Source organism: Citrobacter sp. MGH104 (assembly GCF_001034485.1).
Lineage (GTDB): Bacteria > Pseudomonadota > Gammaproteobacteria > Enterobacterales > Enterobacteriaceae > Citrobacter > Citrobacter freundii.
Window position 1 is genome coordinate 57672 of record NZ_KQ089819.1, and the last position, 115343, is coordinate 173014.

Here is a 115343-nt window from a genome sequence, read left to right on the forward strand (position 1 = left end):
AGCACAAACGGAACCACTCGCAGTCAATATAGCGAATGTCAGCGTATTGAGAGCAAAAAGCCGGGCAGTACGATGTGAAGGCATAAATGTCACCCCATAACTCATCGATAGCTGATTTACAGCGACTGTTTACGCTGTTCGGTTTCTGAGCCAAAATCATTAATTGCGGTCCAGACAACGTTGCCTTTTACTGCCGATGGCAGCGGAAAACGCTGCTCACCAAATGGAGCGACCATCATCGTTAATGCCGTCGGAGAGGACTGGTTTGTAGCCGGTTTAATCGCTTTTCCCGCCACAGAGATCTGTCCGAAGGTGACATAGAAGGGTGTGGGGTTTTTCACCACCAGTTGATTTTGATGGCGGCTAAATTGCAACGATTGCCAGGCCATTTTTGCCTCGTCTTCTGTCAATGAGGCCGGGCGATAAAACAGTTTTAATTTAGTTTTAATGGCAAATTGTAACGTGTTCTTGTCATGCAATTCTTCTGGGATCGCTGCAACAGATTTGATGTTCGCCATAAATAATGACTCACGATCCTGAGGCAGCGCCGATTTATTTCCGGTATAAACCACGTGTAGCAGCGTCTGGCGGTTTTCGTCCAATTTGTAAATTGGCGGTGTCATAATAAATGGCGCTTTGCTGTCATCAATATTACTGACCCAGCTCTGCACCAGATAACGTTTATCATTATCTTTATTTTTTAAAGCAATCTGTACTTCAGATTGGTTAGCCGGATATATAATTCGTGTGCCACCCACTACTACGCCAGCTTGAACCGAATTTAATCCCGAGGTTAATATAAGTATTAATGCTGTGATAAGTCGTTTCATCTTTCCATTCCATTGAAATACTGGCCCTGCCTGGGCCAGGTTTATGATGATTAACGATAAAGCAGAGTATAGGTCGCTTGTGCGGTATAATCACCGGTAGTTGGTAAAGTGCTACCAACCTGGATAACCTCAGCTTTATAATTAAAAACCACGCTCTCGCCGTTAGTCTTATTCAGTGCCGCTTCAGGATCTGAGCCATCAAATTTCACGTAGTTGCTGCTCCCTTCTGGAAGCATACGTACCCCGAGGTTCTGCGCAGTCCCTGTCGCCTGCAAGACTTCATCGTCGTATCCGGCAATACGCGTCCCATCAAATTTGATATTGAGGTTGGCAACCGCAGCATCACATTCTGTCAGCGTAATCGCAAAAGATTGCGTGTCGCCGACTTTTTTATCTTCGCCAAACGCAGTTTGAGAAAGGTTGTTAAACGTCACAGTACCGTTTGTCGCTGTACCGTTTACATCAACCACGCAACTATCGGGAAGAATTTTCCCATTAAACGTTACCGTCCCGGTATCAACGGCAAAAGCAGATGTTGCTACAGTTGCCATTGCACTACTGACAAGCAACGAGATGATAATTTTTTTGCACATAACGTATTCCTTACATATGTTCACAAAAATCAATGAAGAGAAAAGTTAACACAGAGGGGAAATAGACAATGGCTGGAGAAGTGCTGGAATATAAATCCAACAACATCATAGATATAATATATCTTTATCAACTCATTCAGTTTAAAACATTCCCTTGTGTCATCTATTCTACGTACCATGATGAATAAAAGCTAATCAACACATTCACCAAAACTAAAGAAACAACACACAACATCTTGTTTTAGCAGAACAATTTATGGAAATAATATTTTCTTAATGGTGATTTTAGCCAGCATAAACATATTCATAAAAACAATATCACTCACATATGCATACGGGTAGATAATAAAAAAACGCAGAAAAAATAGAATAAAATCAACCAACCGATGATACATACAAAAAAATAATATATTGAATTTATGATTAAACGGAAAATATAGGCAGGAAACACCATCACTGTTCACCCTATCCTGAGCTTGCTATACAGACCGAAATGCGAATACAACAAGAGGGAGAATTCCCCCACATCAGCAGGCACCGATGCGGGGGAGGACAGCTAAAAAATCAGTTACCGCCAAACATATCTTTTATCCAACCAGCCACGCCATCGCTGTCTTTCTTCTCTTGCTGCGGCGGTTGCTGCTGTTGAGGCTGCTGCTGCGGCTGTTGAGAAGATTGATCGAACGGATTCCCCGACTGCTGCAGCATTTCACCCTGCTGACACAGCGAATCAGGAGCGGTGGTCCATACCGGAAGCGTGCGCATCCCGCCGCTACAAACGAAGTTACCGTCGTAGTCTACGCCCATATCCACCACATCCTCCGGTGGCGTCAGCACCAGCGGTGTTGGCGTCTGGTTAGCCAGATAACGCTGATAAATCGACATCGCGCCGCTGGCACCGTACAGCTTGGTTGGCTGGTTGTTATCGCGGCCCACCCAGGTGATGGTCACCTGGCTGCCGTCGATCCCGGCAAACCAGGTATCCACGTTGTTGTTGGTGGTCCCGGTTTTCCCTGCCAGATGCAAGCCAGGATATTTCGCGCCAAGCTGACGACCCGTACCACGCTGAACCACCTGCTGCATGGTCCACAGCGTCATATACGCCGCCTGCGCCGGAACGGCACGCTCAGCCTGCGGGAAGCTCTGGTACAGCACGGTACCATCTTCGGCAATCACCGAACGCAGCGCCGACAACGGCGCACGGTTCCCGCCGCTGGCGATAGTCTGGAACGCCTGTGCTACTTCGATTGGCGTCAGGTTCAACGCCCCGAGCAGCATGGCCGGAACCGGGTTAAGCTGATCTTTCGGCGCGCCCAGCTTCAACCAGGTATCAGTCACGGCAGGCAAGCCCAGCGCCATCCCCAGATTTACCGTCGGTACGTTCATGGAGCGGGTTAACGCATCCACCAGCATCACTTTTCCGCTTTCGCTATAGCGACGATCATCGTTCTGTGGCGACCAGACCTGACCGTTCGGCTGACGTAGCGCAATCGGCGCATCGGCAATCCAGGTATTCAGGCGGTAAAGCTTCGGCTGGCTGAGCGCAGTCAGATAGGTCGCCGGCTTCGCCAGAGAACCAATCGAACGACGCGCCTGCATCGCACGGTTATAGCCCGCGAACTGCGGCTCTGCCCCGCCAACCATGGCGCGAACTTCGCCACTGAATCGGTCAACCACCACAATCGCGGTTTCCAGATCGCTCAGCTTACGCTGTTTCTTCAGCACCGGAATGCCTTCCACCGCCGCTTTTTCCGCAGCGTCCTGCGCCACGGAATCAAAGGTGGTGAAAATTTTCACGCCGGAGAGATCTTTAACTTTATCGCCCAGCTTCGCCTGAAGCTCCTGACGCACCATCTGCATAAAGGCTGGCTGTGGCGAGATTACTCCACCACGCGGCTGTACGCCTAACGGACGCGCGCTCAGCATGTCATACAGATCCTGATCGATGATCTGCTGCTGTTGCAGCAAACGCAGCACGAGGTTACGACGCTCCAGCGCCAGCTTCGGATTACGCCATGGGTTATAGATTGACGCCCCTTTAACCATCCCCACCAGCAACGCCTGCTGGTCGAGACTCAGTTCTTCCACCGGACGACCGAAATAATAGAGGCTCGCCAGCGGGAAGCCGCGAATTTCATTATCGCCGCTTTGACCGAGATAGACTTCGTTCATGTACAGTTCAAGAATGCGATCTTTGCTGTAACGCGCATCCATTAGCAGCGCCATGTAGGCTTCGTTGGCCTTACGCCAGTAAGAACGTTCGCTAGACAGGAACAAGTTCTTCACCAGTTGCTGAGTCAGCGTACTCGCCCCCTGCACCGTGCGACCGGCCGTCAGGTTGGCCAGCACCGCACGACCAATCGAGTAGAGGCTGACGCCATCATGCTCATAGAAGTGACGGTCTTCGGTTGCCAGCAGCGTATCTACCAGCAGATCCGGGAATCCACTGCGCGGGACAAACAGGCGCTGCTCGCCGTTAGGTGAAGAGAGCATGGTAATCAGGCGTGGATCGAGACGGAAGAAACCGAACTGGCGGTTGTTATCCATATTCTCGATAGTGTCCAGATGATCGCCATCAAAGGTCAGACGTGCGCGCACCTGCCCTTCTTTACTGTCCGGGAAGTCAAACGGACGACGAATCATCTCAATGCTCTTCGCCTGTACGGTGAATTCGCCCGGACGCGTCATCTTCGAGACCTGACGATACTGCGTGGCCTCCAGCAGCTTCACCATCTCGTTCTTGCCGATGGGCATTTCTGGCTCGAGGTTAACCATGCGGCCATATACTGCCGCCGGAAGCTGCCAGACTTTACCGTCGATACGGCTACGGATTTTTTGGTCCAGATAGACGCCGTAAATAGCGATCAGCACCAAAAAAACAATCGACAGTTTTACCAGCAGCCAGAACCAGCCGCGTTTACCACGAGGCTTACGCCCTTTGCCTTTACCCTTACGCGGCATCGGTTCTTCATCCTCATAGTCATCATCATCATAATCGTCGTCATACTCTTCATCTCTGAGTTGACGACGGCTCACCTTTTGTTTCACCGGACGTGAGGGTTTCCCTTTACGTCCAATTGGCTCGCGGTCATTCCCCGCCATGCTTTTTCTCCGCAACATTCAGGCGCAAAGGCCCGATTCTCTGTTCTTCCGTCCTGCGACAGAAGAAGAAATCTCTCAATTTTCAGCTGTATTCATGCCGGATGGCGGCGTAAAACGCCTTATCCGGCCTACGTTCGCCCTGATAAGCGCAGCGCCATCAGGCAACCACGCATACAGCTATGAATACTTTTTGGTGCGCCGCGTTGGCGCGGTATTCGCCGGATCGTCCGGCCAGACATGTTTGGGATAACGCCCTTTCATCTCTTTTTGCACCTCGCGGTACGATCCCTGCCAGAACGCGCTTAGATCGCTCGTCACCTGTAGCGGTCTTTGGGCCGGAGACAACAGCTCCAGTACCAGCGGCACGCGTCCCTGGGCGATAGTCGGGGTGTTTGCTTCACCAAACATTTCCTGCATCCGAACGGCCAACACAGGAGGATTATCCTCATGATAGCGAATGGCAATCCGACTTCCCGTTGGCACAGTGTAATGCGCTGGCAGTTCACTATCCAGACGTTGCAGCATTGACCAGTCCAGCAAACCGCGCAATGCCTGACCCACATTGAGTGCTTTTAACGCGCGTAAAGAGTGCACACCGCTCATGTGCGGCAGCAGCCAGAGCTCCAGCGTATTCAGCAGAGAATCCTCATCTACCGCAGGCCAGTCGTACTCCGGTAACCAGTTTGCCGCACATTGCAAACGCAGCCGAAACTGCTCGGCCTCCGGCGTCCAGTTGAGCACACTTAGCCCTTTATCGCGAATACCATTCAGCATCGCCTGATGCAACTCTTCTTCCGAGGGCTTGGCTAGCGGCTGTACTTTTACCGTCAACTGGCCGATACGCGACCGACGCAGTGCTTTTAACGTTCCCTGGGCTTCATCCCATTCGATGGTGTCGGACTGTTGCAGCAGTTCAGGACACGTCTGCATCAACGCTTCAATATCCAGCGGCAACGCTAACAAAATACGCGCATCTGGCGATGCGCTACCCTGCAGTAACAGCGGCGCTATCAGCCACTCATGGCGCCCCAGGGCGTCATCGGCATCCAGCATCGCGCCCATGCCGTTGGCCAGTTGATAGCGCCCTTCTTGTCCACGTCGACGGGCGATCCGATCGGCAAACGCTTGCGATAGCAACAAAGGGAGCAACGCGCTGTCGGGCTGCCCGCTGCGTACGTTAAGCCGTTTCAATAATTGTTGACTGCGCTGCTGCCAGGCGGGCTGATTTCGTGAAAACACCACAGCTAAATCGGTGCTGCCCCCGCGCGGCGGCTCTTCCAAAATTGCTGCCAGTTTTGCGGCCGATGCCGCTTCATCGTCATTTTTGGTGCTAACCAGCATAGCCGCTAAACGGGGATCATTACCCAAAGCCGCCATTTTCTGCCCACGGGCACTGAGCCTGTCGCCCTCAAGCGCGCCCAGCATCTGCAACAGCCGTTTTGCCGCCTGCAGGTTAATAGCGGGCGGCGTATCCAGCCAGTTCAGTTGCTCAGGATCGGTACATCCCCATTGCAGCAGCTCCATCAGTAGTCCGGACAGATCGCTCTGTAATATCTCAGGCTCTCCCTGCGCCGCCGCTCTTTCCGCCTGCTCTTTGGCAAGCAAATGTAGGCAGATACCTGGCTCCAGACGCCCGGCTCGCCCGGCTCGCTGTGTCATCGATGCCTGGCTAATGCGCTGGGTAATCAACCGCGTTAAACCGGTACGCGCGTCATAACGCGCCACGCGCTCCTGGGCGCAGTCCACCACCAGCCGGATGCCTTCAATCGTTAAGCTGGTTTCGGCAATATTGGTCGCCAGCACCACTTTGCGCTTACCTTGCGGCGCGGGCAAAATCGCCTGACGCTGCTCAACCAGCGTCAACGCGCCGTACAACGGACATAGCACAACATCGCCGCCCACACGCGTTGCCAGTTGTTCCTGCACGCGCAGGATTTCCCCAACGCCCGGTAAAAACAGCAGCAGCGACCCGCTTTCATGGCGCAGTAGCTCCGCCGTGGCTATCGCCACCGCTTCGTCAAAACGCAGATGTGCCGCCAGCGGTTGATACCGTCGCTCGACGGGGAATGTGCGGCCTTCAGAGATAATCATGGGCGCATCGGGCAATAACTGCTGCAAGCGCCCGTTATCGAGCGTTGCGGACATGATCAATAGTTTCAGATCGTCACGAAGACCTTGCTGTACATCCAGCAACAGCGCCAGCGCCAGGTCGGCCTGCAAGCTCCGTTCGTGAAATTCATCGAGGATCACTAACCCGACGCCAGTGAGTTCGGGATCGCGTTGGATCATGCGCGTCAGGACGCCTTCCGTCACCACTTCCAGCCGGGTCTGCGACCCCACGCAGCTTTGCGCGCGCATGCGATAACCCACGGTCTCACCGGGCTTTTCGTTCAGCAACTCCGCCAACCGCTGCGCCACGTTGCGTGCCGCCAGACGGCGCGGCTCCAGCAAAATAATCCGCCCCTTGATGCCACCATGTTCAAGCAGTCGCAACGGCAGCCAGGTCGATTTCCCGGCACCGGTCGGCGCGGTCAGCAGCACCTGCGTCGAGGCATCAAGGGCGGTAAACAGTTCAGGCACTACGGCGGCAACGGGCAACGACGTCACAAATAGCTCCAGAGGGTTAACATTCTTCGCGCTGCATTGTAGCATCGCGTTAATTCATAACCGAGTATCCATCATGTCTGAGCCAAAAAGGCTGTTCTTTGCGATTGAATTGCCTGGCGCAATCCGTGAGCCAATTGTTCACTGGCGTGCGGAGCAGTTCCCCGCAGAAGCCGGGCGTCCCGTTGCAGCAGAAAACCTGCATCTGACGCTGGCCTTTTTAGGTGATGTCAGCGCAGAGAAGCAACAGGCGTTGTCGCAACTAGCCGGACGCATTCGCCAACCAGGTTTTACGCTCAAACTGGATGATGCCGGGCAATGGCTGCGCTCGCGGGTCGTGTGGCTGGGGATGCGTCAGCCACCGCGCGGACTGTTACAACTGGCGAATATGCTACGGGCGCAGGCCGCGCGCAGCGGGTGTTATCAAAGCCCGCAGCCGTTTCACCCACATATCACGCTGCTGCGCGATGCCGGACACGCGGTTCCCATCCCCCCACCGGGCTTTGGCTGGTCATTTCCGGTCACGGAGTTCGCACTTTACTCCTCTTCATTCGCACGAGGACGCACGCGTTATACGCAGCTGCAACGCTGGACGCTGACTGAATAATTAAAGGGACTATTTATGCAATTTTCTCCACCTTTACAACCTGCAACGCTCATCCAGCGCTACAAGCGTTTTTTAGCGGATGTGATCACACCGGATGGCTCAACGTTAACGTTACACTGCCCAAATACTGGCGCGATGACCGGATGTGCCACCCCGGGTGACACCGTCTGGTATTCGACATCAGAAAATACTAAACGGAAATATCCACATACCTGGGAATTAACGCAAACTCAATCCGGGGCATTTATTTGTGTTAACACGCTGTGGGCCAATAGATTAACGAAAGAGGCGATTCAGCAGTCGTTAATTTCAGAAGTTTCAGGCTACAGCGTCTTGAAAAGTGAAGTAAAATACGGCACCGAAGGGAGCCGTATCGACTTTTTGTTACAGGCAGATTCCCGACCTGACTGCTATATTGAAGTGAAATCAGTCACGTTGGCGGAAAAAGAGCAGGGTTATTTTCCCGATGCCATCACTGAACGAGGTCAGAAGCATCTTCGGGAATTGATGAGCGTAGCGGCTGGAGGCAAGCGGGCAGTGATATTTTTCGCCGTGCTGCATTCAGCTATTACACGGTTTTCACCCGCGCACCATATCGATGCAAAATATGCGCAATTATTAGTTGAAGCACAGCTTAAGGGGGTAGAAATTCTGGTTTATAAAGCGGAACTTTCTGCCCATGGCATGACTCTTAAAGAGCCGTTGCCCATTACCTTGTAATGGTGTAAACATTTGGTTAATTAGTATTCTGGGCGCGTGGGCAAATACGCTTTTCCTCACAGGGTTGTCAAGTGTTACGTTTAGATAATTGCTATCCGGAAAAGCATCTGCTATTTATAGCGACCTGATTTTTCCCCCGAACATGGGGATCGATAGTGCGTGTTAAGGAGAAGCAACATGCAAGAAGGGCAAAACCGTAAAACATCGTCCCTGAGTATTCTCGCCATCGCTGGGGTGGAGCCGTACCAGGAGAAACCGGGCGAAGAGTATATGAACGAAGCCCAGCTGTCGCACTTCAGGCGTATTCTTGAGGCATGGCGTAACCAACTTAGGGATGAAGTTGATCGCACCGTATCTCATATGCAAGACGAAGCGGCTAACTTCCCTGATCCGGTGGACCGCGCCGCGCAGGAAGAAGAATTCAGCCTTGAGCTGCGTAACCGTGACCGTGAGCGCAAACTGATCAAAAAGATCGAGAAGACGCTGAAGAAGGTAGAAGACGAAGATTTCGGCTACTGCGAATCGTGCGGCGTAGAAATTGGTATTCGCCGTCTGGAAGCGCGTCCGACAGCCGATCTGTGTATCGACTGCAAAACGCTGGCAGAAATCCGCGAAAAACAGATGGCAGGTTAATTCCGGTCATTTTTACCACGTTTACTAAAGGCGGGAGTTTCTCCCGCCTTATTATTTGTCAGTCCGTAAAATGAGCGATTCACACTATATTGGCCGCTTCGCCCCTTCCCCCTCCGGCGAACTGCACTTCGGTTCACTGATTGCCGCCCTCGGCAGTTACCTGCAGGCTCGTGCCCGGCGCGGAATCTGGCGAGTACGCATTGAAGATATTGATCCCCCTCGTGAAGTTCCCGGTGCCGCAGATACGATCCTGCGTCAGCTGGAACATTACGGCCTGCACTGGGATGGCGATATTTTATGGCAATCCCAACGCCATGAAGCCTACCGCGAGGCGCTTACCTGGCTGCATCAGCAGGATCTGAGCTATTACTGCACCTGTACGCGAGCGCGTATTCAAAGCGTCGGCGGTATTTACGACGGTCACTGCCGTGAGTTACGCCTCGGGCCAGAACAGGCGGCCGTCCGTATTAAACAACGCCATCCCGTGATGCAGTTTACTGACCGGCTACGCGGTGTGATTCAGGCTGACCCGCAACTTGCTGGTGAAGATTTTATCATCCACCGCCGCGACGGGCTGTTTGCCTATAACCTCGCCGTGGTAGTTGATGACCACTTTCAGGGCGTAACGGAGATTGTTCGCGGCGCCGATCTCATCGAACCCACGGTGCGGCAAATCTCTTTGTATCAGCAGTTTGGCTGGCAAGCGCCTGACTATATTCATCTTCCGCTGGCGCTCAACGAACAAGGCGCTAAACTTTCAAAACAAAATCATGCACCTGCGCTACCACAAGGCGATCCGCGCCCGGTGATTATTGCCGCGCTACGCTTTCTCGGCCAGCGTGCCGATATCCCGTGGCAGGAGATGCGTGTGGACCAGATCCTGGCGTTTGCCGTTGAGAACTGGCGTCTGACAACAGTGCCTGAATCAGCGATCTTAAATCCGGCATTCTCAAATGCGCCACGCTGAGCTATGATTAGCCGCTATTTTTACACAGCAACACTTGTTCTGATTGAAGTTTGACACTACCGAGGTGCACTATTTTTACCCGAGTCGCTAATTTTTGCCGCAAGGTGCTAAGCCGCGAGGAGCGCGAGGCTGAGCTCGCCGTCGCCCGTCCACATATGACGGTAATTCCGCGTGAGCAGCACTCTATCTCCCGCAAAGATATCAGTGAAAATGCCCTGAAGGTAATGTACAGGCTCAATAAGGCCGGATACGAGGCATGGCTGGTTGGCGGTGGTGTACGCGATCTTTTGCTGGGCAAAAAGCCGAAAGATTTTGATGTCACCACTAACGCAACGCCGGATCAGGTGCGCAAACTGTTTCGTAACTGTCGCCTGGTCGGTCGCCGTTTCCGTCTGGCTCATGTCATGTTCGGCCCAGAAATTATCGAAGTGGCGACATTCCGCGGCCATCATGAAGGCAGCGAAGCCGATCGCACCACGTCGCAACGCGGGCAAAACGGTATGTTGCTGCGCGACAACATCTTCGGCTCCATTGAAGAAGATGCCCAACGTCGCGATTTCACGATAAACAGCCTGTATTACAGCGTGGCCGATTTCACCGTACGTGATTACGTCGGCGGTATGCAGGACCTCGAAGAGGGCATCATTCGCCTGATCGGTAATCCGGAAACGCGCTATCGCGAAGATCCCGTGCGTATGCTGCGCGCCGTGCGCTTTGCCGCCAAGCTCGACATGCGTATCAGCCCGGAAACCGCAGAGCCGATCCCACGTCTGGCAACGCTGCTGAACGACATTCCTCCCGCACGCCTGTTTGAAGAAGCACTTAAGCTGTTACAGGCGGGCTATGGGTATGAAACCTATAAAAAACTGCGTGAGTACAGCCTGTTCCAGCCGCTGTTCCCAACCATTACACGCTACTTCACCGAAGACGGTGACAGCCCGATGGAACGCATTATCGCTCAGGTGCTGAAGAATACCGATAACCGCATTAACAATGATATGCGCGTTAACCCGGCGTTCTTGTTCGCCGCGATGTTCTGGTATCCGTTACTGGAAGCCGCGCAGAAAATTGCGCAAGAAAGCGGTTTGGCTTACTACGACGCTTTCGCGCTGGCAATGAACGACGTGCTGGACGAAGCCTGCCGCTCGCTGGCGATCCCGAAACGTCTGACCTCGCTAACCCGCGATATCTGGCAGTTGCAATTACGTATGTCCCGTCGTCAGGGTAAACGCGCCTGGAAGCTGATGGAACATCCAAAGTTCCGCGCAGCTTACGACCTGTTAGCACTGCGTGCCGAAGTAGAACACAACGCTGAACTGCAACGACTGGCGAAATGGTGGGGTGAATTCCAGGTTTCCGCGCCGCCGGAACAAAAAGGCATGCTGAACGAACTGGATGAAGAGCCTGACGTACGCCGTCGCCATCGCCGCCCGCGTAAGCGTGCGCCGCGTCGCGAAGGTAGCGCGTGACCGTCGTTTATATCGCCATCGGCAGTAATTTAGCTTCTCCCCTGGAGCAGGTGAATGCTGCCGTGCAAGCGATCGGCGAAATCCCTGACAGCCGTATCGTTGCGGTTTCTTCGTTTTATCGCACCCCCCCGTTGGGTCCACAGGATCAGCCCGACTATCTGAACGCCGCCGTGGCGCTGGATACCGCTCTCGCCCCCGAAGCGTTGCTGGATCATACCCAGCGAATTGAACTGCAACAGGGCCGGGTGCGCAAAGCTGAACGTTGGGGACCGCGAACGCTGGACCTCGATATTATGCTGTTTGGCGATGAAGTGATTAACACCGAACGCCTGACCGTGCCGCACTACGACATGAAAAACCGTGGTTTTATGCTGTGGCCGTTATTTGAAATCGCACCTGAACTACATTTTCCTGATGATGGCAAGTCGTTGGCAGAGTACCTGACACGCCTTCCGGCTTGCCCTACCCGCTGGTAACACTATTCACGCTGCTGAAATACGCTGTTCATAAAAAGGCACACCATCAGGTCGATGAGCCAGATGTAAGCCCGACCTACGCTCTGGTAAACATCAATGACGCCAGCGATGTACAGAAAGCGGCAATGACAACCGGCATCACAAAATTTAACTTCATATCCTCCTGTGTCAAACAGTCAGCAGTTAAGGCAGGATATGTACAATCAACTACGCCTATACTTTAACTTATAGCTGACAATCAACACAGCCCCCCCAACATTCAAAAAACATAATTCAATCTCCCAAATGTATTCCTCTCAAAAAAACAAAGAAAAAATGGCAACAATAATAACGATTTAGTTTTCCTTAATTGTCAATATACAAATTCTAACGAAACCATAAATAATAGACAACACACAACTAATAAAATAAAAATATATTTAAATTGCATCAAAACAGAAAAACAATAACTAAACAATATTTAAGAATATCTTAATACACAATTAACCAATAAATTCATATAGTTAAAATCACCACATAAACAATAAATTTGACATTAATAACTTGACGCGAAATAAAATTCACAAAACAGATATGTCTCACAAAAAACATTCACCCGTAGAACATTTACATAACTAAATACACGGATAAAATATATTTGTCTGTAATGACATTTTTTAACAAGGATATTTCAACATGAAATTAAAGTTAATTGCTTTATCCCTGGTGCTGTCTGCAGCATCGTCTTCAGCATTTGCCGCACTAGATGGTGGTCAGCTGAATTTTGCCGGTCTGGTTAGTGATAACACTTGTACGCCACACGTAAACGGTGGCAGTCAGGATGGTCAGGTACAACTTAATACCGCAGTTTCTGCCGATATTACAGCTGGTGTTTCAGCGACAGCGCCTGGTGTGCAGCCGGAACCTTTCTATATCACCGTCGACTGTGGTGCTAATTCAGCAAACAAGAGCGCAAAGCTGAGCATGGCATCTACCTTTTTCAGCAATAACAACGGCACGCTGAACAACGATGACTCCATCACCAGTCCGGCAACAGGCGTTAACCTGGCTATCCACCAGGTTGATAACTCTGGTGCAAACCTGACGTACGACCAGGTCAAAGTCAACGATCCTAGCGATATTCAGACCGCAACAATGACAACCGGCATCGCGAAATTTAACTTCGTCGTTTCCTATGTCAAAGAGTCAAATGCAGTGCCAGTGACTTCTGGTTACGTGAAATCAAACGCTGCTTATACAATCACTTACGAGTAATAAATTAAATATTTAAGGGAGTAACTTCTCGGCTAAAGATTACTCCCTCTTACTCACTACCATAAAGGAACTACGATGACCAGGACGTCTCGCTCTCTCTTTTCATTATTCTCTGCCGTATTGAGTTTCGCGGTTATTTTCCCGGCACAGGCAGATATTGTTCTTTCCGGTACGCGCATTGTCTATAAAGAGTCCCAAAAAGATGTGACTATTCGTCTGGAAAATAAAGGCTCCAGCCCGGCGCTAGTACAAACCTGGCTGGATGACGGTGAGCAAAATGCCGATCCCAGCACGATCAATGTTCCGTTTAATGCCACACCTCCCGTTGCACGTATCGAACCTGGTCGCGGGCAAACGGTGAAATTAACATATACCAATAGCATCTCTTTGCCAAAAGATCGCGAAAGTATTTATTGGTTTAACGTTCTGGAAGTTCCACCCAAAATCAACGAGGCGGGCTCTAAAGATAAAAATATCTTACAACTGGCATTCCGTACCCGAATAAAAATGTTTTATCGTCCTTCAGGTCTTACTGATATAGCTTCTGACGCACCGAAAAAGCTGCAATGGCAATTACGCAATAAAAATGGTCAGGCCGTCGTGCATGTCATTAACCCCACAGGATATTTCGTCTCATTTAACAGCATAAGCGCCATCGTAGGCGGAAAGAAATACAATATTAAAAATTCAATGATCGCCCCTAAAAGCGAATCTGAACTTAGTGTAGCCGGATTAAACGGCAGTCCCGGAAAAGCCACTATCGATTATATTGCAATCAGCGACTTTGGTGGTCCTATTAATGGGAAGGTGGAGATTTAATATCTGTAATTTTATTTCTGGATACGTCAATGAAACAGCCGTCAAATAAATTAAAAGTAACGTTCCTTGCACGGTTTGTTATGTTTGTTGCATTTTCTGGCAGCATCGATGCATGGGCTGAAAACGAAAAACTGGAATTTGACAGTTCCTTTTTGATGGGACCGGGATCGAGCAGCGTCGATCTTAGCCGTTATTCTGACGGTAACATCATTTCACAGGGTATCTATGATGCCAGTGCCTACGTCAATAACGAATTGGTGAACTCACTGAAGGTTGAGTTTATTGAAACTGGAGATAAACGCGCTACCAGGATCTGTATTACCCCCAAAATGCTCAGTCAACTGCACATTCGCCTACCGGATGAGATCCCAGCAGAAGCCGTGTGGAAAAAAAGAGAAGAGAGCATCGACAACTGCCTCGACCTGACGAAGACAATTCCGCTGTCGACAGTGCATTATGACGGAGGGGATCAACGTCTGGATATCGGCGTCCCACAAATGTGGGTACAGAAAGGTTTTGCCAATTTCGTTGACCCATCATTGTGGGACAATGGTATTCCAGCAGCCATGCTGTCATACAATCTCAGTGCCTGGAAAAACGAAAATGACTACGGTACCGAAGATAGCGTGTATGCGGGCTTTAACGGCGGCATCAACCTTGGTGCATGGCATTTTCGCGCGCAGGGCAACTACTCATGGCAGAAAGACGGCAGCAGCGAAACTGAATTTCAAAATCGTTATGTTCAGCGGGATATCGCCGTCCTGCGCTCTCAACTGGTGATTGGCGAGTCCGGCACCAGCGGTGAGAGTTTCGATACCGTCAACTTGCGCGGCGTTCGTCTGTACAGCGAATCACAGATGCTGCCGCCGCAACTTGCCAGCTACGCGCCAACTATCCGTGGTGTTGCCAAAAGCAACGCCAAAGTCACCATTACGCAAAACGGCTACAAAATTTACGAGACCACAGTTCCACCGGGGCCGTTTGCCATTGACGATCTGTCACCGTCTGGTTATGGCGCCGACTTAGAGGTCACCATCACCGAGGCCGACGGCTCGAAACATACCTTTAGCCAGGCCTTCTCGTCGCTGGTGCAGATGATGCATCCTGGCGTCGGCAGCTGGGATATCAGCGTGGGCCAGGTAAATGACGATAGCCTGCATGATGAACCCGGCCTCGCACAGGGGACGTTTTACTACGGCTTTAACAGCACCTTTACCGGTTTTAGCGGCATTCAGGCCACTGACAATGGTTATTTAGCCGGACTGCTGGGCGTGGGCATGAACACCCTCCTCGGCGCCGTCTCTTTTGACGTAACCCAATCGCAGGCCGAGATCCCCGACGACAAAACCTACCGTGGGCAGAGCTACCGCGTATCGTGGAACAAATTTTTCGTGCCTACGGATACTTCATTAAACATCGCGGCCTATCGCTATTCCACCCAGGATTATCTGGGGCTAAGCGATGCGCTGAGCATTATTGACGATGCCGAGTACAACACCAGCAATAACGCTCGCAGCATGAATAACTTTTCGCGTATGAAAAATCAGTTCACCATCAGCCTGAACCAGAGCCTGAAAAGCGATAATATCAACTACGGCTCACTCTATCTGACTGGCAGTTGGGCTGACTACTGGGTAACCAATGATTCACGCAGCAGTTTTTCCGCAGGCTACAGCAACAGTATCGGCTGGGCTACTTATAGCGTAAACCTGCAGCGCACCTACGACGAAGACAATAAACGCGACGATTCAGTCTACCTGAGCGTAACGATTCCGTTGGATAAACTACTGGGCACCGATCGCGATAGCGGCGGCTTCCGCACTCTGAATAGCAGCATCAACAGCGATTTCAACGGCGGCAACCAGTTCAACACCAGTGCCAGCGGCTACAGCGCAGACAACCGCTGGAGCTATAGCGTCAGTACTGCATATAACATGGAAAAAGAGGATAAAGACCTCTCTACCATCAGCTCCTTCATCAGCTACGACTCCAGCTACGGCAATATCGCCGCCTCGGCGTCAGCCAGCAACGATAGCTCACGCCAGTACTCCTTAAACACTGACGGCGGCTTTGTGCTGCATAGCGGCGGTTTAACCTTCAGTAATCAAAGCTTTGGCGACAACGATGCGCTGGTCGTGATCGACGCGCCCGGTGCGCAGGGGGCTCGCATTGACTATGGCAACAGCACCATTGACCGCTTTGGCTACGGTATCGGCAGTTCACTCACACCGTACCGGGAAAATATTGTCTCGCTCGACATTGATGATCTGAATAACGACGTCGAATTGAAGAATACTAGCGCCACCGTGATCCCGCGGCGCGGCGCGGTAGTCGTCAGCAAGTTCGAAACTGACCAGGGAAAATCTGCGATTATCAATCTGTTACGAAGCGATCGCCAGCCCGTGCCGTTCACGGCAGAAGTCTACGACCTGAACAATAACCTGTTAGGTACAGTAGGTCAGGGTAGCCAGGCTTTTGTACGCGGAATCGTTGAAAGTGGCGATCTCGAAGTACGCTGGATCCAGCAGAACCAAACGCAGCGCTGTCGTTTGCACTATCAGGTCGACTCAGGCAACGAAAAACTGCTCGGGAAAACCATCGTCCTGAGCGCTGTGCCCTGCAAAATGCAATAGATTACGAGGATACAGAATGAAAACACACCGCGTAGTCAACCCGTTAACGCTCGTTATTGCGCTGCTGGCACCGCCAGGCTTTGCTTCCACTCAAAGTTTAAGTCTGGATTTCACCGCAGTAATTGAAGAGACAACCTGCGTAATGAACATCTCCAGCCTCAGCAACGCAACACTCAGCGGCAGCGGTACACAGTATCAACTCACCATTCCGAATATCGGTATCGCGGAGCTGCTTAACGTTACCGCCAGTACTGAGGGCAGCTTCAAACTGCAGCCGAAAGAGTGTAACAACGAAATCACCTCTCTGACGATGACAGTACAAGGCACCACGCTGACTGGCAGCGAGTATATGTTGCAAAACGCGCTGAACAGCAATAATGCGGAAAATGTTGGTCTGGGCTTTAAACCGAAGGGCGGCGACGAAAACAGCCGCTTTAAGCTCAACGGCGCACAAAATATTACCTGGAGCCAAAGTCAAATCGCTGACGGAATGGATCTGAGCGCTTTTTTCCGCCGTTCCAGCTCCTCCATGACCCCAACGCCCGGCGACTTTCAGGCCAAAGCAACCTTTACGTTTACCTATGAATAGCAGAGAGGCTGGACTGATGCGATATCTGTTACCGCCGTGTACCGCACTGGCGGTGCTCCTCAACATTTCCCCGGCCCTCGCGGGCGTAAACTCGCTGGAGTTAACGGTTTCCACCACCATTACGCCCTCAACCTGCCTGACCACCCTGCACGACGAAAGCGGCACGGCAAATGCGGTTGTGGATATGGGTGACGTCTATATTCCGCAGATCGTTAATAAGAGTAAATCGCGCCCCTTTTCACTGGTGTTCAGTGACTGCGTCGGGCTTGCCAAAAAACAGGCTACCGTCACCCTGACAGCCAAAACCGGCTGCGACGGCGCCTCCGGCGGTGGTAACGGGTTTCGCAACGCGCTCAACGGCAGCGATGACGCCGCAGGTGTTGCGGCGGAAATCTGGGCGGGCGCCTCCCCTGAAGCCAGTGGCAGCAAACAGCTGCGTTGCGCCAGCCCGGCGCAACAGCTTATCGATCTGGCCGAAGCCAGCGATACCACCACCATCGTCTGGCCCCTCAGTGCCCGTATCGTGCTGGCCTCGGGCAGTACGATCACCGATTTACACACTGGCTCATTCTCGACTCAGGGCCTGTTCACTATTTCTTATGAGTAAATTGTGATGAGTAAATTATTGCGCAGCGTTGCGGCTTATGGCTTATGGCTTATGGCTTATGGCTTATGGTGCCCCTGAGCCAGGCCGATACCGACGTCGAAATCAAAGCCAACGTCGTCAACACCAGTTGTCAGATCTCGGTCGACAACAACGGGCTGGTCAGCCTCGGCACCAGGGGCATCGACTATTTTGCCAACGGCGTGACGGCAGAAGACCCTTACCAGGGCGGCAGCACCTTCTACGTGCACGTAAAAGAGTGTATGCCGGTCAGCGGCAAAGCTCCCTCAAAGCTAACCGTCTTTTTTTCGCCGCTGTCCGGCAGCTTCGCCACAGGCTCGACGCAAATTTTCGCCAATGATGACACCACTGGTGCGAAAAACGTCGGGGTGGTGATTTTCTCAGTTAACGACGCCAACAACGTATACAACGTGATGAACACCGACGGTACGCCACGTAGCAGCTTCGACGTTACCGCCGCCAACTACGCTGACAGCCGCTATTCATTTTACGCCCGGATGCAGAAAATACAGTCCGGCCAGTCCATCGTTAGCGGCCCGGTAAAGTCCAGCGTACTGGTGTCGGTTTATTATGAATAAAAGGCGTTATTGGCCATTAAAAGGAGTAACGACTGTGGAAAAATCGTCTCAGCAATATCATTATAATATTAACAAAAAGTGGAAAATAATGATTCGCAAAGCATTAATAACGCTCATGGCGGCAACCCTCTTTACTTCTGTTAACGCCAATGCCACTCAAACGTTTGTTTTAGGAAACTACGCCCTAACTACAGATATGTCAGGCCCCTCAGCCGATGGTACCAGCAAATTAACTTACCCCAGTGGCCGCACGGTTTACTTTAGCCGAACATCAACTCTTACCCCGGCTAATGTTGTCATCAACTGGAACGGTAACCATGGCTCATCATCAAATAAGACGAATAGCCTCTGGTGTACCCAAGCATCTGTTGGAACAGGCAATCCCTTATCTATAGAATCAGGGCTAATATCAGCGGGAAATTATGGCGGGGTCGATATATTTAAGACCAATATTACCGGTTTATATTTTTCATTAACGATCCGTTCGTTTAGCTCCAATAGCATGGTGCATTCGAGTGTCCCTAGCATTACGATCCAGAACGGCATAATGCATCAGGTGCTTCCACTTGAAGATACCAACAGCAACCAGCTTTGTCAGACCACAAATACGACTGGCGAGATCAATTATAAAACATTAGCAGGGCTAGGTTTTTTTGCAGCTTTTACATTTTATACCGATCAAACTTATACCCCTGGCAGCTCTACAATTACACCATTAAAAACTGGCGATTATCACATCCGTATCTGGAACGAAAACCCCGGCGCAGGCATTAAAAGTCATTACGATAATGTGACCTTCGATATCAGCTCCGTGATGGTTGCTGAACCTACCTGTACCACCCAACCGGTCGCCAGCGGCAGCAGCGTCAGCGGCACCACCGTTAATTTAGGCAGCTACAGTCCAAACGACATTATTAACGGTGCAACCGCCGTGCCGTTCTCCATCAAGCTGGCGGGCTGTAAGGGGCTGCGCAATATTAACGTCACGCTCGCATCCACCACCATGGCAACCGATACCACCCTGCTCGGCAATATTCTCACCCTCAACCATGCCACCGGCGTGGGGCTGGAAATTCGCGGCGCAGCCAATAACTACAGCACAGAAACGCTCATCATTCCGAACGAGAGCACCTCGGTGTATAACGACCAGCGCGACACCACAAACGATGACAATATTTACGGCTCCAGTGAAAACGGCAAGGTGCAAACCCATACGCTGAATTTCCTCGCCACGCTTAAGCGCGACAGCAATCAGAAAATCGGCTCTGGTAACTTTAAGGCCAACGCTATCTTTACCATCGACTATCCCTGATAATTATTCATACCCCCCTTTGTGGGATTTGCCCACAAAGGGCTAACGTTCCCGCCCCCCTTCCCCTACAATGCGCCTATTACATTCATACAATCTATGACCAACAGGGGTTATGATGAAACCGACCACCATTTCGCTGCTGCAGAAATGCAAACAAGAGAAAAAGCGCTTCGCCACCATCACCGCCTACGACTACAGCTTTGCCAAACTGTTCGCCGATGAAGGCATCAACGTGATGTTGGTTGGCGACTCACTGGGCATGACGGTTCAGGGACATGACTCCACCCTACCCGTTACCGTTGAAGATATCGCTTATCATACCCGTGCCGTGCGCCGTGGCGCTCCGGGCTGTCTCCTGCTCGCCGACCTGCCGTTTATGGCTTATGCCACACCGGAACAGACGTTTGAAAACGCCGCGGTGGTTATGCGTGCGGGCGCCAACATGGTCAAAATTGAAGGCGGCGCGTGGCTGGTTGATACGGTGAAAATGCTCACCGAACGCGCCGTACCGGTTTGCGGCCATCTTGGGTTAACCCCGCAGTCGGTGAACGTGTTTGGCGGCTATAAAATTCAGGGCCGCGGCGATGCCGGACAAGTGCTGCTGGATGACGCGCTGGCCTTAGAAGCCGCTGGCGCTCAGCTGTTGGTGCTGGAGTGCGTGCCGGTTGAGTTGGCGAAGCGCGTCACTGAAGCACTGTCTATTCCGGTTATCGGTATTGGCGCAGGTAACGTCACGGACGGGCAAATTCTCGTCATGCACGATGCGTTTGGCATTACCGGTGGTCATATCCCGAAATTTGCGAAGAATTTCCTCAATGAAGCAGGCGACATGCGCGCCGCAGTGCGGCAGTATATGACTGAAGTGGAGTCCGGCGTTTACCCGGGCGAAGAACACAGCTTCCATTAATTTATCCGCCAGCACGCCATTACGCCGGATGGTGACGCTACGCGCCTTATCCGGCCTACATCTTCACGCGTAGGCCTGATAAGCGAAGCGCCATCAGGCATCGTATTTAAGGAGTCTTGTTGTGTTAATTATTGAAACCCTGCCGCTGCTGCGCCAGCATATTCGTCGTCTGCGTCAGGAAGGTAAACGCATCGCACTGGTTCCCACCATGGGAAATCTGCACGACGGCCATATGAAGCTGGTCGATGAGGCAAAAGCCCGGGCTGATGTGGTAATCGCCAGCATTTTCGTCAACCCGATGCAGTTTGACCGACCGGACGATCTGGTGCGTTATCCGCGCACACTGCAGGAAGATTGTGAAAAGCTGAACAAGCGCAAAGTCGATTATGTTTTTGCACCAGCCGTTGAGGAAATCTATCCACAGGGTCTGGAAGGCCAGACTTTTGTTGAGGTTCCCGGTCTCTCCACCATGCTGGAAGGTGCCAGCCGTCCGGGCCATTTCCGTGGCGTTTCCACTATCGTCAGCAAGCTGTTCAACCTTATCCAGCCTGACCTCGCCTGCTTCGGCGAGAAAGATTTCCAACAGTTGGCGCTGATCCGCAAAATGGTGGCGGATATGGGTTATGACATTGAGATCGTTGGCGTGCCGATTATTCGCGCCAAAGACGGCCTGGCGCTTAGCTCACGTAACGGTTATCTGACCGCAGAACAGCGTAAAATTGCGCCGGGTCTGCACAAAGTGATGAATAGCATCGCAGAAAAACTGATTGCGGGTAATCGTGAGTTGCAGGAGATTATTGCTATTGCCGAGCAGGAGCTGAATGAAAAAGGCTTCCGCGCCGACGATATTCAGATTCGTGATGCCGACACGCTGCTGGAGCTGACGGAAACCAGCAAACGCGCGGTGATTCTGGCTGCCGCCTGGCTGGGTCAGGCGCGTCTGATCGATAATCAAAGCGTTACATTAGCCCAGTAGACAGGGGTTAAAAATCGGGCAATACTGCCTGAGAATTTCTCAAAGCAGGCCAGTTTCGTCTGCTTAGCCAAGGTAAACGACAGGGTATAGAAGTTATGATTCGCACCATGCTGCAAGGCAAGCTCCACCGCGTAAAAGTCACGCAGGCGGACCTGCATTACGAAGGCTCCTGCGCCATCGACCAGGATTTCCTCGATGCCTCAGGTATTCTGGAAAACGAAGCTATTGATATCTGGAACGTAACCAACGGTAAACGTTTCTCAACCTATGCAATTGCGGCTGAACGCGGCTCCAGAATCATCTCGGTGAACGGAGCAGCGGCGCATTGCGCTGATGTTGGCGATATTGTAATTATCGCCAGCTTCGTCACCATGTCTGACGAAGAAGCCCGCACCTGGCGTCCGAAAGTGGCCTATTTTGAAGGCGACAACGAGATGAAGCGCACCGCGAAAGCTATTCCGATACAGGTTGCCTGAATATATATAGCTCATTCACTTAACTATCATTATAGTGAATGAGCTCCTCCTCACAAATTATATTACCAACTCAAATATCAATTACTTATATAATCAAACCCCCATATTTCATATGCAATTGATTTAAGAAACCCTTAATGCCATCTGTAGATTTAATCACTTCCTAGCTATTTAGTTTTCAAAACAATGATAATAAACTCATATTCGAAATAACATTTCAACCTAAGCAGATATATTTAACGATATATTTGCACATCATTGTATTCAAAATATGGATATTAAAATGTCTTTAAAAAAAATAAGTATGGCTGCTGCGGTAGCAATGGCTCTGAGTGCAGGTTCTGCAATTGCTGCAAACCCTGATACAGGTACTATTACCTTCCACGGTATGGTTTCCAATAACACCTGCCAGGTTTCTCTGGATCAGAAAATCGACCAGAGCGGTAACGACTTCGACGTTACTCTGGATACCGTTTTCGTAAAAGACTTTGCAAATGCGCTGGGCGTATCCAGCACCCTGGGTGAGAAGAAATTCAACCTGTCTCTGACCGGCTGTGACCCAGACACAATTAAAAAGGCATCTGCACAGTTCAAGTCATGGGCAGGTACTACTTCTTCTGACTCCGGTCTGCTGATTCCACCATCAAATGCTGAAGGCGCTGCTCAGAACGTTAACCTGGTGCTGAGCAACGATGGTAACTCTGCTACCGATCAGATCAAAATTGACCAAACCAACAACACTCAGAAAGCAACCATCGATGGTGCCGGTACAGGCAACCTGTACTACAAAGTGGCTTATACCCAGGGTCAAAAATGGGATGCAACAAATAGCCCAGTATCTGCTGGTATCGTGCAGGCACAAGTTGCCTTCACTATGATTTACGAATAATACTTTCGTATTTCATTAAAGTAATGAATCCCCCAGCCTGACTGGGGGATTATTAATATCATTCCAACAGGAAGTGGAAAATGTATAATAAATCTGTATTTAAAGGATTAAAAACGGCATTATTTTTAATACCATGTCTGGTCACCTTTCAGGCAAGCGCTGATATTGTTATTTCTGGTACACGAATTGTTTATCCTCAGTCTTCTAAAGATGTCATCGTCGATCTCGACAACCGAGGTAATAAACCTCTTTTGGTTCAAACATGGTTAGATGACGGTCGTGAAGACGTTGACCCTCAGGAACTTAAATTACCCTTTGTGATCACCCCACCAGTATCACGCATCGATCCGAAAAAAGGGCAGTCTGTGCGTATTACCTACATGGGTAAACCGCTGCCACAGGATCGCGAATCACTCTTTTGGTTTAACGTATTAGAAATCCCGCCAAAATCAAAAGCAAAAGACGGTGAAAGCCTCAACCTACTTCAGTTGGCATTCCGTACACGTATTAAATTCTTCTTCCGTCCAGAAGGATTAAAAGGTTCTCCTCTCGATGCCGCAGATAATGTCACCTGGACTCAGAAGACAGAGGGAAATAATGTGCAACTTATTGCACATAATGCGTCACCGTATAATGTCGCTATCTCCGCTGTAAAACTGAAAACCACGCAAAAATCCTTTGAGGTTGAACATAAATCAATTCTGCCGTTTAGCGATATAGCCATGACCATCAAAGGATTATCGTCAACGACCTCTGGGAACGTGCTGTTTGAAACGATTAACGATAGCGGCGGTGTTGATAAACATGAAGCCATAGTGAAATAGTTCTTATTAATTAATAAAACATTATAGCCTTCACTCCGCGGATAGCTTCTGTCCGCTATGATTAAATGGAACTGCCATGTTGTTTCGACGCTCTCTACTCTGCATTGCCATTAATGCGACATTATCGTTGCATGCATATGCAGAAAATAAAGTACCCGTTGAAAACACGACTGAAAGTGAAGAAGCGGTCGAGTTTAACGATCAGTTTTTACTGAATGGCGGTACAAATATTGACGTTAGCCGTTTTGCACGTGGCAACCCTGTTGCTCCAGGGACATATCGTACCAAGATCAGTCTTAACAATAAGTTAAAATCAACAACGGATATAACATTTAAAGATAACGGAACGCCACGCGCGACACCTTGCATAACGAAGCTGTTGTTAACACAAAGCGGTATTGATCTCAGTGAACTCGATGACTCTGTGGACAACGAAGATAATGAAGCATGCATTGATATTAAAACATCTTTTTCAGGTGCAACGACGAATTACGACAGTGGCAAACAGATCTTAGATCTCATTTTTCCGCAAATCTATATCCTCAAGCGCCCTGAAGGTTATGTCGATCCTTCGCTGTGGGAAGATGGTATCCCAGCCGCGCTGGTGTCTTATGACATCAACGGCTGGCATAGCGAAGGCAACGGTACGACATCTGAAAGTGCTTATATGGGCCTGCGTTACGGGCTCAATATGGGAGCATGGCGTCTGCGTTCACGTGGCAACCTGGCATGGGACAAGGATAACGGCAGTAAATACTCCAGCCAGGATATTTATCTGCAACGCGATATCACCGCCCTTACAGGACAGTTTGTCATCGGTGACTCCTATACGCGTGGCGAAGCTTTCGATTCGTTGAGCCTTCGCGGAGCACGTATATACAATGACGACCGTATGCTGCCAACAGGCTCGACCGGTTATGCACCGGTTATCCGTGGTACGGCGAACAGTAACGCCAAAGTCTCTGTTGTGCAGAGCGGCAATAAAATCTACGAAACATCTGTACCACCGGGACCTTTTGAAATTAATGACCTGAGCACAACAGGTTATGGTAACGATCTTATCGTCACGGTCGAAGAATCTGACGGAAGTAAACGTACGTTTACCGTTCCATTCTCTTCCGTCACTCAGATGCTGCGCCCTGGCTCAGCACGCTGGGACTTTGGCGTGGGTGAATTAAATGACGACTCACTCGCTGAAAGGCCCAAAATAGGTTACGGCACGCTCTACTACGGTATAAACAATACCTTCACAGGCTATGCTGGCGTGCAGTACAGCGATATGGACTTCTACGCAGGCATCGCGGGCCTGGCGATGAATACCACCCTGGGTGCATTTGCATTTGATATCACACAATCGCATGCCGATATCGAGGGCCTGGATACGCTCACCGGTAAAAGTTATCGATTAACGTACAGTAAACAGATTGAACAAACGAACACCTCCTTTAACGTAGCGGCTTATCGTTTCTCTACAGAGGATTACCTAAGTTTGAATGACGCTGCACAACTGCAAGACAGTATTAAGCAGCAGAAATACGCCAACCGTAGCTATGAATCAAATAATGCACTGTATGACGACTATCAGCGCACCAAAAACCAGATTCAGCTCAGTATCAACCAACCGCTCAAAGCAGGTGAAAACGATCTCGGTTCCCTGTTTATCAATGGGACATGGCAGGATTACTGGAACGGGGTAGGGTCAAATTCCGACTACAACATCGGATACAACAATAGTTTTACTTACGGTAGCTACAGTATTTCTGTTCAACGCTCTTACGATCAGGACGGGAAAAAAGATGACAGCATTTATGTAAATCTGAGCATTCCGTTAAGCGTTTTCGCCAAAGACAGTACTCATAGCGGTGGCTTCTCTAATATTAATATGGGATTACGTTCCGATCTTAAAGGCGGTACCAGCTTTAACAGTTCTGCCAGTGGCAGTACAAAAGACAATGAGGTCAGTTATTCCATCAGCACTGCGTCTAATAGCGGTAATTATGGTGATACAAACCAACTCAGTGGATTTACATCCTGGAATAGCAGCTACGGCCCATTAGGCATATCAGCTTCATTTTCTGACGATAATAGTAAGCAATATTCCGCAACCTATAGTGGCGGCATGGTATTGCATTCCGGTGGTATTGCGTTTGCACCAGGCAGTATTGGTGATAATGACTCCATAGCACTCGTTAAAGCCAGCGGGGCTACGGGTGCAGGCGTGGGATATGGTAACGGTAAAATTGGCGACTCAGGCTACGGAATTTTACCGTATATGTCTGCCTATCGTGAAAATAGAGTCTCTCTGGATATTAGTTCACTGGAAAAAGACGTAGAAGTGAAAAATACCACAGAGACTACCGTACCTCGCAGCGGATCCGTTGTACTCATTAATTTCGAGACCGATGAGTCACGCTCTTTAGTATTAGAACTTCAACGTAGCGATAAAGGTTTTATTCCTTTAGGCGCAGATGTCATGAATGAGAAAAATGAATCCGTCGGTACTGTAGGACAAGCCGGACAGGCTTATGTACGCGGAATCGAAGATCAAGGTGTTCTTCGCGTGGTATGGGGAAATGAAAACAATAGTGAATGTACCGTTCACTATAACATTTCAGGAAATACCACAAAGGCAGGGCTCACAACAGTCCTGAGCAACCAAGTGTGCCAAATGTAATTTTTAGGGAAAATAAATGAGAGTTTATATGAAAAAAAACCTCTTCAGCATGTCTGTCATTGCTTTGACAACACTGACATCGTTAGGGACGGCAAACGCCACTGACCTTAATGTGACCTTTACGGCTAATTTGTTGGAAACCACCTGTAACATGAAGCTGGTCGGTGGTACGGGTTCCGATACTGAACAAACGCTGAAAATCGGTGACAGCAACGGCCAGGTACGTCTGGATGCGGTTAAGGCTGGCACCGCAACGGCGAATTTTAAAATTGAAATCGTTGAGTGCCCTTCCTCACTGAGATCGCTGAAAACCACCGTTAAAGGTACACCAGCGGCTTCACTGCTAACAGGGCTGGTAAACCAAATAACTGTAGCTAATGGTGGCGCCAACTGGGCCGCTGTGACTATTGCTCGGGCATCAGCACCGAGTTCGCCCTTTAAAATTAACTCAACCACCGACAGCGAGCGTCTTGTCTGGTCTGCTGCTGAAATTACCAATAAAGAAGTGCCGTTAATTGCCACTCTTAGCGAAACCAGTGCTGGAAAAATGACCATAGGTGATTTCTCGGCTGCTGGCACTTTTGAATTTACTTACGAATAATTTGAGCAAGAAGACGGAGCTCTACTATGAAAATTAATATGACTTATATCGCACTTTCCGTTTCTGCGCTCTTCTTTGCAGGAATGGCAAATGCAGCCATTACGGGAACCTCCAGCCTTAAAATGACGTTTGAGAGTAAAGTCGTATCCGGCACCTGTACAGCAAAACTGGTGAACGGAGCGGGGACACCGGCCTCTGAAATTGCATTTGGCGATGTCTATAAGTCAGACCTGGTCAATAAAACCCGCGTTGAACCGCTAAAAATCACCTTCAGCGATTGCTCTGGCGTGGAAAAAGCCACGGTCGCCGCCGCGTCAACCACTGGCGGAAAGTGCTCAGGCACGAGTTTTGACGGTGATTCATACGGCGCTGGTTTAGCGACGGGATTTGAAGTGTGGTCTGGTCAGGTCGATTCAGGCGTAATGCTTAAGTGCAAAACCCCACCAGCCCCACAGGAAGTGACCATCGCTGGTGGCGTAGGCGAGTTTCCGATGAATTCACGTATCGTGATCGGTAAAGGCAACACGATCGCAGATGTCGGTACAGGTGCTGCGAGCGCGCCGGTCACATTCACTATCGCTTATCCGTAAGACAGGATTTATCATGCAACAATCACCGTTTACTCTGTGCCAGCCCGGTCTTGTGTTGCTCATCGGACTGGCTGGCGGATTATTGCCTGGCGTAAGCCAGGCAAGCTCAGGCATCAATGCAAACCTGACAGCCAATATTATCAACTCGACCTGTGAAATTAGCCTACAAAATGATGGCGAAATTTATTTGCCGACCGTCAAGCGCAGTTGGTTTTACAACAGTGATAATAGCGATCGTTTAACCCCTACTGATAATGAACCCGGTACACCATTTAGCATCATGGTTAACAGTTGTTCTGAAAATAATAATAGTGTCAAACAACTGAAGTTTACATTTACGCCAAAGTCAGGGTTCAGCGACAACCAGTACCAGGTATTTAAAAACAATGCCACAGCTGGCGCAGCTGAAAATGTTGGGGTTGTCGTTTTTTCCAAAGATTTAAAAACCAACGTGCTCAATGCCGATGGCAGTTCAAATTTATTGTTTGATGCTCAGAGTACCTGGCCAGGTGAATACTCATTTAGTGCCCGCTATCAAAACACAGGGGTTGTTTCTGCGGGTCTGGTGACCAGTCAGGCCACTGTCAATGTCACCTATGAATAGAAATGCCTGGAAAGAAAGAATATGTTCAAAAAACATGAAGGACATATATAAACAGGATTGATGGTTAACACTTGTGTGTTATATTTTGAAACGATATGCCCTGCACTTGAATGCCGTTTCAAGAACGACTATAGCAATACCTCATCTAAATACAGTGGCGGAGCATTGCATTTGCTACTCCCGTGAGTCGGTAATATATTCACAGCTGAATTTACGACATTAAATGCCCCGGCAGTAATGAGTCGTAGGTTATACTAAAAATGCCAGTGGCTTTAAACAGGTCAGCAGAAACAGTTTAGTCGTTTCCGATGATTGTATTAGATATAAACTTGTTCCATCATTTCCCGTTGAACAACCTGCCATTACCCCTGCGGTTGATTAACTATCAGCCGCGACATCGTCTCCAGCGAATCCGTCCTTAAAATATAAAGCCTTTTCAATAAGAACTGATTATCTCCCGGCTTAACCTTCCCTCTCACCGTGGTGACCGCCATGTGGAATCCCGCGTCGCCTGCTGCTTTTACCGCCGTGGCGTTATAACCCCCAAACGGATACGAAAGATACAGAACATGAGGATTAAACTGGGACAATGCCCGGCGCGAACGGGCGAAATCGAACAGAATATTATGATAGCTGCGACTCAGTAGGATCGGCCGGCGATTCGCATCAACCCGATGCAAAAAATGGGTATGCGACTGGAAGTCGAACACGTCCCGGATCTCGTTCAGTTCAGAGAGGCTCATAAACTGCAGCGATTTCGGATCCCACTTCTGCGGGTGGCGCTTGATGCGTGAGGAGATGATAAACGCCGTGGCCTTCATGCCGTGCTGCTTCAAAATGGGGTAAGCATAACGGCTCACTGACTTGAGACCATCATCAAAAGTCAGCACCACCGCCCGCGCCGGGAGATTCATTTTATTCTGCACGTAGCCTTCCAGTTGATACATCGTCAACGTGGTGTAGCCGCGATCCTGAAGCCAGGCCATCTGGTTGCTGAAAGCGCGTACGGAGGTTGTGGTGGAGGTATGGCGAAAGCGGGTATTCTCTTCATCGCGCAAAATATGATGGTAGGTTAACACCGGGATGCCGTTGTCTTCCTGCGCATCCAGCGCGCTAACATAGGCCAGTCGGCCACCAATGCGAATCTGGTACCAGGTCTGGTTGAGTCGGTCTTTAAGCTTGCTGATAATCGGATAACGCAGATTATCCGCCAGCACGCCAAACGGGGCGCTACCGACATCCGGAGCGTTATAAACCGATGTATCTTTCCAGGTTATCAGACTTTGGTTACTGAGCGGTTTATTGAGATCGCCCAGACCATCATCGACTTTCTGCCGCCCCTGAACGGGCTCCAGGTGTCCCTTATCAATAAACCCGGTGCCAAAACCAAAGGAAAATTCGTAATAGTCTGCCGCAATAGGCTCAACAGCGAGGATCTGCCCGGCGCGAATATTCCCAACCGTCACCATCTTATTGCCAATCTGCGCCCATACGGCGGCGGCTTCGGTGGTTTGCATATAACGAGCAGGCAAAGCCGCAGCGACGCTGCCAGAAAACAGGAGCAATAAAACAAGCAGAACGCGCATAACCATATGAGATAACCGAGGCGAGTAACCTCGGCTATTGTAGCAAAAGCATCATCAATACCAATGATTAATACTCATACAAATCATGCTTCAATACGAAGGGGGGATTTTTTTGTTGTTGATGCCAGAGGCTGGAGACTTCGGGGCCTCCAAGTGCGACGATGCAATCCCGAAACGCAGAACTGCTCAGCGATTCCCGTGACGAAATCATTCGCTCAAGCAATGGATAGCTGATACCTGAAATCACTTCACACTGGGGATGTTTATGACTCATTAACGACGCTACACGGTAAGGCGCAGCCCCAGCCATATCCGTCAGGAATACCACACCCTCACCTGAATCTGTAGCATGCAGAGCATGGCACATCATGCGGCTTAGCATATTCGAGCTGAGTCCACGCCAAAAACTTACCGCCTGACATTGGGCCAACGGGCCGTACTTTTTCTCCAGACGATGCAGCATATCCTGTGCCTTATCGTCATGACAGGTAATTACCCAACCTAACATTGCCTACCTCCTTAGCAGGCAAGTAGTTTATCAGTGTGATAAATCCGTAATGGTGACAAGCATCAAAAGTCTTCCTCTCCCAGGCAAGGAGAGGAAGAAAGAATTAGCTGCGCAGGCCGCGTCCGCGCTGAATCAGGTACCAGCACAGCAAATAAAACGCAGCGATAAACACCACCAGCACACCAAACGTGGTGACCAGCGGAACATCATGAATCCCCAGGAAGCCGTAGCGGAAACCGCTAATCATGTAGACAATCGGGTTCAGATGCGACAGCCCCTGCCAGAACGGTGGCAGCAGCGTTAGCGAATAGAACACGCCACCCAGATAGGTCAGTGGTGTCAGTACGAAGGTTGGGATCAGGCTGATATCGTCAAAGGTTTTAGCAAAGACTGCGTTCAGCAAACCGGCCAGCGAGAACAGTACCGCCGTTAACATCAGCGTAAGCGCCACAAAGACCCAGGAATGCACCTGGAAAGGCACGAAGAACAGTGAAATAGCCGTTACCAGAATGCCTACACACAAGCCACGTGCCACGCCGCCGCCAACGAAACCGGCGATGATCACGTGCGTTGGTACCGGGGCAACCAGCAGCTCTTCAATATTGCGTTGAAACTTAGCGCTGAAGAATGACGATGCCACGTTCGCGTACGAGTTGGTGATCACCGCCATCATAATCAGCCCTGGCACGATAAACTGCATGTAGCTAAAACCATGCATTTCGCCGATACGCGAGCCGATTAGGTTACCAAAGATAATAAAATAGAGCGTCATGGTGATGACGGGGGGAACCAGAGTCTGAACCCAGATACGCATAAAGCGGTGGATCTCTTTCGCCCAGATGCTTTTCAGCGCCACCCAATAAAGCTGCATCATGCGCGATCTCCTTGTTTTTCATGAACCAGAGAAACAAACAGTTCTTCCAGTCGGTTCGCTTTGTTACGCATACTCAATACCTGAATGCCCTGCGCGCTCAGCTGAGAGAAGACGCTGTTAACCCCCTGTTCACGCAGCACCTCCACTTCCAGCGTGGAAGTGTCGACCAGCCGGTACTGATAACCGTCCAGTTTCGGCAGCGGGCTTTTCGGCGCCAGATCGAGGATAAAGGTCTCGGATTTCAGCTTGGAGAGCAGCCCCTTCATCGAGGTGTTTTCCACCAACTCGCCGTGCTGAATAATGCCGATATTGCGACACAGCATTTCTGCTTCTTCGAGGTAGTGAGTGGTCAGAATAATGGTGGTGCCTTTGTCGTTTAAATCCTTTAAAAAGCCCCACATTGAACGACGCAGTTCAATGTCGACACCCGCCGTTGGTTCATCCAGGATGAGTAATTTTGGTTCGTGCATCAGAGCACGAGCAATCATCAGACGGCGTTTCATTCCGCCGGAAAGCATGCGCGCACGCTCGTTACGTTTTTCCCATAAATCGAGCTGCTTTAAATATAATTCGCTGCGTTTGACCGCCTCTTTATGCTCAACGCCGTAGTAACCCGCCTGGTTGACCACGATCTGCTGCACGGTTTCAAACGGGTTAAAGTTAAACTCCTGCGGTACCAGACCAAGCTGGCGTTTCGCGTTAACCGTATCTTTTTCGAGATCGTATCCGAAGACGCTCACCCGCCCGGAGGTTTTGTTCACTAGCGAGCTGATTATTCCAATGGTGGTGGACTTTCCTGCGCCATTCGGTCCCAAAAGCGCATAAAAATCACCCGCTTCGACTTGCAAATCTATCCCGCGTAACGCTTGAACGCCACCGGGATAGGTTTTTTTAAGTTGTTGAAGTTCCAGAGCAATGGTCATGGTTTTTTACTTACCTTACGTTCTGACATTTTATATATAGTTTAATTAATGCTGGAGTTACCCTATATTAGCCCATCGAATTTATCTGGCTTCGGGTCGTACAACTCCATGAAAGACATAGATACACTCATCAGCAACAATGCACTATGGTCAAAGATGCTGGTAGAAGAGGATCCCGGATTTTTTGAAACGCTGACGCATGCACAGAATCCGCGTTTTCTATGGATTGGATGTTCCGATAGCCGCGTTCCCGCTGAACGATTAACCGGTCTTGAACCGGGCGAATTATTTGTTCACCGCAATGTTGCCAATCTGGTTATTCACACCGACCTGAACTGTCTCTCAGTCGTTCAGTATGCGGTGGATGTGCTGGAAGTGGAACATATTATTATATGCGGCCACTACGGATGCGGCGGCGTCCAGGCGGCGATTGAAAATAAAGAACAAGGGCTGATTGATAACTGGTTACTGCACATCCGCGATATCTGGTTCAAACACAGCTCACTGCTGGGCGAAATGCCGCAGGAACGTCGCATGGACACCCTATGCGAACTGAATGTCATGGAGCAGGTCTACAACCTCGGCCACTCAACCATTATGCGTTCAGCCTGGAAGCGCGGTCAGAAAGTTACCATTCACGGCTGGGCTTACGGTATTCATGACGGTCTATTGCGCGATCTCGACGTCACCGCCACCAGCCGCGAAACGCTGGAGCAGCGCTATCGCCAGGGGTTGTCTAACCTGAGTCAGAAACACAGCAACCATAAATAATGTGACATTGCCGGGAGGCGGAGACGCCTTACCCGGCCTACAAACCTACGCCGTAGGTCTGATAAGCGAAGCGCCATCAGGCGCTCCCGCCAATTACTCGTCCAGCAGCACCACTTTGCCAACATACGGCAGATGGCGATAACGCTGGGCATAGTCAATGCCGTAACCGACCACAAACTCATCTGGAATAGAGAATCCGATAAACTCGACCGGAACATTCACTTCACGACGAGAAGGTTTGTCCAGCAGCGTGCAGATAGCCAGGGATTTCGGCTCGCGCAGGCTCAGAATTTCACGCACTTTGGACAGCGTATTGCCGGAGTCGATGATGTCTTCGACAATCAGCACGTCTTTGCCACGAATGTCTTCATCCAGGTCTTTCAGGATTTTAACATCACGCGTAGTAGACATTCCGCTGCCATAGCTGGATGCCGTCATGAAATCGACTTCGTGGGAGACATGCACTTCACGGCACAGATCCGCCATAAACATAAATGAGCCACGTAACAGACCAACCAGCACCATATCGCTGCCGCTGTCTTTGTAACGTTCGTTAATCTGGCGCCCCAGTTCAGCAATACGCGCTTTGATCTCCGCTTCCGGGATCATCACTTCAACAGTATGTTTCATAAACCCTATAACTCACTGATTTTTATCAGTTGACACATCATGCAGATCGAAAGAAAGCGCTTACGTTGATACACCGACTGACAGACGGCGACCCGCTCTAACCACAAAACTTGCGACAGCATACAAACAATTCAGTTGATGAAGTATACCAGTAAAGAGAGCGGGTTCCTCTGATAGTTCACAGGAGAACCCGTTTGCGTCGTTTTTTGTATGCTTATTAAGCAAAACCTGGTTCGCACGACAGCATGTGGCTAAAACGTTTCCCAATGCGGGTCTTGTGTCGTACTCCCCGCAGAGGTTGCTTGTGGAGCATCCTTAGGCGGTTTCCGATGCTCACTGTTGGAGGTATCGCGAGTGATGCGAAATGCTGCCACGGCCAGGCGTAACTGTTCAGCTTGTTGTTCCAACGAAGCGGCGGCGGCGGCAGACTCTTCTACCAGCGCGGCGTTTTGTTGTGTAACACTGTCCATCTGCGAGACCGCGAGACTCACCTGCTCAATCCCCCGACTCTGTTCCTCTGAGGCTGAAGCGATTTCCCCCATGATGTCCGTCACGCGGGTGACCGCAGCGACAATCTCTTTCATCGTTTTACCCGCGTCCGACACCTGCTGAGATCCCATCCCCACGCTGTGAGTTGAGTTATCAATCAACGCTTTGATCTCTTTGGCTGCCTGAGCGCTACGGCTTGCCAGAGTACGGACTTCACCCGCTACAACAGCAAATCCTCGTCCCTGCTCTCCTGCTCTGGCTGCCTCAACCGCCGCGTTGAGCGCCAGGATATTGGTCTGGAAAGCAATACTGTCGATGACGCTGGTGATCTGCGCAATTTGCTGTGAACTACCGGCAATTTCACTCATAGTGTGCACGACAGTATCAACAACCCGTCCACCACGCGCGGCAGTATCAGACGCATTCTTAGCCAGTTGAGTCGCCTGTTTCGCATTGTCCGTATTTTGCTTCACGGTTGCAGTAAGCTGTTCCATGCTGGCGGCAGTCTCTTCAAGTGAAGCAGCCTGCTGCTCGGTACGCGAAGACAGATCGTTGTTACCTGACGAGATTTCCGCTGCACCGCTATGAATCGTTTCTGAGCTGTTACGCACCGACGTGACTGTCGAAATCAGCGACTGTCGCATTTCATCTAACCCCGTCGCCAAACGCCCCATTTCATTACGTCCCTGGACGTCGAGTTGATGGGTCAAATCACCACGGGTAATAATGCGAATATGCTCCATAATCTGCGCCAGGGGTTTAAGCAGCATATGCTGCAACCCACTCCAGATCATGCCCAGAACGATGAGCACAGCGACGACAATTGCCCCTAATGTCCATTGCATGCGGGTAAAGCTGTGCTGATTCTCCGCCGCCGCGTGCTGAAGCAACGCGTTATTTTCGTTACGCCACTGGTCATAGCTGGCTTCCATTTCATCTTGCGCCTTCTGAGCATCAAGATCGCCATAGGCCTGATAGTTATTCGCGCGCAGATACTCTATCGATAACGCCATCACGTCGTGCATCTGCCGATACTGTTTTTCCATTTCAGATGCAATTTGCGGATTCTGCCCCGACACCTGCGGCAATGACTGATAATGTGCGAAGTATCCCTCAGCTTTCTTCATCGACTCACTCGCCGTTTTTAGCAAAGTATCAATTGCCGCCAGTGAGGCCGGATCGCGTTGGTTCTTTAAGAAACGAATTGCTACGCGGGTTACCGTTACCCGGGTTTTAATCAGCGTATTGACGCTATCACTCAGATTTTCCTGTTGGGCATTCAGGGTGCCTGAGTTCTGGAAATTATGGCGATCATTGTTTACTGCAGAATAAAAAAAACTTCCTGTCACGGCCTGTAGCAAACAGAAAATGGCGAGAACCAGAAGAATGCCGGTAATAACGCGCACATTTTTAATCATAGTATTTCATCCATTGAACTCACATTGGGTACCCAATGATTATCGGCTCTAAAGGCGATTACTTTATGTGCAATAGCAGAATTAGCAGGAGGAGGGAGTCGTGCGATGAAACGCTGTAAAGAGACTGTGTCTCATCCGGCTTACGAGAGATTTCTGTAGGCCGGATAAGCACAGCGCGATTTTTTTAGACGGTGAAGCCGAGCATCATCCCGGTATCTTCATGCTCTAACAGATGGCAGTGCGCCATATAGGCATGCTCTTTTGGCGCGTCATGGTCAAACTTAACCAATACCTCGCTCACGCCGCCTTCTACCCGCACCGTGTCCTTCCATCCCGCACGGTGTGCGGCAGGCGCTTTGCCATTCTCAGACAGAATGCGGAACTGCGTGCCGTGAATGTGGAACGGATGCAGCATCATGTCGCCCTGACCGGAAATCACCCAGCGTTCATGCTGCCCTTTTGCTGCGGCAAACATCGGTTTATTCATATCAAACGCCTGACCATTAATCCGGTTGGCATTATGGAAATCAAACGATCCGCCATGCTTCATGTTGCCCATGTTGCCATGCTGCATATTCCCCATCTCACCATGGTTCATATTGCCATGATTCATATTGCCGTGGTCCATATTGTCATTATTCATATGGCCCATCATCTTTCCATGATCCATACCCGCCATGGCCTGACCGCCGAATTTCTTCATCAGCATTTGCATGCCCATCATATCGAGCATCGGATCCATCGACAGCTGCAGCTTGCGCACCGTCAAACCTTCCAGTGACGGCAGCGATGGCATGGATGTCAGCGTATCCGGCAGCGTGCCGGAAGCGGTAATCAGCAGCGGCTGAACGCGCATCACCGGGTGCGGCTTATCAAATGGCGCAATTGCCATCCCCATCTGGCTGACCGGCAGAGTGACCAGATCAAAAGCTTTGCCGTCACTGACATCCACCAGCACTTCAAAGCGCTCGCCCATCAGCATAGGAAGCTCGGTCACTTTTACCGGTTCCGCCAACAGTCCACCGTCGCTGGCAATGACGTACAAAGGACGATTGTCGCTGGCCGCAATGTTCAGCGAGCGCGCGTTACAACCATTCAACAGACGCAGGCGCAGCCAGCCGCGCGGTGCGGCATGCTGAGGATAAATCGCCCCATTGGTCAGCAGCGTATCGCCAAACCAGCCGACTGCGGCGGTCATGATGTCCAGTTGATAATCAACCTGCCCATCAGCAGAGAACTGTTTGTCCTGAATAATTACCGGCACATCATCAATTCCCCACTGCTTAGGCAGCATCAGCTTGCGAATCTCTTCGTCTTCAATCAGCACCAGTCCGGCCAGCCCCATCGCTACCTGATGACCGGTCTTTCCATGCTGATGAGGGTGGAACCAGCAGGTTGCCGCGCGCTGATCCGGCGTGAAGGTCACTGAACGTTTCCCGCCCGCCGGGATTATGCCTTGCGGCCCACCGTCGACTTCACCGGGGATTTCCAGCCCGTGCCAGTGCAACGTCGTCTCTTCGGCAAGCTGGTTATGGATATCCACGTTCACCGATTGCCCTTTGTTCAGCTTGACCGCCGGTCCGAGCAGATTGCCGTTATATCCCCAGGTCGTGGCCGTCTTACCGGCAAAGTTTGACTGCCCGGCTTGCACGATCAGCTGGATGCGATTCGAAGCATCGGCGGTTAACAGATCAGGAATGGGTAAGGCGGGACGGTCGGCGGCAAATACGCTCCGGCTCCACAGAGGTAACGCTGACGCTACGCCCAGCGCCACGGAGTACTTTAAAAAATCACGACGTTGCATAATCACTTCCTTATATTCAGCAGCTTAAGCAGGCTATCTTTTAAGCATAAGCCTTCCCCTTACGGGAAGGTCAAGTGAACGGCTAATAATAAAGGTCGTCGCTTCGCTCGCAGTATGCTAACGTTTAAATTCCGTGATGCAGTGGTAGAAGCAATGAAGACGTTTTTCAGAACAGTTTTGTTCGGCAGCCTGATGGCCGTATGCGCAAACAGCTACGCGCTCAGCGAGTCCGAAGCCGAAGATATGGCCGATTTAACGGCAGTTTTTGTTTTTCTGAAAAATGACTGTGGATACCAGAATTTGCCTAATGGGCAGATCCGTCGCGCACTGGTCTTTTTTGCCCAGCAAAACCAGTGGGACCTGAGTAATTACGATACCTTCAATATGAAAGCGCTGGGTGAAGACAGCTACCGCGATCTCAGCGGTATCGGCATCCCCACGGCAAAGAAATGCAAAGCACTGGCGCGTGATTCTCTGAGCCTGTTGGCCTACGTGAAGTAACAGACATAGCGGAGCCCGCTGGCTCCGCATGAATTAACGCTGTTGCACAAATTCGCGGTATGCCGCCACAACCTGAAGAAAGTCCTCTACACCACAAAGCGAAAAACTTTCTTCGTCGTAATAGCTCATCCCCTCTTCCATCTCATCTCCAGAGAACTCCAACTGATTAGCGCGAACCATCACTTCTTCGCCATCCAGCCAGAGCGTGTATTCATGCCCTGCTCGCTGCCAGGAGCGCTCACTGCCCTTAACCGCACGCGCCGCCTGTTCCACTTCATCAAGTAAGGCCAGGTTTTCTTTCACTTCTTCATTAAACCAGTGCCCCACCACCTCGTGGCCCATGGACATACGCACTTTTACCACCCCGGTAATATCGCGCAGAAATTCGTAATCCATAATGTCTTCCTCTACTCCCGGCAATGCGCCAATACCGCATCGCGCCTTGCTGTAATTATCGCAGCAGCGCGGCAGAAAAAAAGCGTAGTGGGTATAAGGAATAGAAATAAAAATGCCCGGAGAAGCAGACTTCTCCGGGCATTGATGTGTTTTTACACAAAACGCGTTAGCGCATTACACCGCGGTCTGGAAAATCACACCATCGGCTTTCTCCGTATACTGAGACAGCTGGTCGAAGTTCAGATAACGGTAAGTATCCACGGCAGTTTTATCCACCTGCGCCACATAGGTCTGGTACTCTTCCGCCGTCGGCAGTTTGCCGATCAGCGCCGCAACCGCCGCCAGCTCCGCAGAAGCCAGGTAGACGTTTGCCCCGGTACCTAAACGGTTCGGGAAGTTACGGGTAGAGGTCGAGACCACCGTTGCGCCGTCGGCGACACGCGCCTGGTTACCCATGCACAGAGAGCAGCCTGGAATTTCGATACGCGCACCGCTCTTACCGAACACGCTGTAATAACCTTCTTCGGTCAGCTGTGCCGCATCCATACGGGTTGGCGGAGCCACCCACAGACGCGTCGGCAGTTGACCTTTGTGCGCATCCAGCAGCTTACCAGCGGCACGGAAGTGGCCGATGTTAGTCATACAGGAGCCGATGAACACTTCGTCGATCTTCTCACCCTGTACGTCAGACAGCAGACGCGCGTCGTCCGGATCGTTCGGTGCACACAAGATTGGTTCTTTGATGTCAGCCAGGTCAATGTCGATCACCGCCGCGTATTCTGCGTCAGCGTCGGCTTCCAGCAACTGCGGATCCGCCAGCCATTTTTCCATGCCCTGCACACGACGTTCCAGCGTACGGCGATCGCCGTAACCTTCCGCGATCATCCACTTCAGCAGAACGATGTTAGAGTTCAGATACTCAACGATCGGCTCTTTGTTCAGCTTGATGGTACAGCCCGCAGCAGAACGCTCTGCGGAAGCATCGGTCAGTTCGAACGCCTGCTCCACTTTGAGATCCGGCAGACCTTCGATTTCAAGGATGCGGCCAGAGAAGATGTTCTTCTTACCTTTCTTCTCAACGGTCAGCAGACCCTGTTTGATCGCGTACAGCGGAATGGCGTGAACCAGGTCACGCAGAGTGATACCCGGCTGCATTTTACCTTTGAAGCGCACCAGTACCGATTCCGGCATATCCAGCGGCATCACGCCGGTCGCTGCAGCAAACGCCACCAGACCAGAACCTGCCGGGAAGGAGATCCCGATAGGGAAACGGGTATGGGAGTCACCACCGGTACCTACGGTATCCGGCAGCAGCATACGGTTCAGCCAGGAGTGGATAACGCCGTCGCCCGGACGCAGGGAGACACCGCCACGGTTCATGATGAAGTCTGGCAGCGTATGGTGCGTATTGACATCCACTGGCTTCGGATAGGCGGCAGTGTGACAGAAGGACTGCATCACCAGGTCAGCTGAGAAGCCCAGGCATGCCAGGTCTTTCAGTTCGTCACGGGTCATTGGACCGGTGGTATCCTGAGATCCCACGGAGGTCATCTTCGGTTCGCAGTACGCGCCCGGACGGATACCTTTCACGCCGCAGGCGCGGCCAACCATTTTCTGTGCCAGGGAGAAGCCACGGCTGCTTTCCGCCACGTCTTTCGCCTGACGGAAGACGTCTGAGTGCGGCAGACCCAGCGCTTCGCGCGCTTTGGTGGTCAGGCCACGACCGATGATCAGCGGAATACGACCACCAGCACGTACTTCGTCGATCAGGACTTCGGTTTTCAGCTCAAAGCTGGCCAGCAGTTCGCCTGTTTCGTGGTTGCGTACTTCGCCTTTGAACGGGTAAACGTCAATCACGTCGCCCATGTTCATGTTCGACACGTCCACTTCAATCGGCAGTGCGCCCGCATCTTCCATGGTGTTGAAGAAGATAGGTGCAATTTTGCCGCCGAGGCACAGGCCGCCGCCGCGCTTGTTCGGCACATGAGGAATGTCGTCACCCATGAACCACAGCACGGAGTTGGTCGCGGATTTACGCGAAGAACCGGTACCGACAACATCACCCACATAAGCCAGCGGGTAACCTTTTTTCTGCAATTCTTCGATCTGTTTGATCGGGCCAACTACACCCGGTTGATCCGGTTCGATACCTTCACGGGCGTTTTTCAGCATCGCCAGCGCGTGCAGCGGGATATCTGGGCGGGACCATGCGTCCGGTGCCGGAGAGAGGTCATCGGTGTTGGTTTCACCGGTCACTTTAAAGACGGTAACGGTGATTTTTTCAGCCAGAGCCGGACGGTTCAGGAACCATTCGGCATCGGCCCAGGATTGCATTACCTGCTTCGCATATTCGTTGCCCGCTTTGGCTTTTTCTTCCACATCGTAGAAGTTATCGAACATCAGCAGCGTTGAAGAGAGCGCTTTGGCGGCAATCGGTGCCAGTTTGGCGTCATCCAGCGCGTCGATCAGCGGATGAATGTTGTAACCACCCTGCATGGTGCCCAGCAGTTCAATGGCTTTTTCTGGGGTAACCAGCGGGGAGGTGGTGTCGCCTTTCGCGACGGCAGCGAGAAAACCGGCTTTAACATAAGCGGCTTCATCTACGCCAGGAGGAACACGGTTGATCAACAGGTCTAACAGGAATTCTTCTTCGCCCACAGGCGGGGTCTTCAGCAGCTCGACAAGTGCGGCCATTTGGGTTGCGTCTAAAGGTTTTGGCACAATCCCCTGGGCAGCACGCTCAGCTACGTGCTTACGGTATTCTTCTAGCACGACGATATCTCCTCGCTCTCATTGTCATAATGCGGCGCTTTTGTAGATGGGCGATTCTCTTCACGCTCCTGTGAGACAGTAGTTAGTAGGGTAAATGCCCGGTACCGCATAAGGCACAATAACAGGATTTTCATTAAGTGTTAATCCGTTTACAAAAAAGCAACATAAAAAATTGGCTGAATCGTTAAGAATGGTGTAGCGGCAAGGAGGAACGCAATTCAGGCTACCTAAAACCACCCTGAAACAGTTGATTTTCAAGCGCGAGATGCTGAATTTTCCAGCGACTTTTCAGCCATCAGATATAATTGTGTAATAAATCCTCACACTCTTTTTCCGGACCTACCGGGTGAATCCCCAATAAAAGTCAAAACTGTCTAACACGGGTGAATAATACTCGCGGCAACAGGAACGCCTCACGGCACAGCGCTTGTCTCGTTGGAGTCATTTTATGAAGTTGCCCCTTAAGCCACATCTGCTTGTCCTTTTGTGCAGTGTCGGGCTGTTTGCCGCCTCAGGCGTGATGTTCGTTAAAAGTCGTGCTACGGAGCCTGCGGCTCCGGCCCCCGTTGCACAGCAACCGTCAGCACCGGCTCCAGCGCCAATAGCGGCCCCTGCCCCGGCCGACCAAACAGCGCCCGTCGTGGCACCAACCTACTCGGCAGCACAAATCGATCAGTGGGTTGCACCTATCGCACTCTATCCAGACTCGCTGCTGTCGCAAATTTTGATGGCCTCAACCTATCCGGCTAACGTCATCCAGGCCGCACAGTGGTCAAAAGACAATCCCAAAATGCAGGGCGATGCCGCCATTCAGGCCGTTGCCAGCCAGCCCTGGGATCCCAGCGTGAAATCGCTGGTCGCCTTTCCTCAGTTGATGTCGCTGATGGGTGAAAATCCGCCGTGGGTACAAAATCTGGGCGATGCTTTCCTTGCGCAGCCAAAAGATGTTATGGATTCCGTTCAACGCCTGCGTGCACTGGCGCAACAGACCGGTGCGTTGCAATCGACACCGCAGCAGACAGTCACCACCGTGACCAAAGCGGCGCCGGCTAAAACCGTCACCAGCGAGTCGACGACCAGTTCAGCGACCACAACAGCCACGACCGCCTCAACAAGCCCAACGGTAATCAAAATTGAATCCGCCGATCCGCAGGTGGTGTACGTTCCTACCTATAACCCGAATACGGTTTACGGTACCTGGCCGAACACCGCCTATCCGCCAACCTATCTGCCGCCAACGCCCGGTGAGCAGTTTGGTAACAGCTTCGTTAATGGTTTAGGCTTCAGCCTCGGTGTTGCCACAACCTATGCCATCTTCAGCAACATCGACTGGGATGACGACGACGATCACCATCATAATGATGACTGGGATAACCATGGCGGCTATAACCGTAATGGTGATAACAACATCAATATTAACGTTGATAACTTTAATAAAATCAGTGGACAACGACTGACAGACGCCAACCGTACCTGGCAGCACAACCCGGCCTATCGTGAGGGTGTGCCATACCCAAATAACCAGCTCAATAACCGCTTTCACGCCACTAACACGGCTACAGGTTTAAGTTCAACCCAGCAAAGACCGGTCAACCGTGATAGCCAACGCCAGGCTGCGATGAGCCAAATGGAAAAATCAACGGGAAAAACATTCCCGCAGACGGCGCGTACGGGCACGAAAGACGCCCAGCGTCAGGCATCCAGCCAACAGCTGAAGCAAATTTCCCAACGTAATAACTACCGTGGTTACGATACCAAACCGCAAACCGCGAAACGGACAAGCACACAGCAACGTGAGAATCGTCAGGCAGTCGCCCAGCGACAGGAGAAACGGGTCACGCAACCGGCGCAGCAGCGCAATCTTCAACAACGGACCAGCCAGCCACGCGCCAATGCGCTGAGCGGGAACGACAGTCGCTCCGCCAACTGGCAGGCGCAGCAACAGCGGGGGGCACAGAGCCGGCAGGTCGCCCGTAATCAGCCATCGCGCCAGCCTTCTGGCGGGCGTGCTGAACACCGTGAATTCCGTCATCGTTAAGGGAACCGACATGAAAAATAAACTACTCAGTGGAATTGTGTTGTTCATGGTTTCGGCTGCCGCGATGGCACAACAATCCTTCAGCACACCAGACCAGGCGACCGATGCGCTGGCAAACGCGATTAGTGAGCAAAATGAAAGTGCAATGAGCAACCTGCTCGGGGAAAACTGGCGTGATTTTCTACCGCCAGAAGGCGTCGATCCTGATGCGGTTGATCGTTTCCTGCGCGACTGGAAGGTTCGCCATAATACCGTTGTCGACGGCAATACCGCGCATCTGGTGGTCGGGGATAGCGACTGGCAATTGCCAATCCCGGTCGTCAAAAACGCTTCAGGCTGGCAATTTGATATCAAGGAAGCGGCCGAAGAGATCCTGACCCGTGAGATTGGACGAAACGAACTCGCGGCTATCGAGGCGTTACACGCTTATGTAGATGCCCAGCAGAGCTATTTTGCGATGAACCAGAAATACGCGCAAAAGATTGTCAGTTCTGAAGGGAAAAAAGATGGTCTGTACTGGCCTGTTTCACCCGGCGAAGCGCCAAGCCCGCTCGGCCCGGCCTTTAGTCCACAGGAACCTGGCACGGGCTATCACGGCTATCATTTTCGTATCCTTCCCGACAAAACCAGCGGTTTTGCCATGGTGGCCTGGCCTGTTAGCTATGATCACACCGGCGTGATGAGTTTTATGATTAACGGTGATGATAAAGTCTATCAGGCCGATCTCGGCGTTGATTCTCAGCAAAAAGCACAGGCGTTAACCACATTCCATCCGGATAAAACCTGGCAGCCCGTAGCGCCCTGATACCAATTCGAAAGATTAGTTGGCCGGGTAAGGCGTAGCCGCCCCCCGGCAACCCACAGCAAATTACAGGATGTTAGCGACAGATTTCGCCAACTGAGCTTCCAGAACCGGCTTCGCTTCTTCGAACTTCAGATTCACTTTGTTAGCATTAGACACGACGCGAGTCTGATATTTTGCACGATCGCCTTGCGCGCTGCTGGTTTGCAACTTGATACCGGATGTCCCTTGACGCAACGCCGCAACGTTATCCGTTGTCACTTTCGCTTTGCTGCGTTCAGAGATCTGCAGGTCAGTGACCATGGTGTAGTTTACGTCTTCCACCATCGCATCCGCAGCCATGCCGATCAACCCCGCCGCGATACCAACACCCAGCGCCGCACCAGAGGAGTTGCTATTATAGGCGGTAATCCCCGCACCCAACGCTGCGCCCATCGCGGCTCCTTCATAACCCGTTTTCAGGAAGCCCTGAGCTTCACGCAGATCCATTTTGTCCGCTTTCAATACGTTCGCCTGTACCCAGTAATAAGCGCTGTCTGGTGAACTGGTCACTTTATAACCTTTCGCGGACAGGTCATTTGCCAGCAGGGTTTGCAGGTTACTCATGTCTTTGTCAGAGGTATTTTTTACCTGAATGTAGACGGTCTTCTCGCTGGAAGGCTCCAGCCAGATGGTTTCACTCATCTGCGTTTTCACTTCAAGGTTACGTTTTTTAACGGCGGTGGTCATCGCGCCACAACCGGTCAGCGTCATTGCCGCGACAATCATGCCAACAACCGCGATTTTTTTTAAAGACATGTATTTTCCTTTTTTCGTGTAATAGAGAGTCCAGAGCCTCTTAACCGCGCGGCCAGTAGCCACACAATGGCGAAAAAAGTATCGGCAGTTGCGCAATTTTTTTTAGTGGAGATATCAATAAGATGACTACCAGAACTGGTAGCTTTCGGGAAAAAAAACGCCTCCGAAGAGGCGTTTTCACAAAAGCGGGAAGATTACTTTTTCTTCGCTTTCGGGTTCGGCAGGTCGGTGATGCTACCTTCGAACACTTCAGCTGCCAGACCAACAGACTCGTGCAGAGTCGGGTGAGCGTGGATGGTCAGCGCGATGTCTTCAGCGTCACAGCCCATTTCGATCGCCAGACCGATTTCACCCAGCAGCTCGCCGCCGTTGGTACCGACAATCGCACCACCGATCACACGGTGAGATTCTTTGTCGAAAATCAGTTTGGTCATACCGTCTGCGCAGTCAGAAGCGATAGCACGGCCAGAAGCAGCCCACGGGAAGGTGGCGGTTTCGTAGCTGATGCCTTTTTCTTTCGCTTCTTTCTCAGTCAGGCCAACCCATGCAACTTCTGGTTCAGTGTACGCGATGGATGGAATAACTTTCGGATCGAAGTAGTGTTTCTTACCGGCGATAACTTCAGCGGCAACGTGACCTTCGTGAACACCTTTGTGCGCCAGCATCGGCTGACCGACGATATCGCCGATAGCAAAGATGTGCGGCACGTTGGTGCGCAGCTGTTTGTCAACGCGGATGAAGCCACGGTCATCAACTTCAACGCCAGCTTTGCCCGCGTCGAGGTTTTTACCGTTCGGTACACGACCGATAGCTACCAGCACAGCATCGTAACGCTGAGCTTCGGCAGGGGCTTTTTTGCCTTCCATGGAAACGTAGATACCGTCTTCTTTCGCTTCAACGGCAGTCACTTTGGTTTCCAGCATCAGGTTGAATTTCTTGCTGATGCGCTTGGTGAAGACTTTAACCACGTCTTTGTCGGCAGCTGGGATAACCTGGTCGAACATTTCAACCACGTCGATCTCTGAACCCAGTGCATGGTACACGGTACCCATTTCCAAACCGATAATACCGCCGCCCATAACCAGCAGGCGCTTAGGAACAGTTTTCAGTTCCAGCGCGTCAGTGGAGTCCCACACGCGCGGATCTTCGTGCGGAATGAACGGCAGTTCGATCGGACGGGAACCCGCCGCGATGATCGCGTTGTCGAAGTTGATTACGGTTTTGCCGTTTTCGCCTTCAACTTCCAGAGTGTTCGCCCCGGTAAATTTACCCAGACCGTTAACCACTTTCACTTTACGGCCTTTGGCCATACCAGCCAGACCGCCAGTCAGTTGAGTGATAACTTTTTCTTTCCAGGTACGAATCTTGTCGATATCGGTTTTCGGCTCGCCAAAAACGATACCGTGTTCAGCCAGCGCTTTGGCTTCTTCGATAACTTTTGCTACGTGCAGCAACGCTTTAGAAGGGATACAGCCGACGTTCAGACAAACACCACCGAGGGTGCTGTAACGTTCTACGATGACGGTCTCCAGACCTAAATCTGCGCAACGGAAGGCAGCAGAGTAACCTGCAGGGCCTGCCCCAAGTACCACGACCTGAGTTTTGATTTCAGTGCTCATCATGACCTCTTAATTTATACCCGTCGTCCACCGGGTCGTTCTATCCGCCCGTATTTTACAAAATTGTTAACAATTTTGAAACAACAAACGGCAACCGATTTGTCTTTCGCACAATAACCTCACTGACTTCATGAGATTACCAGAAAAAAGCCGGCCGTCGGGCCGGCTTTTTCGCTTACATCACCAGGCGGCGAATGTCAGACAGCATGTTGTTGATGATGGTGATAAAGCGCGCACCATCCGCACCGTCAATTACACGGTGGTCGAAGGAGAGCGAAATCGGCATCATCAGACGCGGCATAAACTCTTTACCGTTCCACACTGGCTCCATAGAGGACTTGGAGACACCGAGGATAGCCACTTCCGGCGCGTTCACAATCGGCGCGAAGTGGGTAGTACCCAGGCCACCGATGCTGGAGATGGTGAAGCAACCGCCCTGCATTTCGCCAGCAGTCAGCTTGCCATCACGCGCTTTCTTGGAGATCACGGTCAGTTCACGAGACAGCTCGGTAATGCTCTTCTTGTTCACGTCTTTGAAGACCGGAACAACCAGACCATTCGGAGTATCAACCGCTACACCGATGTTGATGTATTTCTTCAGGGTCAGGCGCTGACCGTCTTCAGACAGGGAGCTGTTGAAGCGCGGCATCTGTTCCAGAGCTGCGGCAACGGCTTTCATGATGAAGACTACTGGGGTGAATTTCACGTCCAGTTTACGTTTTTCAGCTTCGGCGTTCTGCTGTTTACGGAACGCTTCCAGATCGGTGATATCGGTCTTATCGAAGTGAGTAACGTGCGGGATCATCACCCAGTTACGGCTCAGGTTAGCACCAGAGATTTTCTGGATACGGCCCAGTTCCACTTCTTCGATTTCACCAAACTTGCTGAAGTCCACTTTCGGCCAAGGCAGCATGCCCGGGATACCGCCGCCTGCTGCTGCAGCCGGAGCCGCTTCAGCACGCTTGATAGCGTCTTTCACGTAAGCCTGAACGTCTTCACGCAGGATACGACCTTTACGGCCAGAACCTTTCACTTTCGCCAGGTTCACACCGAATTCGCGCGCCAGGCGACGAATCAGCGGTGTTGCATGAACGTAAGCGTCGTTTTCAGCAAACTCAGATTTGCCTTCCGCTTTCGCGGCCGGAGCTGCGGCTTGCGCAGGCGCTGGTGCTGCGGCCGGAGCCGGAGCAGCTGCTTGTGCTGGAGCGGCTGCAGGTGCTGCGCCTTCGACTTCGAAGACCATAATCAGAGAACCGGTTTTAACTTTGTCGCCGGTGCTGATTTTGATTTCTTTCACGGTGCCCGCGAACGGTGCCGGAACTTCCATTGACGCTTTATCGCCTTCAACGGTGATCAGTGATTGCTCAGCGGCAATTTTATCGCCCACTTTAACCATCACTTCAGTGACTTCGACTTCGTCACCGCCGATATCCGGTACGTTAACTTCTTTCGAGCCGGAAGCAGCCGGAGCCGCCGCTGCTGCTGGAGCAGCCGCCTGAGCCGGTGCAGCAGCAGGCGCTGCGCCCGCTACTTCGAAGACCATAATCAGGGAACCGGTAGACACTTTGTCGCCGGTGTTGATTTTGATCTCTTTAACGGTACCCGCGAACGGTGCCGGAACTTCCATTGACGCTTTGTCACCTTCAACGGTGATCAGAGACTGTTCAGCCGCAACGGTGTCGCCCACTTTAACCATGATCTCGGTAACTTCAACTTCGTCGCCGCCGATGTCCGGTACGTGTACGTCTTTCGCCGCCGCAGCAGCAGGTGCTGCTGCCGGAGCCGCTTCTTTCTTCTCTTCTGCCGGAGCAGGTGCAGCTGCTGCTGCACCGTCGGCGGAATCGAAAATCATGATCAGTTTGCCGGTCTCAGTTTTATCGCCAACAGAGACTTTGATCTCTTTAACGATACCAGCCTGAGGAGACGGAACTTCCATAGAGGCTTTGTCGCCTTCTACGGTGATCAGCGACTGTTCAGCTTCAACTTTGTCGCCCACTTTGACCAGGATCTCGGTGATTTCAACTTCATCAGCCCCGATGTCCGGTACATTGATTTCGATAGCCATTATTCTTTTACCTCTTACGCCAGACGCGGGTTAACTTTATCTGCATCGATGTTGAATTTGGTGATTGCGTCTGCAACCACTTTCTTATCGATTTCGCCACGTTTAGCCAGTTCGCCCAGGGCCGCTACAACCACGTAGGAAGCATCAACTTCGAAGTGGTGACGCAGGTTTTCACGGCTGTCAGAGCGACCGAAACCGTCAGTACCCAGTACGCGATAATCATCAGCCGGTACATAAGTACGAACCTGTTCGGCAAACAGTTTCATATAGTCAGTAGATGCTACTGCCGGAGCGTCGTTCATCACCTGAGCGATGTACGGAACGCGCGGAGTTTCCATCGGGTGCAGCATGTTCCAGCGCTCACAATCCTGGCCATCACGCGCCAGTTCAGTGAAGGAGGTTACGCTGTAAACGTCAGACCCTACACCGTAGTCGTTCGCCAGGATCTGTGCTGCTTCACGGACGTGACGCAGGATAGAACCGGAGCCCAGCAGCTGAACTTTACCTTTCTTACCTTCGAGGGTTTCGAGTTTGTAGATACCTTTACGGATACCTTCCTCGGCACCTGCTGGCATTGCCGGCATGTGGTAGTTTTCGTTCAGCGTGGTGATGTAGTAGTAAACGTTCTCTTGTTTCTCACCGTACATACGCTCCAGACCATCGTGCATGATGACCGCAACTTCGTACGCGTAAGACGGATCGTAAGAGATACAGTTCGGGATAGTCAGAGACTGAATATGGCTGTGACCATCTTCGTGCTGCAGACCTTCACCGTTCAGCGTCGTACGACCGGAAGTACCACCAATCAGGAAGCCACGAGCCTGTTGGTCGCCTGCCTGCCAGCACAGGTCACCGATACGCTGGAACCCGAACATGGAGTAGTAGATGTAGAACGGAATCATCGGCAGATCGTTGGTGCTGTAAGAGGTCGCAGCAGCCAGCCAGGATGCGCCAGCACCCAGTTCGTTGATACCTTCCTGCAGGATCTGACCTTTCTCGTCTTCTTTATAGTAAGCAACCTGCTCACGGTCCTGCGGGGTGTACTGCTGACCGTTCGGGCTGTAGATACCGATCTGACGGAACAGACCTTCCATACCGAAAGTACGTGCTTCATCAGCGATGATCGGAACCAGACGATCTTTGATCGACTTGTTCTTCAGCATCACGTTCAGGGCACGAACGAAAGCGATAGTGGTGGAGATTTCTTTGTTCTGCTCTTCCAGCAGCGCACCGAAGTCTTCCAGAGCCGGCAGTTCCAGCTTCTCAGTGAAGTTCGGCTGACGAGCTGGCAGGTAGCCATGCAGTTTCTGACGCTGAGCGTGCAGATAAGTGTGCTCTTCAGAACCTTCCGGGAAGGTGATGTAAGACAGGTTTTCAACCTGCTCATCGGTCACAGGAACGTTGAAACGGTCGCGGATATAACGCACGCCGTCCATGTTCATTTTCTTAACCTGGTGAGCGATGTTTTTACCTTCAGCGGTGTCACCCATGCCGTAACCTTTGATGGTATGGGCGAGGATTACAGTTGCTTTGCCTTTGGTTTCCTGCGCTTTTTTCAGTGCAGCGTAAACTTTCTTCGGATCGTGACCACCGCGGTTCAGAGACCAAATCTGCTCATCAGTCCAGTCAGCAACCAGTGCTGCGGTTTCCGGGTATTTACCGAAGAAGTGCTCACGTACATATGCGCCATCTTTGGATTTGAAGGTCTGGTAGTCGCCGTCAACGGTTTCGTTCATCAGCTGGATCAGTTTACCGCTGGTGTCTTTACGCAGCAGCTCATCCCAACGACCGCCCCACATGACTTTGATAACGTTCCAGCCAGCGCCCGCGAAGATGCCTTCCAGTTCGTTAACAATCTTGCCGTTACCGGTTACCGGGCCGTCAAGACGCTGCAGGTTACAGTTGATAACAAAGACCAGGTTGTCCAGTTTTTCACGGGTCGCGATGGTGATCGCACCTTTTGATTCTGGCTCATCCATCTCGCCGTCGCCCAGGAAGGCGTAAACGGTTTGTTTAGAGGTATCTTTCAGACCACGGTGTTCCAGATATTTCAGGAATTTAGCCTGGTAGATAGCACCGATTGGGCCCAGACCCATAGATACGGTCGGGAACTGCCAGAATTCTGGCATCAGTTTCGGGTGCGGGTAGGAAGACAGGCCTTTGCCATGTACTTCCTGACGGAAGTTGTTCATCTGCTCTTCAGTCAGACGACCTTCCAGGAATGCGCGTGCGTAGATGCCCGGAGAGATGTGACCCTGGAAGTACACCAGATCGCCGCCATCTTGCTCGTTGCGTGCACGGAAGAAGTGGTTGAAGCAAACATCATATACCGTTGCGGAGGACTGGAAGGATGCCATGTGGCCACCCAGCTCGAGGTCCTTTTTAGACGCGCGCAGTACGGTCATGATGGCGTTCCAACGGATAGCAGAACGAATACGACGTTCCAGCTCCAGATTGCCCGGGTATTCCGGTTCATCTTCAACGGCAATAGTGTTTACATAATTGCTGGCCCCTGCACCTGCCGCTACTTTCACGCCGCCTTTGCGGGCTTCTGAAAGCAGTTGGTCGATCAGATACTGAGCACGCTCAACACCTTCTTCACGGATGACCGATTCGATCGCCTGTAGCCAGTCGCGAGTTTCGATCGGATCCACGTCATTTGGGAAACGTTCTGACATGGGGGTATTCCTTATCTATCTAATACGTTGAGTTATCTGGAACCTGTCCCATTACGTTCTCGCCAGAGAGCGTAATAAGACAGGTTCTGCGTTTAGTTGCCGCGCACTTTATATGGCGCTTGATTTACAACATCTTCTGGTTAACGTTCTGCCAGAAAAATCACTAATTCTTTCGTTGCTCCAGACGGCGTAAGGCGCGTTCACGACGGCTTTCCTCACGGCTTCTGTCCAGCAGAATCTCTTCGATAAACGCCAGGTGACGGTGGGACGCTTCACGCGCCTCTTCCGGCTTCCCGGCAATAATTGCTTCAAAAATACGGGTACGGTGACTGCTAACCAGTGGCAGCATTTCACGACGCGCATACAGCAATTCGAAGTTTTGCCGAACGTTCTGGGCCAGCATCGGCTCCATACACCTTAGCAAATGGAGCAGCACCACATTATGTGCCGCTTCGGTGACAGCAATTTGATACTGGAGTACTGCATCAGATTCACCGTCAAGATCGCCGGACTGTTGAGCAAGCTCGATCGCATGGTGGAGTTCACGGATACGCGTTTTGTCTTCATCCGTGCTGCGCAGTGCAGCGTAATAAGCTGCAATACCTTCCAGCGCATGGCGCGTCTCAAGCAGGTCAAACTGGGATTCAGGATGGTCGGAGAGCAGCTCTACCAGTGGGTCGCTAAAGCTCTGCCACAGGCTGCTCTGAACAAAAGTGCCACCGCCCTGACGACGAAGCAGTAACCCCTTCGCTTCAAGGCGTTGGATCGCCTCGCGTAAGGAGGGGCGGGAGACGTCGAACTGTTTTGCCAGCTCGCGTTCCGGTGGGAGTTTTTCTCCGGGGCGAAGTGTCCCCTCAAGAATTAAAAACTCCAGCTGCTGCTCAATCACATCGGAGAGTTTTGGTTGGCGGATTTTGCTGTAGGCCATGATTTCCTGTCTTAAGCCATTTGCCCGGAGTCAATTGGTCTTACCAATTTCATGTTCTTGACGCTAAAGTAACAAAGTATTCACCTTCTGTCCATACAGGTTTTGATTGAAATCAGTAAAGGAGGCATATTTTAACAACATTACAGAAATAACGTTTCAAACATGTAACTATGCACAAATGTTAAATTTACCCACCTCGAGGTAGTTTTAACGGAATTGAAACGAAAAATTATCTCATCTGAACCGATTCACCTGCTTATTTATCGATTCTTAAATCACTATTAATGAATAGAAATTCAAAATAGAAATTTTGTGGTAGATAAACTCGCATTTACAAATGGTTTCTTTTTATTCAACTCGTCATCTCCCCCGCATAAAGCAGGTGCATTCGCGCTCGCATATCATTATTCTGATCAAGACAAAAGCATTAAGGCAACATTTCATCAAAAGCATCTGTAAACAAATTAATACAACAAACGGAATTGCAAACTTACACACGCATTGCTGCGTAGTTCAAAAAATAAGTACTCGAAATATGAAGAGTAAAACCACACACGAGGTTTCATGATGGAAAGTCAACAGCATGGCGATCAGCTCAAGCGCGGTCTTAAGAACCGCCATATACAGCTAATCGCGCTGGGTGGCGCGATTGGTACCGGGTTATTCCTCGGTAGCGCATCCGTTATCCAGTCTGCAGGACCGGGTATTATTCTGGGTTACGCTATTGCCGGCTTTATCGCCTTTTTGATTATGCGTCAGTTAGGTGAAATGGTGGTTGAAGAGCCGGTAGCAGGCTCCTTTAGCCACTTTGCTTATAAATACTGGGGCAGTTTCGCGGGTTTCGCCTCTGGCTGGAACTACTGGGTACTGTACGTGCTGGTTGCCATGGCTGAGCTGACTGCAGTCGGTAAATATATCCAGTTCTGGTACCCGGAGATCCCAACCTGGGCCTCTGCTGCAGCCTTCTTCGTGATTATCAACGCCATTAACCTGACCAACGTGAAAGTGTTTGGTGAGATGGAGTTCTGGTTCGCCATTATTAAAGTCATTGCTGTCGTCGCGATGATCATCTTCGGCGGCTGGCTGCTGTTCAGCGGCAACGGCGGGCCGCAGGCCAGCGTCAGCAACCTGTGGAACCAGGGGGGCTTCCTGCCGCATGGTTTCACCGGTCTGGTGATGATGATGGCGATTATCATGTTCTCTTTCGGTGGACTGGAGCTGGTTGGGATCACCGCAGCAGAAGCGGATAACCCGGAGCAAAGCATTCCCAAAGCAACCAACCAGGTTATCTACCGTATCCTGATTTTCTATGTGGGTTCGCTGGCGGTTCTGCTTTCCCTGATGCCGTGGACGCGCGTTACGGCTGATACCAGCCCGTTTGTCCTTATTTTCCACGAACTGGGCGACACGTTTGTTGCTAATGCCCTGAACATCGTGGTGCTGACTGCTGCCCTTTCTGTCTATAACAGCTGTGTGTACTGCAACAGCCGTATGCTGTTCGGTCTGGCACAGCAGGGCAATGCGCCGAAAGCGCTGATGAACGTCGACAAACGCGGCGTGCCGGTAAACACCATTCTGGTTTCCGCACTGGTGACGGCTCTGTGCGTGCTGATCAACTACCTGGCGCCAGAATCTGCCTTTGGCCTGTTGATGGCGCTGGTCGTTTCCGCACTGGTAATCAACTGGGCAATGATTAGCCTTGCGCACATGAAGTTCCGCAAAGCCAAACAGCAGCAGGGTGTTACCACCCGCTTCCCGGCGCTGCTCTATCCGCTGGGTAACTGGGTGTGCCTGATTTTCATGGCTGCAGTACTGGTGATTATGCTGATGACGCCGGGCATGGCGATCTCGGTGTACTTAATCCCGGTATGGATTGCTATTCTTGGCATTGGTTACCTGTTCAAACAGAAAACGGCCGGCACGGTTAAAGCACATTAATTTTTCCTCCCCCACCTGCGCCAGGTGGGGGTTGTTACCTGCCTCACACTTTCCCACTCACGACTGTTTAGTCCATATCAGCGGCGTTATCCTGCAACGCAAAAACACCGGTACCAGACAATAATTCTCTCCATATTTCATTCATGGAGTGCAGTTGATGGAAACCAGTAAGCTCACGGTGAAAGAAAAGATTGGCTATGGAATGGGCGACGCCGGATGCAACATCATCTTTGGCGCCATCATGTTGTTTGTTAACTATTTTTACACAGACATTTTTGGACTCGCGCCTGCACTGGTCGGCGTATTACTGCTCTCAGTACGCGTTATCGATGCCGTTACCGACCCTATAATGGGCGCAATGGCCGACCGCACCCGCAGCAAATATGGTCGATTTCGTCCATGGCTTTTGTGGATGGCTTTCCCGTACGCATTATTCAGCGTACTGATGTTTACCACCCCTGAGTGGACATATAACAGCAAAGTTATCTATGCCTTTGTTACCTATTTCCTGCTCTCAATTACCTATACGGCGATCAATATCCCCTATTGCTCTCTCGGCAGCGTCATCACCAACGATCCGCAAGAACGCGTCGCCTGCCAGTCATATCGCTTTGTATTGGTAGGAATTGCAACTCTGCTGCTCTCCCTTACCCTGCTCCCCATGGCCGACTGGTTCGGCGGGGAAGACAAAGCCAAAGGGTATCAAATGGCGATGGCGGTACTGGCCTTCATCGGCATGTGTATGTTCCTGTTTTGCTTTGCAACCGTCCGTGAACGTGTACGCCCTGCTGTCCAGACCAATGACGATTTAAAAGCCGATCTGAAAGACGTATGGAAGAACGATCAGTGGGTAAAAATCCTGCTGTTAACCCTGTGCAACGTCTGTCCGGGTTTTATTCGCATGGCTGCCACCATGTACTACGTGACCTGGGTTATGCAGCAGAGTACACAATTTGCGACGTTGTTTATCAGCCTTGGCGTTGTAGGCATGATGATCGGCAGCATGTTGGCGAAGGTGTTAACCGATCGCTGGTGCAAACTGAAAGTGTTCTTCTGGACCAATATCATCCTGGCGATTTTCTCCGCCGCGTTTTACTTCTTCGATCCGAAAGCCACCATGATGATTATGGTGCTCTACTTCCTGCTCAACATCCTGCATCAGATCCCATCTCCGCTGCACTGGTCGCTGATGGCGGATGTCGATGACTACGGCGAGTGGAAAACCGGTAAACGCATCACCGGGATCAGCTTCTCCGGCAACCTGTTCTTCCTGAAACTGGGTCTGGCGATTGCCGGAGCGATGGTCGGCTTCCTGCTCTCCTGGTACGGCTACGACGCTGGGGCGAAAACGCAAAGCGACTCCGCCATTAACGGTATTATGCTGCTGTTTACCATCATACCGGGCGCAGGCTACCTGATTACTGCAGGCGTGGTTCGTCTGCTGAAAGTTGACCGCGAGTTTATGCAGCAAATCCAGACAGATTTAGAAAAGCGCCGCGCCAACTACCGTGAACTGAATGAATACCACGATATAAAAACGACTGAAACCGTAAGGAAAGCCTAATGAATCAGTGGCCAAATCCCTTTATTGAACAGCGTGCCGATCCGTTTATCTTACGTGACGGTAGCCACTACTATTTCATTGCTTCAGTACCTGAATATGACCGGCTGGAGATACGCCGGGCCGACTCGCTGGAAGGGTTGCGCACCGCCGCCCCGGTTATCATCTGGCGCAAGCCAGAAAGCGGCCCCATGAGCCAACTCATCTGGGCGCCCGAAATCCATCATCTGGCAGGCAAGTGGTACATCTATTTTGCCGCCACCCACACACAGTCGCTCGACAAGCTGGGGATGTTCCAGCATCGCATGTTTGCGCTCGAATGTGCCGGCACCGATCCGCTGACCGGAAAGTGGACGGAGAAAGGTCAGATTAAAACGCAGTTTGATACCTTTGCGCTCGATGCCACCACCTTTAACCATCAGGGAAAACAGTGGTATCTATGGGCGCAGAAATCGCCCGATATCGCCGGAAACTCCAATATCTATCTCGCAGAACTGGAAAATCCATGGACGATTAAAGGCGAGCCGGTCATGCTAAGCCATCCTGAATATGACTGGGAATGCCGGGGTTTTTGGGTCAACGAAGGTCCTGCCGTCATGGTTCACGGCGACAAGTTGTTTATCAGCTATTCCGCCAGCGCTACTGATGAGAACTACTGTATGGGATTATTGTGGATTGACTTAGACGCAGATCCGCTCAACCCGCAGAACTGGCACAAATCACCGCGCCCGGTCTTTACCACCAGCTATGAAAACCGCCAGTTTGGGCCGGGACACAACAGCTTTACGCAAACGCCAGAAGGTGAAGATGTGCTGGTGTATCACGCGAGAAATTACACCGAAATCGAGGGCGATCCGCTGTACGACCCAAACCGCCACACTCGTCTGAAGCTCGTGCGTTGGGACGAAAACGGCATGCCAGATTTTGGCATCCCGCCTGCTGATACGAACTAAACCGTTGCACTGCCCGGTGGCGCTAACGCTTACCGGGCCTACACGTTTTTCCATTGTAGGCCGGATAAGCGTTAGCGCCATCCGGCACAACGCTATACTAATGCCCCATAAATGGTCAGCAACGCAATAATCACCACCACCACAAATGAGGTCTTCTTCGCCATCGAAACAGCCGCTTTTGGCGTTTCGACTTTATCGGTATGAGGTTCGCGCGCCAGCGAGAACTGCGCCAGACGCGTAAGCACCTGATATTGCGAAGTATGCAGATCAGCAAGCGACGCAAACCAGGCTGGCAACGCCTTCTCGCCGTGTCCCAGCAGCGCATAGACCACGCCCGCCAGACGCACCGGGATCCAGTCCAGCACATGCAGGATCGCATCAATACCCGATTGCAGACGCTGGTGCGGTGTCTGATAGCGCGCCAGCCAGGACTGCCAGGCACGTAAAAAGGCATAACCAACCAGCGTCACAGGTCCCCACGGGCCACCGACAATCAGCCAGAATAACGGCGCCAGGTAAAAGCGAAAGTTGTTCCATAACAGCGCGTTCTGCAGTTCACGCAGGAACTCACGCTCGTCACAGTCCGGCGGAACACCATGGATAAGCGTCAGCTCGCTGGCCATCGCCTCACGAGCGTGAGCGTCATCGCGAGCGGCCGCGTTCAGGTAAGCGTGATAGTGAAGGCGCGCCTTGCCTGCGCCGATGCACAGCAAGCCAATTAAGATCCACGCCACCAGCAACGGAACGTTAAACAGCAGCCCATGAAGTGCGCGCAGTAGCAGAAACGTCACTCCCATCGCAATAAGAGTCATGCCTACCGTACGCATCATCGAGAAATGCTTAATCCGGCGGAAAAAAGCTTCAACCCGGTGATCAAGCTGCCAGTGCTCACCCAGCTTAAACAGGCGTTCAACAATCAACACCAGTAATGTTGTAAACAGCGTCATGTCATCTCCTTGTGCGACGAGGGGGTGACCAGGGCGCGAAACCTTGCCCAGTCAAATGAGGGCCCGGGATCGGTCTTACGCTCGGGCGCAATATTGCAATGTCCTGTCATATTGTTAGCAATAGCCGGATAACGCGTAATCAGGGCATTGGTCACGGCTGCCAGTTGCTGGTACTGCGCGTCGGTATAGGCCAGCGTATCCGTCCCTTCCAGCTCAATACCAATTGAGAAATCATTACAGCGTTCACGGCCCTGATAGCTCGAGACGCCGGCATGCCAGGCGCGTTTATCAAAGGGGACATACTGCACGATTTCACCATCACGGCGAATTAAACAATGGGCCGAAACGCGCAAATGGGCGATTCCGGCAAAATAAGGATGGGCGTTGGGATCAATCGTGCCAGTGAACAGCGCGTCTATCCACGGGCCGCCAAACTCGCCGGGCGGCAGGCTGATATTATGCACCACCAGCAGAGAAGGGTTTTCGTCATCCGGGCGGCAATCGTAATGCGGAGAGGGAACGCGTCGCGCCTCTGCCAGCCAGCCCTCGTCTAACAACATGCAGAATCTCCTTATTGGTGGTGCTCATATCAGGTTCAGGGTAGCATGTTTCCACCTTATGATTCGTTAGCAATTTGGAGTTTTATCATGCCGCCTCGCCGCTATAACCCTGACTACCGACGTGACGCGCTGTTGGAACGCATAAATCTCGATATCCCTGCCGCTGTCGCTCAGGCGCTGCGTGAAGATTTAGGCGGAGAAGTTGATGCCAATAACGATATCACCGCACAGCTTTTACCCGAAGACATGCGCTCCCACGCTACCGTAATTACCCGAGAAGATGGCGTTTTTTGTGGGAAACGTTGGGTGGAAGAGGTCTTTATTCAACTGGCTGGCGATGATGTAAACATCACCTGGCATGTCGAAGATGGCGACAGCATTAAGGCTAATCAGCCACTGTTTGAACTGGACGGCCCTTCCCGCGTGTTACTGACCGGTGAACGTACCGCGCTTAATTTTGTGCAGACGCTTTCAGGTGTAGCAAGCGAGGTGCGTAAATACGTCGACCTGTTAGCTGGGACCAAGACCCAACTGCTGGATACGCGTAAAACCCTGCCAGGACTGCGTACCGCGCTAAAATACGCCGTATTGTGCGGCGGCGGGGCGAATCATCGTTTGGGGCTGTCCGACGCTTTCCTGATTAAAGAAAACCACATTATTGCTTCCGGCTCGGTACGTCAGGCCGTAGAAAAAGCATTCTGGTTGCACCCGGATGTGCCGGTTGAAGTCGAAGTAGAAAGCCTGGATGAGCTGGACGACGCGCTGAAAGCCGGGGCCGACATCATCATGCTCGATAACTTCGAAACCGACCAAATGCGCGAAGCGGTAAAACGCACAAACGGCCAGGCGCGTCTGGAAGTCTCGGGCAATGTCACCCATGAAACGCTGCGCGAATTTGCCGAAACCGGCGTGGATTTCATCTCTGTTGGCGCGCTGACCAAACATGTTCGCGCTCTCGATCTCTCCATGCGTTTTCGCTAATTGCTGATTGTATTGCCCGATGATGCTTCGCTTATCGGGCCTCCTACACAGGTTTATTCTGTAAGCCGGATACGGCATTTACGCCGCCATCCGGCAGTTTCTGCGAGCCTCTTAGCAAATACATTGTCTGATTCTGTAATTTCGTAAAAGTCCTCGGAATCCGCCTTCCCATTCTGTTTTTTGTCTCTCGCCGTCCTCCCGTCGGTTTGCCAAAGTAGCGCCAGCAAACTCAAGGAGTGAACAATGAACAAGCAACGAGGCTTTACGCTTATCGAACTCATGGTGGTGATTGGCATTATTGCCATTCTTAGCGCCATCGGTATTCCGGCATATCAAAACTATCTGCGCAAAGCCGCGCTGACAGACATGCTGCAAACCTTTGTCCCCTATCGCACAGCGGTTGAGCTCTGTGCACTGGAGCATGGAGGAACAGATACCTGCGATGCCGGAACGAATGGTATTCCCACGCCAACAACTACCCGTTACGTCTCAGCCATGAGCATTGAAAAAGGCGTTGTCAGCCTTAGTGGGCAGGAAAGCCTGAACGGGTTAAGCATCACCATGACGCCGGCTTGGGACAATGCCAACGGCATTACCGGCTGGAACCGTAACTGCATCATCCAGAACGACAGCGCATTGCAGCAGGCCTGTGAAGATGTTTTCCGCTTCGATACCCACTAAGGAACAGAGATGAATACCACCCAGCTTACAGCGCTATGCCAACGTTATCAGGGAATATTACTGGATGCAGACAATGAAGTGGTGCATATCGCCGTCGTAGACGCCCCATCACACGAACTGCTGGATGCACTGCATTTTGCCACCACCCGGCGCATCGACATTGTCTGCTGGACACGTCAGCAAATGGAAGGCCACACGCATACACCGCAGAAAATGCTCCCTGCAGTAGTCACAAAAAGCAGCGCCAGCGCAGCAGACTTGCTGAATCAGACGTTTCATTCCGCTCTGGAGAAACGGGCTTCTGATATTCATTTTGAGCCAGCGGAAAATCACTATCGGATCAGATTACGTGTGGATGGAGTACTCCACGCTTTACCGGAAGTCACGACCGAGATGGGCATTGCCATCACCGCGAGGTTAAAAGTATTGGGCAGTCTGGATATTGCCGAGCATCGGCTTCCACAAGACGGACAATTTACCGTTGAGATTTCAGGAGAACCTATCTCGTTTCGCATCGCCACCCTGCCCTGTCGCTACGGCGAAAAAGTCGTGTTGCGGCTACTTCATCAGGTCGAGCAGTCACTGGAGATCGCCGCACTGGGAATGCAAGACGCGCAGCTGGCCGCATTTTCGCAAGCCTTGCAGCAGCCTCAGGGGCTGATTCTGGTTACCGGGCCTACCGGAAGCGGTAAAACGGTCACACTGTACAGTGCGCTGCAAACCCGAAACACGCCAGATGTTAATCTCTGTAGCGTGGAAGATCCGGTAGAGATCCCGATCACAGGCATCAACCAGACGCAAATTCACCCACGCGCCGGTTTGACTTTTCAGGGAGTCTTACGTGCTCTGTTGCGCCAGGATCCCGACATTATCATGGTGGGTGAAATCCGCGATGGAGAAACAGCAGAAATAGCCCTTAAAGCCGCACAAACCGGTCATCTGGTTCTTTCTACGCTGCATACCAATTCCACCAGTGAAACGCTGGTGCGTCTGCAACAAATGGGGGTCGCACGCTGGATGATCGCCTCCGCGCTGACGCTCGTCATTGCACAGCGATTGGTCAGAAAGTTGTGCCCCCATTGCCGACAACGTCAGAGTACGCCTATCACACTCCCGAAAGCTGTCTGGCCTACACCACTACCGAATTGGCAGGCCCCTGGCTGCAAACATTGTTATCACGGATTTTATGGCCGTACGGCATTGTTTGAAGTACTCCCTGTTACTCCGGCATTACGTCAGAGTATTGCCAGTGACGCCCCCGTAGACGGAGTGGAACCTGATGCTCAGCTATCAGGGAGAACGCTTTTCGAGAATGGCTGTCAGGCCGTCGAGCAAGGATTAACGACATTTGAAGAGCTGATTCGTGTACTGGGCATGCCTCATGTCCGCTAAACAGCTTTGGCGCTGGCAAGGCATTAACAACAAAGGTAAATCGCTGGAAGGTACACTATGGGCCGATACCCAACCGTCATTAATGCTGGCTCTTGAGAAACAACAGATTACGCCGCTACGCATTAAGCGTATGCGTGTCAAAACCTCGCACTGGAGCCGTACAAGAAGTGCCGAAACCATACACCAGTTGGCGACATTGCTAAAAGCAGGGTTAACGCTCTCAGCAGGGCTAGCTCTGCTTGCTGAACAGCATCCCAGTAGTCAATGGCAGGCGCTACTGCGTACGCTGGCTTACGATATGGAACAGGGCATTACCCTCTCCACCTCGCTATCACAATGGCAACACGTTTTTCCGCCCCTTTACCAGGCAATGATCCGCACCGGAGAGCTTACGGGTAAGCTGGACGACTGCTGTTTTGAACTCGCCTACCAGCAAAAGAAACAACAGCAACTTGCTGATAAAGTCAAAAAAGCCCTGTGCTATCCGATTATCATCATCACAATGGCGGTGTTGGTCGTATTTGCGATGTTGCAGTTTGTACTCCCTGAGTTTGCCGCCATCTACCAGACATTCAACACCCCGTTACCGGCCCTCACTCAGTGGATTATTACCATCGCACACTATAGCAGCCAATGGGGATGGCTGGCGGTAGCACTTGGCCTGGTAGCGGTTGCGGCACATCATTTGATAAATCAGAAACCGTACTGGCTCGTTCTGCGCCAGAAATTGCTGCTCAGCCTCCCGGTCATAGGGCCGATGGTGAGAGGGCAAAAGCTCACGCAGATCTTCACCGTTCTGGCGTTAACGCAAAATGCGGGTATTCCCTTTTTGCAGGGTCTTGAGAGCGTTACCGAAACGCTGGCTAACCCTTTCTGGTCGCAACGTTTAGCGCTGGTTCAGCACGACATTAGCGCCGGAAAGCCGGTCTGGTTAGCGCTTAAAAATAGCGGTGAATTCAGCCCATTGTGCATACAGCTGGTCCGAACAGGTGAAGCTTCCGGCTCGCTGGATGCAATGCTGCGCAATCTCGCGCATCACCATGGCGAGAAAACCCTGGCTCAAGCTGAGAATTTGGCTGCATTACTTGAGCCTGCGTTGCTGGTCATTACGGGGCTTATCATCGGTACGCTGGTTGTCGCGATGTATTTACCGATTTTCCATTTGGGAGATGCGATGAGCGGAGTGGGTTAAATTCAAATGCCAGATGGCGACGTAACGCCATCCGGCATTTCACAGAACGACCTGTTTTACAGGCTATTGAAAACGCGGTTCTCTTGTTCCTGTACACGAATAAACGTTGTACGTTTGGTCAGCTCTTTCAGACGGGATGCGCCTACATAGGTGCAAGCAGAACGCAAACCGCCGAGAATATCGCGAGCGGTATTATCAACCGGGCCGCGCAGAGGCAGCTTAACGGTTTTACCTTCAGCGGCACGATACTGAGCAACACCACCAACATGGCGGGTCATAGCAGATTCTGAGCTCATACCGTAGAACAGCATGAATTTCTCACCGTTTTCTTCAACAATTTTGCCGCCGCTTTCTTCGTGACCGGCCAACATACCGCCGAGCATAACGAAGTCTGCGCCGCCGCCAAACGCTTTTGCAACGTCACCCGGCATTGTGCAGCCGCCGTCGCTGACAATCATGCCGCCCAGACCGTGGGCTGCATCCGCACATTCAATAACCGCAGAAAGCTGTGGATAGCCAACGCCGGTTTTTACACGCGTGGTGCATACAGAACCCGGGCCTATGCCTACTTTGACAATATCAGCACCGGAGAGCACCAGCTCTTCACACATTTCACCGGTGACTACATTGCCCGCACAAATCGTTTTTGTCGGCCATGCTTCACGCGCTTTCGACACAAACTGAACAAAATGCTCTGAGTAGCCATTTGCCACATCAATGCAGATAAAATTCAGCGCTGGGTTGAGCGCCAAAATCTGTTTGGTTTTTTCGAAGTCTGCGTCAGACGTGCCGGTTGAAACCATTACGTGTTTGAGTACATCGGCAGAAGTCTCTGCGATGAAGGCGGCCCAGTCTTCAACAGAATAGTGTTTGTGCACAGCGGTCAGGATGTCGAAGGATGCCAGCGCCGTTGCCATGGCAAACGTCCCGACAGTGTCCATGTTCGCGGCAATAATAGGTACGCCGGACCAGGTCTGACCTGAATGCTTAAAGGTAAATTGACGTTCCAGCTCAACATCGGAACGGCTTTTGAGAGTAGAACGCTTAGGGCGGATAAGAACGTCTTTGAAACCTAACTTCAGATCTTCTTCGATACGCATGTGCGGATTCCTGGGGTTAATGGCGTAAAATCGAAACTCACAACTCCAGTGACGCTATCATACGCACTAATCAATGCCGCGCAAGACTGCGAAATTCTCTTTTTTTACGCTACAATCCCATAAATTTACCTGGCGAATAGTAGGTTAATCCTGCAACAGCCTCGCCTTCGCACGCTTAACTTTTAACTGTTTGATAATCAAACTTAAACTCCAGGATCGGCATCTATGAGGTATACAGTAGCCTTAACCGGCGGCATTGGCAGTGGTAAAAGCACCGTTGCAAATGCGTTCGCTGACCTCGGAATAAACATCATTGATGCAGATATTATTGCGCGCCAGGTGGTTGAACCCGGCACACCTGCTCTTAAGGCAATCGAAGAACATTTTGGTTCCGAGGTTATCGCCGCAGACGGATCGTTGCAGCGGCGCATTTTACGCGAACGCATTTTTTCCGCCCCAGAGGAGAAAAGCTGGCTGAATGCCCTGCTCCATCCGCTTATTCAGCAGGAAACGCAGCGCCAGTTTCAGCAAGCGACCTCACCTTACCTGTTATGGGTTGTCCCTTTGCTGGTGGAAAATTCGCTGTATAAAAAAGCCGACCGCGTACTCGTGGTGGATGTCACGCCCGAAACCCAGCTCAGACGCACCATGCAGCGTGATGACGTCACACGTGAGCATGTTGAACAAATTCTTGCTGCCCAGGCAACGCGTGAAGCGCGGCTGGCCGTGGCAGACGATGTTATTGATAATAATGGCGCACCGGAAGCCATCGCCTCGGATGTCGCCCGCCTGCACGCGCTCTATTTGCAATGCGCGTCGCAGTTTGTCTCACAGGAAAAACCGTAATGCACACCCAGGTCCTTTTTGAACACCCTCTCAATGAGAAGATGCGTACATGGCTGCGCATTGAATTTTTAATCCAACAGCTCTCCGTTAATTTACCCATTGCTGACCATGCCGGCGCTCTGCATTTTTTCCGCAATATCGGAGATTTACTGGATGTATTTGAACGCGGCGAAGTCCGTACCGAACTCCTCAAAGAACTGGAGCGACAGCAGCGTAAACTCCAGGCCTGGGTCGAAGTTCCCGGCGTCGATCAAAGCAGAATCGACTCTTTGCGCCAGCAGTTAAAAAGTGCAGGCAGCATTCTGATTTCTGCCCCGCGTATTGGACAGACGCTGCGCGAAGATCGTCTGATTGGTCTCGTACGTCAGCGTTTAAGTATTCCTGGCGGGTGCTGCAGTTTCGATCTGCCGACTCTGCATATCTGGTTACACCTGGCGCAATCGTATCGTGACGCGCAGGTTGAAACCTGGCTTGCCAGCCTGAATCCGCTCAATCAAGCGCTGTCGCTGGTGCTGGATTTAATTCGCAACTCAGCGCCGTTTCGTAAGCAAACCAGCCTGAATGGTTTTTATCAGGACAACGGCGAAGATGCAGATCTGCTGCGCTTGCAGCTGCCGCTTGATTCGCAGCTTTATCCGCAAATTTCTGGTCATAAGAGCCGTTTTGCCATCCGCTTTATGCCGCTGGATAGCGAAAATGGTCAGGTGCCTGAGCGCCTCGATTTTGAACTGGCGTGCTGTTAAGGAGTCAACATGTCTGAACAAACCATCGTCAACTGCCCAACCTGCGGCAAGCCTGTAGTATGGGCTGAAGTCAGTCCGTTTCGCCCATTCTGCAGCAAGCGCTGCCAGTTAATCGATCTGGGAGAGTGGGCTGCAGAAGAGAAACGCATCCCAAGCTCAGGCGATCTGTCGGAAAGCGACGACTGGAGTGAGGAGCAGAAGTAATTCTGCTAATACGTAGGGCGGGCAAGCGTAGCACCCCCGCCATAATTTGCCGGATGGCGGTGTTGCCTTATCCGGCCTACGAACACCATTATCCAGTAATCAGCTTTTCAATGACCGGTGCATTCGCCGGCGGGAAATCTTCCGCATTCAGAGCATATTGCGCTATCCACTGCGCCGGTTGCCCCTCTTTTCCCCACGGCTCGCCTTCCCAGCTTTCAACCAGCCAGAACCACAGAGTGATATGCCTGTCCGGAAACTGATACTCCAACTTTTCGAACAATGAACTTTGAGTCGGCGTGATCCCTACTTCTTCCTGTAGCTCGCGAATCAGCGCCTGCTCCGGCGTTTCGCCCGCTTCAATTTTCCCGCCGGGGAACTCCAGCTTATTGGCCATGTGGGCATCAGCCGCACGCTGGGTGATAAAAATTTCATTGTGCTGATTACGAATAATCCCGACGGCGATCTGCAATATTTTCATTTTCATCGTCCATAAAAAAGGCGCAGAAGTCTGCGCCTTTTCAATAAGTTATTTTCTTAGCTCAGACGGCCATGACACTGTTTGTATTTCTTGCCGGAACCGCAAGGACACGGATCGTTACGACCCACTTTACGATCGCCGGTTTGTGCCGCCAGCTCTTCTGCCGCAGCAGAATCATCACCTTTATGGCTCAACTGCTGCATCTGCGCTAAACGCTCAGCTTCTTCGCGACGCTGCTGCTCCATCGCTTCTACTTCTTCAGGCATACGCACCTGAACTTTGCTCAGAGTGCTGATCACTTCGTACTTCAGTGATTCCAGCATTGATGCAAACATAGAGAAGGATTCACGCTTGTATTCCTGCTTCGGATCTTTTTGCGCGTAACCACGCAGGTGGATACCCTGACGCAGGTAATCCATCGCAGCCAGGTGCTCTTTCCACAAAGAGTCGAGCGTTTGCAGCATCACGCCTTTTTCGAAGTGACGCATCATCTCCGCGCCCACAACTTCTTCTTTGCGCTGATAAACTTCTACTGCGTTTGCCAGAATACGTTCGCGCAGCGTTTCTTCGTGCAGCTCAGGTTCTTTATCCAGCCACTCTGAAATCGGCATATCCAGATCGAAGTCGTTTTTCAGACGTTCCTGCAGACCCGGAATATCCCACATTTCTTCCAGAGACTGCGGCGGAATATAGGCATCAATCGTCGCTTTGAATACGTCTTCGCGAATGCTGTTAATGGTTTCGCTAACGTCAGTTACGTCCAGCAGTTCGTTACGCTGGGTGTAGATAGCACGACGCTGGTCGTTGGCAACATCATCATATTCCAGCAACTGCTTACGAATATCGAAGTTGCGGCTTTCCACTTTACGCTGCGCGTTAGCAATTGCTTTGGTCACCCATGGGTGTTCAATGGCTTCACCAGGCTTCATACCCAGTTTACGCATCATGCCGGACACGCGGTCAGAGGCAAAAATACGCATCAGCGCATCTTCCATCGACAAATAGAAACGAGAAGAACCCGCATCCCCCTGACGACCAGAACGACCACGCAGCTGGTTATCGATACGACGAGATTCGTGACGCTCAGTACCGATAATATGCAAACCACCAGCAGCTAATACCGCGTCATGGCGAACCTGCCACTCGGCTTTGATCTGCGCGATTTGTTCCGGAGTTGGGTTTTCCAGCTCGGCAACTTCCGCCTGCCAGCTACCACCCAGCACGATATCGGTACCACGACCCGCCATGTTAGTAGCGATTGTCACGGCAGACGGGTAACCCGCCTGTGCGACGATATCCGCTTCGCTGGCATGGAACTTGGCGTTGAGGACGTTATGTTTGATGCCTGCCTTGGTCAGCTCGTTAGAGACCACTTCAGATTTTTCAATGGAGATAGTACCCACCAGCACCGGCTGGCCATTTGCGGTACGCTCTTTAATATCTTCAATGATCGCCTGAATTTTTTCCGCTTCGGTCATGTACACCAGATCCGGTAAATCCTTACGGATCATCGGACGGTTAGTTGGTACAACTACGGTATCCAGCTTGTAGATGGAGCTAAATTCAAAGGCTTCGGTATCTGCTGTACCGGTCATACCGGCCAGTTTTTCGTACAAACGGAAGTAGTTCTGGAAGGTAATAGATGCCAGCGTCTGGTTCTCGTTCTGGATCTCTACGCCTTCTTTAGCTTCAACAGCCTGGTGCAGACCATCAGACCAGCGACGCCCCTGCATGGTACGGCCGGTGTGTTCATCAACGATGATAACTTCGCCGTCTTTCACGATGTAGTCAACATCGCGGGTAAACAGCACGTGCGCACGCAGTGCGGCAGTCACGTGGTGCATCAGCATAATGTTGCCTGGAGAGTACAGAGACTCGCCCTCATCCATAATGCCTTCGTTAACCAACAACTCTTCAATCAGTACCAGACCACGTTCGGTCAGGTTAACCTGGCGCGCTTTCTCATCAACAGAGAAGTGGCCTTCCCCCTGGAACGTGTCGGAATCTTCCTTCTCCTGACGGATCAGGTGTGGGATGATTTTGTTCACTTTTTTATACATTTCCGAGCTGTCTTCAGCCGGGCCGGAAATGATCAGCGGCGTACGCGCTTCATCGATCAGGATGGAGTCAACTTCATCGACCAGCGCATAGTGCAGTTTACGTTGAACACGTTCTTCCGGACTAAACGCCATGTTGTCGCGCAGGTAGTCAAAGCCGTATTCATTGTTGGTACCGTAAGTAATATCGGCGTTGTAGGCTTCACGCTTGGCTGGCGCTGGCAGGCCAGACATGTTGATACCAACGGTCATGCCGAGGAATTCAAACAGCGGGCGGTTATTTTCGGCATCACGCTGAGCCAGGTAGTCGTTCACGGTAACCACGTGTACGCCCTTTCCGCTTAATGCGTTCAGGTAGGCTGGCAGCGTCGCGGTCAGGGTTTTACCTTCACCAGTACGCATTTCCGCGATGCAGCGATCGTTAAGCACCATACCGCCCAGCAGCTGAACGTCGAAGTGGCGCATACCGAACACGCGTTTACTCGCTTCACGCACCACTGCGAACGCTTCCGGGATCAGGCTCTCAACTCTGGCACCTTTTTCCAGACGGGCGCGGAATTCAGCGGTCTTCGCTTTCAGTTCATCATCGGAGAGTTTTTCCATCTCCGGTTCCATTGCGTTGATGACATTGACCACTTTACGCATACGACGCAGCGTACGCTCGTTACGGCTACCGAATACTTTGGTTAATAATTTGATTAGCATAATAAAATCTCAAACGCCCCGCGATGCGGAGTCAAAAATTATAAGTTGGAAGGTTCTTTTTTAGCTGAGGCGTTGAGGACCAGCGCGGATACCCTGCAGCTGGCTGATCCAGACCGGAACGCTAAACGCGGCCTGAGAAGTAAAGTGGGCGTATGTCACGCGACTTACTGTCGCGGGCGGAGTGCCTTCTTGCGTCAGCATCGCGCTGAGCGTATTCAGTAACGCAAGATGGTGCGCCTGGATTGGCAACGGCTCTTCGGCAACAGGCAACGCCTGAGGCGCCATGGCAAAAGAAAGATGGCGGATAACCGTACGAATGGCATGTTGATGCCAGTAATCGACGGTAAAATTTGGGCGGCGATTAGTCGCTTCCAGCAAAGCAAGCTGGCTAAAGTTAACTTTAGCGGATTGATCGTGATTGCTGGCGGTCGCCTTCGCGGGGGTATTGGGTTCAGCAGCATTACCGAGCGCGGGCAGGCCAAAACTCGCCGCGACCATCCCCAACAGGAGATGCGGCCAGAAGTACCGTCTGCCTAACTGTCGCCAACGCGTCAGTATTCCACTCACGTTTTTGCCACCTGATATACCCTGCGTTTGGGGTTACGAATGCAAAACATTTTTTTTGCGCACGAATCTTATCATTAAAGCGTACGCTCCACAGCAGTAATGACAACCGGCCATGGGTAAATATGCTCAAGAAAGCAGCGATCGCACACTATTTTAACCTAGTGGCAGGGAAATATTTGCGTTGGAAAAGGCTGCGTTAATGAGTACATAAAAAAACGACTGGCTCACCTGGCCGGAGAGAGTGCCAGATTTACCAGTCGAATTTATACGACAGCGTATGTCGTTATGCCAGTACGGTCGAAGGTGCTTTGAACGCCAGAGGCAGTTCTGCATCGTCCTGGAAGGTCACATATTCCCAGGCTTCCTGTTTTGCCAGGACCGCCTGCAACAGTTTGTTATTCAATGCATGACCGGATTTATACGCGGTGAATGCACCAATAATGTTGTGACCACACATGAACAAGTCACCAATCGCGTCGAGCATTTTGTGACGAACGAATTCGTCTTCAAAACGCAGACCGTCTTCGTTCAATACGCGATAATCGTCAACAACGATGGCACAATCGAAGCTGCCGCCCAAGGCCAGGCCACGGGACTGCAGATATTCGATATCACGCATGAAGCCGAAAGTACGCGCACGGCTGATCTGACGCATGAACGCATCTGCAGAGAAGTTCATCGCGTAGCGCTGCGTGCTGGCATCAATCGCCGGATGGTTAAAGTCGATGGTAAAATCCAACGAGAAACCATTAAACGGTTTGAATTCAGCCCACTTATCGCCATCTTCGACACGAACGGTCTCTTTGATGCGAACAAATTTCTTCGCGCTGTTCAGTTCTTCAATACCCGCATCGAGCAGCAGGTATACGAACGGAGCAGCACTACCATCCATGATCGGGATTTCCGGGGCGTTAACTTCAATAACAATGTTATCGATACCTAAGCCCGCCAGAGCAGCATTCAGGTGCTCTACGGTTGAAATCCGCACATCATGCTCATTGACCAGACACGTACAGAGCATGGTATCACGCACAGATTTGGCATCGGCCGGGAAATCTACCGGAGGATTCAAGTCGGTGCGACGATAGATGACCCCGGTGTTGGCCGGCGCAGGGCGTAGCGTCAGCGTGACTTTTTTGCCGGTATGTAAACCGACGCCAGTCGCCTGAACGATACGTTTAAGTGTCCTTTGTTTGATCATCGTATAATCTCGCCAAATTAACTATCCAACCGAAGTGTACTATACATTCGGCGGGCCAGTTTAGCACAAAGAGCGCAGATTCCCAAATTCCAGCTAATTCTTAATCAGCTTGCTTACGCAGGAATGCAGGGATATCCAGATAATCCGGCTCTTTAGTGGTTTGCGGCGTATTGTCGTTAACCACTTTCGCTACCGGCTTCTGTTCTTGCGTCAACGGCGCCATGCCGTGTTGCTGGTAACGATCCATTACCGGCTGCTGTACCTGCTTGTTGGTTACCAGAGTGATTTCAGGACGCTTGTCCATACCAATTCCAGTCGCAACAACGGTCACACGCAGTTCGTCGTTCATATCCGGGTCCAGAGAGGTACCGATTACCACGGTCGCGTTATCCGATGCAAAGGCACGGATGGTGTTACCCACGGTTTCGAACTCATCCAGACGCAGGTCGAAGCCCGCAGTAATGTTGACCAGCACACCGCGTGCGCCGGACAGATCGATGTCTTCCAGCAGCGGAGAAGAGATAGCCATTTCAGCCGCTTCTTCTGCACGGTCTTCACCGCTCGCCACGCCAGAACCCATCATCGCGTAGCCCATTTCGGACATCACGGTGCGCACGTCTGCAAAGTCGACGTTCATCAGACCCGGACGAGTAATCAGTTCAGCGATACCCTGAACTGCGCCTTTCAGTACGTCGTTCGCTGCGCCAAACGCATCCAGCAGGGAGATACCGCGACCCAGTACTTTCAGCAGTTTGTCATTCGGAATAGTAATTAGAGAGTCCACATGTTTGGACAGCTCGGTGATACCCTGCTCCGCGAATGCCATACGCTTCTTGCCTTCAAAGTTGAAAGGCTTAGTCACGACAGCAACGGTCAGAATACCTAAATCTTTTGCTACTTCAGCAACCACTGGCGCTGCACCGGTACCGGTACCGCCGCCCATGCCTGCTGCGATAAACACCATGTCTGCCCCGTCAAGCGCTGCACGCAGAGCTTCACGATCTTCGTCTGCCGCATTACGGCCGACTTCCGGGTTCGCACCCGCGCCCAGACCTTTGGTGATGCCGCTACCAATCTGAATGGTCTGTCCAACCGCCGTTTTACGCAACGCCTGAGCGTCGGTATTCACCGCGAAGAATTCAACACCTTCGATGCGCTCGCGCACCATGTGTTCAACGGCATTACCGCCACCGCCGCCGACGCCGATGACTTTAATCACCGCGTCATTGGTAAGTTCCATAGGTTCAAACATAGTTTCTCTCTCCGTTGTGCCTGTCGCCTGAGACCGTTAATGTGCGTTGGTCTCTTTAAAAATTAAAACTCTTTTCGCAGCCAGCTATTGAGTCGTTTGATCCACGAGCCAACTGATGCCGTTACGCGTTTTTCTACTTCAGCCTCACCACTCAAATGGGATTCTTTTCCGTAGTGAAGCAGCCCCACTGCCGTTGAATAATACGGCTCCTGAGCATAATCCGTCAGACCAGTGATATTCAGCGGCGCGCCGATACGTACTTGCGTATGGAACACGCGCTGTGCGCAGGCCGCAAGACCTTCAATTTGCGCAGCACCACCGGTTAACACAATCCCCGCCGCCAGATGATGTTTCACACCCTGCTGGCGAAGCTGTTCTTGTAATTGCAAAATTTCTTCGTTGACCAGGTTGAGCAGCTCGGTATAACGCGGCTCAATGACTTCTGCCAGGGTCTGACGTTGCAGGCTACGCGGTGGACGACCACCTACGCTTGGCACTTCAACGCTTTCGTCTTTACCCACGATGGACCCCAGCGCACAGCCATGGCGCACTTTAATGGCTTCAGCATCGCTCGGCGGCGTACCAAAGGCATACGCGATATCACTGGTCACTACATTCCCTGCATAAGGGATAACTTTGGTGTGGCGCAACGCCCCGCCAGTATAAACGGCGATGTCCATTGTACCACCACCAATATCCACCACGCAGACACCCAGCTCACGTTCATCTTCCGTCAACACGGAATAACTGGCTGCCAACCCGGCAAAAATCAGTTGGTCAACTTTCAGACCACAACGTTCAACAGCTTTGACAATATTCTTCGCCATGTCGTTGTGGCAGGTAATAAGGTGGACTTTTGCCTGCATACGTACGCCGGAAAGACCTACCGGATTTTTAATGCCTTCCTGGTAGTCAATGGCGTATTCCTGCGGAATAACGTGCAGAACACGATGTTCATCGCGAACGCGTACGGATTTTGCCGTATGTACCACGTTTTCCACATCTTCCTGCGTCACTTCCTCTTCGGAAATGGGCACCATACCAATTTCATTTTGACAGCTAATATGTTTACCGGAAAGTGCCAGATACACCGAGGAAATCTGGCAATCTGCCATCAGTTCAGCCTGGTCAATGGCGCGCTGTACGCACTTCACCACTGACTCAAGGTCATTCACCCCGCCTTTATCCATACCTCGCGATGGGCAACTGCCCACGCCAATGATATTGACCATACCGTCGGGCAGAACTTCCCCTACTAAAGCGGCTACCTTCGCGGTGCCAATCTCCAGTCCAACTACCAGTTTTCTGTCCGTCGCCTTGATCATTGTTGTTCTGCCTGTGCCTGATTCTGTTGCTGATTAGATTCCTCAGGAGGCAAGGGAACCCAGCCTACTGCCGCTCCTGAGTCATAACGCAAATCAACGTAGCTAATCCGTTTGCCATCGGTTTGCGCCTGCTGCTGTAAAACCGGGTAGAGTTCCACAAAGCGAGCCAAACGTTTTATCGTATCGCCCCTGCCCAGATTGAGCTTAATATCGTTATTCAGCGTCAACTGCCAGGAACGACGAGCGGTCATCGCCGCTTCCTTCAGGGTGAATCTATCCTTAGCCAGCACCTGCCCCATATCACGGAACCCTTGCAACACTTCACTTGCGCTGCCTTCCGGTCCGTACAACATAGGTAATACCTGCTTATTGGCCCGACCGGTTGGGACGCTGAACGTATTGCCTTCGGCATCCACCATATGCTGGTCATTCCAACGCGCAATGGGCACATATTCAACCAGATGAATCTTCAATTCATCGGGCCATTGCTTTCTGACGCTCGCCTGTTTAATCCAGGGGAGACGTTCAATTTGACTCTGAATGATGTTCACATCCTGAGTCATAAAGGTTCCCGGAGCGCCCAGAGCCAGAATGGACTGACGAATATCGTCATTGCGCGTGTAATGCCGTTCGCCGGTTAACACCAGCTTTGACAATGGCAACCGCTGCGCATCTTCCATCCACCCCAACACTACCCAGCCGCTGACAAACACGGTGCACAGCACTGTCAGCAGGAACAGTATTCCTGCAAGACGCGTTCCATTATTGCGGCGTGAGGAGTTTACTTCTTCTTCATCACCGTTTCGCGTGTTCAGCGCAGCCTGCGACATATCAGTCCGCCAACTCCAGAATTCTTACCACCAACTGCGAGAAGCTCAGGCCAGCCTGACGTGCCGCCATCGGCACCAGGCTGTGGCTGGTCATACCCGGAGAGGTATTCGCTTCCAGCAGATAAAACTGGCCATCGCTGTCCAGCATGACGTCAATGCGACCCCAACCTTTACAGCCCAATGCGGTCCATGCTTTCAGGACTAATTCCTGCAAACGGGCCTCTTGTTCGGCTTCCAGACCTGCAGGGCAGAAATATTGTGTCTCATCAGAGAGATACTTCGCCTCATAATCATAGAAGGTTCCCGCGGGTTGGATACGTATTGACGGTAAAATTTCTTCACCAAGTATCGCAACTGTAAATTCCGGGCCACTGAGCCATTTTTCGATCAGTACTTCTTCATCATGCTGAAAAGCCAATGCTAATGCACCCTGCAAAGCATTTTCTTCTTCAACTTTTGACATCCCTACGCTGGAGCCTTCACGGCTTGGCTTCACAATCAGCGGCAAACCTAACGCAGAGATTTTTGTAACCGATTCATTGCTAAGACCTTTTTCGAACTCAGAGCGGGTCAATGCAACCCAGGGCGCGACGGGTAAACCTGCGCCCTGCCACAGCAGCTTGCTGCGCAGTTTGTCCATCGAAATTGCGGACGCCATGACGCCGCTGCCGGTATATGGCAGGCCAATTTGCTCCAGCATGCCCTGCAACGTGCCATCTTCCCCGCCACGACCGTGCAGCGCAATAAACACCTTCTGAAAACCCATAGATTTCAGAAGAGTGACATCAATCTCTTTAGGGTCAACCGGATGGGCATCGACACCACCTTCACGTAACCCTGCCAGTACGGCCGCGCCGGAATTCAGCGAAACTTCACGCTCTGCGGAGGTTCCTCCTAACAGGACCGCGATTTTATCAGCCATGTTGTTCTTCCTCCGGGTTTTGCGGCTTCAGTTTGATTTCAGCTAAGGAACGCGCGATTTTGCCGATATTTCCAGCGCCCTGCACCAAAATCAGATCATTGCCGGTTAATACCGGCGCCAGCATTTCTGCCACCTGAGCCGGATCGGATACCAGAATCGGGTCGATCTTACCGCGACCACGGATCGTACGGCACAGCGAGCGGCTGTCAGCCCCCGGAATCGCGGCTTCACCCGCGGCGTATACATCCAGCATCAACAGCGCATCGACCTGAGTCAGCACGTTGGCAAAGTCGTCATATAGATCGCGTGTACGCGTAAAGCGGTGCGGCTGGAACAGCATTACCAGATTTTTGTCCGGCCAGCCCGCGCGTGCAGCTTTAATCGTGGCATCCACTTCCGTTGGGTGATGGCCATAATCATCAACCAGCATCGCCGTCCCGGCTTTACCGTTTACCGGCTCAAGCGGAAATTCGCCGAGGAAGTCAAAACGGCGTCCGGTGCCCTGGAAACTTTCCAGCGCGCGCAGAATTGCGTCGTCTTCAATGCCTTCTTCTGTTGCAACTGCCACCGCCGCCGCCGCGTTCAGCGCATTGTGACGGCCCGGTGCGTTCAATGTCACACGTAAATCGGCCATCCCCTGACGCAGCAGCGTGAAGTGCCCTTGTGGACCAATCTGCTGGTAATCTTCAACGCGCACATCAGCATCATCGCTGAAACCATAAGTTGTGGTTTGACGACCGACGCGCGGCAACAACTCGCGGATCACCGGATCGTCAACGCACATCACCGCACGACCATAAAACGGTAAGTTATGCAGGAAATTAATAAACGTCTGCTTTAAATTTTCGAAGTCGCCATGGTAGGTATCCATATGATCGGCTTCGATATTGGTAACAATCGCCACCATCGGCTGCAAATGTAGGAACGACGCATCGCTCTCATCCGCCTCCGCAATTAAATAACGGCTATGACCCAGACGCGCATGGACGCCTGCAGCCTTCACCAGACCGCCGTTGACAAACGTCGGATCCAGCCCCGCTTCCGCGTAGATACTGGAGACCATCGCTGTGGTCGTGGTTTTACCGTGCGTCCCGGCAATGGCGATACCGTGACGAAAACGCATTAATTCAGCCAACATTTCAGCACGACGGATCACCGGAATACGTGCTTCATGCGCCGCAACAATTTCCGGGTTATCCGCAGAAATGGCGCTGGATACCACCACCACGCTCGCATCACGCACGTTTTCCGGGCGATGGTTGAAGAAAATCGTGGCGCCCAGATTCGTCAACTGCTGAGTCACCGGATTCGGCGCCAGGTCAGAACCGCTGATCTGATAACCTTCGTTGGCCAAAACTTCGGCAATACCGCCCATACCAGCACCACCGATGCCGACAAAGTGAATGTGCCGAACGCGACGCATTTCGGGCACTATGGAACGCAGTTTTGCCAGTTGTTGTGTATTCATTCTTTAGCCATTAACTTCTTAGTTCATGCGATGCAAAAGGCATCACCACAATTACGCCCGGGCAGCCCGGCTCACTTCATTAGCAACACGCTCTGTGGCATCCGGTATGGATGCGGCGCGCGCACGTTCTGCCATGGTTAATAAGGTTTCTCGCGACCACCCGGAAAGGGTGTTAGCGACGGCATCCACAGTAAACTGCGGCTGCTCAAGAATTTTGGCGGCGCCCGCTTTCTCCAGCGGCAGCGCATTCCAGTACTGCTGTCGGTCTTTGTGCTGGAAAGGCACAAACAGCGCAGGCAAACCTGCGGCAGCAATTTCACTTACCGTCAGCGCACCTGAGCGACAAACTACGACATCCGCCCACGCGTAGGCGGCTGCCATATCATCAATAAACTCAGTGACCTTGTGCTGTGGTTGTCCCGCGTCAGCATATGCCTGTTCAACGGTTTGCTGCGCACCTTTGCCGCTCTGATGCCAAATAGTCACCGCGTCACCAAGCTCTGCGGCAACCTGCGGCATCGTCTGGTTCAATACGCGTGCACCCTGAGACCCCCCGACGACCAGCACGCGAACCGGGCCTTCACGCCCTGCCAGACGTACTTCGGGCGACGGCAGCGCCAGAACGTCGGTGCGTACCGGGTTACCCACCACTTCCGCATTCGGGAAAGCGCCAGGAAAAGCCTGCATCACCGTAGTGGCAATTTTCGCCAGCCACTTGTTGGTTAATCCCGCAATGCCATTCTGCTCATGCAGTACAACCGGAATGCCTAATGACCAGGCTGCCAGACCGCCAGGGCCGGACACGTAGCCGCCCATACCCAGCACCACATCAGGCTTAAACTGCTTCATGATGGCCCGCGCCTGACGCCAGGCATTAAAAATACGCACGGGGGCGGCAAGCAGAGCGTTGACACCTTTGCCACGCAAACCGGAGATGCGAATAAAGTCAATTTCAATGCCATGCTTCGGCACTAAGTCCGCTTCCATACGATCGGCGGTGCCCAGCCAACGAACTTGCCAGCCCTGAGCCATTAAATGATGCGCGACCGCCAGCCCCGGGAACACATGCCCGCCGGTACCGCCTGCCATCACCATTAACCGCTTCGGTTGACCACTCATCGTGCACCTCGTGTAAACGCCTGGGCTTTTTCCAGACGCGTTTCATAATCAATACGTAACAAAAACATGATGGCCGTCGACATAATCAACAAACTGGAACCACCATAACTGATCAGCGGTAACGTCAGACCTTTGGTTGGCAGCATACCAGCTGCCGCACCGACGTTTACCAGCGCCTGGAAGCTAAACCAAATCCCGATGGAGCAGGCTAAAAAGCCTGAAAAACGGTGGTCAATTTCCAGCGCTTTGCGGCCAATCGACATCGCGCGAAAAGCGACGAAGAATACCATTAAAAGTGCCAATACCACACCGATATAACCCAGCTCTTCCCCAATGATGGCGAAGATGAAGTCGGTGTGCGCTTCCGGTAAATACTCCAGTTTTTGCACCGAATTACCTAACCCCTGCCCCCAAATCTCACCGCGACCAAAAGCCATCAGCGATTGCGTTAACTGGTAGCCGCTGCCAAACGGATCTTCCCATGGGTTCCAGAAGGAGGTTACGCGGCGAATACGATACGGTTCGGCAAGGATCAGCAGCACTACCGCCGAAATCCCCATACCGATAATGGCAATGAACTGCCACAGTTTCGCTCCAGCGAGAAACAGCATCGCCAGCGTCGTGACAAACAGCACCACTACCGTACCAAGGTCAGGCTGCGCCAGCAGCAAGATTGCCAGCACCAGAATCACACCCATCGGTTTTAAGAAGCCGCGCAGGTTGTTACGCACTTCATCGACTTTACGCACCAGGTAGTTGGCGAGATAACAGAACAGCGACAGCTTGGTGAATTCCGCAGGCTGAATACGCAGTGGACCCAGCGCGATCCAGCGCGATGCCCCGTTAACGGAGCTCCCCACCACCAGAACGATCAACAACATGATGATCGAGGCGATCAGCATCGTCGTGCTGTACTTTTGCCAGAACTCCATCGGCAGACGTAGCGTCACCATCGCCAGACAGAACGCGAGGAAGATATACAGCGCGTCACGTTTAGCGAACAGGAAGGGATCGCCTGCCAGGCGTTGCCCTACGGGCATCGATGCCGATGTCACCATCACAAAACCGATCGCTGCCAGACCAAAAGTCAGCCACAGCAGCATGCGGTCATACATGATCAGGCTGTCCGCGTCTTTATCACGCGAAGCCATCACCCAGCCTTTAAGTGCCGCGAAGATCCACGCCAGGACACCCAGTCCCGGTACGCGCGGCATTTTCAGACGAGGGAGAGAGAAGCGCATCAACCCAACTCCTTCGCCAAACGGGTAAAGACGTCACCACGTTGCTCAAAGTTCTTGAACTGGTCAAGGCTGGCACAGGCTGGCGACAGCAGCACCATATCACCCGACTTCACACGCGGTGCGAGCAGACGCATTGCCTGCTCCATGGTTTCAGTGTGTTCCGCAACCTCAGGACGCAGAGCGGCAAGCTGTGCGCCATCGCGACCAAAGCAGTACAGACGAATGTTGTCGCCAGTCAGGTAACGTTGCAGCGGCATAAAGTCGGCGGATTTCCCGTCACCGCCCAGCAGCAGGTGCAGCGTACCCTCAACGTGCAGACCATTCAGTGCCGCTTCGGTGCTGCCGACGTTGGTGGCTTTTGAATCGTTGATCCAACGCACACCGTTATGATTCAGTACCAACTGGAAACGATGCGCCAGACCGGTAAAGGTAGTCAGCGCTTTCAGGCTGGACGCCCGCGGCAGACCCGCAGCATCCGCCAGCGCCAGCGCCGCCAGGGCGTTGGTATAGTTATGCTGGCCGGTAAGCGTCATCTCTTTCACGTTCAGGACTTTTTCACCCTTCACCCGCAGCCAGGTTTCACCCTGCTGACGATTGAGATGATAGTCACCCATATTGATGCCAAAGCTCACGCAGCGCTCATCCGCCCCGCGAATCGGCATGGTCAGCGCATCATCAGCATTGACCACACACACTTTCGCATTCTCATAGACACGCAGTTTGGCCGCACGGTACTGCTGCAAGCCAAACGGATATCTGTCCATATGATCTTCGGTGACGTTCAAAATGGTGGCGGCTACGGCCTGTAAGCTGGAGGTTGTCTCCAGCTGGAAGCTCGACAGCTCCAGTACATACAGCTCGCGTTCGTCATCCAGCAGCATCAACGCGGGCAGGCCAATATTTCCGCCAACCCCCACGTTCACGCCGGCTGCTTTCGCCATCTCGCCGACCAGCGTAGTGACGGTACTTTTCCCGTTGGAACCGGTGATCGCGACGATCGGTGCCTGTGCTTCGCGACAAAACAGCTCAATGTCGCCAACAATTTCAATCCCGGCATCAGCAGCAGCGCTCAACGAAGGGTGCGCCAGGGCAATACCAGGGCTGGCGACGATGAGATCGGCGGCCAGCAGCCAGTCATCATTCAGGCTACCAACATGACGCTCAACCGCTTCCGGTAATTTATCCAGACCAGGCGGCGTCGCACGGGTATCCATTACGCGCGGCGTCACGCCACGCGCCAGAAAGAAATCCACGCAGGACAGCCCGGTCAATCCCAGACCGATAATGACGACTTTTTTACCCTGGTAATCAGCCATGATTAACGTACCTTCAGCGTTGCCAGGCCAATCAGCACCAGCATCAGCGAAATAATCCAGAAGCGCACAATGACGCGCGGTTCCGGCCAGCCTTTCAGTTCATAGTGGTGGTGAATCGGCGCCATACGGAAGATGCGCTGTCCGCGCAGCTTAAAGGAGCCAACCTGCAGAATGACCGACAGCGTTTCCACAACAAATACGCCGCCCATGATTACCAGCAGGAACTCTTGACGCAGCAGCACGGCAATAATGCCCAGCGCGCCCCCCAGCGCCAGCGAACCGACGTCACCCATAAAGACCTGCGCCGGATAGGTGTTAAACCACAGGAAACCTAATCCCGCGCCGACAATCGCCGTACAGACGATCACCAGTTCGCCTGCATGGCGTAAGTAGGGAATGTGCAGATAGTTGGCAAAGTTCATGTTACCGGTAGCCCATGCCACCAGCGCAAAACCCGCTGCTACGAACACGGTCGGCATAATCGCCAGACCATCCAGGCCATCGGTGAGATTGACCGCGTTGCCGGTCCCCACAATCACGAAGTAGGCCAGCAGAACATAGAACAGACCCAGTTGCGGCATCACGTCTTTAAAGAACGGCACCACCAGCTCGGTAGCCGGGGTGTCTTTACCAGCGAGGTACAGCGCAAAGGCTACACCCAGCGCAATCACCGACATCCAGAAGTACTTCCAGCGGGCAATCAGGCCCTTGGTATCTTTGCGCACCACTTTGCGGTAGTCATCGACAAAGCCGATAATGCCGTAGCCAATCAATACCACCAGCACGCACCATACGTACGGGTTCGACGGATATGCCCACAGCAGTACGGAGATAACTATCGCGGTGAGGATCATGATCCCCCCCATGGTTGGCGTACCGCGTTTACTGAAGTGCGATTCCGGACCGTCGTTACGTACGACCTGTCCAAAGGACATTTTTTGCAAGCGGGCAATCATACGCGGGCCCATCCACAAAGAGATGAACAGCGCGGTCAGCAGGCTGACGATGGCGCGAAACGTCAGATAGGAAAAGACGTTAAAGCCGGAATAATATTTGACCAAATGTTCGGCCAGCCAAACTAACATGTCCCATTCTCCTGTAATGCGCGTACTACCTCTTCCATGGCGGCACTACGTGAACCCTTCACTAAAATCGTCATGACCTGATGTTCTGCAATCAATGCTTTAAGATGCGCGGCCAGCGCACTTTTATCCGCAAAATGTTCGCCAACGCCGCTGGCGTCGCTAATTGCCTGACTCAGTTTTCCTGTACTCAGCACACAGTCGATACCCGCCGCCTTCGCGGCGATACCCACCTGCACGTGACATGCTTCGCTTTCTGCGCCAAGCTCTGCCATATCGCCAACGACCAGTACGCGATAGCCCGGCATTTCAGACAGCACCTGCACCGCTGCGGTCATCGAACCGACGTTCGCGTTATAGGAGTCGTCCAGCAGCAGCTGATTTTCCGCGAGTTGAATCGGGAACAGACGCCCCGGTACCGCTTGCAGATCCTTCAACCCCGCTTTGATCGCCTCGTGCGTCGCGCCTACCGCCATAGAGAGCGCCGCCGCCGCAAGGGCGTTAGCGATATTATGGCGACCCGGTAACGGCAGCAGGACATCAATGCTTCCGGTCGGCGTTTGCAGAGAAAATTCCGTGCCATGCGAGGTCACATGAACGTTGGTCGCCGAAAAGTCGCTATTGGCTGCATTCGGGGAGAAACGCCAGACTTTGCGATCGCCGATGATGCTTTGCCAGTTCAGCCAGTCGTTGTTGTCGGCATTCATAATGGCGATACCGTTCGCTGACAGACCGGTAAAAATCTCACCTTTTGCCTTCGCAACGCCCGCCAGAGAGCCGAAGCCTTCCAGGTGCGCGGCGGCCAGGTTGTTCACCAGCGCCGCTTCCGGACGCGTCAGGCCGACGGTCCAGGCGATTTCGCCCTGATGGTTGGCACCGAGCTCAATCACGGCATAGTCGTAATCGTTGTTTAAGCGCAGCAGCGTCATCGGTACACCGATGTCGTTATTCAGGTTGCCCGCGGTATATAGGGTGTTACCACACTGGCTCAGAATGGCAGCCGTCATCTCTTTGACGGACGTTTTACCGGATGAGCCGGTCAGCGCGACAACGCGCGCCGGAACCTGGGCGCGAACCCACGCAGCCAGTTCACCAAACGCCAGACGCGTATCGTTAACAATCAGCTGCGGCAGGTTGGTGTCCAACGGGCGGCTGACCAACAGCGCACCGGCCCCGCTCTCTTGCGCTTTGTCTGCAAAATCATGGGCATCAAAGCGTTCGCCTTTCAGTGCCACAAACAGGCAGCCCGGCGTCACTTTACGCGTATCGGTTGTTACGGCATCAAGGGTCAGATCGGCCCCTTTCAATTCGCCACGGAGGATCTCCGCCAGTTGGCTGAGCGTTACGCTAATCATGCGATAACCCCCAGCAGACGCGCTGCCGTGACGCGGTCAGAATAATCGAGGCGCTGTGAACCAACGATCTGGTAGTCTTCATGACCTTTACCGGCCACCAGCACCACATCATTTTCTTTCGCCTGCATAATGGCGTTTGTCACCGCTTCTGCGCGACCTTCCATCACCTTCGCCTGTCCGGCATCCAGCATCCCCGCCAGAATGTCGTTAATAATGGCGCGCGGCTCTTCGGTACGCGGGTTGTCATCAGTCACCACGACAACATCTGCAAACTGCTCGGCAATTGCGCCCATCAACGGACGTTTGCCTTTATCGCGATCGCCGCCGCAGCCAAAGACGCACCACAGTTTGCCAGTACAGTGCAAACGTGCCGCCTGTAGCGCTTTTTCCAGCGCATCTGGCGTATGGGCGTAATCAACAACCACGGTGGTTTTACCCGGCGCACTGAACACTTCCATACGCCCGCAAACCGGCTGCAATTGTGTCGCCGTTTTCAGTAAATCAGCTAACGGATAGCCAAGTGCCAGCAGCGTTGCCAGCGCCAGCAGCAGATTGCTGACGTTAAACGCCCCCATCAGGCGGCTTTCAATTTCGCCGTCGCCCCATGAGGAGGTAAAACGAATCGTTGCCCCGCTGTCGTGATACTTCACGTCAACCGCTTTTAACCAACGACCGTGACAGTTCGGGTTGATGTGGTCTTCCATCGAAACGGCAACCGCATCCGGGAGTTTCGCCAACCAGCGACGACCGACTTCATCATCCGCATTGACGATGGCCTGACCGCAATGGTGCGTGGAATACAGCAGCCATTTCGCGGCTTCGTAATGTTCCATGTCGCCGTGGTAGTCGAGATGGTCACGGCTTAAGTTAGTAAATACTGATGCGGCAAACTTCAGCGCCGCCACGCGATGCTGAACCAGACCGTGTGAAGAGACTTCCATCGCGCCAACCGTTGCGCCCTGCGCAACCAGCCCCGCCAGCACATGCTGGACATCAACGGCTGAACCGGTGGTATTTTCCGTCGGGATCACTTTGCCCAGCAGGCCATTGCCTACTGTTCCCATCACCGCGCTGGTTTCGCCAAGCAGTTGGCTCCACTGTGCCAGCAGTTGGGTGGTGGTGGTTTTACCGTTAGTCCCGGTCACACCGACCAGACGCATTTTCTCAGAAGGCTCGTGGTAAAAACGGCCTGCCAGTGCAGATAAACGTTCGTTAAGCTGACTAAGATAGATGACCGGAACGCCGTGCATTTCACGGATTTCACCATCAGTAGCTTCATCTTTCGCTTCTGCAATAATGGCAGCCACACCTTGCGCTATCGCCTGCGGGATATACCGACGCCCGTCCGCCTGATGACCTAATACTGCGACAAAGAGATCGCCCGATGCAGCCACACGGCTGTCAAGCGTCATCTCCCGCAGTGCTCGCTCCGGTGCACCCGGCACCCATGGAGCAAGAAGGTCGCGCAAATTACGATCTGCCACCTGTTGCCTCGCCTTGATTATTCACAAATTCATTTTTATCGCCCGTTGTCAGCGCATCCGGCTCGATGTTCATGGTACGCAGTACGCCGCCCATGATGGCACCAAAGACCGGCGCGGAAACGGCGCCACCGTAGTATTTACCCGCCTGCGGATCGTTGATAACAACAACCAGCGCGAAGCGCGGCTGACTCGCAGGCGCAACACCTGCGGTATAAGCAATGTATTTGTTGATGTAGCGGCCATCCGGCCCTACTTTTTTCGCTGTACCGGTTTTAATGGCGATACGATAACCTTTAATCGCCGCCTTCACGCCGCCGCCGCCGGGCAGCGCCACGCTTTCCATCATGTGCACCACGGTACGTACGGTCGCTTCCGGGAAGATACGCTCGCCCGGAACTGGAGGGTCAACTTTAGTAATCGACAGTGGACGATAAACGCCGTAACTGCCGATCGTTGCATAGACTCGCGCTAACTGTAACGGCGTTACCATTAGCCCGTAGCCGAAAGAGAAGGTGGCCCTCTCTATGTCAGACCACCGTTGTTTTTGAGGATATAAGCCACTGCGTTCTCCGACCAACCCCAAATTGGTCGCTTTTCCCAGCCCAAAACGTGAGTAAGTATCTACTAACGCTGAGGACGGCATCGCTAACGCCAGCTTGGAAACACCGACGTTACTCGACTTCTGCAAAACCCCGGTGAGGGTTAATTCGCTATAACGTGCCACGTCTTTGATTTCGTGACCATTAATTCGGTAAGGGATAGTGTTGAGGACCGTATTTTCGCGTACTACACCGCGCTGCAGCGCGGTCATCACCACCATCGGTTTAACGGTAGAACCCGGTTCAAACACGTCGGTAATAGTGCGGTTACGCATCGCGTCTTTTGGCGTACCGGTGAGATTGTTCGGGTTGTAGGACGGACTGTTGGCCATTGCCAGCACTTCACCGGTGTTCACATCCACCAGTACCGCACTGCCTGACTCCGCCTTGTTGAACGCCACGGCGTTATTCAGTTCACGGTAGACCAGTGCCTGTAAACGCTCATCAATGCTCAACGCGAGGTTATGCGCCGCCTGGCTGTCGGTAGAAGAGATATCTTCAATGACGCGGCCATACCGGTCTTTACGTACAATACGCTCGCCCGGTTGTCCGGTGAGCCACTTGTCGAAGCTCTTCTCAACGCCTTCAATGCCCTGGCTGTCGACGTTCGTAAAACCGATGAGGTGAGCAGTCACTTCCCCGGAAGGGTAGTAACGGCGGGATTCTTCGCGCAGATGGATACCTGGCAGCTTCAGTTTTTTGATGTAGTCAGCCATGTCAGGGTTTACCTGACGCGCCAGATAGATAAAGCGCCCTTTCGGGTTGGCGTTAATGCGGGAAGCCAGTTGATCGAGCGGGAGATTCAGCGCGGTTGACAGCGCTCTCCAGCGTTCGCCAACGCTCACTCCGCCGGCATCATGTACTTCTTTCGGGTCGGCCCATATAGCTTTAACCGGAACACTCACCGCCAGCGGACGACCAGAGCGGTCGGTAATCATTCCGCGCGATGTAGACACTTCCTGGACGCGTAGAGAGCGCATATCACCCTGACGCACCAGCATGTCCGGCGCGATGATTTGCAGCCAGGCAACGCGACCCAGCAGAAAACCCAGTGCCAGCAAAATACAGCCGCACAGTAACGCAAAACGCCAACTGATAAAGTTGGCTTGTTCTTCCTGGCGTTTTGGTTTGTGCGTTTTTGCCGCTGCTTTCATGCGTCGCGTTTATCCTTATTTTTGTACTACGATATTTTCTTGTGAGGGATCGACATGCTGCATTTGCAGCTTTTCCGTTGCGATCCGTTCAACACGGCTATGGTCGCCGAGCGCGTTCTCCTCAAGGATCAAGTTACGCCATTCGATATCCAGCGCATCTCGCTCCAGGACCAGTTGCTCACGCTGCGCAGTCAGTAACCGCGTGTGGTGCGCTGTTGTCACGACGGTAACCGCCGTCAAAATAATGCAAATGAACAGGCAGAGTGGCAGCTTCCCAAACCGCAAAAGATCGTCACCGATCACGCCAGGCAAGGCATGGCGCTCGTTGCTTCCTATCGATCCTTTAACTTTGCTGAGGGCTTCTGTCACTCTGCTGATCATGCGTTCGTCCTCTCTGCAATACGCAGAACTGAACTACGGGCACGAGGATTCTCAGCGACCTCTTCTTCACCCGGCATCATCTTGCCTAGTGCTCTTAACTCACGGCCGCCCAGTTTTTTGATCTGCGCTTCGGTCATCGGTATTCCAGCCGGTACCTGAGGACCACGGCTTTGTTCACGCATAAAGCGTTTCACAATGCGGTCTTCAAGCGAATGGAAACTGATGATCGAAAGGCGACCACCTGGAGCCAGCACGCTGAGCGAGCTTTTTAGCGCCTGCTCTATCTCCTCCAGTTCACTGTTCACCCAAATGCGCACCGCCTGGAAGGTACGGGTCGCGGGATGTTTGAATTTGTCCTTCACCGGCATTGCCGCCGCAATAACTTCCGCCAGTTCTTTGGTGCGGGTCATCGGTTCGATGCGGTTACGCTCCACGATGGCTCGGGCAATGCGTTTGCCGAAGCGCTCTTCGCCAAAGGTTTTAATCACCCAGGCAATGTCTGCTTCATCGGCGGTTTGCAGCCATTCGGCCGCTGACTGACCGCGTGTTGGGTCCATACGCATATCTAACGGACCGTCACGCATAAACGAGAAACCGCGCTCTGCGTCATCGAGCTGCGGGGAAGAAACGCCCAGATCGAGAAGAATCCCGTCGATCTTACCGGTCAGTCCACGCTCGGCGACATAGTCAGCCAGCGCAGAGAAAGGTCCATGTACGATGGAGAAGCGAGGATCGGTAATCGTTTTAGCAACGGCAATAGCCTGCGGATCGCGATCGATTGCCAGTAAACGCCCCTCTTCGCCAAGCTGGGAGAGGATCAGACGTGAGTGACCACCGCGACCAAATGTCCCGTCAATGTAGATGCCGTCTGGACGAATATTCAGGCCGTTTACGGCTTCATCCAGCAACACCGTTGTATGTTTATAATTTTCCGTCATTTTATAGAGACAAATCCTGCAATCGTTCCGACAACGCGCCAGTAACAGACTGCTCAGCGTCGATATCTTCCTTGACCTGTTGATACCAGGTCGTTTCATCCCACAGCTCAAACTTATTGAACTGCCCAACCAGCATCACTTCTTTCGTTAGCCCTGCGTGTTGCCGCAGAATAGGCGCTATCAGTAATCGACCAGCATTATCCATCTGACATTCGCTGGCATGACCCAACAATAAGCGCTGTACGCGACGCTCAACTGGATTCATGCTCGACAGACGCGATAGCTTCTGCTCGATTATTTCCCATTCAGGCAGGGGGTACAGCAGCAGGCACGGGTGATGGATGTCAATGGTGCAAACCATTTGACCGGTAGCGCTCTCAAGCAGTTGATCCCGATAACGGGTAGGCACAGATAAGCGCCCTTTACTGTCGAGATTAACTAACGTTGCTCCCCGGAACATGCCAGCCTCACCCCCGATTACCACTTTATCCCACAAATTCCCACTTAAAGGAGTTTACGGAGCGGAGGAAAACCTTGTCAAGCAAGTCGCGGCGCTTAGCGGAGCAAAAAACCCATTGTTTACGGCTAATATCAGCGTTGAACAAAATCCGTACAGCAAACGAAGCAAATTAACGTCATGAATATTTGTAAGAAAAAAATCCAACAACTCATCATTGTTTAAAACAACTGAATATCATCAGAAGAAAATATAAAGTGTCAGTTTGCGACGCGAGCGGCATTTTAGGACAATATGCAGCGAGTTAACAGTACCAGTTAATCGGTCTGTACGCCGCGCAGGACCAAGGTAAGCACCAGATGGCCGCAATACGAGAGCAAAGTGTTTGTTAATTCGACAAATCCACACATGCATGTAACAAAATAATACAACCGTAACGCGTCGTTACGTATCAATAACCCAAAAATGGATAGTTGCATTTTTAATTCGGGGTATTTCAAGAATACATTTCAGATAATTCTAAAGAATATTCTTAAATATAATGCGGTTATTTCTGAGAATAGAAAAACTGAAGACGTCAGAGGCTTATCCCGCCGACGCCATCAATTGAGGAAACTTAGTTACGGCTGAGAATACCGCGACGGTACAGATTACGCCGTATACGCGTTAAACCTGGTTTTGGTTTACGCGGTTCGTCCAGGCTTGCCAGTACAATCTCCAGCACGCGTTCCGCGACATCACGATGGCGCTGTGCCACTGCCAGAACAGGGCACTGCAGGAAGTCGAGCAGTTCGTGATCGCCAAAAGTCGCAATCGCTAAATCAGACGGCAACTGCCCATCACGACGCAGGGTCACATCCATCACCCCCTGCAACAGAGCAAACGACGTGGTAAACAACGCCTGAGGCATTGGGTGCGTTTCCAGCCATTTATCAAACAGCTGCGCTGCAGCTTCCCGCTCATAGCTGTTGGCGTACAGGAAATGGACTTCACGCGGATCGTCCTTCCACGCGGTACGAAAACCCTGTTCGCGCAGGAAACTGACGGATAATTCAGGAAGCGCGCCCAGATAGAGGACGGTTTCAGCAGGGAATTTGCGTAACTCTTCCGCCAGCATTTCCGCATCATCCTGATCTGCACCCACAACGCTGGTAAAATGTTCGCGATCCAGTGCACGATCCAGCGCCACAATCGGGAATGAACTGTTTGCCCAGCGTTGGTAGAACGGATGTTCAGGCGGCAAGGAAGTCGACACAATAATGGCATCGACCTGGCGCTGTAAAAGATGCTCAATACAGCGCATTTCGTTATCTGGCTGATCTTCAGAGCAGGCAATCAACAGCTGATACCCACGTTGACGCGCCTGGCGCTCCAGATAGTTTGCGATCCGGGTATAGCTCGTGTTCTCAAGATCCGGGATCACCAGCCCGATAGAACGTGTGCGTCCAGCACGCAGCCCGGCCGCCACGGCATTCGGGTGGTAATTATGCTCGCGCACCACCGCCATGACTTTTTCAACCGTTTTGTCGCTTACGCGATATTGCTTTGCTTTGCCATTAATAACGTAGCTTGCAGTCGTTCGCGAAACGCCGGCCAACCGAGCGATTTCATCCAGTTTCACAATTGCCCCTTGCGTAAAATGTACAAACCATAACCTTTGTGATGGCATGGGTTAAATTTATTAACATCTAAGCGCAGAATAATGACTCCGGCAACCGCTTTTGTCTCTGGTTACCGCTGATTTCGCAAAAAAAAGCCCAACCTGAGTCGTTGGGCTTGCGAATTAAGAACCCGATCATGATTAACGCATGATTTTATCGCCGCGGGAAAGCCCCACCACGCCGGAGCGAGCAACTTCCACAATTTTAGCGACTTCACGCAGCGTTGCCAGAAACGCATCCAGCTTATCGCTGGTGCCCGCCAGTTGTACGGTGTAGATAGACGGCGTGACATCGATGATTTGCCCGCGGAAAATCTCCGTGTTGCGTTTCACTTCTTCCCGGCCATAACCGCTGGCCTGGATTTTCACCAGCATGATTTCTCGTTCAACGTGAGCGCCCTGCCCCAGCTCGCTAACGCGCAGAACATCCACCAGTTTGTGGAGCTGCTTTTCGATCTGCTCAAGGACTTTCTCATCCCCTACCGTCTGAATCGTCATCCGCGATAAGGTCGGATCGTCGGTCGGCGCGACGGTCAGGCTTTCAATGTTGTAACCACGCTGGGCGAAGAGGCCAATCACACGCGATAATGCACCTGATTCGTTTTCAAGCAATACTGATAATATCCGGCGCATAATCAGGTCCTCTCCGTTTTGCTTAACCACATTTCATCCATCCCACCCCCACGAATCTGCATCGGGTAGACATGTTCACTACCGTCGACGGTGACATCGACAAACACCAGACGATGGTTACGCACATGTTCCAGCGCTTCGCCCAACTTGCTCTCAAGTTCTTCAGGCCGATTAATCTGGATACCGATATGTCCATAAGCCTCAGCAAGGCGCACGAAATCGGGCAGCGACTGCATGTAAGACTGTGAGTGACGCCCGGAGTAGATCATGTCCTGCCACTGTTTGACCATGCCGAGATAACGGTTGTTAAGGTTGAGTACCAGCACCGGCAGTTCATATTGCAGCGCCGTCGACAGCTCCTGGATATTCATCTGAATGCTGCCATCCCCGGTGACGCACACTACCGTTTCATCTGGCAAAGCCATTTTCACCCCTAACGCCGCAGGTAAACCGAATCCCATAGTCCCGAGGCCGCCTGAGTTAATCCAGCGACGCGGTTTATCGAACGGATAGTAAAGTGCGGCAAACATCTGGTGTTGGCCAACGTCAGAGGTCACATACGCCTCCCCTTTCGTCAGACGCCAGATGGTTTCAATCACCGCCTGCGGCTTAATTCTTTCGCTTTGCGTGTCGTATTTCAGACACTGACGGGCACGCCAGTGCTCAATCTGTTGCCACCAGTCACGATTATCATCCAGCGGCTGCTGAGATTTCTCCTGCTCCAGTAGTTCGAGCATCTGATCCAGCACCAGGCGGGCATCCCCCACAATCGGAATATCCGCAGTAACGGTTTTGGAAATAGAGGTCGGATCGATATCGATATGCAGCACGGTCGCATTCGGACAATATTTTGCCAGGTTATTCGTCGTTCGATCGTCAAAGCGAACGCCAACGGCAAAGATCACATCGGAATGATGCATGGTCATATTGGCTTCGTAGGTACCGTGCATGCCCAACATGCCCAGCGCCTGACGATGCGTGGCCGGAAACGCGCCCAACCCCATGAGCGAGGAGACAACCGGCAGATTCAGCGCTTCAGCAATCTGAGCTAACTGCTCGTGGCAAGCGGCATTGACCGCGCCACCGCCCACATAGACAACCGGTTTCTTCGCCGCGACCAGCGTCTGCAACGCCCGTTTTATCTGTCCTTTATGTCCCGTCGTCGTCGGATTATACGAGCGCATACTCACCGAGTCCGGCCAGCTATAAGGCAGTTTCTTCGCCGGATTCAGAATATCCTTCGGCAAATCCACCACCACTGGCCCCGGACGACCGCTTGCTGCCAGCCAGAAGGCTTTTTTCAGCACCTGCGGGATATCTTCCGTTTGTTTGACCAGGAAGCTATGTTTCACCACCGGGCGGGATATACCTACCATGTCGCACTCCTGGAAGGCATCGTAGCCAATCAGCGACGTTGCGACCTGTCCGGAGAGGATCACCAGCGGAATGGAATCCATGTAAGCCGTTGCGATCCCGGTAATCGCGTTGGTCGCCCCCGGCCCGGAGGTGACCAATACGACCCCCACTTCTCCCGTGGCACGCGCAAGGCCATCAGCCATATGTACCGCCGCTTGTTCATGGCGGACCAGCACATGATCAATACCGCCGACCGTATGCAGGGCATCATAAATATCGAGGACGGCCCCCCCGGGATAACCGAATACCTGCTTCACACCCTGATCGATGAGCGATCGGACGACCATCTCGGCTCCAGACAACATCTCCATGGCTTGCCTCACTCTTATAATGAATTGCGGTTTAACAACACATTAACCGCTGACGATGACGCATGGCAATTGACTCCGAAGGGGTGGCACTGGAGTAAATAAGAATAAAAAGGAGGAAAGACGCGAATAAACGGAGAATTAAACCAGCATAAGCAATCAGCATGATAAATAATCGCTTAAAAATGGGAACTTACAGCAATTACTCTATTTTTTGACACTTTTGGACAGACGTAAAAAATAGAGTTCAGCATAAAATTTCAGTTATAAAGTTAAAAGCAGAATAAACAGGATGCACCGTCCGGTTTACTCTGCTAAATGCTACTGCTTACAAACGGAGACTAACAACTCTTCCATCCATTGATGTCCTTTATCCCGGCCTGCGGCTTCATGCCATGAAAGATAGCATGTGCGGCTGTTCAATTTTAACGGTAAAGGCAAGATCTGTAGTTCTAAAGAATCGGCAAATTCTTCTGCTAACCAACGTGGCGCAATAGAGACCAAATGCGTTTGCGACACAATATTAAGAACGCTAATTAATGCCATGCCCTGATAAGCCACGGAGGATTGTTTATCCGGTGTGTCATACCACGGTTGGCTGAATGATGCGAAGCGATCAAGTGACACCACCGCATGCTGTTCATTATAGACATTGCTTTCCAGTAAAGGACCACTAATGCGCGGATGCTTTTTACTTGCCACTAACACCATTTCGTCATTGAATAACGGAATACTGGTAAATTCAGGACGTCGGAACTCTTCATAGCTAATAACGAATTCAGTTTCCTGGTAACGTAATTGATGCTCTGTATTTTGATTGAGTGAAGATTTAAATACGACATGAATGTTTGGTGCAACTTGCTCAACCCTATTATAAATCAACGAGGTCAGAATATTATCCAATGGGCTGCATACGCAAAGATTGAATACGCGCTCGCTGCTGGCTGGCTCAAAACCCGATCCAGGCAGTTCATTCTGCACTAATTGCAATGCCTGGCGAACAGAACCAAATAGCTGGAAGGCTCTTGCTGTCGGCTGGATACCGCGTCCATAACGAACAAAAAGCTCATCATTAAACATAATTTTCAGGCGCGCGACCGCATTACTGACAGCAGGTTGCGACATCCCCAAAGTATGCGCGGCACGGGTGATGTTTTGTTCTTGCATCACCGCATCAAAGACGGTTAATAAATTAAGATCAACCATGCGAAGCTGTGGTTTCCCAATATCTATAATATTTGTTTTATCTGTTATTTTTACTTCTGGCATATTTAACTCCACTGTCACTCTAAACTCCCTTTTCCCAGACGGAGTGAAGAAATAATCTCCGTTAATATGATTTACCATACATATAAGATGAGAAAAAGAAAAAACATTAAAATTAGGAAAACATAAAGGCACAAACCTAAATGAACAAAAGACCAATGCGATCGCAGTGTGGCAGTGTCACTGCACGGTGATTCATATGTTTAAATTTCAAAAACAATATAACCATAAGCATGGCGAATATACAATCATACGTATAGTGAATGTGTATTTAAGTTTTAATTAAATGTTTATATTATTAATACATTAAAAGTTAACATTAATTTATCAATTTTGTGGTGTTACACCACCCATAGCCATTCATAATTACTATAAAAACAGATAAATCATCAAGATATGAAATTCCAAGAGCGATTTTTCCTTCAGTTCGCCGTTACAATAAATGCAAATAACTATGCTCAAATATGTCAAAACATGAAAATTATGTACAACCATCAACTGATTAATTTTATGTAGCCCGAAAAATTCAGCACAATTCGCTTAAGTTTTGCAGAAACTTCCCCCCTCTAACGAGGCATTTGCTGGAGTGAGGGTTGACATCAGTCTTCATATCCAGTACCACTAAAAGCATATCGCATTCGCCTGGAGCTTAATTGATGACTTACATTGCTCGTTTCAACGGTCTACTACTACTAAACGCATCTTCGTTGCGCGGTAGACTGGTGGACGACATTCAGCATTAAGTCAGCTCCAGTTAAGACAAAAAACCCGCGCCGTTGCGCGGGTTTTTTTATGCTCGAAGCAAGGCGCCCTAAGAAACCAAGGACCTAAACCATGAGCCAGCAAGTCATTATTTTCGATACCACCTTACGCGATGGAGAACAGGCGTTACAGGCAAGCCTGAGTGTGAAAGAAAAACTGCAGATTGCGCTGGCCCTTGAGCGTATGGGCGTTGACGTGATGGAAGTGGGTTTCCCCGTTTCTTCACCGGGCGACTTTGAGTCAGTTCAGACTATCGCTCGTCAGGTTAAAAACAGCCGCGTTTGTGCCTTAGCTCGCTGCGTAGAAAAAGATATCGACGTTGCCGCAGAATCTCTGAAAGTCGCTGAGGCTTTCCGTATTCATACGTTTATCGCCACCTCGCCGATGCACATCGCGACGAAATTACGCAGTACGCTGGATGAGGTCATTGAGCGCGCGGTCTACATGGTTAAGCGTGCGCGTAATTATACCGATGACGTGGAGTTCTCCTGCGAAGATGCAGGCCGTACCCCTATCGCCGACTTGGCTCGCGTGGTTGAAGCTGCCATTAACGCGGGAGCCAAAACCATTAACATCCCCGATACCGTCGGTTACACCATGCCTTTCGAATTTGGGGCAATCATTTCTGGCCTGTATGAACGCGTACCAAATATCGATAAAGCCATCATCTCCGTACACACCCATGATGATTTAGGTTTGGGCGTAGGCAACGCACTGGCAGCCGTTCACGCCGGAGCGCGTCAGGTGGAGGGCGCGATGAACGGTATCGGCGAACGCGCCGGTAACTGCTCACTGGAAGAAGTGATCATGGCGATCAAAGTGCGTAAAGATATCCTGAATGTACAGACCCGCATCAATCACCAGGAGATCTGGCGCACCAGTCAATTAGTCAGCCAAATCTGCAACATGCCTATTCCGGCTAACAAAGCCATTGTCGGTAGCGGCGCCTTTGCCCACTCTTCCGGTATCCATCAGGACGGTGTACTGAAAAATCGTGAAAACTACGAAATCATGACGCCTGAATCCATCGGCCTGAACCAGGTACAGCTGAACCTGACGTCCCGTTCCGGACGTGCCGCGGTGAAACACCGTATGGACGAGATGGGATATAAAGAAAATGAATACAGCCTGGACAACCTGTACGACGCATTCCTGAAACTGGCGGACAAAAAAGGTCAGGTATTTGATTACGACCTGGAAGCGCTGGCCTTCATCAATAAACAGCAGGAAGAGCCGGAGCATTTCCGTTTGGATTACTTCAGCGTGCAGTCCGGCTCAAACGACATCGCCACCGCCTCCGTCAAGCTGGCCTGCGGTGAAGAAGTCAAAGCCGAAGCGGCGAACGGCAACGGTCCGGTCGATGCCATTTATCAGGCAATCAACCGTGTAACTGAGTACAACGTCGAACTGGTGAAATACAGCCTGACCGCCAAAGGGCACGGTAAAGATGCGCTGGGTCAGGTGGATATCGTTGCCAACTATAACGGTCGTCGTTTCCACGGCGTCGGTCTGGCGACAGATATCGTCGAATCTTCCGCTAAAGCAATGGTTCATGTGCTGAACAACATCTGGCGCGCCGAAGAAGTCGAAAAAGAATTGCAACGCAAAGCTCAGAACAACGAGAACAACAAGGAAACCGTGTGATGTCGAAGAATTATCATATTGCTGTTTTGCCGGGTGACGGTATTGGCCCGGAAGTGATGGCGCAAGCCCTGAAGGTACTGGACGCAATCCGCAACCGCTTTAACATGCGCATTACCACCAGCCACTACGACGTGGGTGGTGCCGCTATCGATAACCACGGTCAGCCGCTGCCGCCTGCAACGGTTGAAGGCTGTGAACAAGCTGACGCCATTCTGTTTGGCTCCGTTGGCGGCCCGAAATGGGAAAATCTGCCGCCAAACCAGCAGCCAGAGCGTGGCGCGCTGCTGCCATTGCGTAAGCACTTCAAATTATTCAGCAATCTGCGCCCAGCTAAGCTCTATCAGGGTCTGGAAGCGTTTTGCCCTCTGCGCGCAGATATTGCCGCGAACGGTTTCGACATCCTATGCGTACGCGAACTGACTGGCGGAATTTACTTCGGTCAACCAAAAGGCCGCGAAGGCAGCGGACAACATGAAAAAGCCTTTGATACCGAGGTTTATCACCGTTTCGAGATCGAACGTATTGCGCGTATCGCGTTTGAATCCGCCCGTAAACGTCGCCGTAAAGTCACGTCGATTGATAAAGCTAACGTACTGCAAACGTCTATTCTGTGGCGCGAAATCGTCAATGAAATTGCTAATGAATACCCAGACGTTGAACTGGCGCATATGTACATCGACAACGCGACGATGCAATTGATCAAAGATCCTTCCCAGTTCGACGTGTTGCTGTGCTCTAACCTGTTTGGCGACATTCTGTCTGACGAGTGCGCCATGATCACCGGTTCAATGGGCATGTTACCGTCCGCCAGCCTGAATGATCAGGGCTTCGGTTTGTACGAGCCCGCTGGCGGCTCCGCTCCTGACATCGCCGGGAAAAACATTGCCAACCCTATCGCCCAAATCCTGTCGCTGGCGCTGCTGCTGCGCTACAGCCTGGATGCCAATGATGCGGCAACCGCAATTGAGAGCGCCATCAACCGCGCATTAGAAGAAGGCATCCGCACCGGTGACTTAGCCCGTGGCGCTGCCGCAGTCAGTACCGATGAAATGGGCGACATCATTGCCCGTTACGTCGCAGAAGGGGTGTAATCATGGCCAAAACGTTATACGAAAAATTGTTTGATGCGCACGTCGTCTTTGAAGCGCAAAACGAAACCCCGCTGTTGTACATCGACAGACATCTGGTGCATGAAGTGACCTCTCCGCAAGCGTTTGATGGCCTGCGCGCGCATGGCCGTCAGGTACGCCAGCCGGGTAAAACCTTTGCCACCATGGATCACAACGTCTCTACCCAGACCAAAGACATCAACGCGTCGGGTGAGATGGCACGCATCCAGATGCAAGAGCTGATTAAGAACTGTAACGAATTTGGCGTCGAGCTGTATGACCTGAACCATCCGTATCAGGGTATCGTTCACGTGATGGGGCCAGAACAAGGCGTGACGTTGCCGGGTATGACCATCGTCTGCGGCGATTCCCACACCGCTACACACGGCGCGTTCGGCGCGCTGGCGTTTGGTATTGGCACCTCTGAAGTTGAACACGTTCTGGCGACGCAGACCCTGAAACAGGGGCGCGCCAAAACCATGAAGATTGAAGTCAACGGTAAAGCAGCCCCTGGCATTACCGCCAAAGATATTGTGCTGGCGATTATCGGTAAAACCGGTAGTGCAGGCGGTACCGGACACGTAGTTGAGTTTTGTGGCGAAGCCATCCGCGCGCTGAGCATGGAAGGCCGCATGACCCTGTGCAACATGGCGATCGAACTGGGCGCGAAAGCGGGCCTGGTCGCGCCAGACCAGACCACCTTCAACTATGTCGAAGGCCGTCTGCATGCACCGAAAGGCAAAGACTTTGACGACGCGGTCGCCTACTGGAAAACCCTGCAAACGGATGAAGGCGCCACTTTCGACAGCGTCATCACCCTGCAAGCGGAAGAGATTGCGCCGCAGGTCACCTGGGGAACAAACCCGGGTCAGGTCATTTCGGTGAACGATAATATTCCCGACCCGGCATCCTTTGCCGATCCCGTTGAGCGCGCATCGGCTGAAAAAGCGCTGGCGTATATGGGGCTGAAGCCAGGTATTCCGTTAACGGAAGTGGCTATCGATAAAGTGTTCATCGGTTCCTGCACCAACTCGCGTATTGAAGATTTACGCGCCGCGGCGGAAATCGCCAAAGGACGTAAAGTTGCGCCAGGCGTACAGGCACTGGTGGTGCCGGGCTCTGGTCCGGTGAAAGCGCAGGCGGAAGCAGAAGGTCTGGACAAGATCTTTATCGAAGCAGGATTCGAATGGCGTTTACCAGGCTGTTCCATGTGTCTGGCCATGAACAATGACCGCCTGAATCCGGGCGAGCGCTGCGCCTCCACCAGCAACCGTAATTTTGAAGGCCGTCAGGGCCGCGGTGGTCGCACGCATTTAGTCAGCCCGGCCATGGCCGCCGCTGCCGCCGTTACCGGTCATTTTGCCGACATTCGCAGCATCAAATAAGGAAACTACCATGGCAGAGAAATTTACCCAGCATACCGGCCTGGTTGTCCCACTGGATGCCGCCAACGTTGATACCGACGCAATCATTCCCAAACAGTTTTTGCAGAAGGTTACGCGTACCGGTTTTGGCGCTCATCTGTTTAACGACTGGCGTTTTCTGGACGAAAAAGGGCAACAGCCAAATCCTGAGTTCGTTTTGAACTTCCCGGAATATAAAGGGGCATCAATTCTGCTGGCGCGCGAAAACTTCGGCTGCGGTTCGTCACGCGAACATGCGCCGTGGGCGTTGACCGATTACGGTTTTAAAGTGGTGATTGCCCCAAGCTTCGCCGACATCTTCTACGGCAACAGTTTCAATAACCAACTGCTGCCGGTGACTCTGAGCGACGCGCAGGTAGATGAAATGTTTACCCTGGTGAAAGCCAATCCGGGCATTAAATTTGAAGTGGATCTGGAAGCGCAGGTGGTGAAAGCGGGCGATAAGTCCTACAGCTTTAAAATCGACGACTTCCGCCGCCACTGCATGCTGAACGGTCTGGACAGCATCGGGCTGACGCTGCAGCATGAAGCGGCCATCACCGAGTACGAAGACAAGCAGCCAGCGTTTATGCAGTAATCTCTCCCGCTGGTCACCGCACGGTGGCCAGCCTCTACTCTTCGCCTACAGCGTATCGCCGTAATAGATTTGGTAGCCAAGATTAACGCTGCCCGGCGCATCCTTCCCGCCAAGACGTTTAATCAAAATATCCGCCGCCGTTTTGCCAATCTCAAAGCGTGGTGTAATCACGCTGGCGATTTTTTGCAGCCGCGCACGGCCAATTTCCAGCCCGTGGAAACCGGCAATCGCCATTTTTCCCGGCACATCGTACTGCTGTGCCTGACACTCCAGCAGCACGCCAACCGCCAGGTCATCGTTGGTACAGAAAATAGCGTCAATATCCGGCTTTTCCGCCATCGCCTGCTGGAACATTTTGCGCCCCAGCGCTACCGACGAAATCGTTTTTGGCGCCAGGTGATACGCCTCCAGCCCCTGCGCAGCCAGCGCATTCTCGGTACCTCGGTAACGACTCAAATCGCGAGGGTCGTCCATTGATCCAAAGAACGCAATGTGACGTTTTCCACTGTCGATAAACGCCTGGGTCATCTCGAAGGCCGCTTTTTCGTTATCGAAACCGACCTGTATATCCAGATACTGGCCGCTAATATCCATCAGTTCCGCCACAGGTACGCCGCTGGCGCGCACGTACTGGATCATCCGCTCGGTATGCAGCTTTCCGGTGAGGATCAAGCCGTCGATATTGTAAGAGAGCAGATTCAGAACCTCGCGTTCTTCACGCTCGGCGTCATATTCGTAGTTGGCGATCAGCGTCTGGTACTGGCAAGCCGAGGTGACGGATTCAATTCCCGCCAGCACGTCGGCAAAGATCTGATTACGAAACGAGGGGATCAGCACACCAATAGTTTTGCTACGTGCGTTGAGCAGAATTTCCGGAGCGCGGTTAGGAATGTAGTTGTTCTCTTCCATGATTTTCGAAATCAATTCACGGCTGCGTTGCGACACCTGATTCGGGTCACGCAGATAACGGCTGACCGTCATCTTATTCAGACCGGCCAGATTAGCGATATCCTGTAATGTCATCCGATTGTTTTTCATGAGGTTCTCTACGACCAACATCCCATTATGCTCGCAGAGAACCTTATCACAGCCGGTTAGCGACTGCACTCCTCGCTCAACCTTAACGCGTTACCATCTCAGCCGACGGCGACGTGGTTTCATTTTGCGCACGAACGCAGTACATCAGCACCACCGATGACAGCAGAGCAATCGCCATGAAGGTGTAGGAGACGCCCGGCCCGCCGGTCACGCCGTTGAGGTAACCCACCAGCCACGCGCCGAGGAATGCCCCTAACGCGCCAAAACTGTTGATCATTCCCATCGACACGCCGGAGACGTTGCGCGGCAGCAGTTCGGGGATCAGCGCAAAGAACGGTCCGTAAGGCGCATACATACAGGCGGCGGCCACGACCAGCAGCGCGTAAGAGAGCCAGAAGGACTGGTTGCCCAGCATCCACGAGGCAAAGAACGCAATGGCAGCAATCAGCAGCAGCGGCCAGATAAACAGCTTACGGTTCTGGTATTTATCGGACAGCCAGGAAACCGTCAGCATCAGGCAGATCGCCGCCAGATACGGCACTGCCGCCAGCCAGCCCACCGCCACAATATCCATCTGCGCCGCGTTTTTCAGAATCGACGGCATCCACATCATGAAGCCATACACCCCGATGCTCCACAGCGCATGCACCGCGCAAAGCATAATGACGCTGCGTGAACGCATCGCTTCACCGTAGTTGCGCATCGGTTTGATGTCCCGCTGCTCGCGGTCCATCGCCTGCTGTAACGCCTGCTTCTCCTGCTCGCTCAACCAACCCGCATCCGCCGGTTTGTCGCGCACCAGAATCACCCAGCAGAAAGCCCAGATCACCGCAGGAATACCTTCAATGATAAACATTTCGCGCCAGCCCCAGGCTTCAATCAGGTAGCCAGAGACAATCGACATCCACAGCACTGTGACCGGGTTACCGAGAATTAAAAAGGTGTTGGCGCGCGAGCGTTCAGTTTTGGTAAACCAGTTGCTGATATAAATCAGCATCGCGGGCATCACCGCCGCTTCGACGATGCCGAGAATAAAGCGGATCGCCATCAGTGTTGGGATATTGCTGACAAAGCCGGTCGCCGCGGCACAAAGCCCCCAGAGGATCAGGCTGTAAAAAATCATTTTACGGACGCTATGTTTAACGGCATACATGGCGCCAGGCACCTGGAAAAAGAAATATCCCAGGAAAAAGAGCGCGCCAATCAGCGAGGCCGTGCCCTGGGTGATCCCTAAATCGTGTTCGATACCAGCGGCAGCGGCAAAGCCGTAATTGGCGCGGTCGAGATAAGCTAAGCTGTAGGTAATAAAAATAATCGGCATTAAATACCACCAGCGACGCGCTGGCAGTTTTGCGAGCATATTCATACTCACTCCTTGGATTATCATTAAAGGATGAGGTTGCTTCCCGCGGCCTCGTTAGCGATCAAACAGCGGCCAGCATGCCGCCATCGACAAACAGAAGATGCCCATTCACAAAGTCAGAGGCGGGCGCAGCGAGATAAACCGCCGCGCCGATCAACTCTTCCGGGTTACCCCAGCGAGCAGCGGGCGTGCGCTGGAACAGCCAGGCGGAGAATGCTTCATCGTTAACCAGCGCGGTGGTCATGTCGGTAGCGAAATAGCCGGGAGCAATACCGTTGACCTGAATATTGTATTCCGCCAGTTCCACGCACATGCCACGGGTTAACATTTTGACCGCGCCTTTTGACGCCGCGTAGGGGGTAATGGTTTTACGACCTAATTCACTTTGCATTGAGCAGATATTAATAATCTTCCCGCGGCGGCGTTGCACCATGTAGCGGGAAACCTGCTGTGATACCAGAAAGACCGATTTCTGGTTTACATCAATCACTTTGTCCCATTCAGCCTCCGGGAATTCGGTGAAGGGATAACGACGCTGGATTCCGGCGTTGTTAATTAAAATATCAATGGCCCCAACGTCCTTTTCAATTTGCGCGATGGCGCACGCCACCTCTTCCCCGCTGGTAACATCAAATCCATAGCCAACAGCGCGATAGCCTTCGGCCACCAGTTTGTCCGCCGCCGCCTGCGCCCGCTGCTGGGTAATGTCGTTAATAACAATCTCAGCACCGTGCGCCGCCAGACCGCTGGCCAGCAGGTTACCAATGCCCTGAGCGGAACCGGTAATCAGCGCGCGTTTACCGGTCAGGTCGAATAGGTTTTTCATGAAAAAACTCCTTTTTTGATAACTGTTACGCGTAACTGTATACGCGTAACAGTAGAAAAAAGAAGATCAAGGAAGAGGAAAAAGATCGTTATGTGATCAACGTTACATTTACGTGCAAGATAAAAAAGAAGGATAGGCCTGATAAGCGTAACGCGTTCAGGCCGTAGGGACAGGTTGCCGGATGGCGGCGTAAACGCCTTATCCGGCCGACAAAAACGACAAAAACTAATGCAAAATATCGCCAGGCCGGGCACTACGACGCCAGGACTGCGCCGGACTAAACGTCCTTCACCCGCCCGGTCATCCACAGCGTAACCACCGAAATCACCGCAATCACCCAATAGACGGCATAGTGACCATAGCTTTGCGCAACTGCCCCCTGAATCACCCCTGCCAGAATGACTCCCGTTGAAATACTGTTGGTAAATAATGTGGTCGCTGACCCCGCACGTCCAGGCATCAGATCCTGAAACCACAGCATGCCTATCCCGGCGATAATACCGATAAATACCGCGTTAAACAGTTGCAGCACCAGCAGCGCCATACGGCTGTGAAAGAAGATCAAACCAATATAAAACAGCACGCCTGCCGCTACGGCCGCGATCATCATTCGCCGTTTACCAAAGCGCTTCACGTAATAGCCTGCCAGAATCATCGCCGGAATTTCCAGCCCAGCCGCCGTCCCCATCAGGATCCCGGCCAGCTTGTCCGGCAAGCCCAGTTCAAGACTTATCCACAGTGGCATATCAATGATGTACATGGTGTTGCAGGTCCACATCAGCGTGGAGGCAATAAACAACATACGCACATTTTTGTCCTGCCAACCGCCGGTCTGTTCCAGCGGCACGTCTACAGGCTGCTCCACCCGCGCGACAGACGGCAGTATCAGCGCAATCAGCACCAGGCTAATGGCAAAAATCCCTGCGGCAATGGAAAACATCGCCGTAAAGCCGTAATTCAGCGCCAGCATGAATGCCAGTGGCGGTCCTATCACCCAGGCCAACGAAAGCTGCGCACGCATCACCGAGCTAAACATCACCACTTCACGCGCGGAGTTATCAGCATATTCTCGCGCCAGCGCAAACAGCTGCGGCATGGCGGTGTTCGCCAGCGAGGCCAGCAGCACACCGCAGGTGATCAGCGTTAGATAGTGGCGATTAAAGGCAAACAGCAGCGCATTGCCAATCGCCATCAGGCAGCAAAACATGATCAGCTTGCGCCGATCGCCCTGGCTGTCGGATCGTTTCGCGAGGCCAAGGCTGACGACGATCCCGACAATCGCATTGACGGTGTAAAACAGCCCGACCCAAAATGGCTGCGCCCCGACTTCACGGCTCAGGAACAGACTCAGGGTGGGTGCCTGCAATGCCCCCGCCACGCCCATCATAAAAGCGACCAGCATAAATGCCGCGTAAACGCCGTTGAGGCGCCGTCCCATGGTCATAATCCAGAGCATATCTTTCCTTTTAAGCGCAGCTGAAACGAAAAAAGCCAGCAGATAATACCTGCTGGCGGGTGAACGAGGCTGTATCCTGCCATTATATCTGGCATCGACGCTGGGTAAAAAACGCATAATCCAGGCGGAGGGCGCTGGGTATAGAAATCTATTCCCAAGCCTGACAACGCAGAGTATGCGTTTTTTACACGCGTCCCGGAGGGCTGGGGCCATTTTTTCACATAGCTGTGTTGCTCACACCTTATTTGGTTCACCAAATTTCACTGTTCGCGCCTTGCCATGTGAAAAAATAGCCACCAGCGATGCTCAGAGATAATGGCAGGATACAGCCTGCACCAATACTCAGTCACACATGATGTCTGCAATTTCCAATTCAGGAGTCAGATGTCATCTCCCACTGCATCAGCTCTTCGAGCATCTTTAAGCGCTGCGGTGCGCTCAGGCAAGCCAACCAGGACGATTTTTCTGTCGTGGTAAAGTACTTCAACCAGAACTGACGCATAGATGACCCCTTCGTTGTCTCATCGCTTCATCGGAATCTATTATTGGCTTAATATAGGGATTATAAAATTGCTGAGTTTTCCGCAGGAGTTCCCCTTTTATGTCTTCTGGTCGTTTGCAACAACAGTTCATCCGTCTGTGGCAATGCTGTGACGGCAAAACGCAAGACACGACGCTCAACGAGCTGGCGGATCTGCTGAGCTGCTCGCGCCGCCATATGCGTACGCTGCTTAATACCATGCAAGATCGCGGCTGGTTAACGTGGGAAGCTGAAGTTGGACGAGGTAAACGCTCGCGACTGACATTCCTCTATACCGGGCTGGCGCTCCAGCAGCAGCGCGCAGAAGACCTACTGGAACAGGATCGCATCGATCAACTGGTGCAACTGGTCGGTGATAAAACGGCCGTACGGCAAATGCTGGTCTCCCATCTGGGTCGCAGCTTTCGCCAGGGTCGGCATATCATGCGCGTTCTCTATTATCGCCCCATGCACAACCTGCTCCCCGGCACGGCATTACGCCGCTCCGAAACCCATATCGCCCGGCAAATCTTCAGCGCCTTAATTCGGGTAAATGAGGAAAATGGGGAACTGGAAGCAGACATTGCCCATCACTGGCAGCAAATTTCACCTTTACACTGGCGATTCTTCCTGCGTCCGGGGATCCATTTTCATCATGGCCGCGAGCTGGAAATGGCAGATGTTATCGCCTCACTGATGCGCATTAACAGCCTGCCGCTGTACTCACACATCACGCAGATCGTCTCTCCCACGGCCTGGACGCTGGATATCCATCTGGCCCAGCCAGACCGCTGGCTTCCCTGGCTATTGGGGCAGGTCCCCGCCATGATCCTGCCGCGAGAATGGGAAACGCTAAACAACTTCTCCAGTCACCCGATTGGTACCGGTCCGTATGCGGTAATACGAAACACCAATAACCAACTGAAAATTCATGCATTTGATGATTACTTTGGCTACCGGGCCCTGATCGACGAAGTTAACGTTTGGGTATTACCCGACATCGGAGAAGAACCTGGCGGCGGGTTGACGCTAAAAGGTCCCACAGAGGATGAAAAGGCGATCGAAAGCCGCCTCGAAGAAGGTTGCTACTACCTGCTGTTTGATGCGCGTAGCCACCGTGGAGCTAACCAGGAGGTCCGCGAATGGGTAAGCCGCATTCTCTCGCCAACGAATTTAATCTGCCACGCCGACGAACAGTACCAGCGACTATGGTTTCCCGCGTATGGTTTACTCCCCCGCTGGCATCACGCAAAACCCGGCCATGGTGAAAAACCCGCCGGGCTGGAAACGCTGACAATCACTTACTATCGCGATCACATCGAACACCGGATTATCGCGCAGATCATGAAGACATTGCTCGCGCAACATCAGGTGCAGTTGAATATTCAGGAGATCGACTACGATCAATGGCATGCAGGTGAAATCGTCAGCGATATCTGGCTCAACAGCGCCAACTTTACCCTACCGCTCGACTTCTCACTGTTCGCCCATTTGTGCGAAGTCCCGTTGCTGCAAAACTGTATCTCGCGGGACTGGGAAAACGATGCGGCTCGCTGGCGAACGGGCGAAATGAGCCTGGCTGCATGGTGCCAACAGCTGCTCGCCACAAAGGCCATTGTGCCATTAATCCACCACTGGCTGATCATTCAGGGACAGCGCAGTATGCGCGGGCTGCGCATGAATACCCTCGGCTGGTTTGATTTTAAATCGGCGTGGTTTGCTCCGCCGGATCCTTAATTGCTGCTAAGCAACAAAATCATTACACTAACGCCGTTCTCAACGGGGTGCTAAATAAAAACATACACAAAATCATTCGATCTGCGTATGGGCTGAGAGATACCCGTCGAACCTGATCCGGATAATGCCGGCGAAGGGATTTGAGGCTTATCTCAAGTCCTTTGCCACCCAACTCTTGAGGTGCAAAGTGTTTAAAAAATGTCTTCCGCTTTTACTGCTGTGCGCAGCGCCTGTCTTCGCCAAACCTGTACTGACCGTCTATACCTACGACTCGTTCGCAGCTGACTGGGGCCCGGGCCCAACAATCAAAAAAGCCTTTGAAGCTGACTGCAATTGCGAGCTGAAACTGGTCGCGCTGGAAGATGGCGTCTCGCTGCTTAACCGCCTGCGCATGGAAGGAAAAAACAGTAAAGCCGACGTCGTGCTGGGTCTGGATAACAACCTTCTGGAAGCCGCCACACAAACCAAACTGTTTGCCAAAAGTGGTGTAGCAAACGACGCCGTTAACGTACCCGGCGGCTGGAAAAACGATACCTTCGTGCCGTTTGACTACGGTTATTTCGCCTTCGTTTATGATAAGAACAAGCTGAAGAATCCGCCCAAAAGCCTGAAAGAACTGGTAGAGAGCGACCAAAAATGGCGCGTCATTTATCAGGATCCACGCACCAGCACGCCAGGTCTGGGTCTGCTGCTATGGATGCAGAAAGTCTATGGTGATAAAGCGCCAGAGGCGTGGCAGAAACTGGCAGCCAAAACCGTCACCGTCACCAAGGGCTGGAGCGAAGCCTACGGCCTGTTCCTGAAAGGTGAAAGCGATCTGGTGCTCAGCTACACCACCTCTCCGGCCTATCACATCATCGCCGAGAAAAAAGACAACTACGCCGCCGCTAATTTTAGTGAAGGCCACTATTTGCAGGTGGAAGTCGCCGCCCGCACCGCGGCCAGCAAGCAGCCGGAACTGGCCGAGAAATTCCTGAAGTTCATGGTGTCTCCGGCATTCCAGAATGCGATTCCGACCGGCAACTGGATGTATCCCGTGACGCAAGTCGCCCTGCCGTCAGGATTCGAGCAACTGAATAAACCGACCACCGCGCTGGAATTTACGCCACAGCAGGTTGCGGCTCAACGTCAGGCATGGATTAGCGAATGGCAACGCGCCGTCAGCCGTTAATCCCCGGCTGGCTGGTTCCAGGGCTTACCGCCGCCACGCTGATGGTGGCCGTTGCCCTGGCCGCGTTTCTGGCACTGTGGTTTAACGCCCCGCAGGGAGAGTGGTCCTCGCTGTGGCAAGATGACTACCTGTGGCACGTGGTGCGCTTTTCTTTCTGGCAGGCTTTTCTATCCGCTGTGCTGTCGGTTGTCCCGGCGATTTTCCTTGCCAGAGCGCTCTATCGCCGCCGTTTTCCAGGACGTCTGGCGCTGCTGCGCCTGTGCGCCATGACATTAATCCTGCCGGTGCTGGTCGCGGTCTTCGGTATTCTTAGCGTCTATGGTCGTCAGGGCTGGCTGGCCTCACTCTGGCATGTCTTCGGGCTGGAATGGACCTTTTCGCCTTACGGTTTGCAGGGCATTCTGCTGGCTCACGTCTTTTTCAATCTGCCGATGGCCAGCCGCCTGCTGTTACAATCGCTGGAGAGTATTCCCGGCGAACAGCGGCAGTTAGCCGCTCAGTTGGGTATGCGCGGCTGGCATTTCTTCCGTTTTGTTGAATGGCCGTGGCTGCGTCGTCAGATCCTGCCCGTCGCAGCACTCATCTTTATGCTGTGCTTCGCCAGCTTCGCCACCGTTCTGTCGCTGGGCGGCGGGCCACAGGCCACGACCATCGAGCTGGCTATCTATCAGGCGCTGAATTTTGATTACGATCCTGCCCGCGCAGCCATGCTGGCGTTGATCCAGATGGTTTGTTGTTTGGCGCTGGTGCTTCTCAGTCAACGTCTGAGCCGCGCGATTGCTCCCGGTGCTACCCTGGTACAAGGCTGGCGCGATCCTGACGATCGCCTGCACAGCCGACTGACTGACGCAATCCTGATTATTCTGGCCCTGTTGCTGTTGCTGCCGCCGCTGCTGGCGGTGATTGTCGATGGCTTAAACCGCCATGTTCTGGATGTACTGATGCAGCCAGTGCTGTGGCAGGCGCTGGGAACCTCGCTGCGCATCGCATTAGCAGCAGGAGCGTTATGCGTCATACTCACCATGATGCTGTTATGGAGCAGTCGTGAACTTCGTGCACGACAGCAGGTGCTGGCAGGTCAGATGCTGGAGCTGAGCGGCATGATGATCCTCGCCATGCCGGGTATCGTGCTGGCAACCGGCTTCTTTCTGCTGCTCAATAACACTATTGGGCTTCCCGAATCTGCCGACGGCATTGTCATTTTTACCAATGCGCTGATGGCGATCCCTTATGCTTTGAAGGTGCTGGAAAACCCAATGCGTGACGTCACTGCGCGCTATAGTATGTTGTGCCAGTCGTTGGGCATTGAGGGATGGTCGCGCCTGAAAGTGGTTGAACTGCGCGCCCTGAAGCGCCCGCTGGCACAGGCGATGGCGTTTGCCTGCGTGCTGTCGATTGGCGATTTTGGCGTAGTGGCGTTATTTGGTAATGAGGATTTCCGCACCCTGCCGTTTTATTTATATCAGCAGATTGGCTCTTATCGCAGTCAGGATGGCGCAGTTACGGCGTTATTACTGCTGATCCTGTGCTTTACGCTGTTTACCGTTATTGAGAAATTGCCGGGTCGAAATGTTAAAACTGATTGATATCACATGGCTTTATCACCATCTGCCCATGCGCTTTACGCTGTCGGTCGCGCGCGGTGATCAGATAGCGATACTCGGGCCCAGCGGCGCCGGGAAAAGTACGCTACTGAATCTGATTGCCGGCTTTCTCACGCCTGCCAGCGGTAACATGGTGATTGACGGTGAAGATCACACCACGACACCACCCTCGCGCCGTCCTGTTTCTATGCTGTTTCAGGAAAACAACCTGTTCAGCCATCTGAGCGTACAGCAAAACATCGGCCTGGGCCTGAATCCTGGATTGAAGCTTAACGCATCGCAGCGGGAGAAAATACTCCACATCGCCCAGCAAATGGGGATCGACTCTCTGCTGGAACGCCTCCCCGGTGAGCTTTCCGGCGGGCAGCGGCAGCGCGTGGCGCTGGCGCGTTGTCTGGTGCGGGAACAACCTATTTTACTGCTTGATGAACCGTTCTCTGCACTTGATCCCGCGCTGCGCCAGGAGATGCTAACGCTGGTGGCCGAAGTCTGTCGCGAGAAGCAGCTGACGTTACTGATGGTTTCCCACAGCGTAGAAGATGCGGCGCGAATTGCGCCCCGCTCGATTGTGGTCGCCGACGGGCGCATCGCCTGGCAGGGCGATACGGACGATCTGTTAAGCGGCAACGCTAGCGCCTCGGCGCTATTGGGCATTAAAGCATAATGCGTTGCCGGATAAGGCGAAGCCGCCATCCGGCAAAAGATTCGTCAGTAACCCACGACTTTACGCAGAATATCGATATACACCGGCATCAGTGGATGGCGCAGTAACGCCACCAACGCAACCACACCGATCCCGAGCGTCAACGGCGCCAGATACAGCAAACGGCTGCGGGGGAAATACGCCGTTAAGCGATCGACAGCCGCTTTGCCACTGCGCCATAGCCGCCAGCAAAACCAGCCGCCAACCCAGAGCAACACCGCCGTCGCCAGCAGCAACCATTTGAAATCCCCGCTCTGCATATCAGAAGGAATATCAATTGCCGCTCCCGCCAGGATCCCCGGCAGGAAGTAGAACGGTGGCCACAGCACGCAGCCGATAATATTCGGGACGATAAATTTAGCGACAGGCAGATCCAGCATGCCTGCTACCATCGGCACCAGCGGACGCGTCGGTCCGACAAAACGCCCCACCAGAATAGTAAACATGCTGTGCTGATGCAGGGCGTGCTCGGTTTTATCCAGCAACGCCTTGTTCTTTTTCATGAACGACCAACGGTGCAATGGCTTTTTAAAGCGCCAGCCCAGCCAAAAAGAGATCCAGTCCCCCAATAAGCAACCTATAATGCCCGCAAGCCAGGCATGCCAGAAGTTCAGTTCGCCGCTGCCAATCAGCGCACCCAGCCCCGCCATCATCACGGTCCCGGGTAGAATCAGGCCAACCAGCGCCAGCGACTCCAAAAAAGCCACCAGAAGTACGGCGATCAGAGAGTACAGGGCGGACTGGAGAATAAAGTGTTCCAGCAATGCTTGCATAATGTGTCCGTCAGATTTACGAAGCAGGGATTTTGATAACCCCTCTCAACTTCGTCAAGCCATCAATTGTCTGAATAGATTGCGAGTTATGACAACTTTCAAGATACATCATTCACTTTTTATTCACATCCAGCGTAATTGGGATGCTCAGGAACACACTTTGCGTCACTTCACCCTCTCAACGAACTCCAGTTCGAGGATATCTGATTTTTGGTAGACGCAATAACGGTGATAATTACTGGAGAAATCATTAGGATCGTGATAAATCCATAAGCAATCATATTTTATTGAAGAACCGAGTTGTTGTAGAAAATCACGTAAGACTGTTTTTTTTTCAGCAACATCCTTAACATGATGCCATGTTATTATGACTAGTGTTCGCTGTTCATCTAAATCATAATCATAGTTATAATCAATATCTTCTGATATTAATGGTATGATTTTTAGCGTATCAGGCGTATATAGCCAGTATGAGAAAATATCATCTCGCTTGTAATGATGTTCTCCCGATGTCAAAACAAACCAACCATAGAACGCCAAAGGGGATAGCAGAAATAATGAAGAAATAAATAGAGCATATTTTCTCATCTCTCTACTCACTTAAGTGGAGAATGAGGATGAAGCAGAAAAAAAGATGGTCTATCAAAAGGCGAGTCAGCATAACCCAGTGTATCAGAAATTGAAAACGTACCATAAAACTCATGATTCAATCTATTTTTTTCCTTAAAAAAGTCGCCAACAGGATTATTATTAAACTGATTGTACAATAAACCTGAAAATGAATTATCTAATGGTTTTATATAACTCAACCACTCTGGGAGATTTTTTTGATAGGCTCACCATATCTGAATGGTGGTTTTGTCGAAAATAAATACGGAAAAAAATCTCTATTTTTAAAAGTACCGATTGGATCATGAGCATCCCATATCTGTATGGCCGTTTCATAGGATACAGGTTTTGCTCGCCACAATGGGTCTGGTCCCATACCAAAAACACGATAAAAGCCGACTAAATCAGAAACCAAATTCTCCACACTAAATCCACTATCCGTGTACCAGTTGAAAAGGATAGAGTTCTGCCATGCTTCGAATCGTTTTGCCGTCCCATACATAATAGTCAAAGCCACTCGTGCCTTAAGCACTGGAGAAAGACAAGCACGAACCATAACTTGAGTATGTACACCAGTATGAAAAGTAAAGTTTACCCCAAATAAATTTTTCCCATTTCTTGATAATAGTTTACCGGGAAGTACCAATCATTGAACTCATTATAATATTTTGCCCACTGTTCTTGCTCAAGCTTTTTCTTTAAGAATCTGGCATCATCACCCTGAGCATGACCTAAATCAATCCATCCCAGCTCTTCTGTATAAATTAAACCATTTTTTTTAGTGGTTGCAAAAGTCCCATCAGTAATATCAAATCGCTTACTCATTTAAAACCTCCTTGACAGGTGGTTTATAGCAAGAATAATTTTATCAAACAAATGCTAATTTCTTATTTTTTATAGATATCTATTCATCACAAAATTACAACTTATTTTAGATGCCAAATTTTAAGGCGCTGAAAGAAGTTGAATACTCCCAGCGCTACATAATAAATTTATTCACATCCAGCGCGAAACTCGCTCGGACTGGCGCCGGTACATTTTTTGAAAACACGAGAGAAATAGAGCTGGTCGTCAAAACCAACATTGCGACCTACGGTGGCAATGGGCATACGTGTGGTACTCAGTAATAGCTTTGCCTGGCTGATGCGCTGGTCCTCGCGCCAGCTTAATACGCTGATACCTAACTGCTGACGGAACAGATGCGACAAACGGGAAGGCGACAGGCAGACGTGCTGCGCGACGCTGGCGATATCAAAATTGCTGTCCGCCAGGTGATCGCTGATGTACTGGCAGGCATCGCGGACGCGGTTGTCCATGGGCGGGTGTAGCGATTCATTGATGGCTTCCATACGTCGGAGCAACAACTGTTCCAGTAAATTAATCGCCAGCAGTTCGGAATAACGACCTTCTCCCTGCCCGGCGTTAATTATCTGCCCAAACAGCTCGTTAAAATGCGGCTGATGCGCTTCATCCGGGCGAAAAAAACCGGTCTGGGCAAAAATGGCTGGCCAGGTCAGCCACTCCTGCCAGTAGGCGCGCGGGCGAAAGTAAACCCACTGGTGATACCACTCGCTGGCGTCAGGGTGGCGTCCGTAGTGGTGAATTTCTCCTGGTGGAAACAACAGAATATCGCCAGGCCGGCAGACAAACTGCTTGCCCTGATTATTGATAACCCCTTCGCCACGGATGGTGAGATTGAGGATATAACCCTTCATACCCAGCGGCCTGTCGATAAAAAAATCCAGGTATCCGTTCGCCTCAATGGGGGTTAATCCGGCCACCAAATGCGCGTTAAACGAATAACCTGGCAACAGGGGATCGTTTTGCGTTTCAGCCATAATTTCAATACTCCCTATGTCCTGCCAAGAAACAATTTGTCCATATTACGCCAGACATCATCGCTGTCGCCCCTGCGGGCCGCTGTATTTGCGGTAATGGACCACCAATCCCGCTTGTGAAAAGCTCTTTGTAAAAAACATGTACTACGCCAACGTCAAAATCGGCTAACAAAAGTGTCTATAACTACGGCAGAAATGTCCACATTGATTATTTGCACAGCGTCACACTTTGTGATGCCACAGCATTTTAATCCATAAGATTAGCGGATCCTGCCTGACGGTTTTTATCGCTACTCACTACTGTTTATCCATACCCGTATTTTTGGATGGAGTAAGACGATGGCGATTGCAATTGGCCTCGATTTTGGTAGTGATTCAGTACGCGCTTTGGCGGTGGAATGTGCCACCGGCGAAGAGATCGCCACCAGCGTTGAGTGGTATCCACGTTGGCAGGAAGGGCAGTATTGCGATGGCCCAAACAACCAGTTTCGCCATCATCCGCGCGACTACATTGAATCCATGGAAGCGGCGCTGAAAACCGTATTGGCCGAACTGAGCGCTGAACAGCGCGCGGAAGTGGTCGGGATCGGCGTTGACAGTACCGGCTCAACCCCGGCGCCCATCGATGCAGACGGTAACGTACTGGCACTGCGTCCGGAGTTCGCGGAAAACCCGAATGCAATGTTTGTCCTGTGGAAAGATCACACCTCAGTAGAAGAAGCCGAAGAAATCACCCGCCTGTGCCACACACCGGGCAAGATCGATTACTCCCGCTATATCGGCGGCATTTATTCCAGCGAATGGTTCTGGGCCAAAATCCTGCATGTAACTCGTCAGGACCATGCGGTAGCCGAAGCTGCGGTCTCGTGGATTGAGCTATGCGATTGGGTTCCGGCCCTGCTCTCCAACACCGTACGCCCACAGGATATTCGTCGCGGTCGCTGCAGCGCCGGACATAAATCCCTGTGGCATGAAAGCTGGGGTGGTCTGCCGCCAGCCAGTTTCTTTGACGAACTCGACCCCATCCTCAACCGCCATCTGCAATACCCAATGTTTACCGATACCTTCACCGCGGATCTGCCGGTTGGCACCCTGTGCGCTGAGTGGGCACAGCGCCTGGGGCTACCGGAAAGCGTGGTGATTGCAGGCGGTGCTTTTGACTGCCATATGGGCGCGGTTGGCGCAGGCGCACAGCCTAACACGCTGGTGAAAGTCATCGGCACGTCGACCTGCGACATTCTGATTGCCGACAAACACAGCGTTGGCGAACGCGCGGTGAAAGGCATTTGCGGCCAGGTTGATGGCAGCGTGGTACCTAGTTTTATTGGCCTCGAAGCTGGCCAGTCTGCATTCGGCGATATCTATGCCTGGTTTAGCCGCGTGCTGAGCTGGCCTCTGGAACAGCTTGCCGCACAGCATCCGGAACTGCAGTCCCAGATTAAAGCCAGTCAAAAACAGCTGCTGCCTGCACTCACTGAAGCATGGGCGAAAAATCCATCACTGGAGCATCTCCCGGTGGTGCTCGACTGGTTCAACGGTCGCCGTACGCCCAATGCCAACCAGCGTTTGAAAGGGGTAATTACCGATCTGAACCTGGCAACTGACGCGCCAGCGCTGTTCGGTGGGCTGATTGCCGCCACGGCCTTTGGCGCACGCGCCATTATGGAATGCTTCACCGAACAAGGCATTGCGGTTAACAACGTAATGGCGCTTGGCGGTATCGCGCGCAAGAACCCGGTCATCATGCAGGCCTGCTGTGACGTGCTGAACCGCCCGCTACAGATTGTCGCTTCAGACCAGTGCTGCGCACTCGGTGCGGCTATCTTCGCTGCCGTTGCCGCGAAAGTACACGCGGATATCCCAGCCGCTCAGCAGCAAATGGCAAGCGCCGTGGAAAACACGCTGCAACCTCGCCCAGAGCAGGCTCAACGTTTTGAACAACTCTACCGCCGCTATCAGCAGTGGGCGGTAAGCGCTGAACAACAATACCTTCCGACTGCCGCTCCGGCGCAACAAGCCCCGGTAGACCTGGCAACCCTGACACATTAAGGACACGACAATGACGATTTTTGATAACTATGAAGTGTGGTTTGTGATTGGTAGCCAGCATCTGTATGGCCCTGAAACCCTGCGTCAGGTAACCCAACATGCGGAGCACGTCGTTAACGCACTGAATACTGAAGCCAAACTGCCCTGTAAGCTGGTATTAAAACCGCTGGGCACTTCCCCTGACGAGATTACCGCTATCTGTCGTGACGCTAACTACGACGATCGCTGTGCAGGGATTGTGGTCTGGCTGCATACCTTCTCCCCGGCCAAAATGTGGATCAACGGCCTGACTATCCTTAATAAACCGCTACTTCAGTTCCACACCCAGTTCAACGCCGCCCTGCCGTGGGACAGCATTGATATGGACTTTATGAACCTGAACCAAACCGCGCACGGCGGTCGTGAGTTCGGCTTTATCGGCGCACGTATGCGTCAGCAGCACGCCGTGGTCACCGGTCACTGGCAGGACAAACAGGCACACGAACGCATCGGCTCCTGGATGCGCCAGGCCGTGTCCAAACAGGACACTCGCCATCTGAAAGTCTGCCGTTTTGGCGACAACATGCGCGAAGTTGCGGTCACAGATGGCGATAAAGTCGCTGCGCAGATCAAGTTCGGTTTCTCGGTAAACACCTGGGCCGTGGGCGATCTGGTGCAGGTCGTGAACGCAATTAGCGACGGCGAAATCAACGCGCTAATCGATGAGTATGAAAGCACTTACACCATGACGGCGGCGACGCAAGTCCACGGTGAAAAACGTCAGAACGTCCTGGAAGCTGCCCGTATTGAACTGGGGATGAAGCGCTTCCTGGAACAGGGTGGATTCCACGCCTTCACCACCACATTTGAAGATTTACACGGCCTGAAACAGCTTCCGGGTCTGGCCGTACAGCGTCTGATGCAGCAAGGCTATGGCTTTGCGGGTGAAGGCGACTGGAAAACCGCCGCTCTGCTTCGCATCATGAAGGTGATGTCAACCGGTCTGCAGGGCGGCACCTCATTTATGGAGGATTACACCTACCACTTCGAGAAAGGCAACGATCTGGTACTCGGTTCGCACATGCTGGAAGTTTGCCCGTCCATCGCGGTGGAAGAGAAACCGATCCTCGACGTACAGCACCTCGGCATTGGTGGTAAAGACGATCCCGCCCGTCTGATCTTCAACACCAAAGCCGGCCCGGCCGTGGTTGCCAGCCTGATCGATCTCGGCGATCGTTTTCGCCTGCTGGTTAACTGCATCGACACGGTACAAACACCGCACTCCCTGCCGAAACTGCCTGTAGCTAACGCGCTGTGGAAAGCTCAACCGGATCTGCCAACCGCATCTGAAGCATGGATCCTGGCCGGTGGCGCGCACCACACCGTGTTCAGCCACGCGCTGGATCTGAACGATATGCGCCAGTTCGCTGAAATGCACGATATCGAGATCGCTGTGATCGATAACGATACCCGCCTGCCGGCCTTTAAGGACGCGCTGCGCTGGAACGAAGTGTATTACGGGTTCAAACGTTAATTGTCGAAACGGATTGCCCGGTGGCATTTCATTTACCGGGCCTACAAATCACCGTAGGCCGGATAAGCGAAGCGCCATCCGGCATTCAGGAGTTAACATGCTAGAAGATCTTAAACGTCAGGTACTGGAAGCCAATCTGGCGTTGCCTAAGCACAATCTGGTCACCCTGACCTGGGGGAACGTCAGCGCCGTCGATCGCGAGCGCGGCGTGTTTGTGATTAAACCTTCCGGGGTCGATTACAGCGTAATGACCGCAGACGATATGGTGGTAGTCAGTATCGCCACGGGTGAAGTAGTCGAAGGCCAGAAGAAGCCCTCTTCCGATACCCCAACGCACCGACTGCTGTATCAGGCATTCCCGAC

103 protein-coding genes and 1 riboswitch (2 of these 104 cut by a window edge) are annotated in these 115343 nt (G+C 52.0%); of the genes, 48 read left to right on the plus strand and 55 right to left on the minus strand.

Going from position 1 to position 115343, the window contains the following annotated elements; translation table 11 throughout:
• The 5 genes from SK34_RS18685 to hrpB all read right to left on the minus strand — a co-directional run.
• A protein-coding gene (locus SK34_RS18685) for a fimbria/pilus outer membrane usher protein (protein ID WP_048233874.1) crosses the window boundary here: on the minus strand, positions 1 to 84 show its 5' portion. The gene continues 2400 nt to the left of window position 1, outside the view; 84 of the gene's 2484 nt are visible here — the first part of the coding sequence; it begins with the start codon at positions 82 to 84; the stop codon falls past the left edge of the window.
• A 32-nt stretch (positions 85 to 116) separates the two neighbouring features.
• On the minus strand, positions 117 to 830 hold the full coding sequence (locus SK34_RS18690) for a fimbrial biogenesis chaperone (protein WP_165488874.1): 714 nt from the start codon (positions 828 to 830) through the stop codon (positions 117 to 119).
• Positions 831 to 880: 50 nt separating this feature from the next.
• Complete coding sequence (locus SK34_RS18695; RefSeq protein ID WP_003837506.1) at positions 881 to 1423, minus strand: fimbrial protein; 543 nt, start codon at positions 1421 to 1423, stop codon at positions 881 to 883.
• A gap of 564 nt (positions 1424 to 1987) precedes the next feature.
• Complete coding sequence (gene mrcB / locus SK34_RS18705) at positions 1988 to 4525, minus strand: bifunctional glycosyl transferase/transpeptidase (RefSeq protein WP_048233878.1); 2538 nt, start codon at positions 4523 to 4525, stop codon at positions 1988 to 1990.
• A 177-nt stretch (positions 4526 to 4702) separates the two neighbouring features.
• Complete coding sequence (gene hrpB / locus SK34_RS18710) at positions 4703 to 7132, minus strand: ATP-dependent helicase HrpB (RefSeq protein WP_048233881.1); 2430 nt, start codon at positions 7130 to 7132, stop codon at positions 4703 to 4705.
• Positions 7133 to 7205: 73 nt separating this feature from the next.
• Between hrpB and thpR the strand changes: the two genes are divergently transcribed.
• From thpR to SK34_RS18820, 22 genes are all read left to right on the plus strand, one after another.
• On the plus strand, positions 7206 to 7736 hold the full coding sequence (gene thpR, locus SK34_RS18715; RefSeq protein WP_003018620.1) for an RNA 2',3'-cyclic phosphodiesterase: 531 nt from the start codon (positions 7206 to 7208) through the stop codon (positions 7734 to 7736).
• A gap of 15 nt (positions 7737 to 7751) precedes the next feature.
• Positions 7752 to 8456 (plus strand): DNA/RNA nuclease SfsA, encoded by a 705-nt coding sequence (gene sfsA / locus SK34_RS18720; RefSeq protein ID WP_048233883.1) that lies wholly within the window; start codon positions 7752 to 7754, stop codon positions 8454 to 8456.
• Positions 8457 to 8633: 177 nt separating this feature from the next.
• The gene (dksA, locus tag SK34_RS18725; RefSeq protein ID WP_003018625.1) at positions 8634 to 9089 is read left to right on the plus strand and encodes an RNA polymerase-binding protein DksA; all 456 of its coding nucleotides are present in this window, start codon (positions 8634 to 8636) and stop codon (positions 9087 to 9089) included.
• Between the two features lie 70 nt (positions 9090 to 9159).
• A complete protein-coding gene (gene gluQRS / locus SK34_RS18730) occupies positions 9160 to 10056 on the plus strand; it encodes a tRNA glutamyl-Q(34) synthetase GluQRS (protein ID WP_048233885.1) in 897 nt (298 codons plus the stop codon).
• Between the two features lie 71 nt (positions 10057 to 10127).
• A complete protein-coding gene (gene pcnB / locus SK34_RS18735; RefSeq protein ID WP_203237415.1) occupies positions 10128 to 11525 on the plus strand; it encodes a polynucleotide adenylyltransferase PcnB in 1398 nt (465 codons plus the stop codon).
• Positions 11522 to 12001, plus strand: a complete 480-nt coding sequence (gene folK, locus SK34_RS18740) for a 2-amino-4-hydroxy-6-hydroxymethyldihydropteridine diphosphokinase (RefSeq protein ID WP_048233886.1) — start codon at positions 11522 to 11524, stop codon at positions 11999 to 12001. Before pcnB ends, folK begins: the two co-directional genes overlap by 4 nt.
• A 675-nt stretch (positions 12002 to 12676) precedes the next feature.
• Positions 12677 to 13255, plus strand: coding sequence for a fimbrial protein (locus SK34_RS18745; protein WP_048233887.1), 579 nt, complete (start codon positions 12677 to 12679; stop codon positions 13253 to 13255).
• Between the two features lie 75 nt (positions 13256 to 13330).
• A complete protein-coding gene (locus tag SK34_RS18750) occupies positions 13331 to 14074 on the plus strand; it encodes a fimbrial chaperone (RefSeq protein WP_044712899.1) in 744 nt (247 codons plus the stop codon).
• Positions 14075 to 14103: 29 nt separating this feature from the next.
• Positions 14104 to 16707 carry an outer membrane usher protein gene (locus SK34_RS18755; protein ID WP_053064286.1) on the plus strand — a complete coding sequence of 868 codons (2604 nt, stop codon included), beginning with the start codon at positions 14104 to 14106 and terminating at the stop codon, positions 16705 to 16707.
• Between the two features lie 16 nt (positions 16708 to 16723).
• Complete coding sequence (locus SK34_RS18760) at positions 16724 to 17296, plus strand: fimbrial protein (protein ID WP_048233890.1); 573 nt, start codon at positions 16724 to 16726, stop codon at positions 17294 to 17296.
• Positions 17297 to 17312: 16 nt separating this feature from the next.
• Positions 17313 to 17903, plus strand: a complete 591-nt coding sequence (locus SK34_RS18765; RefSeq protein ID WP_231588757.1) for a fimbrial protein — start codon at positions 17313 to 17315, stop codon at positions 17901 to 17903.
• 44 nt (positions 17904 to 17947) lie between these two features.
• Positions 17948 to 18499 carry a fimbrial-like protein gene (locus SK34_RS18770; RefSeq protein ID WP_048233892.1) on the plus strand — a complete coding sequence of 184 codons (552 nt, stop codon included), beginning with the start codon at positions 17948 to 17950 and terminating at the stop codon, positions 18497 to 18499.
• 34 nt (positions 18500 to 18533) lie between these two features.
• Positions 18534 to 19811, plus strand: a complete 1278-nt coding sequence (locus tag SK34_RS24575) for a fimbrial protein (RefSeq protein WP_159359419.1) — start codon at positions 18534 to 18536, stop codon at positions 19809 to 19811.
• A 115-nt stretch (positions 19812 to 19926) separates the two neighbouring features.
• The gene (gene panB / locus SK34_RS18780) at positions 19927 to 20718 is read left to right on the plus strand and encodes a 3-methyl-2-oxobutanoate hydroxymethyltransferase (protein ID WP_032937574.1); all 792 of its coding nucleotides are present in this window, start codon (positions 19927 to 19929) and stop codon (positions 20716 to 20718) included.
• Between the two features lie 121 nt (positions 20719 to 20839).
• On the plus strand, positions 20840 to 21694 hold the full coding sequence (gene panC / locus SK34_RS18785) for a pantoate--beta-alanine ligase (protein ID WP_003018638.1): 855 nt from the start codon (positions 20840 to 20842) through the stop codon (positions 21692 to 21694).
• A gap of 95 nt (positions 21695 to 21789) precedes the next feature.
• Positions 21790 to 22170, plus strand: coding sequence for an aspartate 1-decarboxylase (panD, locus tag SK34_RS18790; RefSeq protein ID WP_048233894.1), 381 nt, complete (start codon positions 21790 to 21792; stop codon positions 22168 to 22170).
• Positions 22171 to 22453: 283 nt separating this feature from the next.
• Positions 22454 to 23059, plus strand: a complete 606-nt coding sequence (locus tag SK34_RS18795; RefSeq protein ID WP_048233896.1) for a fimbrial protein — start codon at positions 22454 to 22456, stop codon at positions 23057 to 23059.
• A gap of 80 nt (positions 23060 to 23139) precedes the next feature.
• Positions 23140 to 23883: a fimbrial chaperone gene (locus tag SK34_RS18800; protein WP_071698619.1), complete on the plus strand. Its 744-nt coding sequence runs from the start codon at positions 23140 to 23142 to the stop codon at positions 23881 to 23883.
• A 76-nt stretch (positions 23884 to 23959) separates the two neighbouring features.
• Positions 23960 to 26557, plus strand: a complete 2598-nt coding sequence (locus SK34_RS18805; protein ID WP_048233897.1) for an outer membrane usher protein — start codon at positions 23960 to 23962, stop codon at positions 26555 to 26557.
• A 28-nt stretch (positions 26558 to 26585) separates the two neighbouring features.
• Positions 26586 to 27158, plus strand: coding sequence for a fimbrial protein (locus SK34_RS18810; RefSeq protein WP_048233899.1), 573 nt, complete (start codon positions 26586 to 26588; stop codon positions 27156 to 27158).
• A gap of 26 nt (positions 27159 to 27184) precedes the next feature.
• A complete protein-coding gene (locus tag SK34_RS18815; RefSeq protein WP_044712912.1) occupies positions 27185 to 27748 on the plus strand; it encodes a fimbrial protein in 564 nt (187 codons plus the stop codon).
• 13 nt (positions 27749 to 27761) lie between these two features.
• Entirely contained in the window at positions 27762 to 28352 is a 591-nt protein-coding gene (locus SK34_RS18820) for a fimbrial-like protein (RefSeq protein ID WP_048233901.1), read from the plus strand.
• Between the two features lie 362 nt (positions 28353 to 28714).
• On the opposite strand, the gene SK34_RS18825 is transcribed toward SK34_RS18820, so the two are convergent.
• From SK34_RS18825 to SK34_RS18840, 4 genes are all read right to left on the minus strand, one after another.
• Positions 28715 to 29944, minus strand: coding sequence for a polysaccharide deacetylase family protein (locus SK34_RS18825; RefSeq protein ID WP_003837485.1), 1230 nt, complete (start codon positions 29942 to 29944; stop codon positions 28715 to 28717).
• A 61-nt stretch (positions 29945 to 30005) separates the two neighbouring features.
• Positions 30006 to 30446: a PTS sugar transporter subunit IIA gene (locus SK34_RS18830; RefSeq protein ID WP_003837482.1), complete on the minus strand. Its 441-nt coding sequence runs from the start codon at positions 30444 to 30446 to the stop codon at positions 30006 to 30008.
• 103 nt (positions 30447 to 30549) lie between these two features.
• Positions 30550 to 31320, minus strand: coding sequence for an ABC transporter permease (locus SK34_RS18835; RefSeq protein WP_003018647.1), 771 nt, complete (start codon positions 31318 to 31320; stop codon positions 30550 to 30552).
• Positions 31317 to 32243, minus strand: a complete 927-nt coding sequence (locus SK34_RS18840) for an ABC transporter ATP-binding protein (RefSeq protein ID WP_003837480.1) — start codon at positions 32241 to 32243, stop codon at positions 31317 to 31319. Before SK34_RS18840 ends, SK34_RS18835 begins: the two co-directional genes overlap by 4 nt.
• 108 nt (positions 32244 to 32351) lie before the next feature.
• Between SK34_RS18840 and can the strand changes: the two genes are divergently transcribed.
• Entirely contained in the window at positions 32352 to 33014 is a 663-nt protein-coding gene (gene can, locus SK34_RS18845; RefSeq protein WP_003018654.1) for a carbonate dehydratase, read from the plus strand.
• A 93-nt stretch (positions 33015 to 33107) separates the two neighbouring features.
• Here the strand turns inward: can and hpt are convergent, their stop codons facing one another.
• From hpt to cueO, 3 genes are all read right to left on the minus strand, one after another.
• Positions 33108 to 33644 carry a hypoxanthine phosphoribosyltransferase gene (hpt, locus tag SK34_RS18850; RefSeq protein WP_003018658.1) on the minus strand — a complete coding sequence of 179 codons (537 nt, stop codon included), beginning with the start codon at positions 33642 to 33644 and terminating at the stop codon, positions 33108 to 33110.
• Between the two features lie 251 nt (positions 33645 to 33895).
• Complete coding sequence (gene tcp / locus SK34_RS18855) at positions 33896 to 35551, minus strand: methyl-accepting chemotaxis citrate transducer (RefSeq protein ID WP_003837476.1); 1656 nt, start codon at positions 35549 to 35551, stop codon at positions 33896 to 33898.
• 184 nt (positions 35552 to 35735) lie between these two features.
• On the minus strand, positions 35736 to 37355 hold the full coding sequence (gene cueO / locus SK34_RS18860; RefSeq protein WP_003837475.1) for a multicopper oxidase CueO: 1620 nt from the start codon (positions 37353 to 37355) through the stop codon (positions 35736 to 35738).
• 153 nt (positions 37356 to 37508) lie between these two features.
• Between cueO and SK34_RS18865 the strand changes: the two genes are divergently transcribed.
• A complete protein-coding gene (locus tag SK34_RS18865) occupies positions 37509 to 37856 on the plus strand; it encodes a YacC family pilotin-like protein (protein WP_003018667.1) in 348 nt (115 codons plus the stop codon).
• Positions 37857 to 37889: 33 nt separating this feature from the next.
• Here SK34_RS18865 and yacL read toward each other — a convergent pair whose 3' ends face one another.
• Both yacL and acnB read right to left on the minus strand, forming a co-directional pair.
• Positions 37890 to 38252 carry a protein YacL gene (yacL, locus tag SK34_RS18870; RefSeq protein WP_003018670.1) on the minus strand — a complete coding sequence of 121 codons (363 nt, stop codon included), beginning with the start codon at positions 38250 to 38252 and terminating at the stop codon, positions 37890 to 37892.
• A 174-nt stretch (positions 38253 to 38426) separates the two neighbouring features.
• The gene (gene acnB, locus SK34_RS18875; protein ID WP_003829483.1) at positions 38427 to 41024 is read right to left on the minus strand and encodes a bifunctional aconitate hydratase 2/2-methylisocitrate dehydratase; all 2598 of its coding nucleotides are present in this window, start codon (positions 41022 to 41024) and stop codon (positions 38427 to 38429) included.
• Between the two features lie 448 nt (positions 41025 to 41472).
• On the opposite strand from acnB, the gene SK34_RS18880 reads away from it, so the two are divergent.
• Together SK34_RS18880 and SK34_RS18885 are read left to right on the plus strand one after the other, a co-directional pair.
• Entirely contained in the window at positions 41473 to 43062 is a 1590-nt protein-coding gene (locus tag SK34_RS18880; RefSeq protein WP_048233904.1) for a DUF3300 domain-containing protein, read from the plus strand.
• A 10-nt stretch (positions 43063 to 43072) separates the two neighbouring features.
• A complete protein-coding gene (locus SK34_RS18885) occupies positions 43073 to 43867 on the plus strand; it encodes a DUF2950 family protein (protein ID WP_003018680.1) in 795 nt (264 codons plus the stop codon).
• Positions 43868 to 43930: 63 nt separating this feature from the next.
• Here the strand turns inward: SK34_RS18885 and traT are convergent, their stop codons facing one another.
• The 5 genes from traT to pdhR form a co-directional block, all read right to left on the minus strand.
• Positions 43931 to 44662 (minus strand): complement resistance protein TraT, encoded by a 732-nt coding sequence (traT, locus tag SK34_RS18890; protein ID WP_003018683.1) that lies wholly within the window; start codon positions 44660 to 44662, stop codon positions 43931 to 43933.
• 194 nt (positions 44663 to 44856) lie between these two features.
• On the minus strand, positions 44857 to 46281 hold the full coding sequence (gene lpdA, locus SK34_RS18895; protein WP_003018686.1) for a dihydrolipoyl dehydrogenase: 1425 nt from the start codon (positions 46279 to 46281) through the stop codon (positions 44857 to 44859).
• 175 nt (positions 46282 to 46456) lie between these two features.
• The gene (gene aceF / locus SK34_RS18900) at positions 46457 to 48346 is read right to left on the minus strand and encodes a pyruvate dehydrogenase complex dihydrolipoyllysine-residue acetyltransferase (protein ID WP_003018689.1); all 1890 of its coding nucleotides are present in this window, start codon (positions 48344 to 48346) and stop codon (positions 46457 to 46459) included.
• A gap of 14 nt (positions 48347 to 48360) precedes the next feature.
• Entirely contained in the window at positions 48361 to 51024 is a 2664-nt protein-coding gene (gene aceE, locus SK34_RS18905; RefSeq protein WP_003837462.1) for a pyruvate dehydrogenase (acetyl-transferring), homodimeric type, read from the minus strand.
• Between the two features lie 163 nt (positions 51025 to 51187).
• Entirely contained in the window at positions 51188 to 51952 is a 765-nt protein-coding gene (pdhR, locus tag SK34_RS18910; RefSeq protein WP_003018699.1) for a pyruvate dehydrogenase complex transcriptional repressor PdhR, read from the minus strand.
• 564 nt (positions 51953 to 52516) lie between these two features.
• Here pdhR and aroP point away from each other — a divergent pair.
• The 3 genes from aroP (at position 52517) to SK34_RS18925 (ending at position 56404) form a co-directional block, all read left to right on the plus strand.
• A complete protein-coding gene (gene aroP, locus SK34_RS18915) occupies positions 52517 to 53890 on the plus strand; it encodes an aromatic amino acid transporter AroP (RefSeq protein ID WP_085951556.1) in 1374 nt (457 codons plus the stop codon).
• Between the two features lie 157 nt (positions 53891 to 54047).
• Positions 54048 to 55454, plus strand: coding sequence for a glycoside-pentoside-hexuronide (GPH):cation symporter (locus tag SK34_RS18920; protein WP_003845756.1), 1407 nt, complete (start codon positions 54048 to 54050; stop codon positions 55452 to 55454).
• Positions 55454 to 56404 carry a glycoside hydrolase family 43 protein gene (locus tag SK34_RS18925; protein WP_048233905.1) on the plus strand — a complete coding sequence of 317 codons (951 nt, stop codon included), beginning with the start codon at positions 55454 to 55456 and terminating at the stop codon, positions 56402 to 56404. Before SK34_RS18920 ends, SK34_RS18925 begins: the two co-directional genes overlap by 1 nt.
• 92 nt (positions 56405 to 56496) lie before the next feature.
• On the opposite strand, the gene ampE is transcribed toward SK34_RS18925, so the two are convergent.
• Positions 56497 to 57351, minus strand: coding sequence for a beta-lactamase regulator AmpE (gene ampE / locus SK34_RS18930; protein ID WP_003018711.1), 855 nt, complete (start codon positions 57349 to 57351; stop codon positions 56497 to 56499).
• The gene (gene ampD, locus SK34_RS18935; RefSeq protein ID WP_003018719.1) at positions 57348 to 57911 is read right to left on the minus strand and encodes a 1,6-anhydro-N-acetylmuramyl-L-alanine amidase AmpD; all 564 of its coding nucleotides are present in this window, start codon (positions 57909 to 57911) and stop codon (positions 57348 to 57350) included. The genes ampE and ampD overlap by 4 nt, the downstream gene beginning before the upstream one ends.
• A gap of 87 nt (positions 57912 to 57998) precedes the next feature.
• On the opposite strand from ampD, the gene nadC reads away from it, so the two are divergent.
• The 4 genes from nadC to hofC all read left to right on the plus strand — a co-directional run bounded on the left by nadC (position 57999) and on the right by hofC (position 62157).
• A complete protein-coding gene (nadC, locus tag SK34_RS18940; RefSeq protein WP_003837454.1) occupies positions 57999 to 58892 on the plus strand; it encodes a carboxylating nicotinate-nucleotide diphosphorylase in 894 nt (297 codons plus the stop codon).
• Positions 58893 to 59135: 243 nt separating this feature from the next.
• Positions 59136 to 59573, plus strand: a complete 438-nt coding sequence (ppdD, locus tag SK34_RS18945) for a prepilin peptidase-dependent pilin (protein WP_003018724.1) — start codon at positions 59136 to 59138, stop codon at positions 59571 to 59573.
• A gap of 9 nt (positions 59574 to 59582) precedes the next feature.
• On the plus strand, positions 59583 to 60965 hold the full coding sequence (gspE, locus tag SK34_RS18950) for a type II secretion system protein GspE (protein WP_003845750.1): 1383 nt from the start codon (positions 59583 to 59585) through the stop codon (positions 60963 to 60965).
• Positions 60955 to 62157, plus strand: coding sequence for a protein transport protein HofC (gene hofC / locus SK34_RS18955; RefSeq protein ID WP_048233906.1), 1203 nt, complete (start codon positions 60955 to 60957; stop codon positions 62155 to 62157). The genes gspE and hofC overlap by 11 nt, the downstream gene beginning before the upstream one ends.
• A gap of 56 nt (positions 62158 to 62213) precedes the next feature.
• Here hofC and SK34_RS18960 read toward each other — a convergent pair whose 3' ends face one another.
• Complete coding sequence (locus tag SK34_RS18960) at positions 62214 to 63257, minus strand: GMP reductase (protein ID WP_003018732.1); 1044 nt, start codon at positions 63255 to 63257, stop codon at positions 62214 to 62216.
• Between the two features lie 225 nt (positions 63258 to 63482).
• On the opposite strand from SK34_RS18960, the gene coaE reads away from it, so the two are divergent.
• The 3 genes from coaE to yacG are packed head-to-tail and all read left to right on the plus strand — an operon-like array spanning position 63483 to position 65050.
• Positions 63483 to 64103: a dephospho-CoA kinase gene (coaE, locus tag SK34_RS18965; protein WP_003837447.1), complete on the plus strand. Its 621-nt coding sequence runs from the start codon at positions 63483 to 63485 to the stop codon at positions 64101 to 64103.
• Complete coding sequence (zapD, locus tag SK34_RS18970; RefSeq protein WP_003837445.1) at positions 64103 to 64846, plus strand: cell division protein ZapD; 744 nt, start codon at positions 64103 to 64105, stop codon at positions 64844 to 64846. Before coaE ends, zapD begins: the two co-directional genes overlap by 1 nt.
• Before the next feature lie 9 nt (positions 64847 to 64855).
• The gene (yacG, locus tag SK34_RS18975) at positions 64856 to 65050 is read left to right on the plus strand and encodes a DNA gyrase inhibitor YacG (protein WP_003018740.1); all 195 of its coding nucleotides are present in this window, start codon (positions 64856 to 64858) and stop codon (positions 65048 to 65050) included.
• An 88-nt stretch (positions 65051 to 65138) separates the two neighbouring features.
• Here yacG and mutT read toward each other — a convergent pair whose 3' ends face one another.
• The 23 genes from mutT to leuO all read right to left on the minus strand — a co-directional run bounded on the left by mutT (position 65139) and on the right by leuO (position 92267).
• Positions 65139 to 65528, minus strand: a complete 390-nt coding sequence (gene mutT / locus SK34_RS18980; protein ID WP_003837443.1) for an 8-oxo-dGTP diphosphatase MutT — start codon at positions 65526 to 65528, stop codon at positions 65139 to 65141.
• 56 nt (positions 65529 to 65584) lie between these two features.
• Positions 65585 to 68290 carry a preprotein translocase subunit SecA gene (gene secA / locus SK34_RS18985; RefSeq protein WP_048233908.1) on the minus strand — a complete coding sequence of 902 codons (2706 nt, stop codon included), beginning with the start codon at positions 68288 to 68290 and terminating at the stop codon, positions 65585 to 65587.
• A 60-nt stretch (positions 68291 to 68350) separates the two neighbouring features.
• Entirely contained in the window at positions 68351 to 68857 is a 507-nt protein-coding gene (secM, locus tag SK34_RS18990; protein WP_003018748.1) for a secA translation cis-regulator SecM, read from the minus strand.
• Positions 68858 to 69140: 283 nt separating this feature from the next.
• Entirely contained in the window at positions 69141 to 70058 is a 918-nt protein-coding gene (lpxC, locus tag SK34_RS18995) for a UDP-3-O-acyl-N-acetylglucosamine deacetylase (RefSeq protein ID WP_003018750.1), read from the minus strand.
• Between the two features lie 100 nt (positions 70059 to 70158).
• Positions 70159 to 71310: a cell division protein FtsZ gene (gene ftsZ / locus SK34_RS19000; protein ID WP_003018753.1), complete on the minus strand. Its 1152-nt coding sequence runs from the start codon at positions 71308 to 71310 to the stop codon at positions 70159 to 70161.
• Between the two features lie 62 nt (positions 71311 to 71372).
• Entirely contained in the window at positions 71373 to 72635 is a 1263-nt protein-coding gene (gene ftsA, locus SK34_RS19005) for a cell division protein FtsA (protein WP_003018755.1), read from the minus strand.
• On the minus strand, positions 72632 to 73465 hold the full coding sequence (gene ftsQ / locus SK34_RS19010; RefSeq protein ID WP_003018758.1) for a cell division protein FtsQ: 834 nt from the start codon (positions 73463 to 73465) through the stop codon (positions 72632 to 72634). Before ftsQ ends, ftsA begins: the two co-directional genes overlap by 4 nt.
• A gap of 1 nt (position 73466) precedes the next feature.
• Positions 73467 to 74387: a D-alanine--D-alanine ligase gene (locus tag SK34_RS19015; protein WP_003837439.1), complete on the minus strand. Its 921-nt coding sequence runs from the start codon at positions 74385 to 74387 to the stop codon at positions 73467 to 73469.
• Positions 74380 to 75855, minus strand: coding sequence for a UDP-N-acetylmuramate--L-alanine ligase (gene murC, locus SK34_RS19020; RefSeq protein ID WP_003837436.1), 1476 nt, complete (start codon positions 75853 to 75855; stop codon positions 74380 to 74382). Before murC ends, SK34_RS19015 begins: the two co-directional genes overlap by 8 nt.
• Before the next feature lie 51 nt (positions 75856 to 75906).
• Positions 75907 to 76974 carry an undecaprenyldiphospho-muramoylpentapeptide beta-N-acetylglucosaminyltransferase gene (murG, locus tag SK34_RS19025; RefSeq protein WP_003018767.1) on the minus strand — a complete coding sequence of 356 codons (1068 nt, stop codon included), beginning with the start codon at positions 76972 to 76974 and terminating at the stop codon, positions 75907 to 75909.
• Positions 76971 to 78215 (minus strand): cell division protein FtsW, encoded by a 1245-nt coding sequence (gene ftsW, locus SK34_RS19030; RefSeq protein WP_003018770.1) that lies wholly within the window; start codon positions 78213 to 78215, stop codon positions 76971 to 76973. Before ftsW ends, murG begins: the two co-directional genes overlap by 4 nt.
• A complete protein-coding gene (gene murD / locus SK34_RS19035; RefSeq protein ID WP_016149555.1) occupies positions 78215 to 79531 on the minus strand; it encodes a UDP-N-acetylmuramoyl-L-alanine--D-glutamate ligase in 1317 nt (438 codons plus the stop codon). The genes ftsW and murD overlap by 1 nt, the downstream gene beginning before the upstream one ends.
• A gap of 2 nt (positions 79532 to 79533) precedes the next feature.
• Positions 79534 to 80616 carry a phospho-N-acetylmuramoyl-pentapeptide-transferase gene (gene mraY, locus SK34_RS19040; protein ID WP_003018774.1) on the minus strand — a complete coding sequence of 361 codons (1083 nt, stop codon included), beginning with the start codon at positions 80614 to 80616 and terminating at the stop codon, positions 79534 to 79536.
• Positions 80610 to 81968 (minus strand): UDP-N-acetylmuramoyl-tripeptide--D-alanyl-D-alanine ligase, encoded by a 1359-nt coding sequence (gene murF / locus SK34_RS19045; RefSeq protein WP_016149554.1) that lies wholly within the window; start codon positions 81966 to 81968, stop codon positions 80610 to 80612. Before murF ends, mraY begins: the two co-directional genes overlap by 7 nt.
• A complete protein-coding gene (gene murE / locus SK34_RS19050) occupies positions 81965 to 83452 on the minus strand; it encodes a UDP-N-acetylmuramoyl-L-alanyl-D-glutamate--2,6-diaminopimelate ligase (RefSeq protein WP_003018780.1) in 1488 nt (495 codons plus the stop codon). Before murE ends, murF begins: the two co-directional genes overlap by 4 nt.
• Complete coding sequence (gene ftsI, locus SK34_RS19055) at positions 83439 to 85205, minus strand: peptidoglycan glycosyltransferase FtsI (protein ID WP_003018783.1); 1767 nt, start codon at positions 85203 to 85205, stop codon at positions 83439 to 83441. Before ftsI ends, murE begins: the two co-directional genes overlap by 14 nt.
• A 15-nt stretch (positions 85206 to 85220) precedes the next feature.
• Complete coding sequence (ftsL, locus tag SK34_RS19060) at positions 85221 to 85586, minus strand: cell division protein FtsL (RefSeq protein ID WP_000625651.1); 366 nt, start codon at positions 85584 to 85586, stop codon at positions 85221 to 85223.
• Positions 85583 to 86524, minus strand: a complete 942-nt coding sequence (gene rsmH / locus SK34_RS19065) for a 16S rRNA (cytosine(1402)-N(4))-methyltransferase RsmH (RefSeq protein ID WP_003018789.1) — start codon at positions 86522 to 86524, stop codon at positions 85583 to 85585. The genes ftsL and rsmH overlap by 4 nt, the downstream gene beginning before the upstream one ends.
• Position 86525: 1 nt before the next feature.
• Positions 86526 to 86984: a division/cell wall cluster transcriptional repressor MraZ gene (gene mraZ, locus SK34_RS19070; RefSeq protein WP_003018792.1), complete on the minus strand. Its 459-nt coding sequence runs from the start codon at positions 86982 to 86984 to the stop codon at positions 86526 to 86528.
• A 613-nt stretch (positions 86985 to 87597) separates the two neighbouring features.
• Positions 87598 to 88602, minus strand: a complete 1005-nt coding sequence (cra, locus tag SK34_RS19075; RefSeq protein WP_003018794.1) for a catabolite repressor/activator — start codon at positions 88600 to 88602, stop codon at positions 87598 to 87600.
• Between the two features lie 180 nt (positions 88603 to 88782).
• Complete coding sequence (ilvN, locus tag SK34_RS19080) at positions 88783 to 89274, minus strand: acetolactate synthase small subunit (RefSeq protein ID WP_003829566.1); 492 nt, start codon at positions 89272 to 89274, stop codon at positions 88783 to 88785.
• Positions 89275 to 89276: 2 nt separating this feature from the next.
• Positions 89277 to 91001, minus strand: a complete 1725-nt coding sequence (gene ilvI / locus SK34_RS19085) for an acetolactate synthase 3 large subunit (protein ID WP_075262649.1) — start codon at positions 90999 to 91001, stop codon at positions 89277 to 89279.
• Positions 91002 to 91319: 318 nt separating this feature from the next.
• On the minus strand, positions 91320 to 92267 hold the full coding sequence (gene leuO / locus SK34_RS19090; protein WP_003837423.1) for a transcriptional regulator LeuO: 948 nt from the start codon (positions 92265 to 92267) through the stop codon (positions 91320 to 91322).
• 653 nt (positions 92268 to 92920) lie between these two features.
• Between leuO and leuL the strand changes: the two genes are divergently transcribed.
• The 5 genes from leuL (at position 92921) to leuD (ending at position 97780) form a co-directional block, all read left to right on the plus strand.
• Positions 92921 to 93007, plus strand: a complete 87-nt coding sequence (leuL, locus tag SK34_RS24740; RefSeq protein WP_048998978.1) for a leu operon leader peptide — start codon at positions 92921 to 92923, stop codon at positions 93005 to 93007.
• Positions 93008 to 93098: 91 nt separating this feature from the next.
• Positions 93099 to 94670 carry a 2-isopropylmalate synthase gene (gene leuA, locus SK34_RS19095; RefSeq protein ID WP_003837421.1) on the plus strand — a complete coding sequence of 524 codons (1572 nt, stop codon included), beginning with the start codon at positions 93099 to 93101 and terminating at the stop codon, positions 94668 to 94670.
• The gene (leuB, locus tag SK34_RS19100) at positions 94670 to 95761 is read left to right on the plus strand and encodes a 3-isopropylmalate dehydrogenase (RefSeq protein WP_003837420.1); all 1092 of its coding nucleotides are present in this window, start codon (positions 94670 to 94672) and stop codon (positions 95759 to 95761) included. The genes leuA and leuB overlap by 1 nt, the downstream gene beginning before the upstream one ends.
• 2 nt (positions 95762 to 95763) lie before the next feature.
• Entirely contained in the window at positions 95764 to 97164 is a 1401-nt protein-coding gene (gene leuC / locus SK34_RS19105) for a 3-isopropylmalate dehydratase large subunit (RefSeq protein ID WP_016149551.1), read from the plus strand.
• Between the two features lie 10 nt (positions 97165 to 97174).
• Entirely contained in the window at positions 97175 to 97780 is a 606-nt protein-coding gene (gene leuD / locus SK34_RS19110; RefSeq protein ID WP_003837416.1) for a 3-isopropylmalate dehydratase small subunit, read from the plus strand.
• Positions 97781 to 97825: 45 nt separating this feature from the next.
• Here leuD and idnR read toward each other — a convergent pair whose 3' ends face one another.
• The 5 genes from idnR to sgrT all read right to left on the minus strand — a co-directional run bounded on the left by idnR (position 97826) and on the right by sgrT (position 102965).
• On the minus strand, positions 97826 to 98818 hold the full coding sequence (gene idnR / locus SK34_RS19115; protein ID WP_044699207.1) for a DNA-binding transcriptional regulator IdnR: 993 nt from the start codon (positions 98816 to 98818) through the stop codon (positions 97826 to 97828).
• A gap of 82 nt (positions 98819 to 98900) precedes the next feature.
• Positions 98901 to 100184 carry an MFS transporter gene (locus tag SK34_RS19120; RefSeq protein ID WP_003837412.1) on the minus strand — a complete coding sequence of 428 codons (1284 nt, stop codon included), beginning with the start codon at positions 100182 to 100184 and terminating at the stop codon, positions 98901 to 98903.
• A gap of 58 nt (positions 100185 to 100242) precedes the next feature.
• Complete coding sequence (idnO, locus tag SK34_RS19125) at positions 100243 to 101007, minus strand: gluconate 5-dehydrogenase (RefSeq protein WP_016149547.1); 765 nt, start codon at positions 101005 to 101007, stop codon at positions 100243 to 100245.
• 277 nt (positions 101008 to 101284) lie between these two features.
• The gene (locus SK34_RS19130) at positions 101285 to 102463 is read right to left on the minus strand and encodes a sugar efflux transporter (protein WP_003837408.1); all 1179 of its coding nucleotides are present in this window, start codon (positions 102461 to 102463) and stop codon (positions 101285 to 101287) included.
• 373 nt (positions 102464 to 102836) lie between these two features.
• A complete protein-coding gene (gene sgrT / locus SK34_RS19135) occupies positions 102837 to 102965 on the minus strand; it encodes a glucose uptake inhibitor SgrT (protein WP_003018817.1) in 129 nt (42 codons plus the stop codon).
• A 99-nt stretch (positions 102966 to 103064) separates the two neighbouring features.
• Here sgrT and sgrR point away from each other — a divergent pair, with 99 nt between their 5' ends.
• The 4 genes from sgrR (at position 103065) to thiQ (ending at position 108159) form a co-directional block, all read left to right on the plus strand.
• Entirely contained in the window at positions 103065 to 104720 is a 1656-nt protein-coding gene (sgrR, locus tag SK34_RS19140; RefSeq protein WP_003018820.1) for an HTH-type transcriptional regulator SgrR, read from the plus strand.
• Positions 104721 to 104753: 33 nt separating this feature from the next.
• A riboswitch (TPP riboswitch) is annotated at positions 104754 to 104877 on the plus strand.
• A gap of 30 nt (positions 104878 to 104907) precedes the next feature.
• The gene (gene thiB / locus SK34_RS19145; protein WP_048233912.1) at positions 104908 to 105891 is read left to right on the plus strand and encodes a thiamine ABC transporter substrate binding subunit; all 984 of its coding nucleotides are present in this window, start codon (positions 104908 to 104910) and stop codon (positions 105889 to 105891) included.
• Positions 105867 to 107477, plus strand: coding sequence for a thiamine/thiamine pyrophosphate ABC transporter permease ThiP (thiP, locus tag SK34_RS19150; protein WP_048233914.1), 1611 nt, complete (start codon positions 105867 to 105869; stop codon positions 107475 to 107477). Before thiB ends, thiP begins: the two co-directional genes overlap by 25 nt.
• On the plus strand, positions 107461 to 108159 hold the full coding sequence (gene thiQ / locus SK34_RS19155; RefSeq protein ID WP_003837401.1) for a thiamine ABC transporter ATP-binding protein ThiQ: 699 nt from the start codon (positions 107461 to 107463) through the stop codon (positions 108157 to 108159). Before thiP ends, thiQ begins: the two co-directional genes overlap by 17 nt.
• A gap of 44 nt (positions 108160 to 108203) precedes the next feature.
• Here thiQ and SK34_RS19160 read toward each other — a convergent pair whose 3' ends face one another.
• The 5 genes from SK34_RS19160 to araC all read right to left on the minus strand — a co-directional run bounded on the left by SK34_RS19160 (position 108204) and on the right by araC (position 111418).
• Positions 108204 to 108971, minus strand: coding sequence for a DedA family protein (locus tag SK34_RS19160; RefSeq protein ID WP_003837398.1), 768 nt, complete (start codon positions 108969 to 108971; stop codon positions 108204 to 108206).
• Between the two features lie 165 nt (positions 108972 to 109136).
• The gene (locus SK34_RS24215) at positions 109137 to 109559 is read right to left on the minus strand and encodes a hypothetical protein (RefSeq protein WP_065945020.1); all 423 of its coding nucleotides are present in this window, start codon (positions 109557 to 109559) and stop codon (positions 109137 to 109139) included.
• 217 nt (positions 109560 to 109776) lie between these two features.
• A complete protein-coding gene (locus SK34_RS25015) occupies positions 109777 to 110097 on the minus strand; it encodes a hypothetical protein (RefSeq protein WP_231588758.1) in 321 nt (106 codons plus the stop codon).
• Positions 110098 to 110171: 74 nt separating this feature from the next.
• Positions 110172 to 110405 carry a hypothetical protein gene (locus SK34_RS24220; RefSeq protein ID WP_075262650.1) on the minus strand — a complete coding sequence of 78 codons (234 nt, stop codon included), beginning with the start codon at positions 110403 to 110405 and terminating at the stop codon, positions 110172 to 110174.
• A 167-nt stretch (positions 110406 to 110572) separates the two neighbouring features.
• Entirely contained in the window at positions 110573 to 111418 is an 846-nt protein-coding gene (araC, locus tag SK34_RS19170; protein WP_003018834.1) for an arabinose operon transcriptional regulator AraC, read from the minus strand.
• Positions 111419 to 111757: 339 nt separating this feature from the next.
• Between araC and araB the strand changes: the two genes are divergently transcribed.
• The 3 genes from araB to araD form a co-directional block, all read left to right on the plus strand.
• Entirely contained in the window at positions 111758 to 113467 is a 1710-nt protein-coding gene (araB, locus tag SK34_RS19175; RefSeq protein ID WP_003837395.1) for a ribulokinase, read from the plus strand.
• Positions 113468 to 113477: 10 nt separating this feature from the next.
• A complete protein-coding gene (gene araA, locus SK34_RS19180) occupies positions 113478 to 114980 on the plus strand; it encodes an L-arabinose isomerase (protein ID WP_003837393.1) in 1503 nt (500 codons plus the stop codon).
• A gap of 97 nt (positions 114981 to 115077) precedes the next feature.
• Positions 115078 to 115343, plus strand: partial view of an L-ribulose-5-phosphate 4-epimerase gene (araD, locus tag SK34_RS19185; RefSeq protein ID WP_003018841.1) — the beginning only. It continues 430 nt past the right edge of the window; 266 of the gene's 696 nt are visible here — the first part of the coding sequence; its start codon is at positions 115078 to 115080; the stop codon falls past the right edge of the window.

Coding starts and splice junctions, on each gene's coding strand:
- SK34_RS18840 (WP_003837480.1), bottom strand. CDS start 32,243: ATGACCATTGCTCTGGAACTTCAACAACTTAAAAAAACCTATCCCGGT.
- leuC (WP_016149551.1), top strand. CDS start 95,764: ATGGCCAAAACGTTATACGAAAAATTGTTTGATGCGCACGTCGTCTTT.
- murF (WP_016149554.1), bottom strand. CDS start 81,968: ATGATTAGCGTAACGCTCAGCCAACTGGCGGAGATCCTCCGTGGCGAA.
- panD (WP_048233894.1), top strand. CDS start 21,790: ATGATTCGCACCATGCTGCAAGGCAAGCTCCACCGCGTAAAAGTCACG.
- SK34_RS18885 (WP_003018680.1), top strand. CDS start 43,073: ATGAAAAATAAACTACTCAGTGGAATTGTGTTGTTCATGGTTTCGGCT.
- SK34_RS18800 (WP_071698619.1), top strand. CDS start 23,140: ATGTATAATAAATCTGTATTTAAAGGATTAAAAACGGCATTATTTTTA.
- aceE (WP_003837462.1), bottom strand. CDS start 51,024: ATGTCAGAACGTTTCCCAAATGACGTGGATCCGATCGAAACTCGCGAC.
- yacG (WP_003018740.1), top strand. CDS start 64,856: ATGTCTGAACAAACCATCGTCAACTGCCCAACCTGCGGCAAGCCTGTA.
- SK34_RS18960 (WP_003018732.1), bottom strand. CDS start 63,257: ATGCGTATCGAAGAAGATCTGAAGTTAGGTTTCAAAGACGTTCTTATC.
- ilvI (WP_075262649.1), bottom strand. CDS start 91,001: ATGGAGATGTTGTCTGGAGCCGAGATGGTCGTCCGATCGCTCATCGAT.
- coaE (WP_003837447.1), top strand. CDS start 63,483: ATGAGGTATACAGTAGCCTTAACCGGCGGCATTGGCAGTGGTAAAAGC.
- SK34_RS18830 (WP_003837482.1), bottom strand. CDS start 30,446: ATGTTAGGTTGGGTAATTACCTGTCATGACGATAAGGCACAGGATATG.
- SK34_RS18925 (WP_048233905.1), top strand. CDS start 55,454: ATGAATCAGTGGCCAAATCCCTTTATTGAACAGCGTGCCGATCCGTTT.
- SK34_RS19120 (WP_003837412.1), bottom strand. CDS start 100,184: ATGAATATGCTCGCAAAACTGCCAGCGCGTCGCTGGTGGTATTTAATG.
- aceF (WP_003018689.1), bottom strand. CDS start 48,346: ATGGCTATCGAAATCAATGTACCGGACATCGGGGCTGATGAAGTTGAA.
- mrcB (WP_048233878.1), bottom strand. CDS start 4,525: ATGGCGGGGAATGACCGCGAGCCAATTGGACGTAAAGGGAAACCCTCA.
- ampD (WP_003018719.1), bottom strand. CDS start 57,911: ATGTTGTTAGACGAGGGCTGGCTGGCAGAGGCGCGACGCGTTCCCTCT.
- ftsQ (WP_003018758.1), bottom strand. CDS start 73,465: ATGTCGCAGGCTGCGCTGAACACGCGAAACGGTGATGAAGAAGAAGTA.
- mutT (WP_003837443.1), bottom strand. CDS start 65,528: ATGAAAATATTGCAGATCGCCGTCGGGATTATTCGTAATCAGCACAAT.
- SK34_RS18815 (WP_044712912.1), top strand. CDS start 27,185: ATGAAAATTAATATGACTTATATCGCACTTTCCGTTTCTGCGCTCTTC.
- traT (WP_003018683.1), bottom strand. CDS start 44,662: ATGTCTTTAAAAAAAATCGCGGTTGTTGGCATGATTGTCGCGGCAATG.
- can (WP_003018654.1), top strand. CDS start 32,352: ATGAAAGACATAGATACACTCATCAGCAACAATGCACTATGGTCAAAG.
- ampE (WP_003018711.1), bottom strand. CDS start 57,351: ATGACGCTGTTTACAACATTACTGGTGTTGATTGTTGAACGCCTGTTT.
- SK34_RS19130 (WP_003837408.1), bottom strand. CDS start 102,463: ATGCTCTGGATTATGACCATGGGACGGCGCCTCAACGGCGTTTACGCG.
- leuL (WP_048998978.1), top strand. CDS start 92,921: ATGACTTACATTGCTCGTTTCAACGGTCTACTACTACTAAACGCATCT.
- ftsA (WP_003018755.1), bottom strand. CDS start 72,635: ATGATCAAGGCGACGGACAGAAAACTGGTAGTTGGACTGGAGATTGGC.
- SK34_RS18690 (WP_165488874.1), bottom strand. CDS start 830: ATGAAACGACTTATCACAGCATTAATACTTATATTAACCTCGGGATTA.
- hofC (WP_048233906.1), top strand. CDS start 60,955: ATGTCCGCTAAACAGCTTTGGCGCTGGCAAGGCATTAACAACAAAGGT.
- SK34_RS24215 (WP_065945020.1), bottom strand. CDS start 109,559: ATGAGAAAATATGCTCTATTTATTTCTTCATTATTTCTGCTATCCCCT.
- zapD (WP_003837445.1), top strand. CDS start 64,103: ATGCACACCCAGGTCCTTTTTGAACACCCTCTCAATGAGAAGATGCGT.
- ftsL (WP_000625651.1), bottom strand. CDS start 85,586: ATGATCAGCAGAGTGACAGAAGCCCTCAGCAAAGTTAAAGGATCGATA.
- idnO (WP_016149547.1), bottom strand. CDS start 101,007: ATGAAAAACCTATTCGACCTGACCGGTAAACGCGCGCTGATTACCGGT.
- SK34_RS18760 (WP_048233890.1), top strand. CDS start 16,724: ATGAAAACACACCGCGTAGTCAACCCGTTAACGCTCGTTATTGCGCTG.
- araB (WP_003837395.1), top strand. CDS start 111,758: ATGGCGATTGCAATTGGCCTCGATTTTGGTAGTGATTCAGTACGCGCT.
- gspE (WP_003845750.1), top strand. CDS start 59,583: ATGAATACCACCCAGCTTACAGCGCTATGCCAACGTTATCAGGGAATA.
- araA (WP_003837393.1), top strand. CDS start 113,478: ATGACGATTTTTGATAACTATGAAGTGTGGTTTGTGATTGGTAGCCAG.
- SK34_RS18795 (WP_048233896.1), top strand. CDS start 22,454: ATGTCTTTAAAAAAAATAAGTATGGCTGCTGCGGTAGCAATGGCTCTG.
- cueO (WP_003837475.1), bottom strand. CDS start 37,355: ATGCAACGTCGTGATTTTTTAAAGTACTCCGTGGCGCTGGGCGTAGCG.
- SK34_RS18770 (WP_048233892.1), top strand. CDS start 17,948: ATGGCTTATGGCTTATGGCTTATGGTGCCCCTGAGCCAGGCCGATACC.
- leuB (WP_003837420.1), top strand. CDS start 94,670: ATGTCGAAGAATTATCATATTGCTGTTTTGCCGGGTGACGGTATTGGC.
- tcp (WP_003837476.1), bottom strand. CDS start 35,551: ATGATTAAAAATGTGCGCGTTATTACCGGCATTCTTCTGGTTCTCGCC.
- murG (WP_003018767.1), bottom strand. CDS start 76,974: ATGAGTGGTCAACCGAAGCGGTTAATGGTGATGGCAGGCGGTACCGGC.
- SK34_RS19160 (WP_003837398.1), bottom strand. CDS start 108,971: ATGCAAGCATTGCTGGAACACTTTATTCTCCAGTCCGCCCTGTACTCT.
- SK34_RS18835 (WP_003018647.1), bottom strand. CDS start 31,320: ATGATGCAGCTTTATTGGGTGGCGCTGAAAAGCATCTGGGCGAAAGAG.
- SK34_RS18765 (WP_231588757.1), top strand. CDS start 17,313: ATGCGATATCTGTTACCGCCGTGTACCGCACTGGCGGTGCTCCTCAAC.
- lpdA (WP_003018686.1), bottom strand. CDS start 46,281: ATGAGCACTGAAATCAAAACTCAGGTCGTGGTACTTGGGGCAGGCCCT.
- nadC (WP_003837454.1), top strand. CDS start 57,999: ATGCCGCCTCGCCGCTATAACCCTGACTACCGACGTGACGCGCTGTTG.
- ftsZ (WP_003018753.1), bottom strand. CDS start 71,310: ATGTTTGAACCTATGGAACTTACCAATGACGCGGTGATTAAAGTCATC.
- ftsI (WP_003018783.1), bottom strand. CDS start 85,205: ATGAAAGCAGCGGCAAAAACGCACAAACCAAAACGCCAGGAAGAACAA.
- leuO (WP_003837423.1), bottom strand. CDS start 92,267: ATGCCAGAAGTAAAAATAACAGATAAAACAAATATTATAGATATTGGG.
- murD (WP_016149555.1), bottom strand. CDS start 79,531: ATGGCTGATTACCAGGGTAAAAAAGTCGTCATTATCGGTCTGGGATTG.
- SK34_RS18750 (WP_044712899.1), top strand. CDS start 13,331: ATGACCAGGACGTCTCGCTCTCTCTTTTCATTATTCTCTGCCGTATTG.
- thiQ (WP_003837401.1), top strand. CDS start 107,461: ATGTTAAAACTGATTGATATCACATGGCTTTATCACCATCTGCCCATG.
- leuD (WP_003837416.1), top strand. CDS start 97,175: ATGGCAGAGAAATTTACCCAGCATACCGGCCTGGTTGTCCCACTGGAT.
- ftsW (WP_003018770.1), bottom strand. CDS start 78,215: ATGCGCTTCTCTCTCCCTCGTCTGAAAATGCCGCGCGTACCGGGACTG.
- rsmH (WP_003018789.1), bottom strand. CDS start 86,524: ATGACGGAAAATTATAAACATACAACGGTGTTGCTGGATGAAGCCGTA.
- SK34_RS18825 (WP_003837485.1), bottom strand. CDS start 29,944: ATGGTTATGCGCGTTCTGCTTGTTTTATTGCTCCTGTTTTCTGGCAGC.
- secA (WP_048233908.1), bottom strand. CDS start 68,290: ATGCTAATCAAATTATTAACCAAAGTATTCGGTAGCCGTAACGAGCGT.
- ppdD (WP_003018724.1), top strand. CDS start 59,136: ATGAACAAGCAACGAGGCTTTACGCTTATCGAACTCATGGTGGTGATT.
- sgrR (WP_003018820.1), top strand. CDS start 103,065: ATGTCTTCTGGTCGTTTGCAACAACAGTTCATCCGTCTGTGGCAATGC.
- SK34_RS18805 (WP_048233897.1), top strand. CDS start 23,960: ATGTTGTTTCGACGCTCTCTACTCTGCATTGCCATTAATGCGACATTA.
- SK34_RS18810 (WP_048233899.1), top strand. CDS start 26,586: ATGAAAAAAAACCTCTTCAGCATGTCTGTCATTGCTTTGACAACACTG.
- lpxC (WP_003018750.1), bottom strand. CDS start 70,058: ATGATCAAACAAAGGACACTTAAACGTATCGTTCAGGCGACTGGCGTC.
- gluQRS (WP_048233885.1), top strand. CDS start 9,160: ATGAGCGATTCACACTATATTGGCCGCTTCGCCCCTTCCCCCTCCGGC.
- SK34_RS18865 (WP_003018667.1), top strand. CDS start 37,509: ATGAAGACGTTTTTCAGAACAGTTTTGTTCGGCAGCCTGATGGCCGTA.
- aroP (WP_085951556.1), top strand. CDS start 52,517: ATGATGGAAAGTCAACAGCATGGCGATCAGCTCAAGCGCGGTCTTAAG.
- dksA (WP_003018625.1), top strand. CDS start 8,634: ATGCAAGAAGGGCAAAACCGTAAAACATCGTCCCTGAGTATTCTCGCC.
- SK34_RS18755 (WP_053064286.1), top strand. CDS start 14,104: ATGAAACAGCCGTCAAATAAATTAAAAGTAACGTTCCTTGCACGGTTT.
- SK34_RS18695 (WP_003837506.1), bottom strand. CDS start 1,423: ATGTGCAAAAAAATTATCATCTCGTTGCTTGTCAGTAGTGCAATGGCA.
- SK34_RS19015 (WP_003837439.1), bottom strand. CDS start 74,387: ATGGCTGATAAAATCGCGGTCCTGTTAGGAGGAACCTCCGCAGAGCGT.
- sfsA (WP_048233883.1), top strand. CDS start 7,752: ATGCAATTTTCTCCACCTTTACAACCTGCAACGCTCATCCAGCGCTAC.
- mraY (WP_003018774.1), bottom strand. CDS start 80,616: ATGTTAGTTTGGCTGGCCGAACATTTGGTCAAATATTATTCCGGCTTT.
- thpR (WP_003018620.1), top strand. CDS start 7,206: ATGTCTGAGCCAAAAAGGCTGTTCTTTGCGATTGAATTGCCTGGCGCA.
- ilvN (WP_003829566.1), bottom strand. CDS start 89,274: ATGCGCCGGATATTATCAGTATTGCTTGAAAACGAATCAGGTGCATTA.
- idnR (WP_044699207.1), bottom strand. CDS start 98,818: ATGAAAAACAATCGGATGACATTACAGGATATCGCTAATCTGGCCGGT.
- yacL (WP_003018670.1), bottom strand. CDS start 38,252: ATGGATTACGAATTTCTGCGCGATATTACCGGGGTGGTAAAAGTGCGT.
- thiP (WP_048233914.1), top strand. CDS start 105,867: ATGGCAACGCGCCGTCAGCCGTTAATCCCCGGCTGGCTGGTTCCAGGG.
- SK34_RS18820 (WP_048233901.1), top strand. CDS start 27,762: ATGCAACAATCACCGTTTACTCTGTGCCAGCCCGGTCTTGTGTTGCTC.
- araC (WP_003018834.1), bottom strand. CDS start 111,418: ATGGCTGAAACGCAAAACGATCCCCTGTTGCCAGGTTATTCGTTTAAC.
- SK34_RS18880 (WP_048233904.1), top strand. CDS start 41,473: ATGAAGTTGCCCCTTAAGCCACATCTGCTTGTCCTTTTGTGCAGTGTC.
- pdhR (WP_003018699.1), bottom strand. CDS start 51,952: ATGGCCTACAGCAAAATCCGCCAACCAAAACTCTCCGATGTGATTGAG.
- SK34_RS18745 (WP_048233887.1), top strand. CDS start 12,677: ATGAAATTAAAGTTAATTGCTTTATCCCTGGTGCTGTCTGCAGCATCG.
- SK34_RS24220 (WP_075262650.1), bottom strand. CDS start 110,405: ATGAGTAAGCGATTTGATATTACTGATGGGACTTTTGCAACCACTAAA.
- panB (WP_032937574.1), top strand. CDS start 19,927: ATGAAACCGACCACCATTTCGCTGCTGCAGAAATGCAAACAAGAGAAA.
- sgrT (WP_003018817.1), bottom strand. CDS start 102,965: ATGCGTCAGTTCTGGTTGAAGTACTTTACCACGACAGAAAAATCGTCC.
- SK34_RS18920 (WP_003845756.1), top strand. CDS start 54,048: ATGGAAACCAGTAAGCTCACGGTGAAAGAAAAGATTGGCTATGGAATG.
- leuA (WP_003837421.1), top strand. CDS start 93,099: ATGAGCCAGCAAGTCATTATTTTCGATACCACCTTACGCGATGGAGAA.
- murC (WP_003837436.1), bottom strand. CDS start 75,855: ATGAATACACAACAACTGGCAAAACTGCGTTCCATAGTGCCCGAAATG.
- hpt (WP_003018658.1), bottom strand. CDS start 33,644: ATGAAACATACTGTTGAAGTGATGATCCCGGAAGCGGAGATCAAAGCG.
- mraZ (WP_003018792.1), bottom strand. CDS start 86,984: ATGTTCCGGGGAGCAACGTTAGTTAATCTCGACAGTAAAGGGCGCTTA.